We start from the raw sequence: 111,693 nt of genomic DNA, 5'->3' as shown, positions 1-111,693 counted from the left end.
ATGAGCCCTTTGCGGGCGTCGACCCGATCTCGGTCGCCGACATCCAGAATCTCGTTCACCACCTGACGGCGCGCGGCATCGGCGTTCTCATCACCGACCACAATGTGCGCGAGACGCTGGGCCTCATCGACCGCGCCTACATCATCCACGCCGGCGAGGTGCTGACCCACGGCCGTGCAAACGACATCGTCAACAATCCCGAAGTGCGCCGACTCTATCTCGGCGATAATTTCAGCCTTTGACGCCAGATCCGGATGATTTCAGGCCGCATCGGCCTGAAATCATCCGGATCTCAATCAAGGAATGAGGGCCTGATGTCGTCCGAAAACCGCACACAGTTTTCGGCATGATGCTCCAGTTGGAGAAATTCACCTTGCGGCATAGTTCCACTTGACCAAATCCAATAAAAAAGCAATTTTTGGGCCAAGTTGGAATTCCGTGGCCTGAAGCGTTGATCGGACGCGGTTTCCCAAGGAATCGTGGGGAGTTTTGCGTTCGTCATGGCACTGTCGGCCAACCTTTTCCTGCGCCAGAACCAGTCCCTGGTGATGACTCCGCAACTGATGCAATCCATCCAGTTGCTGCAGATGACGCATTTCGAGCTCACCCAGTTCATCGCCCAAGAAGTGGAGAAGAATCCGCTGCTCGAATTTCCGTCGAATGACGGCGAGGCGGGCAGTGAGCGCGGCGAAGCCGAGGACGGAGAATATAGCCATCAGCCGGAGGACGCCGCTTCGGACGACGGCTACGACAACCGCACCGAGGCGCTTTCCAGCGACTGGTACGATAACGGCGGCAGCGCCAGCACGAGCCGGCTGAGCGACGAACTCGACGCCAATTATACCAATGTTTATCCTGATGACGGTGGGCCGCAGCGCCTCGATGCGCCAGAACTCGTCAGCCAGTGGAAGTCGATGCCGGGCAGCGGCGAGGTCGCCGATTACGATCTTGACGATTTCGTCGCCGGTCAGGTATCGCTGCGCGATCATCTCGCCCAGCAGATTCCGTTCGTGCTACCTGATATGGCCGACCGGCTGATCGCGCAGAACTTCGTCGATCAGCTCGATGATTGCGGTTATCTGCAGACCGATATCGTCGAAACCGGCGAGAGGCTGGGCACGAGTCTTGCGCAGACCGAGCGCGTGCTCGCCGCCCTTCAGACGCTTGATCCGCCGGGTGTTTTTGCCCGCAGCCTCGCCGAATGCCTGGCGATCCAGCTCAAGCAGAAGGATCGTTACGACCCCGCCATGCAGGCGCTGGTCGAAAATCTCGAACTCCTGGCACGGCGCGATTTCGCCACGCTGAAGCGGCTCTGCGGCGTCGACGAGGAAGACCTTCTCGACATGCTCGGCGAGATCCGCCAGCTCAATCCGAAGCCCGGCAGCGGTTTCGAGACAGGCGTTTCCGAAGCGATCATGCCTGACGTCGTCGTCAGGCCCTCCTCGGATACCGGTTGGTTGGTCGAGCTCAATCCGGATACGCTGCCGCGCGTGCTTGTTAATCAGTCTTATTTTTCCCGTGTGACCAGGAATGGAGAGGATCATGCTTTTCTCTCCGAGTGTCTGCAGAGCGCCAATTGGCTGACGCGCAGCCTCGATCAGCGGGCAAAGACTATCATGAAGGTGGCGAGCGAGATCGTCCGCCAGCAGGATGCCTTCCTGCTGCACGGCGTCGACCACCTGCGCCCGCTCAATCTGAAGACGGTCGCCGAAGCGATCAAGATGCATGAATCCACCGTCAGCCGCGTCACCTCGAACAAATACATGTTGACCCCGCGCGGTCTCTTCGAGCTCAAATATTTCTTCACCGTTTCGATCAGCGCCGTCGAGGGCGGCGATAGTCATTCGGCCGAGGCCGTGCGTCACAAGATTCGCGCCCTGATCATGCAGGAGAGCCCGGACGCAGTGCTCTCCGACGACGATATCGTCGACATGCTGAAGAAGGGCGGTGTCGATCTCGCTCGCCGCACGGTTGCCAAATACAGGGAGGCGATGAACATCGCTTCCTCCGTCCAGCGCCGCCGCGAGAAGCGGGCGCTTGCCAAGGTCGCCGGCTTCTGACGCGGTAATGCTTCGGCCGTGATCGAAGCATCCTCCCATAAATCCCGCTATCTCTCAGATGTTTTGAGCGAACAGCGAAGTGCAAACCATGACACCGCGAAATCCGAACCTTGCCAGGGAGCTTTCCTTGCTGCTGGCGCTGGCGACCCTCTGGGGTTCCTCCTACACCTTCATCAAGATCGGCGTCGAGACGGTTCCGCCGGTGACCTTGATCGCCGCGCGCACGCTGATTGCCGGCGGCATTCTGCTTGCCGTCCTCCGACATCGGCATGTCCGTCTGCCGCGCGATCGGGAGACATGGCGCCGGTTCTTCCTCCAGGCCTGTCTGAACAGCGTCATTCCCTTCACGCTGATCGCTTGGGCCGAACAGTCCGTCGACGCCGGACTGGCGGCGATCCTCAATTCGGCAACGCCGATCTTCACCTTCCTGCTGACCGTGCTGATAACTCGCCATGAACGGGCGACGGCGCGAAAGCTCTTCGGCGTGATGGCCGGACTTGCCGGCATCTGCCTGATCATCGGCGTCGAGGCGCTGGGTGGTCTCGGCGGAAGCCTGATGGCGCAGCTCGCCATCATCGCGGCGACCGTCTGCTATGCAGGTGCCGCGATTTTCGGCAAGAACTTCAAGGGGCTCGATCCCGCCGTGCCGGCCGCCGGTTCGCTGATCTCAGGCGCCCTCATTCTTCTGCCCGTGAGCCTTGTCGTCGATCGGCCGTGGGAACTCGCCCCGTCGGCGGCATCGATGCTGGCGCTGCTCGCTCTCTCCGCCTTTTCGACGGCCCTTGCCTTTACGATCTATTTCCGTCTCGTCCAGACGCTGGGTTCTGTCGGAACCACCTCGCAAGCCTATCTCAGAGTGCCGATCGGTGTTGCGATTGGCATCGTCTTTCTCGGTGAAAGACTGAGTTCGACGGCCTGGATCGGACTTGTCTGCGTCATTTCAGGCGTCGCCGCCATGACGATACCCCGCAGGGGCGAATACGGCGCGGTGCAAAGCGCCGGACATCGATGAGGGCACGATTCGCGGAGGTTCTGTGGCCCTATTGACTTTTCGGTAACCTCTGGCTAGAAGCCCGCCGCAATCGATGCCGCGAACGGCGTCTGGAGTTATCCCCATCATCCCAAGGGCGCCAAGGACCCTCAGGCTTAAGCGATCTTGCTTGAGATTGCGCGAAGTGCTTGGATGAACCTGAGGCTTGGCGTAAACTGATACCCGCAAACGACCATAAAGAAGGGAAACTCCATGAGTGTGCGTGTATCCGGGAAACATATGGAAATTGGTGAATCGTTCCGTCAAAAGATCGAGGACCAAATTGGTATGGCCATCACGAAATACTTCGACGGGGGGTATTCCGGCCAGGTCACCGTGGAAAAGGCGAGTTCCCGTTTTTCCGCAGATTGCAAGCTTCATCTCGACAGTGGCGTCGTGTTGCATGCTGCCGGCGAAGCGACTGATCCTCAGCTTGCTTTCGACGCCGCTTCGGAGCGCATCGAAAAGCGTCTGCGCCGCTACAAGCGGAAGCTGAAGGACCATCACGCCGGAAACCATCTGAACGGTTTTGCAGAAGTCTCCTACACGGTCATGGATTCCGTTCCTGATCACGAAGATGAAATTCCCGACGATTTCGCCCCAGCGATCGTCGCTGAAAGCACGAAGCAGCTGAAGACCATGTCGGTCGCCACCGCCGTGATGGCGCTCGACATGACCGACGAGCCGCTTCTCCTGTTCCGCAGCCCCGGCAAGGAACATTTGAACATTGTTTACCGTCGGCACGACGGAAATATTGGCTGGATCGATTCAGCCAATATCAAAGGCTGAGATCAGGACGATGAGCGGCGGTGATTGCCGCCGCTCCTTCATCTGATCCCGGTGACAGAAGGAAAAAGAAATGGCATTGGCAGATTTGCTCCATCAGGATGCGATCATTCCCGCCCTCAGAGTAAATTCCAAGAAACAGTTGCTTCAGGAATTGGCAGCAAGAGCCTCCAGAATCACGGGGCTTTCCGAGCGGGAGATCTTTGACGTCATCCTGCAGCGCGAGCGCCTGGGCTCAACGGGCGTCGGCAACGGCATCGCCATCCCCCACGGTAAGCTGGTGAACATCCATTCGATCGTCGGCATTTTCGCCCGGCTGGATCAGCCGGTCGATTTCGAGGCGCTCGACGACCAGCCGGTCGATCTGGTGTTCCTGCTGCTTGCGCCCGAGGGTGCCGGCGCCGATCATCTCAAGGCCTTGTCGCGTATCGCCCGCGTTCTGCGCGATCATGATCTGGTCGCAAAATTGCGCGCGACCGATTCCGCCTCGGCGATCTACGCTTTCCTCAACCAAGAGCAGACGTCGAACGCCGCCTGATGCGGATCGCGCAAATCTGTGCAGCGGTTTGCGATAAGACCTGCCTCATCACCCCCGAATGCGAAAGGCGCCCGATCTCTCAGGCGCCTTTTTTACTGTAAGCGGTTGAGCGCTCAGAACTCTTCCCAGCTGTCCTGCGCCACGGCGGTCGAGCCACGGGATGCGGCAGCCGCGCGACGGGGAGCCGGCGGGGCAGCTCGATACGAAGGCGCTGCGGCAACAGGCGTACGCATCTGCTGCGCGACCGAGGCGAGAGCTTTGGCGTTGCTGGAACCCGAGACCCTGAAGCGGGTGGCGAGTGCCTTCAGTGTCTGCGCCTCGTCGTTGAGGGCCACGCTTGCGGCCGTCGCTTCCTCCACCATCGCCGCGTTCTGCTGCGTCACCTGGTCCATCTGGTTCATGGCCTGGTTGATTTCCTTCAGGCCGACGGCCTGTTCGCTGGCCGATGCGGAAATCTGCCGGATGAGGCCGTTGATGCCCATTACCTGTTCGGCGATCTTGTGCAGAGTGCCGCCGGCGCGCCCGACGAGATCGACGCCTTCCTTGACCTGGACGGCCGAGGTGTTGATCAGCGTCTTGATCTCCTTGGCGGCATTGGCCGAACGCTGCGCGAGTTCCCGCACCTCCTGGGCGACGACCGCAAAGCCCTTGCCGGCTTCGCCTGCGCGGGCGGCCTCGACGCCGGCATTCAGCGCCAGCAGGTTCGTCTGGAAGGCGATCTCGTCGATGACGCCGATGATCCGCGAAACCTCGGTCGAGGACTGTTCGATCCCCTGCATCGAGGCGATCGCCTTCTGCACCACTTCGCCTGATCTCTCGGCATCCTGGCAGGCGAGATTGACGTTGTCGGCGGCCGTGCGGGCATTCTCGGCGCTGGAATCGACCTGCGCGGTGAGCTCGTTGAGTGCAGCCGCCGTCTCTTCCAGGCTTGCCGCCTGCTGTTCAGTGCGCTTGGCGAGGTCGGAAGCGCTGTTGCTGATTTCGCCGGTGCCGGAGCCGATATTGGCGACGCTGAAGGTCATCGTGTTGATGGTCTCTTCGAGGCTGGCAAGGGCGGCGTTGAAATCCTGCTTCAGCTTGCCGTATTCGCCGGGGAAGTCGTCGGCGATGCGGTAACCCAGATTGCCCTGCGACAGCTCAGAAAGCCCGGCGCCGACGATCGAGACGATACGGCGCTGCAGCGATACCGATTCCTGGCGCTCCGATTCCGAACGGCCGCGCTCGGCCTCGGCGGCCTGCCGCTGGTCGGCGGCCTCGCTTTCGAGGCGCCTGGAGTCGGCGAGTTTGAAGCGGAAGCCTTCAAGCGCCTTGGCGACCGAACCGATTTCGTCGGTGCGATCCTGGGCTGCGACCGGTTCGGAATATTCTCCGGCGCTGAGCGCCTTGACGCTGGCGACGAGGCCGCCGAGCGGCCGCTGTACGAACGAACGGACGGCGAAATAGAGCGCGAGCATCACGGCGCCGAGCACGATGAGGCCGTTGACGATCATCATAAAGGTCTGGTCTCGCACTGGCGCATTGATCGCCGTATGCGGCACGTCGACGAGCACGACCCAGGTGGCGTTGACGCCCGGAACCGCGAATGGATAGACGACGCGGTCGAAGGGATCGCTGCCGTCATTGGTGAGGTCGCGGATAAGGCCGGGCTGCTTGCCCGACAAAGCCGATTTGACGACGTCAGCGCCCTCGCCGCCATATTCCTTGCTCATAAGGTCGGCGACAGGTGCGACGACCCAGGTGCCGTTCTGCGCCAGCAGCGTCACGCGGCCGGAGCCGAAAGGGTGTAGCGCTTGCAGCTTGTCGGTCAGCGATTTCAGCGAGATGTCCACGCCGCCGACGCCGATCATCTTGCCGCCCGACATGACCGGATAGGCGATCGAGGTCAGCAACGTCGGCACGTCAGTCCCTTGGGCCAGATAAGGCGTCGTGATTGCGCCCTTGCCGCTGTCGGCGGCAAGCTTCCACCATTCGGACGTATAATCGTTGTCGAAGGTCGAATACTGGATGCCGCCATCCTTGGTCTTCGACCAGTAGGGCGTGAAGGCGCCGTTCTTGTTGGTACCTTCGTTATTATTGTTGGCGATCTCCGTGGTCTTGCCGTCGAGCGCGCCGAGCTGTTCGCAGAACCAGCTGCCGAAGGCGAAGGCATTCTGTTCGAGGTTGGCCTTCAGCACGTTGATCGTGCCCTTGCGATCGAGCGATTTGCCTTCGTGGCCACGGCCGATGACGCCGGACATAGTGCGCGCGGCGCTGGCGAGTTCGCCGACATTGGCAGCGATTTCATTGGCGATCGATTTTGCCTCGAGATTGGCCTGGTCCATCGTCAGCGTCTGGACGCGATCCCGGGTCTGGCCGATGAGGAAAAAGTTCGAAACGATGAGAACAAGCGCGATGGCGATGCCTGTGATGACGATGAGCTTCGCCGCAAGCGATTTCATACGAAAAATGAACATAGGGTCCTCGGGCAGGGATGCGCCGAATGGGCATTCTCCGGCGCAGGAGCAAAGGCCTCGCTCCGTCATGGAGTAGCCGCGTGGATGGCCGGATCTCAAAAGCAGGAGTAGCCGGCGACCACGGGCAACATCGCCAGAGATCTCTTAAATTTGAATGAAACTTTAGTAGCTTGCCCAGGGAAAATCACAGGAATTCCCTTAAAATTAAGGGCCCCATTTTGCGGCTTCGCAAAAGAGACGGAGCTATATCCTGTCTGCGACGTCCTTGCTCGAGGGGATCGAAGGCTGCGCTCCGGCCTTGAGGCAGGCGAGCGAACCTGCAACGGCCGCGCGGCGCAGCGCCGAGGCGAAATCGAGCCCGTCATCGAGGCTCGCGGCGAAATAGCCGCAGAAGGTGTCTCCCGCGCCGACCGTATCGACAGGTTCGATCACCAAGCCCTGAGCTCTTGAAATCGCCCCGTCGCGAATGGCGATGACCCCGTCGCCGCCAAGCGTCACGATCAGCGTCTGGCCGGTCTCCTGATGCAGGCGGATCAGCGCTACCTCGCGCGCGGCTGCGTCCATACCGTTCTGTCCTGCAAGCCGCTCGAATTCGGTCTCATTGGCAATGACGATATCGGCCAGCCGGCCAAGACGCGGCGCATCGGGGATCAGCGGAGCGAGGTTGAGAATGCTGGTGACCCCTTTGGCGCGGGCGGCCGACAGTGCGCGCTCGACGGCCGTAACGGGCACTTCAAGCTGCAGCATCAGGATATCGCCTCCCTTCATGCCGCCGACCGCCGTTTCGGCATCGGCGGGTGTTACGAGGCCGTTGGCGCCGGGAACGACGGCAATCATGTTTTCCCCGTCGCCGCCGACAAGGATCAGCGCCGTGCCCGTGGGACCATCGACATGGCTGACGAGAGAAAGGTCGGTTCCCGCATCATCGAGCAGGGCAAGGGCATCTGCGGCGAAGGCATCCTTGCCGACGGCGCCGGCCATATGCACAGTGCAGCCGGCGCGGCGCGCCGCCAGCGCCTGGTTGGCGCCCTTACCGCCGGCGGCCGTGGCAAAGCCATTGCCGGCCACGGTTTCGCCGGGCTTCGGCAGGCGCTCGGTCGTGGCGATGAGATCCATGTTGATGGACCCGAAAACTGTAATCATGAAGATGCCTCGTCATCTGGAGCTTGCGGGCGACAGCATGCTCCAACTCTTCGATAGAATTGCAGGCGCGACACTGCCCGAAGCGGTCACTCCTCGTCAACCACCCGCAGCTTGAGGAGGCCGGTGCGGCTTTCCATTGATTTGGTTGCAGGCTCGCTGTCGCGGGCCGGCTTGCCATCGCTCGCCTCGAATTCCAGCCCTTCGATCTTGGCACCGCGCTTGGTAAGCTTGTCGGCTGACGTGACCACCATGTCGATATCTTTCTGCGCCATGGCGAAATGGCCCTGCAGCTTGCGCACCCGCTCGTCGAGACGGCCGAGATCATCCATCAGTAGGGCCACCTCACCCTGGATCAGATGTGCCTGCGCCCGCATGCGCTGATCCTTGAGAACAGCCTGGATGACCTGGATCGACAGCATCAGCAGCGACGGCGAGACGATGACGATGCGTGAACGATGCGCCTTCTGCACCACCGGCTCGAAATTTTCGTGGACCTCGGCGAAGATCGATTCGGACGGCACGAAGAGAAAAGCCGTATCCTGGGTTTCGCCCTGGATCAGATATTTCTCGGAAATATCCCGGATATGGACTTCCATGTCGCGGCGGAACTGCTGGCTTGCGATCTTGCCGGCCTCGGGGCTGCCCGCATCACGAATCGCGTTCCAGGCTTCGAGCGGGAATTTCGCGTCGATCACCAGCGACGGCGCGTCGTTCGGCATGCGGATCGTGCAGTCCGGCCGCGAGCCGTTGGAAAGCGTCGGCTGGAAGGAATAGGCGCCCCTCGGCAGGCCGTCGGCGATGATGGTTTCCATGCGCGACTGGCCGAAGGCGCCGCGCGTTTGCTTGTTGGAGAGAATGGCCTGCAGCCCGACGACATCCTTGGCGAGCGTCTGGATATTGTTCTGCGCGGCATCGATGACCGCCAGCCGCTCCTGCAACCGCTGCAGGTTCTCGTGCGTCGATTTTGTCTGCTCGGTGATCGTCGAACTGACGCGCTGCGTCATGCCGTCGAGGCGTTGGTTGATCGTCTGGTTGAGTTCGCTCTGCCGCGCACCGAAAACCTCGGTCATCGCCGCGATGCGGCCCTGCATTTCCGCCTGGATCTTCAAAAGCTCGGCCATGCGCGCCTCGCTTTCCCCAGCGCGAAAGCTTGCCTCTTCCGCCTGCTCGCGGCGAAGGCTGGCACCGTGCAGGAGAAGGACGATCACCAGCAGGACGAGGGCAGCGAGAACCCCGCCGGCAAGCGCCAGCATGGCCGGGCTGATCGACGCAAGGGAAAGAGTGAGCGAATCGGAATGACTAGTCATTCCAAACCATAACAGAAGAGATGGCGATATCTAGATCAAAACGTGAACAGAATTGGCGCTCCCCAATATCTTCGCAAGCAGCAGTGATTCCTCGTTCATCGGAAGAAATCGCCGCCTAGTTTAACGATTGCTCAACTATATTCGCCAAAACCTGTGGCGCAGAAATTCCCTCCCGCGCGCTTGCGCCAAGTATAGAGATCCCCATGACGTCCCAGCAGACCGACAATGCCCTCAGGCAGCGCCTCGATTTCATCGAACTGGATGAGGCGGCGCGCAAGTCGATGCGGGATCTGCGCCCTGTCATATCGGAGCTGATTGGCGACGCCCTCGACAAATTCTACGCCAAGATCGCCAGGACCTCCGCCGTTGCCGGCTTTTTTGCCGACAAGTCTCATATGGGCCATGCCAAGAAGCGCCAGCAGGATCATTGGGCCAATCTCGCCGGCGGCACCTTCGACGAGAGCTATGTCGCAGGTGTGACCGCCGTCGGCCGCACGCATGCCCGCATCGGGCTGGAGCCGCGCTGGTATATCGGGGGCTACGCCATCGTCATGTCGGAACTCGTCAAAGGCATCATGGAGAAGCAGTGGCCTTCGGTCTTCGCGCGCAAGCAGGGCAAGCTGCTGGCCGAGAAGTTGTCGGCGGTCATCAAGGCCGGCATGCTCGACATGGATTATTCCATCTCGGTCTACCTGGAAACGCTCGAAGCCAAGCGCCGTGCATTGGAGGAGGAGCGCACACAGGCCGAATCCGACCAGGCGATGGCGCTGGAGCAATTGCGCCGTGGTCTGGAAGCGCTCTCGAACGGTGATCTCGAAGCCACGCTGCCGACCGACCTGCCGGGCAATTTCAAGCAGATGGCCGAGGACTATAATCGCGCCGTCAGCGCCCTTCGACAGTCCTTCGCGTCCGTGCGCGAGACCTCGGGCCATATTATGAGCGGCGCCGACGTCATTTCTAACGCGACCAACGATCTGGCGCTGCGCACCGCCCAGCAGGCGGCGGGCGTCGAGGAGAGTTCGGCGGCCCTGCAGCAGCTTTCCGTCAGCGTCGGCCAGACAGCCGCCAATGCCGAGAAGGCTTCGGGCGCCGTGCGCGAGACGCAGCAGAAGGCAAAGAACTCAGGCGAACTCGTCACCAGCGCCGTCTCGGCGATGGCCGGCATCGAAAAATCCTCGACCGAGATCTCCAAGATCATCGGGGTCATCGACGAGATTGCCTTCCAGACCAATCTTCTGGCTCTGAATGCCGGCGTCGAGGCGGCGCGCGCCGGCGATGCCGGCAAGGGTTTTGCGGTCGTCGCCCAAGAAGTCCGCCAACTCGCCCAGCGCACGGCCGACGCCGCCAAGGAGATCAAGAACCTGATCTCGCAGAGCTCAACCCAGGTCAACCAGGGTGTCGGCATCGTCTCCAGCACCGGCGAGGCGCTGAACGACATGATCAGCCGCATCGACATCATCAACCGGTTCGTCGCCGATATTGCCGCCGCCGCCCGCGATCAGGCGACCGGCGTCAACGAGGTCAGCGTGGCGATCCGCAGCATGGGCGAAATCACCCAGCAGAATTCAGGCATGGTCGAGCACACCTCGGCCGAAACCCGCCGTCTCAAGGACGAGGTGGAGAACCTGATCGAGCTTCTGCGGCGCTTCCGCGCCCGGGCGGATGGCCGTTCCGCGGTCGCTGTCCGCCGGGCCGCCTAAGCGAATATGGCGAAATTCCAGGTGGGGATGCAAAAAAGCGCAATCCCCGCCTGCCGGATAATTCCATAGTCGGAAAAGATGGGTTATGGGAACGCCATGACCATCAAGCCACTCATCATTCTTCCCGATCCCGTTCTCCGCCAGCTATCCAAGCCGATCGAGCGGGTGGATGCCGACCTGCAACGCCTTGCCGACGACATGCTGGAAACCATGTACGACGCGCCGGGCATCGGCCTTGCCGCAATCCAGATCGGCGTGCCGCGCCGCATGCTCGTCATCGACGTGTCGCGCGAGGGCGAGGAAAAACAGCCGCAGGTTTTCATCAACCCGGAGATCGTCAAATCCTCCGACGAGCGCTCCGTCTACGAGGAAGGCTGCCTGTCGATTCCGGATTATTATGCCGAGGTCGAGCGCCCGGCAGTCGTCTCGGTCAAATATCTCGACCGGAACGGCAAGGAACAGACGGTAGAGGCTGACGGCCTGCTCGCCACCTGCCTGCAGCACGAGATCGACCACCTGAACGGCGTGCTGTTCATCGATCACATCTCGCGGCTGAAGCGGGAAATGGTGATCAAGAAATTCAGCAAAGCGGCAAAGTCGAAGGCGCTCTGAGTGGGTCGTTGAAAAATCACCGGCGAGGCACTATGATATCATCGATATCATGATGGAGGTGCCGAATGGGTGACCTGCTTATTCGAGACGTTCCGGATGCGATGAAGCGGCAGCTTCAGGAAAGCGCACAGCGCAACGGTCGCAGCCTTTCGGAAGAGGCGATCGAAATCATCCGTCAGCAGATTGCGGTGAAGCGCGCAGGCGTTTCCGCCGGACAGCGCCTGCGCTTTCTCATGGGCGAAGAGAGACTGAGCGATGAAGAAGTGGAAGCAATCGCCGCATCTCGCCATGAACTCGACCGCGAACCGCCGCGTTTCGAGACATGATCGTTCTCGATACGAATGTGATTTCCGAATTGCAGGGGAAAACCCACAGCGAGCGGATATTGAACTGGCTGGACGCTTACGACGTTGAGACGCTTTTCCTGACGACGATCGTCGTCGCAGAAATGCGTTACGGTCTTGAACTCCTTGACGATGGCAGGCGAAAGACGGCGTTGATCTCCGACTTCAATCGGATCGAGTCGGAATTTTCAGGCCGTATACTCGGCTTCTCCCTGAGCGCGGCGAACCGCTATGGCCTGGTGGCCGCGGAGCGTAGAAAGGCGGGGCGGCCGATGGAAACGAAGGATGCCATGATTGCCGCCATCTGCCTTGCAAACGGCGCGACGCTCGCCACTCGCAACACCAGAGATTTCGAGGGGCTTGATCTCAAGCTCGTAAACCCGTTTGAAGACGGCTGATCTTCATTTAGTGAGATAGAATGTCTCTTCGCATCATCTTCATGGGAACGCCGGAGTTCTCGGTTCCGACCTTGCGCCTGCTCGTCGACGCCGGGCACAGCATCGTCGCCGTCTATACCCAGCCGCCGCGGCCAGGCGGCCGGCGCGGACTCGATTTGCAGAAATCGCCGGTGCATCAGGCAGCTGAATTGCTTGGTCTTCCAGTCTTCACGCCGGTCAATTTCAAGGACCCCGAGGAGCGCGACAGATTTCGCGCCTTCAATGCCGATGTCGGCGTCGTCGTTGCCTACGGGCTGTTGCTGCCGGAGGCGATTTTGAACGGTACTCGGGATGGCTGCTATAACGGCCATGCCTCGCTGCTGCCGCGCTGGCGGGGTGCTGCTCCCATCCAGCGGGCGATCATGGCGGGTGACACGAAGACCGGCATGATGGTGATGAAAATGGACAAGGGTCTCGATACCGGCGCCGTGGCACTCACCCGCGAAGTCGAGATAGGCCCCAATATGACTGCTGGCGAATTGCACGACCGGCTGATGCTCACCGGCGCCAAGGCGATGGCGGAAGCCATGGTGAAGCTGGAGATGAATGATCTGCCGCTGACGCCGCAGCCGGAAGAGGGCGTGCTTTATGCCGCCAAGATCGACAAGGCCGAGACCCGCATCGATTTTTCCAGGAACGCCAGGGAAGTGCACAATCATATCCGTGGCCTCGCGCCATTTCCCGGTGCCTGGTTCGAGCTTGAGATCGGTGGCAAGCCGGAGCGGGTGAAGGTGCTGGCTTCCGAGCTGGCAGAAGGGCAGGGTGCTGCCGGGCAATTGCTGACGTATGATCTCGTGGTTGCCTGCGGCTCGGGCGCGGTGCGGTTGACCAGGCTGCAGAAGGCGGGCGGCAAGGCGCTGGCTGCGGCCGATTTTCTCAGGGGCACGCCGCTTGCAGCGGGCATGAGGCTTTCCTGATGCCGCGGTTTCGCATGACCGTCGAATATGACGGCGGCCCCTATGTCGGCTGGCAGCGGCAGGAGAACGGTCCCTCGGTACAAGGCGCGATCGAAGCGGCGGTGCTGTCGCTGACCGGCGAGACGGTGTCTGTCCGCGGCGCCGGACGCACCGATTCCGGCGTCCACGCCATAGGACAGGTGATCCATGCCGATCTTTCGAAGGATTGGTCGCCCTACAAGCTGCAGAACGCCTTGAACGCACATCTGAGGCTCGCCGGCGAGCTCGTCTCCATTCTTGACGTCGAGGCGGTTCCCGAATTCTTCGACGCTCGCTTCTCCGCAATGAGACGCCATTACCTCTACCGCATCGTCAGCCGCCGGGCGCCGCTGGCGCTCGAAGCCGGCAAGGCCTGGTGGGTGCCGAAGGCGCTCGACCACGCAGTCATGCATGCCGCCGCGCAGAAACTCGTCGGCAGGCACGACTTCTCCACGTTCCGTTCCGCCCATTGCCAGGCGCACAGCCCCGTGCGTACGCTCGACCGGCTGGATGTGACGCGCAACGGCGAGCTGATCGAGATCCGCGCCACGGCGCAGAGCTTCCTCCACAATCAGATCCGGTCCTTCGCCGGCACGCTGAAACTCGCCGGCGAGGGCAAATGGACGCCGGAGGATGTGCAGGCAGCGCTCGAGGCGCAGAATCGCAAGGCTTGCGGCCCGGTGGCGCCGCCGGAAGGCCTTTACTTCATGCAGGTGGATTATCCCGAGGTGATCACCGACCGCCGCAGACCGGTCAGCGATACCGATGCCGATGAGAATGACGATTTGCCGTAGCTTGATCAGATGGGAAAGATGCCGAGGAAGTGCTGTAGATATTCCGAAAGGATCATCGACGGCACAAGCAGCACCAGCGTCAGAGCGCCGACCATCAGCGCGTGGCCTTGGCAGATCATCCGGAGAATGCGCGCCAGCACGAAAACCCGCGCAAGCATGAAGGCGAGCCCCAGCAGGGAGACAAAGCCGACGGCACCGGGCAGGAAAAACACAAGCGCCAGCAGCAGCCCGTCAATATAGGAGAGCGGCACCCAGAGCCAGTTGACGCTGACGACGACAGGCGCGAAGCGCTCGCCCATGCGGAAGGCAAGCATCAGCAGCCCGGCAAAGACCAGCGGCACGAACCAGTTGGCGACTTCGACGAGGCCGAGCCGGAAGTAGAAAGCGAAGCCGACATCGGCGTTCGGCGGCATCAAGCGCAGGAAGGCCTGGCGCAGCCAGAGCCAGGAAATACCCATCGGCGGCAGGCACCAGGCTATTGCCCAGAACGAGCGGTTGACGCCGCGCTCCGATATGTCGAGGAAGCGGAAGCCGCGGGGGTCCAACCGGATCAGCAGCCAAAGGCCGGCCAGATAGTATTGAACTTCCCTAAGACCCGGCATTGGCGAACCAGCGCGCGATGAACGTTTCGTAGATCGCCGTCAGCATTTCCAGATCGGACACCGCGACGCGCTCGTCGACCATGTGCATCGTCTGGCCGACGAGACCGAACTCGACCACGGGGCAATAATCCTTGATGAAGCGCGCATCCGACGTGCCGCCGGTGGTGGAAAGCGCCGGCGACCGGCCGGTCACGCTCTCAATGGCTGATGACAGCGAGGCAATCAGGCCGTTGTTGCGCGTGAGGAAGACATGGCTTGGCCGGTCGGCCCAGACGATGTCGTATTTCACTGGCTCCCGGCCCGGCCTGAGCGCGCCGTCCTTGGCGGCAGTATCGAGACGGCGCAGGATCTCCGCCCGCAGCGTCTCCACCGTCCAGCTGTCGTTGAAGCGGATGTTGAAACTTGCTGATGCCTTCGCCGGAATGACGTTCGTCGCGGGATTGCCGACATCGATCGTGGTCACCTCGAGGTTCGACGGCTGGAAATCGTTGGTGCCGCCATCGAAGGGTGGATCCATCAGCGCATGCGTCAGCTGCAGCATGCCGCGCACCGGATTGTCGGCAAGGTGCGGATAGGCCGCATGGCCCTGTACGCCATGCACGGTGATTTTGCCGGACATCGAGCCGCGCCGGCCGATCTTGATCATGTCGCCGAGGTGATCCGGATTGGTCGGCTCGCCGACGAGGCAGGCATCCCAGCGCTCGCCGCGTTCGGCCGCCCATTGCAGGAGCTTGATCGTGCCGTTGATCGCCGGGCCTTCTTCGTCGCCGGTGATCAGGAAGGAAATCGAGCCCTTGGGCGGTCCGTTCTTTTCGATGTGGCGGGCGACGGCGGCGACGAAGCAGGCGATGCCGCCCTTCATGTCGACTGCGCCCCGACCAAAAAGCTCGCCCTTCGAAATCTCGGCGGCAAAGGGCGGATGCGTCCAGGCGGCTTCGTCGCCGACGGGTACGACATCGGTATGGCCGGCAAACATCAGGTGCGGGCCGTCGCCGCCGAGGCGCGCATAGAGGTTCTCGATATCAGGCGTGCCGGCCTCGCTCGCCTTCACCCTGTCGATCTTGAAGCCGAGCGGCGAAAGCATTGCGTCGAGCGTTGAGAGCGCGCCGCCTTCCGCTGGTGTCACGGAGGGGCAGCGAATCAGCGCCTGCAGATTGACGACGGGGTCGGTAGCGGTCATGGCGGTCGAACTATCCGGCGGGAATGGCAAAGACATGGCAAGGCGGGAGCCGCCTCGCCTAAAAGGACGCCGTCTGTTTACCGGATCAACGTCCAGATGTCATCAATCTCTGAGCAGCTCGTTGATGCCGGTTTTGGAGCGGGTCTTTTCATCGACGCGCTTGACGATGACGGCGCAGTAGAGATGCGGCGCCTGCAGGCCATTTGCCATCGTCGCATTGCCAGACGGCATCGAGCCGGCGACGACGACCGAGTAGGGCGGCACTTCGCCGTACATCACCTCGCCGGTGGCGCGATCGACGATCTTGGTCGACTTGCCGATGAAGACGCCCATGCCGAGTACGGAGCCTTCGCGGATGATGCAGCCTTCGACCACCTCGGAACGGGCGCCGATGAAGCAATTGTCCTCGATGATCGTCGGGCCGGCCTGCATCGGTTCCAGCACGCCGCCGATGCCGACGCCGCCGGACAGGTGCACATGCTTGCCGATCTGCGCGCAGGAACCGACCGTTGCCCAGGTGTCGACCATCGTGCCTTCGCCGACATAGGCGCCAAGATTGACGAAGGACGGCATCAGGATCGCGTTGGGCGCGATATAGGCCGAGCGGCGCACGACGCAGTTGGGCACGGCGCGGAAGCCGGCGGCGCGGAAATGATTCTCGCCCCAGCCCTCGAATTTCGAAGGAACCTTGTCCCACCAGGTGGAATTGCCCGAGCCGCCTTTGACCACGTCCATGTCGTTCAGGCGGAAGGAAAGCAGCACGGCCTTCTTCAGCCACTGGTTCACCGTCCAGGCGCCGTCGGCGCCGCGTTCGGCCACGCGGGCCTTGCCGGCGTCGAGCAGATCGAGCGCTGCTTCGACCGCGTCGCGAACCTCGCCCTTTGTCGACGTGTTCACATTATCGCGATTGTCGAAGGCGGCTTCGATGGTCTTTTCGAGGGATGCGAGGTCGGTGGCGCTCATGAGAATTCCTTAAACTTCGATCTTTATCGTGGAGACGGCGGAGTCTCTAGAATTGCGATCGGCGGTGTGTCCTGCTCTACAGCATGCACCCGTAGAACGGAATGATTTTTCGGACAAGATCATATCTGGATTCAAGGCGTTGTAGCGACATATCCGGTTTCACGGCCGGCAATACTGAAAGGCATTTCGATATGGCGAAGGGACGAAACGGCGGTTCGCGGCGCAAGGATGGTGTCTGGGACCCGCTGAAGAGCAGTTCGATCGACCGGCAGCGCGCCGAAGCGGTGCCGAAAACGCCGCAGACGCTGTCGCCCGCGTATCGCCTTGCCTATGTCGACGAGGATTTCCTCTGCCGCGAGGAACTGCGGCCGATCCGGCTGCAGTTGGAATTGATGAAGACGGAAATGATGCTGACCGAACGCGGCATCAAGTCAACCGTCGTCATGTTCGGTGGCGCCCGCATTCCCGCCCCGGGCCAGAGCGCCTGGGCCGCCCGCAACGAAATCCAGCGCGCCAATCTGGAGGCAGCTTCCGTCTATTATGACGAGGCGCGCAAGTTTGCCCGGTTGTGCTCGAAATATTCGGCGACCTTTAACTTCCACGAATATGTCATCGTTACCGGCGGCGGCCCCGGCGTGATGGAGGCGGGCAATCGCGGCGCGGCCGATGAGGGCGCGCCTTCGATCGGCCTCAACATCGTCTTGCCGCATGAGCAGGCGCCGAACGTCTATGTCACGCCGGAGCTCAGCTTCAACTTCCACTATTTCGCTATCCGCAAGATGCATTTCATGGTGCGCGCCAAGGCGATCGCGGTCTTCCCCGGCGGCTTCGGCACGCTCGACGAATTTTTCGAATGCCTGACATTGATCCAGACCGGCCGCATGGAGCGTCTGCCCCTAATCCTCTTCGGGGAGGCATTCTGGAAGAGCATCATCAATTTCGACGCATTGGCCGAATTCGGCACGATCGCGCCTGACGACGTCAAGCTGATCAGCTTCGTCGAGACGGCCGAAGCCGCGTGGAAGATCGTGCAGGATTTCTACGAACGCCGCGAATGACGGTTCGCGTGCAGCATTTCTATTGCAAGAGACATAGGAGATCTCTTTCCCTGCGGCGGCAGGGAAAGAGCGGAGTCAATGGTATGTCCGGCCTTACAGGAACGGCCGGTCCGGCATATCGTCGATCGAGATGACGCCGTCCTTGTTGCGGTCCATCCGCGCAAACAGCTTGTCCATGGCGGCTTCGGCTTCCTGCTTGGAAATCTGGCCGTTCTCGTCGGTGTCGATCCGCTGCATCATGATCGAGGCATGCATCATGTTGCCGCCGTGGTGCATCCAGCGATGCCCGTCACGACCCTCGTGACCGCCGCGCGGCGGCCCTCCCTGGTCGTCATTATCCGGCGTCGCGACTGCGGCGTTTGCATCCTTGTCGTCGCCGGCCTCCTGCTTGCGCTGATCTCTCATCGCCTGCAGTTGCGTTTTCCGGTACTCGCGGATTTCGCCCGGGGTCAGTGAGCCGTCCTTGTTGGTGTCGATCGCGGCGAAAAGCTTGTCGACGCCGGCTGTCGCCTCGTCCTTGGAGACCTTTCCATCCTTGTTGGTGTCGAACTGCTTGAGCATCCAGACATAGGTGATTTCGCGGAAGGCGGCAGGCCCCGCGCCGTGCATGCCGGGGTGCTGACGCGGCCCGTCACCGGGTGCGGCAAAACCTGCCCCGGCGGCTGCGCCGAAGATGAGGGTGGAGGAAAGCGCTGCCAGTATCAGCTTGTTGCGGTACATCGTGTTTGCCTTTCGTAAGGTGTCCCCTCACGAAAGAAGCTATGGCAGCAGGCCCGAAAGACCCAGTTAAACATCGGTAAGCTGAATGAAAACTTCGTAATGCTTCAGCCGGTAATCTTGCCGAGGAAGGCAGCGAGGTCGTCGGTGACGAAATCGATATGATCCTCCTCGCCGCTGGTCTTTTCCCACCATTCGACGACCGTCTCTTCCAGATTCCGCGGCACCAGCAGCACGGTCTGCATGCCGAGCGCCTTCGGCACCGTCAGGTTGCGCGGCAGATCCTCGAACATGGCGGCCTTGCCGGTTTCGACGCGCTTCAGCGCGGTGAATTTGTCGTAGGTCGCCTGCGCGGGTTTCGGCACGTAGTCGGCGGCGACAATGTCGAAGATATCGTCGAAATGCTCGAGAATGCCGAGCGCGCCGGCCGTCATTTCGGCATGTTTGACGCTGCCGTTGGTGAAGATGAACTTACGCCCCGGCAGCGCCTTGATCGCCTCGCCGAGTTCCGGCTGCGGCGTCAGCGCCGAATAGTCGATCGCATGGGCCTTTTCGAGGAAATCGTTCGGGTCGATGCCATGATGGATCATCAAGCCCTGCAGGGTCGTGCCATGGTCGAGATAATATTGCTTCTGCAGCTTGCGCGCCTCTTCCCGCTCCATCTGTAAGAGTGCGGCGACATAGGCGGTCATGTTCTTGTCGATCTGCGCGAAGAGATTGACATGATGCGGATAGAGCGTGTTGTCGAGGTCGAAGACCCAGTCTGTAACGTGCGCGAAATCGGCTTTATCAGGCGTGCGGTCGATCTTTGTCATGGCGGTCTTATGGCACGGCTTCTCCGCCAAGGAAATCGAGAAGAAAAAATAGACGCCCGATTTTCGGCGGACGGCCAGGGCCGAGGATGCTAGAAAGCCGACATGCTTTTCGAACGCCCTGATGACGATACGCTCTATGACGCCCTGATCGCGCGCAGCGCCGATTATGAGGGCCAGGCCTATGTCTGCGTCAAAACGACGGGTATCTTCTGCCGTCTGACCTGCCCGGCGCGCAAGCCGAAGCGGGAAAATACCATCTTCTTCGACACGATCGCCGCCTGCATGCATTCCGGCTTTCGCCCGTGCCAGCGTTGCAGGCCGCTTGAGCAGCCGGGAAGGGAGCCGATCGTCGACGAGCTGCTGGCGCGGCTCGACAGCGAGCCGGAGGTTCGCTGGACCGAGGATGAGCTTGTGCGCAGAGGCCATGATCCATCGACCGTGCGCCGCGCCTTCAAACGGGCGCTCGGCATGACCTTCCATGATCTCGTCCGCTATATCAGGCTGGGCGAGGCAGCTCGGCAGCTCGCCGATGGCGCGCGCGTCATCGATGCGCAGCTTGACGCGGGGTATGAATCCCCGAGTGGCTTCCGGACGGCTTTCCAGCGGCTCGTCGGCAAAGCGCCGGCGCTCTCGCAGAACCGCGAACTGCTCTTTGCCGGCGGGTTCGACACGCCCCTCGGGCCGATGATCGCGGTCGCCGACAAGACGCATTTGCATCTTCTCGAATTTCACGACCGTAAGGCGCTGCCGACCGAGCTCGAGGCTCTGCAGAAACGCGTCCGCTCCTCGGTCGCGATCGGCCGCACGCCGGGGATAGACCAGATCGAGGCGGAAATCCGGGATTATTTCGATGGACGGCTGACAACCTTCAAGACGCCACTGGCGCTTGGACGCACGCCCTTCGAAAAACATGTCTGGGCAAAGCTTATCGAAATCCCCATCGGCCAGACGCGCGCCTACGGCGAGCTTGCCAGGGAGATGGAGCGCCCCGAAGTCGTGCGCGCCGTCGGCCGCGCCAATGGCGCCAACCAGCTTGCCATCATCGTACCCTGTCATCGCATCCTCGGCGCGGACGGATCGCTGACGGGATATGGCGGCGGGCTGTGGCGCAAGCAATGGCTGCTACGGCATGAAGAGAAGATCAGCCTACGGGCAAAGATGGAGGAGACAGTATGAACCAGAACGAAAAGGCTAAGGCATTCGGCGCATTGCACCGGAAGGGCGATCCTGTTGTTCTCTACAATATCTGGGACGCAGGCACGGCGAAGGCCGTCGCCGATGCGGGCACCAAGGCGCTGGCGACGGGCAGCTGGTCGGTTGCCGCCGCCCACGGCTATCCTGACGGCGAGAAACTGCCGATGTCGGTGCTGGTAGAGACGGCGAGATCCATCACCGCTGTGATCGACCTGCCGCTTTCGGTCGACTTCGAGGGCGCCTATTCGACCGAACCCGCTGGAGCGGCTGCCAACGTCGCCAAGCTGGTTGATGTCGGCGCGATCGGCATCAATTTCGAGGATCGGGTGGTGGAGGGCGATGGGCTCTATCCGGTCGAGAAGCAGACGGCCCGCATCCGCGCCATTCGTGAGATGGCGGAGGGCAAAAATATCCCGTTCTTCATCAATGCCCGCACCGACCTCTTCCTCGCTGAGAGCGATCTTTCGAAACATGCCGGTCTGGTGGACGAGGCGATCGAGCGAGGCAGGGCCTATGCGGCGGCCGGCGGCAGCGGCTTCTTCGTGCCGGGCCTGATCGAGCCTGCCCTGATCGAGAAGATCTGCGCGGCATCGCCGCTGCCGGTCAACATCATGATGAGGACTGGCGCCCCCGATCTGACGGCGCTGGCGAAGCTCGGCGTCGGCCGCATCAGCTATGGTCCGGGACCTTACCGGTCGATGATGGAAAAGCTGAAGCAGGACGCGGCGGCGATCTATAGCCGGCTTTGATGCCGATCCCCGCCTTGCAGGCGGCGAAAAAAGATGCGCCCTTCATATCGGTGAAGGGCGCAGCCTTCGATCAGGGAACGATCAGTGTGCCGATGCCATGCTCGGTGAAGATCTCGAGCAGGACGGAATGGGCGGTCTTGCCGTTCAGGATGACGACGCCCTGCACGCCGGCCTTGATCGCATCGATACAGGTCTCGACCTTCGGGATCATGCCGCCTGATATCGTGCCGTCGGCGATCAGCGCACGCGCTTCGGCAACGGAAAGCTCCTTGATGAGCTGGCCGTTCTTGTCGAGAACGCCGGGCACATCGGTCAGGAAAAGCAGGCGAGTGGCGTTGAGCGCACCGGCAATGGCGCCGGCGAAGGTATCGGCATTGATATTGTAGGTCGCGCCGTCACGACCGGGAGCGACCGGCGCAATGACGGGGATCATCTCGGAGCGGGCGAGCAGATCGAGCAGCGTGCGGTCGACCTCGACCACTTCGCCGACGAAGCCGAGATCGAGCACGCGCTCGATGTTCGAATCCGGATCCTTCACGGTCTTGCGCGCCTTTTCGGCGAAGACCATGTTGCCGTCCTTGCCGCAAAGGCCGATCGCCCACTCGCCGGTCTGGTTGATGAGGGCCACGATCTCCTTGTTGATCGAGCCGGCGAGCACCATCTCGACGATCTCGACCGTCTTCTGGTCGGTGACGCGAAGACCGCCCTCGAATTTCGATTCGATGCCCATCTTGTTCAGCATGGCGCCGATCTGCGGACCGCCGCCGTGAACGACGATCGGGTTGACACCCGATTGCTTCAGGAGCGCGATGTCGCTGGCAAAGGCCTTGCCGAGCTCGGGATTGCCCATGGCGTGGCCGCCATATTTCACGACAATCGTCTTGTTCTCGTAGCGTTGCATGAAAGGCAGCGCCTTGGCCAGAAGCCGTGCCTGCATTTCGCTTTCGGACTCGTTCATGGGGACCCCGCAGAATTGATCGCGGCCTTTTATCCCAAGTTTCTGACAGAGGGAATAATCCAGCAGGTAATAGTTTTTCGTATGTGACGCGGAGCCGGCGGATTTCTCTGTCCGGCGCAAACGCAGGCACAATATGAGGAACGGCATGCAAGGCGATGGGATCGCAGACCTGATCGGCCGCGTCGCGCTCGGCGACCGCAGGGCTTTCGTTGCCCTTTACAACCAGACAGGACCGAAACTTTTGTCGATCTGCCTGCGTATCTTGAAGGATCGCGCGGAAGCCGAGGAAGCCCTGCAGGAGGTCTATATCAGCATCTGGCAGCGCGCCGGGAGCTTCTCTGCAGCATCGGGTGCGCCGTCGGTCTGGCTCGCGGCGATCGCACGCAACCGTGCGATCGATATGCTGCGGGCGCGCAAGCCCATCGCCGACGAACTGGACAGTGCCTATGATCTTGCCGATTCCGCACCCGACCCGGAAAAGCAGACGGTCACAAAGGATGAAGGAAGGCGGATTGACACCTGCATGGAAGAGTTGGAAGCTGATCGTGCGGTCGCGGTGAAACGGGCTTATGTCGAAGGGCTGAGCTATCAGGAACTGGCCGATCAGTTTGGTGTCCCGCTGAACACGATGCGGACCTGGCTCAGGCGCAGCCTCTTGAAACTGAGAGAGTGCATGGAACGATGACATCGCCCGACAAAAGCAAGGGAAACCGCTCCCGCGACGAGGTTCTCGCCGGCGAATACGTGCTTGGGGTTCTGTCGCAGCAGGATCGCCGGGTGGTGGAAGAGCGCATGCGCCACGATCGGACATTCGCTGCGATCGTCAGCCGCTGGGAAGCCAACCTTTCCTCCTTCAACGACGAGTATGAAGGCGTCGCGCCGAATCGGGAAACCTTCAAGCAGATCGAGGCGCGGCTTTTCGGCGATGGCGAAAGGAGCCCGTCCTTTTCGCAAGGGCTCTGGAATTCCGCCGTCTTCTGGCGCTCGCTGGCCTTTGCCTGCATCGTCGTCGCCGTCAGCGCCGTCATCTTCGCCTCCGGCATGGTGCCGCAGCCGCATGGACCGACACCGTTGGTGGCCGAGCTTTCGGGCGAAAACAACGTCATCAATCTGCGCGCCTCATACGAGGTGCAGAGCGGCCGGTTGAAGATCGTGCCGGTTGCCGCCGGCAAGCCGGAGGAGAAGTCGCTGGAGCTCTGGCTAGTGCCTGGCAGCGGCGTGCCGAAATCGCTCGGCATCTTCAAGCCGGGCGAAGGCGGTGAACTTCTCATTCCCGCCGATTTGCGCAGTCATGTCGGCGACGGCGCCACGCTTGCCGTCAGCCTCGAACCTTTCGGCGGCTCGCCGACCGGGCAGGCGACAGGCCCTATCATCGCAAGCGGCCCCCTGCGCCGGCCATAAATCGGCACCGGCCATAAATCGTTTTCTCCTTCCTGAAACTCTTCGGCACGGCCCTCCGTAGTTCGAAATGTCCGGACGACGCTTGAGGCATAAAGCCGGCGGTCGATACCCGGCCAGAGGAGAAAATCATGATCAAGTCTGCACTGCGCGTTGCCGCGCTCGCCACCGCCATGTCAGTCGTCGCCTTCGTCGCTCACGCGAAGAACCCCACGGTCGGTGGCGCAGCGATGTTCGAAAAGAAGAACATCGTCGAAAACGCCATGAATTCCAAGGATCACACGACGCTGGTCGCAGCCGTCAAGGCCGCCGGCCTCGTCGGCACGCTCGAGGGCAAAGGCCCCTTCACCGTCTTCGCGCCGACCAACGAAGCCTTTGCCGCTCTGCCGGAAGGCACCGTCGAAGCGCTGCTGAAGCCCGAAAACAAGGCAAAGCTGACCAAGGTCCTGACCTGCCACGTCGTTGCGGCCGACGCGATGGCCAAGACCGTTGCCAAGATGATCAAGGATGACGGCGGTGAACACGACATCAAGACTGTCGGCGGCTGCGTGCTGAAAGCCAGGGAAAGCATGGGCAAGATCACGCTGACCGATGAAAACGGCGATGTCGCCCATGTGACGATCGCCGACGTCAAGCAATCCAACGGCGTCATCCACGTCGTCGACACGGTGCTGCTGCCGAAGATGTAAGCCGGCGTGCGATCACATGGGGCGCTCTTCGGGGGCGCCCCCTAATGCGAGCGAGAATGATGTGTGCTGTCGTGCAATCTAAAGCTTCCAGAAGAGGGCGCGATAACCGCCGCTGAGGCTATTGGGCCGCTTCGGCTCTCGGGAAGACGAGTGAGACACTCATGCCGGTATCCGGCGACGAGGTCACTTCCACTTCGGCGCGGGCGTTTTGTTTCAGGGACTGTACGATCATCGCGCTCAGCTTTCCCGGGTGCGGCCAATTCACATCTTGGGGAAGACCGATCCCGTTATCGGCGACGGTGATCCTGCACCCGGTATCGCTGACGACACAGCGGAGCGTGACCTCCCCGCCATCACGCCCGACGAAGGCGTGTTTGAGCGTATTGGTGAGGAGTTCGTTGATGACAAGGCCGGCCGGCATGGCCACGTTGACCGAGACTGGCCAGGTATCGACCTTCATGTCCAGCCGGATACCTTCCACTGCGTGGGCCGCCATCACCGAGGCGGCGATCTGGCTTACATAGGTGCCAAGATCGATTGTCCCGCCCTTTTCTTCGTCTGATAGCGAGCGATAGAGGAGAGCCAAGGCTTCAATCCGCCCAGCAAGGCGGGCAAATCTTTCGCTTTCCTCACTCTGTTGAGCATTGCGCGCCTCCATCCGGATGAGCGCCGTGATCATCTGAAGATTGTTCTTCACGCGGTGCTGAAGTTCGCGCAGAAGGACATCTTTCTCCGTCAGCAACTCGTTGAAGCTCTGATCAGCTGCCGCCTCATTGCGAGCCGCAAAGGCCACCAATCGGAAAAGCGGAGTGTCGTCGTCGTCGATGATGGTATTCGACCAGACATCGATAATCGCCGTGCTCTCAGCTTCGGCTGCCAGCGAGAAGGCACCAACATACTCCTCCGCAGAGGTCACAGCGGCGGTGAGTGTCGCTTCTCCTGAGACTGCGGTTGAATTTAATTCGATTTCCGACCAGCGTTTTCCCTGGACCTGCGTTGCCGCCAGCGCCGTCAGCCGCTCGAATTCGAGGTTGACGTAAATCAGTGCCTCGTTGCCGCCGAGTTCGGAGACAGCCACCGCGAATGGAACATGATCGAGAAAATGTCGAAACCGGTCGTCATCGAGGGCTTCGGCAAGATGAGGCATATTGCCGACGCCTTCGGGCGAAAGGGGCTGGTCCTTGCTGTCGGTCATCAAATATTACTCGCGGGCGCGGCTGCTCTTGCGCAGCATGAGAGTGAAGGGTTGCTTTAAAAGCTGCGGGGAGGCAAGCGCAATCAACGCCGGTCATTCATGCAGACAGTTCTGTTGTGCGACGATTATTCCGGGCCGTGATCTAGGCTCGGTCATATGTAAAGGACGTTAGCAGCATGGTGACGAAATTACTGGCTTTTTCTTTGACCAGGACTTCAGTCCATTCATCTGTCCCGCGCAGCCGCAAATCCGTGTAAATGCTGTCCACGGCCGCCTCTTCGATACGCTTGATATGCGTCTTGAACGATTCCTCGCCGCCGCCGTGATACATGTCCCGGATAACCATGCGTAAGATCTCCTGAATAGCGATCTGCCAAGCCGTGTTGATCGCCTGAAGTTCCTTCGTATCCTTTGTCATTGATGCTTCCTTGGGTGCAATTGAACCGTGACATCACCTGATTTCGCGATGTTCCGGAGATGGCGATGCGGTGAAGTCCATGTGCCGGACGCGATCTCCCGGCGACGGCGAATCAACCACGCTGGCTTGCCTTGTGGTTGGAAAACAAAAAGGCCAGGCAAATCGCCTGGCCTTGAATTGATAACGTGCTTCCGGCAGTGCCAGTACATCCGTGGTCAAAGGAAAGCAGATATCGATTTAAGCGTTCTGGAGATTGCAAGCGGACATCTTGCCCGACTTGCTGTCACGCTCGAGTTCGAAGCCGATCTTCTGGCCTTCGACGAGATCGCGCATTCCGGCGCGCTCGACGGCGGAGATGTGAACGAAGGCGTCAGCGTCGCCATTGTCAGGTTGAATGAAGCCGAAGCCTTTGGTGGAGTTGAACCATTTAACTGTGCCGGTGGTCATGATGAACCCTTTCATAGCAATATTTGAAGAACCGCAGCGCCACGGCGATGCGGATGGTGATAGCGATTTTTGAAAGGAAGTTCGTTCAGGGCGCGGTGCTAATCGCGCGATAACCAAGCCAGCAAGCAAAATTCGATGGCCGCTATGTAGCTCAGCAAATGTGCGTCGTCAACCAATAGTTTTCTGGTGACGCACTATTCAACCTCTAGGTGCTACGGCAATCTTTGCACTAAAGAGGAGGCCGCTTCCGGAAAAACCATCGAGCCGTGACATGCGGAAGGGAGCTTAGGAAACGAGCGAGGCATTAGGAGGCCTCTATTTCCAGTTGGCGATGCCGACGGTTTCGGCGATCGCCTGGCGCAGGTCGTCCAGCCCGTCGCCCTTTTCGGACGAGGTGGACAGCACGGCGGGATAGGCGGCCGGGCGCTTGCGGATCCTTTCTGCCGTTTCGGAAAGCAGCTTCGGCACAGCGGGTGCCTTGATCTTGTCGGTCTTGGTCAGGACCAGCTGGTAGGAGACGGCGGCCTTGTCGAGCAGCGTCAGCACGTCCTCGTCGTTCTTCTTGATGCCGTGACGGCTGTCTATCAGAACATAGACGCGCTTGAGCGTCGCACGGCCGCGCAGATAATCGAAGACGAGTTTGGTCCATTTGTCGACCTGCTCCTTCGGCGCCTGCGCATAGCCATAGCCCGGCATGTCGACGATCGCCATCGGCGGCAGGTCATTGCCTTCGCCGGAATAACCGTCCGGGACGAAATAGTTGAGTTCCTGTGTGCGCCCCGGCGTGTTCGACGTGCGCGCCAGACCCTTCTGGCCGACCAGCGCGTTGATCAGCGACGACTTGCCGACATTCGAGCGCCCGGCAAAGGCGATTTCCAGCGGCCCTTCCGGTGGCAGGAAGTTGAGCGACGGTACGCCGCGGATGAAGATCCAGGGGTGGCCGAAGAGCGGCTTTTCGGTTTCGGGCATGCGGCCTCGGTAATCTCCGGGTTTGGTCTTCTATCGGGCTTCGTGGTTTTGCAAGGAGATGTCAAGCTTGCAGGCGACCCTAAGGCGATGTCTTCTTTCCCTCACCCGCCAGTTGGAAACGAAAAACCCCGCCGAAGCGGGGCTTGACGACTGCGCCGTCATTTCGATGGCGCCGTTTTTCGTCGGAACAGGCCCTTCAGATTGTTGAAGAGCTCGATCTTGACGCCGTGGCGCTTCATGATCACCGACTGCTGCAGCACCGAGAGCGTGTTGTTCCAGGCCCAGTAGATGACCAGGCCGGCCGGGAAGCTTGCCAGCATGAACATGAATACGAGCGGCATCCAGTTGAAGATCATCGCCTGCGTCGGATCGGGCGGTGTCGGGTTCATGCGCATCTGCACGAACATGGTGACGCCCATGATCAGCGGCCAGACGCCGAGATGCAGCATTGTCGGCGCCTCGAAGGGCAAAAGGCCGAACAGATTGACGATCGATGTCGGGTCGGGCGCCGAAAGGTCCTTGATCCAGCCGAAGAAGGGCGCGTGCCGCATCTCGATGGTGATGTAGATCACTTTGTAGAGCGAGAAGAAGATCGGGATCTGCAGCGCTACCGGCCAGCAGCCGGCGATCGGATTGATCTTTTCCTCCTTGTAGAGCTGCATCGTCGCCTGTTGCAACCCCATCCGGTCGTCGCCGAATTTCGCCTTCAGCTCTTCCATCTTCGGCTGCATGCGCTTCATGTTCGCCATCGAAGCGTACTGCTTGCTGGCAAGCGGGAAGAACAATGCCTTGACGACGATGGTGGTGCACAGGATCGCCACGCCGAAATTGCCGAAGAAGCGGAAGAAGAAGTCCATCAGCTTGAACATCGGCTTGGTGATGAAATAGAACCAGCCCCAGTCGATCAGGCGGTCGAACTTCGGGATCGAGTAGGATGTCTCGTAGCCGTCGATGACGGGCACTTCCTTGGCGCCGGCGAAGACGAGGTTCTTGAGCTCGATCGATTGGCCCGGCGCAACCGTGAAGGCATCGTCCTTATAGTCGGCCTGATAGCGGGGCTGGCCGTCGCTGAAATGCGAGAAGCGGGCCTCATAGGCGGCGCTCTGCGGCGGAACGATCGTCGCAGCCCAGTATTTGTCGGTGATGCCGAGCCAGCCGCCGGTGGATTTCGCCGGCGTTACGGGCTCCTTCTCGGCGGCGGTATATTTGGTTTCGACGAGGCCATCGTCGCCGATGACGCCGATGAAGCCCTCATGCAGGACGTAGGCAGACGGCGTCGTCGGCTTGTTGTAACGCGTCACGCGGCCGTAGGAGGAGAGCGAGGCGGGAGCCTGGCCGGTATTTTCGATCTTGTCGACGACGGTGAACATATAGCGTTCGTCGACGGAGATGGTGCGGGTAAACGTCAGGCCCTTGTCGTTGGTGTAGGAGAGCGTCACCGGCGTCTTTTCGGTGAGCTTGGCGCCTTCGGGCGCGGTCCAGAGCGTCGAGGGACCGGGAACGGCGCCCGTCGTGTCGCCGCCGATATAGCCGAGTTCGGTGAAATAGCCGTCCTTGGTTTCGGCCGGGCTGAACAGCGTGATGATCGGGCTCGAGTCGTCGACGGTCTCGTGATAGCCCTTGAGCTTCAGGTCGTCGAGGCGGGCGCCGGCGAGATTGATCGAGCCGGAAAGCGCGGAAGTGTCGATGACAACGCGCGGGCTCTTCTCAAGCGCCTGCTCGCGCGTCGCCGTCGCTTCTGCCTGACCGGAAGGTGCCGCGCCGCTCGTCTGGGCCGGTGCCTGGCCGCCTGCGGCGGGCTGCTGAACCTGTTCGGTCTGCTGCTGCGCCTTCTGGGCTTCCTGAGCCTTGCGCTGAGCCTCGATGCGCGGATTCATATAGAGAAACTGCCAGCCGAGGACGATCAGCACCGAGAGAGCGATCGCAATGAAATAATTGCGGTTGTTTTCCATCATACGTTCCTGGGGCGCCCGTCTCCGGAGCGCCGGTGTTTCGGCTTGGTTTCCACGCGAAATTTCAGTTCCGCAGCCAATTCTTTGAAGGACGCCTCAAGCACGTCCCTGCGCGCGACAACCACATAGTCGTGTCCGGGCTGCATTGCAAACCCCGCATGAAGCCGCACCGCCTCTTTCAGGCGGCGGCGCATGCGGTTCCGTTCGACCGCGTTGCCATGTTTTTTGGTGACTGTAAAACCGACACGGGCTTGGCTGTCGGGTTCCTTCCGGTCGAGGACTTCGAGAAGGAAGAGGCCGCCCCGGCGTTTTTCGCCTTCGCGAACCGCAAGAAACTGCGGGCGGCTTTTCAGCCGCCCGACAGCGTGTTTTTCTTTTGTGGTCGTCAATTCGCCCGCCATCTCTTATCGGGCAACCCGGCCTTAGGCCGAGAGACGCTTGCGGCCCTGCGCGCGGCGGGCAGCGATGACCTTGCGGCCACCCTTCGTAGACATGCGCGCACGGAAGCCGTGGCGACGCTTGCGAACAAGCTTGGATGGTTGGTAGGTACGCTTCATTTATTTAAACACCGCGGAGTGCGGCCCTTCTTGAATTTGCATAGTGCAAGGAGCGTTGTTTTTCGAACGGGCGAGGCCATAAAAGGCTTGAGTGACCGGACGTGCGGCGGCTTATACGGATGAAGCCTGTAAAAGTCAATTATACCGGAGAATTTCAAGAAGGTGTCGCATCAGTGTAATTTTTCGCACTTTGGTGTTAAGAATTTCGATGCACTCCGAGAGGTTGCAAGCCACCGTCACGGCCGGTGATTTTTCGGCGGCCGGCCTGCTTTTTCAAGGAGCTGGAGGCCGCCGAGCGGGACCGGCATGGCTAATTTTCGGTAGCGATAATCGTAAACATTAGAAATGTAACTTTAAGAAATTTAGCCGATATCTAACTTCATCGGCTGGGAATTTGCTTTCCAGGCACGGGTGCAGCTAGGAGGCATTGCATTGAAGATCCGCGGCAAAATTAATCTGCTGGTTTGCGTCATGGGGGCGGTGGCGCTTTTGATCGGCGCAACGGCATTGTCTGCCATGCACGAATACAGTCGCAACCTGACGGCTTATGAGGAGGCCGCCGAACGCGCCTATGCGGGCGAGCGCCTCAATCGTTTCGTCACGGCCGTGGTCATGGAATCGCGCGGCATTTATGCCGCCAAGACGATCAAGGATACGCCGAACTTCGCCAAGGGCCTGTTGGCCGGCCTCGACGAGATCGACAAGGTCATCTCGGGCTGGGCGCCGCTTGTTCCCGATAGCGAGAAGGACGATTTTGCCAAGCTTGTTGCTCGCGCCGCGGAATTCCGCACCTTCCGCGCGGAAACGGCCCGCCTCGGCACGGAAGTCGGCCCCGAGGCCGCCAGCCAGCAGGGCAACAATGAGGCCAACCGCGCCAACCGCAAGGCGTTCCAGGCGGAAATCGACGCGGTCGTCGCCACCGACAAGGCTGCACTTGAGACGGTCAATGCCGAGATCGAGAGTTTCCGCACATGGGTGCTGATGCTCGTCCTCAGCATCACCGGCATCGGCATCTCAGCCGGCATCGGCATGGGCTTCTATATCGGCACCAGCCATCTGAGCCGCCCGATCAAGCGCGTCACCCAGGCGATCAAGCAGGTCGCGGACGGCAATTTCGAAGCCGAGGTTCCCTTTGCCGGCCGTCAGGACGAAATCGGCGAAATGGCCGCGGCGGTTGCGGTCTTCAAGGCGAACGGCCTTGCCGTCAAGCGCCTGAACGCCCAAGAAACGGCGATGCGCGCCAAGAGCGACGACCTGCAGTCGAGCATGTCGGTCGTCGTGGCCGCGGCTGCGGCGGGTGATTTCAGCCATCGCATCAACAAGGATTACCAGGACGAAAGCCTCAACCAGTTCGCCGGCAACATCAACACGCTGCTGTCGAGCGTCGACGCTGGCATCGGCGAGACCCGCCGCGTCGTCGCAAGCCTTGCCGAGGGCGATCTCACCCAGACGATGAACGGCAACTTCCAGGGCGCCTTCGCCGAACTGCAGCAGAACGTCAACAATACTTTCGCAACGCTGCAGGCGACGATGCGCGAGGTGCGCGAGACGACGGAAGCGATGAACGGCAACACGGCCGAGCTGCGCAATGCGAGCGACGACCTTTCGAAGCGCACCGAGCAGCAGGCGGCCGCCCTTGAGCAGACTTCGGCGGCGCTCGACGAGATCACCGCCGTTGTCCAGAATTCCACAGAGCGGGCGCATGAGGCAACCATCATGGTGTCCGAAGCCAAGGAGAATGCCGGCCGCTCCGGCGTTGTCGTGGGCAATGCCGTCGAGGCCATGGGCCGCATCGAGCAGGCCTCGCGCGAAATCAGCCAGATCATCAACGTCATCGACGAGATCGCCTTCCAGACCAACCTCCTGGCGCTGAATGCAGGCGTCGAGGCCGCACGCGCCGGCGAAGCCGGCAAGGGCTTCGCGGTAGTGGCGCAGGAAGTGCGCGAACTGGCGCAGCGTTCGGCGACGGCCGCCAAGGACATCAAGGCGCTAATCACCAAATCCGGTGACGAGGTGCAGGTCGGCGTCAAGCTCGTTCAGGCGACCGGCGAGGCTCTGTCTGAAATCGGCACCCGCGTCATCGCCATCAACGACCATATCCATTCGATTGCGACGGCAGCCCGCGAACAGGCGACTGGCCTCAAGGAGGTCAATACCGCCGTCAACCAGATGGACCAGGTGACGCAGCAGAACGCTGCCATGGTGGAGGAAACCTCTGCCGCCACGCACAAGCTGTCTGCCGAAGCCGACGGTCTGGTGCACCTCATCGCCCGCTTCAAGCTGTCGAATGCGCCGGCACCCGTGGCGCTTGTTCGAAACGAGGCGCACAGGCCCGTCACTTCGCCCGCCCGCCGGGCGATGGGCAAGGTCGCCCGCGCCTTCGGCGGCAATGCGGCTGCAGCCGAACAGAGCTGGGAAGAGTTCTGATCTTCGCCCACCACACACCTTCGAACGCCGCCTCCGGGCGGCGTTTTCTTTGTGACGACGTGACGTTGATCGCAAAGATTTGAAAGCGGAGCGTATTGGTCTAATATAGAGCTCTAATGGTGAGGGCGGCCGCGCGTCGCCGATCGGGCGAGAGCAGAATGCCGGTGCGAGACCAGGGCGACAATCCTTCGGCGGAAATCCCGGCGGCCGGCGAGGCCGCAAGGGGAGGGTGCCCGTCCGCCGGATTGTTCGGCGGACTATCCGGCAAGCTGCTCTGGCTCACCGTCTTCTTTATCATGCTCGCCGAAATCCTGATCTTCTTCCCTTCGGTCGCCAGCATGCGCCTGCGCTGGCTGCAGGAGAGGCTGAACACGGCCGCCGCCGCCGCCATCGTCATCGACGGGCTGCAGCCGATCGAGCTGCCGCGCGCCCTGCAGAAGGAAACGCTGGAAGCGACGGGCACCAAGGCGATCGTGCTGCGCAAAGAGGGCACCTCGCGGCTGCTTGCGACGACTGACATGCCGACCTCGGTCGACGAATCCTACGACCTGACCGACGTGCCGCCGCTGACGGCGATCGAAGATGCGCTCGACACCCTGGTCTTCGGCGGCAACAGGATGATCCGCGTCTATGGGCCTGTCGGCGACACGAACACCGGCGTCGAGGTGGTGATGAAGGACAGGCCGCTGCGCACGGCGATGTTCTTCTATTCCCGCAACGTCCTCCTCCTGTCGGTGCTGATCTCGCTGTTCACGGCGACGCTGATCTTTTTCGCGATCAACCGCATCCTTATCGGCCCGATCCGCCGGCTGACCGGCAGCATGCAGCAATTTTCCTCCGACCCGGAGAACCCGGCTCATATCTATATCGGAGACGGCGGCCGCGATGAGCTGGCGGTCGCCGGGCGCAACCTCACCTCGATGCAGATGGAGCTGCAGAAGACGCTAAAGCAGCAGAAGAACCTTGCGGCACTCGGGCTTGCCGTCTCCAAGATCAATCACGACATGCGCAATATTCTCGCTTCCGCGCAGCTGATGTCGGACCGGCTGGTCGATGTCGACGATCCCATGGTCAAGAGTTTCGCCCCGAAGCTCCTGCGCACCATCGATCGCGCCGTCGGCTACACCACCGAGGTGCTGTCCTACGGCAAGGCGAGCGAATCGGCGCCGCGCCGCCGCCGCATCCCCCTGTTGGAACTGACGCAGGAGGTCAAAGATATTCTGGCGATCGAGCCGCAGAGCGGTATCGAATTCGTCGAGCAGATCGGCGCCGATCTCGAAGTCGATGCCGATAGCGAGCAGCTTTTCCGCGTCATCCACAATCTCTGCCGCAATGCGCTGCAGGCGCTGATGTCGCCGGGCGAGGGCGGCCCGGGTTCTGTCAGGCGCATCACCGTGTCGGCCCAGCGCGTCGGCAGCGTCGTCAGCATCACCGTGGATGACACCGGCCCCGGCATGCCGCTCAAGGCGCGCCAGAACCTCTTTGCCGCTTTCCGCGGTTCCGCCCGCTCCGGCGGGACCGGCCTCGGCCTGACGATCGCCCGCGAGCTGGTGCTCGCGCATAGCGGCACGATTGCGCTGGTGGAAAAACCGACGGTCGGCACGCAGTTTCGCATCGAGATCCCCGATCGCCCGGTTTCGCTGGAGGATTACCGCAGCCGCACGCACTTGGAAAAGTGACATGATTTCCAACTGTGCGGCTACTCGCAGACAAACACGCGATTTTTTCAGAAATGCTCTTGCATTGTCCGAAAGGACCCTTTAGAGAACCGCCCACGCAAGCGGCACGGCCGCTTCTGCAAGCGCACCCGTAGCTCAGCTGGATAGAGCACCAGACTACGAATCTGGGGGTCAGGAGTTCGAATCTCTTCGGGTGCGCCATTTCCTTCAATTACTTGATCTGATTGCTCGGCTATCCACGGAAGCCCAGCGCCGTTGGATATTGCGCGCGTCTGCCTGTATGGTCACGGCGATGCCGCTATCGACATTGCAATAGGTGCAGGATGCCTCCTGCAGATCATGCCTTCCCGAACAATGACATTATCCGGCCGTAGGCGAGCAGCGCGGCTTTTCCTAACGCGCGCGAAGCAGCGCCTGAAAATCGCTTTGCGTTTCGCCATAGGTCTCGTTGTAGGTAGCGACCACGGACGCCTTCAGATGTTCGAGATCGACTTCGGCGGCGCTGCGCGGCGACGCGGTCTGGTATTCGTAGGTACCGACGACGGTGTCTATCGGGACAGGTCGGACGAGGCGCTTGCCGTCCACCAGCTTCAAGAGCGCGTCACCGATGAACGGGTAGGGACTATACTCGTTGTTCAGCCAGTCCGCCTGAATAGCGCCGCGGCCGATCCCCGCCGCTTCCAGCGCCTGTAGCTTGCTGCTGGGATCCCCCGATGGCTGCGTTTCGCCGGGGGCGTTGTTCGACGATTGCTGCGCGTATTCCTCGGAACAGGAAAGCACGGCGCAGACGGCGTCGCGGCCCGTCTTGGTGAGACTTGGAATTTGGGTGAGCAATGCGGTCACGGCAATCAGCAGCGCCGTGATCTGGGCGGTCGTCCCCGTCATGCGCTCCAGAAACGATTTCTTCGGTGCCTGGCCTTCGTCCTTGCTCATCACAATATCCTTGATGATGAAGCTCTGCTCCTGTTCGATCAGGATCAGTGGTGGAAACTTTAGACGCTTCCTGCCGCCATGCAACCCATTGTTGTTTCGAAAGGCATGCCGTTCAGAAATCGCTTGGCGCGGCAATATGGCTTCGCCGCCAGCCTAGCTTCGCGCAACCTTCCTGATGTATTGCGGGTCCGATGATCTCAGAGGCGTGTCGGCCGGAGGAATGTGGTGGTGGGAATTTTTCGGGCTTTGGGTGTCGCGGCCATAGTGGCGGCTCTCGCCGGCTGCATCGACCATGCGAACGAGCCCGTGCTCCTGGCGATCGGCGTTCCGGTCAATCCGCCTGAGGTTGCGAACAGCCTTTGCGTGACCGACGGCAACGCCATGTATGACGAGGCGAGGAAGCAGTATCAGCTGCGCGCGCAGCTGACGGGATATGCACAGGCCGACGCGCTGGACGCGGAAACGACCGCGCGTGCGGCCGCCCACAGGCAATATGTGGCCTGCATCTCCGGCCAGGGTTACCGGCCATTATACGCGAATTGAGAACAGAGAATTCACGTTTCGCCACAGCGCTGCCTGAGCTCCCTTCGGCCACGTCTCAAAATCGCGACTGTTCACGTTTTTAGGCGATTCGGTCACGCCGGATCGCCTGCAATCACGAGTTTTAGAAGTTGCGTCGCGAGACGGAACTCCGCATGCGGAGAAGGCATTTTCCCGAGATAAATCCAGTAAGGAGGGTTTATCATGAAAATGCCACGTCTTGCCTCTTTCACCGTTGCGCTCGGCGCTCTCCTCCCTCTCACGGCGATGGTTCCCGCGCGAGCCGCGCCCGTTCAATCGATTCACGTACCCGCCGTTTCGGACGTGAAAATGGTGCAGAATGAAGCACATGCCGGCACCCGGCATGGGTACCAGGGCTTCCGCACTGAGCGCCCCGGTACCCGCCGCCATTCCGATGGCTACTGGTATCCGCTTGCCGCGTTCGGCGTCGAGGCCGGCACCACAGGCTCCATCGTCCGTCAGCCGGTGAACAGGCCGGCGCCGGCGACAATGTGCAACCCTACGTTTTCAGGATCGATCGGCTCCGGAAGTATGCCGTGTGATAACGGCTATTGAGCCGGCAAATGAAAGAGGCGGCCACCAGCCGCCTCTTTCATGGTCGGGGCGCCGCTCACATATCTGTGACCTCCCTTGTGGCGCCGTAGAATGTGACAGATCCGCTTCCTAGCTCCTTGGCGCAACTTCCCTGAATCCTCCCAAGGAGACGACAATGACCACCACCTTCAAGAACGGCCTCGTGGCGCTGCCTTCGGCGCGATCCTCGGCCTCTCGGCTTTCTCGGCCAGGGCGGCTCCCCTTCAGTCAAGCGCTGTCGAACAGCCCGCAGCCGAGCGCCCGATCACTCAGGACGGAGCCAAGCTGCAGCACGACAGACGCACGACCGGTTCGATCGGCCAGCGCAGCGCGGACACCACGGGTTCGACCATGCCTTATATGATGAGGCCGACGAAGCCGCTGAATATGGATTGCAAGCTCAGCTTCAATCCGACGAGCAGCTCCAGCTGCAACTACTGAGGACGCCGCGGCGTTTCGCGAAAGGCGGCCTTCGGGTCGCCTTTTTCGTTCCGCTTCTGCCGAAAGTTCGGCGGCCAGGCGCGGCTCTTTCGAACATCCCACAACTGGCACCAGGCCGGCTCGTCCAGCCGGGCGGGAACGATCCTCGCGAGTTTCGGCGAGCCTTTGCCTCTATGGAGATCCGCCGGTTCACGGTCAGCTCGAACGAACAATTGCACGAGATGCAAAAATACAATAGATATAAAAATGCACTGAATGCTGATGAGGGGCGATCACAGGAAGCAAATATAAAGAGCGATTGACGCTTCCGCCTTGGAATTGCCATGCTCGCCGCGATGGTCGCATTCATAATCAATCGAATTTCAAACAGGTGGGACAATCATGATCGCAAAGACTGCACGCTCCGATTTCCTGCATTTTTTCCGCTCCTGGATCAGCAATCCCCTTCGGGTCGCCGCCATCGCGCCGTCGGGCGATTCGCTTGCCAGGATCATGACGAGTGAAATTGCAGCGTTGGACGGGCCGATCATCGAACTCGGCCCGGGAACGGGCGTCTTCACCCGTGCCCTGCTAGCGCGCGGGGTCAGTGAGGCCGATCTGACGCTGATCGAATACGGCCCGGAATTCATCGGCGCGCTGCAGGCACGCTTTCCGGACGCGCGCGTCCTGCAGATGGATGCGGCTCATCTCGCCGAGGCCGGTATTTTCGAGGGCGAACCGGTGGGCGCTGTCGTTAGCGGCCTGCCGCTGCTGTCCATGTCGCCAGACAAGATCGCCTCGATCATTGCCGGCGCCTTTGCCTATATGCGGCCGGGCGGGGCCGTCTATCAGTTTACCTACGGCCCGCGTTGCCCGGTGCCTCGGCCGATCCTCGATCGTCTCGGCCTGACGGCGGTGCGCATCGGCGGCACGGTACGCAACCTGCCGCCGGCCACCGTTTACAGGATTTCACGCAGCGAGCCGCTGGAACTTTCGCGCGACCGCGTCAGATATCGCGAGAACGAAGCCGAGGCCGATGATATCACCGCCTTCTCCAACGAAACGGGCGGCTGACTAATATTGCCGGGCAGGAATGGCTGAGAATAAGCGGACGAAGACGACGGAAGGCCGGCGGGAACGCAAGCGCCGCCAGACGCGTGAGCGCATCGAGCAGGCCGCCATGGCTCTCTTCCTCGAGCATGGCTTTGACGCCACGACGATTGAGGACATCACCGAGGCGGCCGATGTCTCCAAGCGCAGTTTCTTCGATTATTTCCCGTCCAAGGAAGAGGTCGTTTTCGCCTGGCAGGATTCTTTTGCCGATCGCCTGATGGCGGCAGTCGCAGCGAGGCCCGCCGAAGAATCCTCCGTCACGGCGGTGGAGGCGGCGATCACGGCAGCGGTAATCGATTCGATAGATGAAAGCGGCTTGGCGCTGCATGAGCTCATTCATCGCACCCCGGCGCTCAAGGCCCGCGATCAGCTGAAATATGCCAAGCTCGAGCAGAAACTCACCGAGGCGCTGCTTCTGCGCAAGGGGAACGATCCGGAAGAGCAGTCCCGCATGCGCATGCTCGCCGCGATCATCATCGGCGCGACGCGGGTCGGCGGAGAACTCTGGCAGCAACGCCCGCCAGGCGCTTCGCTGCAGGATTTCGCTCGCGAGACTTTCGCCGAGCTCTGGAAGATGCTGGCGGAATTCGGCGACGAGGCGAAGAGCCGGTCCTGACGCATATCAGCTGGGTATTGACATGATCCTATGCAACGCCGCCGGCTGAAGGCGTAGGCGCTATCCGGCTCTCCCGTAACGGTGGCGTCAGGCCGATGGCAATTTTCAGTGCCGTCACTGTTATCCGGTCGACGCCTTCCTATATTCCAAGCGTCATAGCCACATTTCTCGATATCAACTCGATGGGCGGGGCATCACCAGCCGGGCGCCGCCGCCGGTCAGGGCGGAAAGTTCGCGCGCGGAGGCATGTCCCGCTTCCGGCAGTTTCGCCGATTTTGAACGATTTCATTGACCGAGAGAGGAAAAGACCATGTCCAGTTACAACGCAGCCAAGTCAGGCACCTTCAAGATCGGCGGCGATCTCGAGATCAACCGTCTCGGTTTCGGCGCCATGCGCGTCACCGGTAAGGGCATCTGGGGCGAGCCTGCCGATCACGACGAATCCATCCGCACGCTGAAGCGCCTGCCGGAACTCGGCGTCAACTTCATCGATACGGCCGATTCTTACGGTCCCGATGTCTCCGAATGGCTAATTAGGGTAGCGCTGCATCCCTATGGCGGCAAGTCCGTCATCGCCACGAAGGGCGGCCTGACCCGTCACGGTCCTGATATCTGGCTGCCGGTCGGCCGGCCCGAATATCTGATACAGCAGGCGCATAAGAGCCTGCGCAATCTCGGCGTCGAGCAGATCGATCTCTGGCAGCTTCACCGCATCGATCCGAAGGTACCGGCCAAGGAGCAATTCGACGCGATCAAATCGCTGCTCGATGCCGGCCTCATCCGCCATGCGGGCCTGAGCGAAGTGTCCGTTGCCGACATCGAGACCGCCTCGAAGCATTTTAAGGTCGCGACCGTCCAGAACCGCTACAACCTCGTCGATCGCACCAGCGAGGACGTGCTCGATTATTGCGCCAAGCACAATATCGGCTTCATCCCGTGGTATCCGCTCGCCGCCGGCGATCTCGCCAAGCCGGGCTCGTTGCTCGATACGATCGCCAGGAAGCATGGTGCCGCGCCGAGCCAGATCGCGCTTGCCTGGGTGCTGAAGCGTAGCCCGGTGATGCTGCCGATCCCCGGCACCTCAAAGGTCAAGCATCTCGAGGAAAATGTTGCGGCGGTTGATATCACGCTGTCAGACGGAGAATTCTCGGCTCTCGATGCCGAGGGCCGGAAGCTCTTCAAGGCTGCTTGATGGAAGCCCGAACGCAGTTCGGTTTGCGCTAGTGGCCGCCCCTTACGCTGACCTACCGGGGTCGAGACCAGTGGCTTGACCCCGGCAAGGGTGGCGGCAGCCTGATGAGGGGGGCGCAGACATTCCCGCGGCTACATTTTTCCGCACAATTTTGACCATCCGGTCAAACATGCTGCAAAATGAGGCGTCGATCTGTTATTTTTGCGGCAAGCCTTGCGCTCAGCGCATTGCTGCATTGCGGTATTTTCTCTGTTCTCCATCGAATGAATTGGGTATTACTATCTTCGTAAGCAGCGCACTCCTCCTCCCAGCGCTCTTACATCGGACTGACAACACTCCTCCTCCCAGTTGTCAGTCAGGATCAAGAGCCCGGCGCACCTCCTCCCGCGTCGGGCTTTTTTCCTTTTTGCTCAGGCTTTTCCACAGCATCGTTTGACTCGGCAAGCGCCATCGGACAATTTGCGCGCGTGCCGTCTGTCTGGCGCGTGAACCGGTTGGAGTTTGGTCATGATCGGCAAATGGCGCGCCTCGCGTTCAGCTTTGGCAGCTCTTCTGGTTGCGGCCTTTGCGCTCGCTGGTTGCGGCGGCAGGCCCATCGGTGTGATGCAGGCGGCCGGCAGCGTGCCCCCGGGCACGTCGAAGGTCGATCTTCTCGTGGCGACGACGCGTGCTGCCGACGACAATCCTGCCGTGCTTTTCTCCGGCGAACGCGGCACGGGGCTGACCGTCAATGCCGTCGATGTCTCCATTCCGCCGGAAGCCAACCGCAAGGTCGGCCAGGTACAGTGGCCAAAACGTCTGCCGGCCGATCCGCTGCGCGATTTCGTCACCGTTTCCGTCGATCCGCTGGAAGGCGAGCGGGCGGGCGAGACTTGGCTGAAGAGCCATATGCCGAAAAGCCGCCGCGTGCTGGTTTTCGTGCACGGCTTCAACAATCGCTACGAGGATGCCGTCTACCGCTTCGCGCAGATCGTCCACGATTCTCATGCCGACGTTGCCCCCGTCGTCTTCACATGGCCTTCGCGTGCCAGCATCTTCGATTATAATTACGACAAGGAAAGCACCAACTATTCCCGCGACGCGCTGGAGGAATTGCTCACCCGCACCGCCGCCAATCCTGCCGTCAGCGACGTCACCGTCATGGCGCATTCGATGGGCACCTGGCTGACCGTCGAAGCGCTCAGGCAGATGGCAATCCGCAACGGGCAAGTCGCCTCGAAGATCAACAACGTCATCCTTGCCTCGCCGGATCTCGACGTCGATGTCTTCGGCCGGCAGTTCATGAGCCTCGGGAAGGAAAAGCCGCATTTCACCATCTTCGTCTCCAGGGATGACCGGGCCTTGGCCCTGTCGCGACGTATCTCGGGCAATGTCGACCGGCTCGGTCAGATCGATCCTTCGGTCGAACCCTACCGCAGCAAGCTCGAGGCGGCGGGCATCACCGTGCTCGATCTCACCAAGCTCAAGGGCGGCGACCGATTGAACCACGGCAAGTTCGCCGAAAGCCCCGAGGTGGTGAAGCTGATCGGCGACCGGCTGATTGCAGGCCAGACGATCACCGATTCTGAGGTCGGTCTCGGCGAGGCGGTCGGCGCCGTGGCGATGGGGGCTGCCCAGACTGCCGGAAGTGCGGTCAGCGTCGCCGTCAGCACGCCGATCGCAATCTTCGATCCGCGCACCCGGCGTAACTACGATGCCCAACTGAAGCGTCTCGGCCAGTCGATGGACAATACCGTCGGTTCGGTTGGCGATAGCGTCGGCGCGGGCCTTCCCGAAAGCCAGTAAAAATTCCATATGCATCGTCACCGATCTGATATATCAGAGTCGCAACGGCAATCCTGTCTGCCGTGCGATGGGTTGATTCATGGCGGATGAGACGAAGAAGAGCGTGGTTGTCGTCGGCGCAGGCGTGATCGGCGCCTCGATCGCCCTCGAGCTGCAGCGGCGTGGCCTCGCGGTGACGCTGATCGACAAGGGCGAGCCGGGACGCGGCACCTCTTTCGGCAACATGGCGAGCATCGCGCTCGATTTTGCCGCCGGTTCCGGCCCTTCGACCTGGAAGAAGATCCCCGGCTGGCTGCTCGATCCGGAAGGCCCGGTCTGGCTGCGGCCGTCCTATGCCGCCAGGATGCTGCCCTGGTTCCTGCGCTTCCTCGCCGCCGGCCGACCCTCCCGCCTGAGAGAAATCGAAGATGCCGGCATGAGCCTGTCGCATCGGGCGCTCGGCGATTTCAGGGAAATGCTGCAGGCGATCGGCGCGCCCGAGTTGATGACGGAGGAGGGCTGTCTCGCGATCTACGAGACGGAGGCGGAATTTGCCGCCGATCGTGCCCATCTCGCCATGATGCAGCGCTGCGGTCTCGAGTTCGAGGTGTTAAGCAACGGCGCCATCCAGTATTACGAGCCAGCGCTGTCGCCGGCGATTGCCCGCGCTGTGCTGCTGGCCGACAACAAGTCGATCCGCGATCCCTACAAGCTGGTGGTGAAGCTGGCCGACGCCGCCATGGCCGCGGGGGCAGCCTTCGTCTCCGGCACCGTCCGGAATATCGAGCGCAAGGGCGATGGCACCGCCGTCGTTCTTCTCGAGGATGGCAGACGCATCGAGGCCGGTTCGGTGGTGCTGGCCGCCGGCGTCCACACCCGGTTCCTTGCAGAAAAGCTCGGCGAACCGATCCCGCTTGAAACCGAGCGCGGCTATCACACTCAGATCATGAAGCCCGGCATCTCCATGCGCTATTCGGTGATCTGGCCGCATCGCGCCTTCATGGTGACGCCGACGGCGGGCGGCATCCGCGTCGGCGGCAATGTCGAGCTCGCTGGTCTCGACGCCGCTCCCGATTTCCGCCGCCCCAGGGTGCTGGTGCGCCATGCCCAGCGTGCGCTGCCGGGGCTGAAGGTCGAGGAGGCGACGGAATGGATGGGGCATCGCCCGGCGTTGCCCGATACGATCCCGATCATTTCGCCTTCGGCGAAGATGCCCGGCGTTTTCTACGCGACCGGCCACGGCCACCTGGGGCTGACCTTTTCGGCGACGACAGCGCTCGTGATCGCCGATATGGTGACCGGGGTGAAACCATCAGTCGATATCACCCCGTTCCGCATCGACCGGTATTAACTTGGAACGATCCGCGTCGATGGCGGCGTTACCCGCCACGGCTGATCTGGAGTTTTCGATATGAGATGGAAGCGCACGATCCAGCTTCTCGATGTCCACGCCGAAGGCGAAATCGGCCGCGTCGCAATCGGCGGCGTCCCGAAAATCCCCGGCGATACCATCGCCGCCCAGCTGCATTGGCTGAACACCGATCCGAAGGGCGATGAGCTCCGCCGCTTCCTCTGCCTGGAGCCGCGCGGCGCTCCGATCGGCTCCGTCAACCTGCTGCTGCCGGCGCGCCACCCGGAAGCGGATGCCGCCTTCATCATCCTGCAGCCTGACCAGGCGCATGCGAGCTCCGGCTCGAACTCGATCTGCGTCACGACGGCACTGCTCGAATCCGGCATCGTCGAGATGAAGGAGCCGGAGACGGTTGTTACCCTCGAAACCGCGGCCGGCCTCGTCAAGGCGACGGCAACCTGCCGCGACGGTCGCTGCGAGAAGGTCAGGCTCACCATGGTGCCTTCCTTCGTCCATGAGCTCGACGTCGAGATCGACACGCCGCATTGGGGAAAGATCAGGGCCGACATCTGCTACGGCGGCATCTTTTACGCGCTGGTCGATGTCGGCCAGATCAACCTTACGATCGAGAAGGCCAACGCTGCCGGCCTCGTGCAGGCCGGCATGATCCTCAAGGAGCTGATCAACCGCGACATCAAGGTCGTCCATCCCGAGATCCCGGCAATCTCAGGAATCGCCTATGTCATGTTCCGCGACACCGAGGCGGACGGCACGGTGCGCACCTGCACCACCATGTGGCCGGGCCGGGCTGACCGCTCGCCCTGCGGCACCGGCAATTCCGCCAATCTCGCCACGCTTTATGCCCGCGGCAAGGCCAAGGTCGGCGAAACCTTCACCTCGAAATCGATCATCGGCTCGGAATTCGAGGTCGGCCTCCAGGCGGTGACCGAAGTCGCCGGCCGCCCTGCGGTTATCCCCACCATCACCGGCCGCGGCTTCACCTTCGGCCTGACCCAAGTGGCCCTCGACCCCTTCGATCCGCATCCAGGCGGCTTCGCGCTGACGGATGTCTGGGGACCCTCGGCCGGCGAGATTTGACCGCTCAGGCGTGATCCCGCGGGGCGGCCTGGGCATCGGCATTAGCCAGACGGGGTCACGGCCGGGATCGTGTGGGAGAGTCTGTGGCGGGCCGCGGGGTCGCGTGCAATGCTCGCTCCGAGTATGCGTGCAGCAACGCGGGATCGTCGACCACATGCGCAGGGACTGCGTAGTAGCGGCGAACCGTCACCCCCCGGCCGGCAGCACGGTAGCTGAACGGCTCGGAACCATCTGCCTCAAACTCCGCGCGCATCGCATCGTCGACGCGGAGATACAACGTGCCTTTCATGACGAATCCGAATTGTGCGCCGTTTCGGACCAGGGCGGATCCGCCGAAGAAGCGTCGGACATCGACGGAGCCGGCCGGGGCGAGCTGGCTCGCAAAGTCGAGCGCCAGTCTGCGTGTCGTCTCGCTACTCATGCGGCTGCTCCGCCAGGGGATCGAAGAAGCCGGTGATCGCGCCGAGCCGGCCATCGGAAATCACCCCGAAGCTCGTGCCCGTTTGCAAGACCCTCTCGTCTTCCCGGCGCAGCGCCCAGCGCGCCAGCGACCGTTCATTATGATGGAGAACGCTCAGTATCTTGAACCGGCCTCCCGGTACACTCTCCTGAAATCCGGCCATGTAGGCCGAGAGACCGGCTCGTCCCGCGATCGCTCCATGAGGACCGCAATAGGTCACATCGTCAGCGAGGCAAGCCAACATTTCCGGCTCGCGAGCGTCGGCATCCAGCGACCAGATGGCCGCATATCGATTCCATAAGGCCTCAGGTGTCATAGTAGAGTCTCCAGTTGATTGAATTCGTCTTGTATCGCCTGTCGCAGGCCGGTCTTGTCTTCGCCGCCGCGAATGAGCACGAGGAGGCCCTGATAGAGGGCAAGAAGACGGATGGCTGTCCACGTCGCCTTGGCTCCATCGGCGTCCCGAGCAAAGGCCGACGCCTCGGTGAGCCTCGAGCGGAATGTGGTGCGAAGGAGGCTGAGCGCTGCCTCGACACGGGGATGCGGTTCGACATCACCTCCGAATTCCACCGCCGTGTTGGTGATCAGACAGCCGAGCGAGCCATTATCGGGCTCGTGCAGGAGTGAGAGGAAGAGTTCGCGCAAGCCTTGAAGCCCGCTCCCTGGCGGCGCATACCGCTTGATCCGTCCTTCCAGGACGATCCGGTGGTAATGTCCGAACGCTGCGTCGAAGAGGCCGGCCTTGTCGCCGAAGGAGTGATAGATGCTTCCGCCTTTGAGGCCCGTCGCCTCCTCGAGATCTCGGATGGACGCACCTTGATAGCCCTGCTTGCGAAAGATGTGCATCGCCCCCGTCAGCACCGCCTCCTCGTCGAATTCCCGCGTCCGGCCCATAGTCGCTCCGATTCTTTATCAATTGTTCTAGAATGAATGATAAAGAATAAAGATGCAATCGCCTCCCATGACTTTTCGGAAATTCTCGCCTGGTCGACCTCGGTCGTGCCAGGCGATAGCGCGGGACTGGAATGTGGCCAGGAGCGGCTCAGGACTTCGTACGAAGTTTCAACTGAGAAGAGATACCTCGACGCTCAAGGTGACGAAGACCTTCCCGTAACTGATTTCGCCGGCTTCGCCCTGACGGATGTCTGAGGCCGTCGGCCGGCGAGGTCTGAGCGTCAATAGACGAAGGGATCAACCTCGGTGTGGGCGTTCTCCTTCGGATAGATCACGCCCTTGCGCAGGATGATATTGGCGTAGAGTCGGGGCTCGCTGGTCTGGATCAGTGCGTGGGCGGCCTTGACCCGGCCGTAGAAATCCTGGCCGACGAGCGGCACCACCTGCCGGTGCGGTTCGTGCTTCGCGCAGCAGGCGATCATCTCCTCGTGCACGGGGTCGAGCCTGTCGCGCTCTGCCTTGACGGTCGAGCGGAAGATTGCCTCGGGGACGAAATCGTCGATCGGCAGCACGCTGAGGACGGCGTTCAGAACCGGGATGAGGTGGTGGCCGTCGAGCCGGATCAGGCGGCGTGCATGTTCGACACCTGGATAATTGCCGTCGACGATGGCGATCTCGTCGCCGTGACCCATGGCGCGAAGCGTAAAAAGCAGCTCCGGGCTTAAGAGCGGATCAAGTTCCTTCAGCATGGTCAATCTCCTTGAAGAGTACGTTTTGGTCGGTGAGATAGCGCGCGAAAATCGGCAGGCTGGCGCCGCCGATGGCGCGCGCTTGGGCGCCGACCGCGCCCTCGATGATATCAGGCATGACGACGCCCTGCAGGTCGAGCTTGGCGGCTTCATTGATCGTCGCCTGCACGATGCGGCTGCGCACCCAGTTGGGAAAGCCGCCGTCGATCACCGCTGCGCTGAAATCGACGATCGAGGCGGCTGCCACGATCGCCTGCGCCAGCGCCTTGGCGGTATCCTGGATCCACGTTTCCATGGGCTCGCCGAAATCCACCCAGTCGTCGGCCGAATACCAGAGCGGCTCCGGATCGATGCCGCGCTCGCGCAGCATGTTTTCAAGCACGAAGATCGAGGCGATTTCGAGCAACTGCTTCGTTTCGCCGTTCTTGCCGCGCACGGGCAGCGGTCCGATCGCGCCCGCCGTGCCGGTGCGGCCGGAAAAGATTGCTGAATTCAGCACGATGCCGCCGCCGATGAAGGAGCCGATGAAGAAATAGACGAAATCCGGGTAGGACGGCCCGACGCCGAAGACGAGTTCGGCGCCGCAGGCGCTGGTCGCATCGTTCTGCAGGAAGACCGGATGGGAGACGCGCGTGGCGACATCCGCCTGCAGATCGACGTCCCGCCAGACCTCCATGGCGCCGGGCGGCGCGCCCACCTCGTCTGCCCAGTTCCAGAGTTCGAAAGGTGCGGCGATACCGAGGCCGGCGATGCGGCCTCGCTGCTTTTCATCGAGCCGGTCCTCGATCTCCCGGATGCCCGAGGTGACGAAGGCCAGGATTTCGTTCGGCAGCGGATAGGCATAGGTCCGATGCAGCTGCATGCGGATGCGGCCGACGAAATCCATCAGCACCAGATCGGCGCTGCGCCGGCCCATCTTTAGGCCGAAGGAATAGACGGCGTCGGGATTGAGATGCATCGGGATCGACGGCTGGCCGACCCGGCCGCGCACCGGCGCGCCCCGAGAAAGCAGCCCTTCCTTTTCCAGGACCCGCATGATGACGGAGACGGTCTGCGCCGAAAGCCCGCTGCGGCGTGCGATATCGGCCTTCGACAGCGCGCCGTAAAGGCGCACCAGCGACAGCACGAGCCGTTCGTTATAAGCCCGCACCCTGACCTGGTTCGCACCTCCGGCCGGATTTAGAATTGGCGGCGGGCCCGGTGTGTTCTCCGGTCCATCCAAGGACGACATGGCCGCTCCTCCCGATCGTTGGCCTATGCCTGATTTTCGCCGAGCATGCCATATGGAATTAATAATTCAATCGGATTTATTTATTGACAAGCCGATTTCTTTTCGCTCTTAATTGCCATCGTCAAGGGCACGGGACGGCTTGTGGGGGCCTTGGGCACTCCACAGCGAAGTGTCATTTTAGCAGGTCCGGACCGCAGGGGCGGTGCCGGCAAACTCTGGGAGGAGTCCATGAAGAAATCAGTTCTCGCTTTCGGCGCGCTCGCGCTCGGTGTCGCTTTTTCCGCTCCGGCGATGGCGGCTGACGTTTCCGCCTGCCTCATCACCAAGACCGACACCAACCCTTTCTTCGTCAAGATGAAGGAAGGTGCGACGGCCAAGGCCAAGGAACTCGGCGTTTCGCTGAAGTCCTATGCTGGCAAGGTCGATGGTGACAGCGAAAGCCAGGTTGCGGCGATCGAAAGCTGCATTGCCGACGGCGCAAAGGGCATCCTGCTCACAGCTTCCGACACCAAGGGCATCGTCTCTTCGGTCAAGAAGGCACGTGATGCCGGTGTGCTGGTCATCGCTCTCGACACGCCGCTCGAGCCGGCAGATGCCGCCGACGCCACCTTCGCCACCGACAACCTGCTCGCCGGCAAGCTGATCGGCCAGTGGGCCAAGGAAACGCTCGGCGACAAGGCCAAGGACGCCAAGGTCGGCTTCCTCGACCTGACGCCGTCGCAGCCGACGGTCGACGTTCTGCGCGACCAGGGCTTCATGATCGGCTTCGGCATCGACCCGAAGAACCCGAACAAGATCGGCGACGAAGACGACAAGCGCATCGTCGGCCATGACGTGACCAACGGCAACGAGGAAGGGGGCCGCAAGGCCATGGAAAACCTTCTGCAGAAGGATCCGAGCATCAACGTCATCCACACGATCAACGAGCCGGCCGCCGTCGGCGCCTATCAGGCGCTGAAGGCCGTCGGCATGGAAAAGAACGTGCTGATCGTCTCGGTCGACGGCGGTTGCCCGGGCGTCAAGTCGGTCAAGGAAGGCGTCATCGGCGCCACCTCGCAGCAGTATCCGCTGCTGATGGCGTCGCTCGGTATCGAGGCGATCAAGAAGTTCGCCGATAGCGGCGAAAAGCCGAAGCCGACTGAAGGCAAGTCCTTCTTCGACACCGGTGTCTCGCTCGTCACCGACAAGCCGGTCTCCGGCCTCAAGTCGATCGATACCAAGGAAGGCACTGCCAAGTGCTGGGGCTGAGCCCAATCTTTTGAAAGAGAGAACGGCCGGGGCTTGATCCCCGGCCGTTTTGGACGGACGATGTGTCGTCGCCCCACCGGCTAAGCAACGAACGGATCAACAAGGGTGACGGCCTCCGCGCGAGTTCGGCGCGCGGATGCGGAGGAGGAACAATGACCGGAGCACAGGAATTCGAACGCGTCCTCGACGGCAGCGACAAGAATGTCGCGTCCTTCGAGCACCAGAAAGTCTCGCTGATAAAGCGGATTCAGCATTTTCTGCACTCGACGCCGGCCGCCGTGCCGCTGATCGTGCTGCTGCTGGCGATCATCATCTTCGGGATCGCGCTTCCCGGGCGCTTCTTCTCTTCATACACGCTGACGCTGATCCTGCAGCAGATCGCTGTCGTCGGTATTCTAGGCGCTGCCCAGACACTGGTCATCCTGACCGCCGGCATCGATCTTTCGATCGGCGTCATCATGGTGATCTCGGCCGTCATCATGGGCAATGTCGCCATCACCTACGGCATACCGACGCCGATCGCAGTGGTCGCCGGGCTTGTCGTCGGTGGCCTTTGCGGATTGCTGAACGGCGCCCTCGTCGCCTTCATGAAGCTGCCGCCCTTCATCGTCACGCTCGGCACCTGGAATATCGTCATGGCGACGAATTTCATTTATTCCGCCAACGAGACGATCCGCGACACCGACGTCGACGAACAGGCGCCGCTGCTGCATCTTTTCGCCGCGAACTTCAAGCTCGGCAGCGCCGTTCTGACGCTCGGCGTCGTTGCCATGGTGTTGCTCGTCCTCTTGCTCTGGTACGTCCTCAATCACACGGCCTGGGGTCGGCATGTCTATGCGGTCGGCGACGATCCGGAGGCGGCCAAGCTCTCCGGTATTCAGACCAAGAAGGTGCTGCTGACCGTCTACACCATATCGGGAGTGATCGCTGCCTTCGCCGCCTGGGTCTCCATCGGCCGCAACGGCTCGATCTCGCCGTCCTCTGCGGTCACCGATTATAACCTCCAGGCGATCACTGCGACCGTGATCGGCGGCATCTCGCTCTTCGGCGGCCGCGGCTCGATTCTCGGCACCCTCTTCGGCGCGATGATCGTCGGCGTTGTGTCGATGGGCCTCAACATGCTTGGCGCCGACCCGCAATGGAAAGTCCTTTTGACGGGCGTGCTGATCATCGCCGCCGTCGGCATCGACCAGTGGATCAGAAAGGTTTCGGTGTAACCATGGCTCGCGAACCCCTTCTCACCGCCCGCGGTCTCGTTAAGCGGTATGGCCGCGTGACCGCGCTCGATAATGCCGATTTCGACCTCTATCCGGGTGAAATCCTCGCCGTCATCGGCGATAACGGCGCCGGCAAGTCCTCGCTCATCAAGGCGATCTCCGGCGCTGTCACTCCTGATGAAGGGGTGATCACGCTGGAGGGCCGGCAGGTACAGTTCAGGTCGCCGATGGAGGCCCGCGAGGCCGGCATCGAAACGGTTTACCAGAACCTCGCCCTTTCGCCGGCGCTGTCGATTGCCGACAACATGTTCCTCGGCCGCGAGATCCGCAAACCCGGTCCCTTGGGTTCGTTGTTCCGCATGCTCGATCGGCCGGCTATGGAAAAGCTGGCGCGCGACAAGCTTTCCGAACTCGGCCTGATGACCATCCAGAACATCAATCAGGCCGTGGAGACGCTCTCCGGCGGTCAGCGCCAGGGTGTTGCGGTGGCTCGCGCCGCCGCCTTCGGGTCGAAGGTCATCATCATGGACGAACCGACGGCGGCGCTCGGCGTCAAGGAAAGCCGCCGCGTGCTGGAACTGATCCTCGACGTGCGCGCCCGCGGCCTGCCGATCGTGCTGATCTCCCACAACATGCCGCATGTCTTCGAGGTGGCCGACCGGATCCATATTCACCGTCTCGGCCGGCGGCTGACGGTGATCGATCCGAAGGAATACACCATGTCCGACGCGGTCGCCTTCATGACCGGCGCCAAGGCGGTGCCGACGGAGCCCGTCGCTGCATGAGCGCACGCATCGACGAAATCGCCGGCGAGGTGCTTGACCGCGCCGGCGGTGCCAGGCGTTTCCTGATTGCCATCGCCGGGCCGCCGGGTTCCGGCAAATCGACCATGGCCGATAATCTGGCAACGGCGCTGAAGGCGAAGGGCGAGACTGCCGCCGTGCTGCCTATGGACGGCTTCCACATGGACAACGCCATCCTGATCGAACGCGGTCTGCTTGCCCGCAAGGGTATTCCCGAGACCTTCGACGTCCGCGGCTTCCTCGATATCGTCCGCGCCGTCCGTCCCGCCGACCAGGAAGTCCTCGTTCCGGTCTTCGACCGGTCGCGCGAACTCGCGATCGCCTCGGCCCGGCCGATCGATCCCAGGGATCGTTTCATCATCATCGAGGGTAACTATCTGCTCTTCACCCAGGGCAAATGGGCGGAACTCGACGGCATTTTCGATTACACGATCATGCTTGCCCCGCCGTTGGAGGTGCTGGAAGAGCGTCTCTGGGATCGCTGGCGCGGCTATAAGCTCAGCGAGGAAGAGGCGAGCGCCAAGGTCTACGGCAACGATCTGCCGAATGGCCGTTTGATCCTCGAAAATCGCCGCCCGGCCGATATGACGCTGGAGATCGCGCTGGCGTGATGCCGCGGCGATAGTTTTCACACACAGAGATAATGAATGTCGCCCAAAAGTGTGCAGCGGTTTTGGGATGACGACATGCGTCAAACAAAGACCTAAAGCGCGTCGCATGAATCAATTTCAATGCGGTGCGCTTTAGTGCTATCGAGGCCGCAGACGCATCGCTTCGGAGGCCTGCCATGCAATCGATCACCATCCGCCGTCCCGACGACTGGCACCTGCATCTGCGCGACGGCGCCATGCTGGAAGGCGTGATCGCCGATACGAGCCGCACCTTCGCCCGCGCCATCATCATGCCCAATCTCGTGCCGCCCGTCGTCACGTCAGCCGACGCGACGGCCTATCGCGACCGCATCCTAAAGGCTTTGCCGAACGGTCATCGCTTCCAGCCGCTGATGACGCTTTATCTCACCGAGCATACGAGCCCCGACGATGTGGAGGAGGGCGCAAGGAGCGGCCTCATCACCGCCGTCAAGCTTTATCCCGCCGGCGCCACGACCAATTCGCATGGCGGAGTGCGCGACATGGAAAAGGCGATGCCGGTGCTGGAGCGCATGGCTGAGATCGGCCTGCCGCTCTGCGTCCACGGCGAGGTGACGACGCCTGAAGTCGATATCTTCGACCGCGAGGCCGTCTTCATCGAGACCGTGCTCGATCCGCTGCGGCAGCGCCTGCCCGAGCTGAAGGTGACGATGGAGCATGTGACGACATCGGATGGTATCGATTACATCAAGGCTGCCAAGGGCAATCTCGCCGGCTCCATCACCACCCATCATCTGATCATCAACCGCAACGCCATTCTCGTCGGCGGCATACGCCCGCATTATTACTGCCTGCCGGTCGCCAAGCGTGAGAGCCACCGGCTGGCCTTGCGCGCAGCCGCGACCAGCGGCGACGCTCGTTTCTTCCTCGGCACCGATTCCGCTCCGCACGTCGATCCGCTGAAGGAATGCGCCTGCGGCTGCGCCGGCATTTACACGTCGATCAATACGATGAGCTGCCTTGCTCATGTGTTTGAGCAAGAGGGTGCACTGGACAGGCTCGAAGCCTTCGCCTCGCTTAATGGACCGGCCTGGTATGGCCTGCCGCCGAACGAGGAACGCATCACGCTGACAAGGCAGGCCGAGCCGGTCGTCTTTCCCGCCAAGATAGAAACCGGGGCCGGGCCGGTGACGGTCTTCGATCCGATGTTTCCCTTGCATTGGCGGGTGGTGGGATAGGTATCACTTCAGCGTTTTCAATTTTAAATAGAATATTCATCTTAAGTCTCGGCGCGACGTTAAACGCGTAACATTTGCGTTGTGCGGTGCATCATTTTTTAACGGATGCATAAGACATTCCTTGTGCGGGCCCCATAAGCTGCCAGCATCCCGCGCGTCTTTTCAGACACGCACAGGACGCTGCAGCACTTTGAATTGCTGCGGAGACTGAAAAGCATGATGCTTGACTATAACTCCCTCTTATTGGCGCTCGGCGTTTCGGCGGCATGCCTCGCCGTGACGTTGATGGGCAGTTGGCTGGTCCGCCGCGATGAAACGGTGCTGCTGACCGCCACCATCGGCCTTGTCCTCGTCGTCAGCGGCATTTTCGTCTATAGCGCCTACGTGAATAGCCCGGAGACATGGCTGGGTGTGGCCAATTTCGTGCTGTTTCATGCCGGTTTCGCCACCATCTGGGGCGCCGGCAAACAGTTCCTCGCCGGCCGCCTGTCGGTGCCGGCCATTGCGATCCGCGCGCTTGCAGCGATGGTCTTCTCCATCGTGCCGATGCTGTCAGGTTATGACGGTCTGGCGTTCATCGCCGACAATCTGGCCATCGCTCTTCTGCTCTTTGCCACCGCCCGGCAATATTGGCTCGCCCGTGCCGAGGCGCCGGCGCCGCTGCTTGGCATCACCGCGCTTTATACGCTGACCGCGATCTCCTTTGTCCTGTGCGCCGCCGTATTGATATCAGACGGAAAGCTGGTGCTGGGAAAGGCACCGAGCAACTGGGCGGAGGATCTGAGCCTTGCCGTCTGCATCGCCGGGATGACCGGGATCGGCGCGCTGTCGCTGGCGCTGCATCAGTGGCGGCTCGCCGCCCGCCATCGCCTCGAGGCGATCACGGATTCGCTGACCGGCCTGCTCAACCGCCGGGCGCTCTTCGACGAATACGGCACACGCCCGATGGGGACAACGACCGCCGTTATTGTCTTCGATATCGATCATTTCAAATCCGTCAATGACCGCTTTGGCCATGCTGCCGGTGACGGCGTGCTCAAGGTCTTCGCCGGCGAGCTTGCCACCCATTGCCGCACTGGCGATACCGCCGCCCGGCTCGGCGGCGAGGAATTCGCTCTGGTGCTGAAGGAGATCATGCCCGGCCGTGCCGAACTTGCGGCCGAGCGCATCCGCAGGGCGTTCGAATCCCGCGAGATCCATATCGACGACGAGGTGCTGACATGCACGGTCAGCGTCGGCGTGGCGCCCGGCCGCTCGAAGCCCCTGGATTTCGAGGCAATGCTGAGTGCCGCCGACAAGGCGCTCTACGCCGCCAAGCGCGCCGGCCGTAATCGCGTCGAGCTTGCCGGCCACCTGCAGGCGATCCCAGCCGCGGCATCGCGCACGGCATCTTGATTCCCGGCGGATCCTCTCTTAACGTCACCATCGGCCGGATGCAGCCAGCCGCCCCGCGACGCCCAGGCGTTATGGTGAATGCATCCAGGAATATCCTTCACATCCCTTGCCGTTTGGCGATTGATGGCGAACGGGTCAGCAGACGCGGGCACTGATCGTCCTGTTTGCCGCCAACGGAAGGATGACATCATGCGCGATTTTCGCGACGCCAAGCTTATGGCAAAAACCCTGCGTCAGGCGCTTGCTGACCGCGATATTTCCCTCACCCACAGCGAAACCCTGGAGATTGTCGCCAGACAATTCGGCTTCGATCAGTGGAATATTCTCTCCGCAAAACTGAATGATGCCGAAGGCGTAAAATCGGCTATAGGCATCGACCCACCCGTGCCGATCTTCCGCATCTTCTCGGTCGAAAAAGCCATGGAATTTTATTGCGGCTTCCTGGGCTTCACGCTCGATTGGGAGCACCGTTTCGGCGAGAACTCCCCGCTTTATTGTCAGGTCTCGCGTGAAAGCATGCAATTACATCTGAGCGAGCATTCCGGCGATGCCAGCCCCGGCGCCGGCATTTTCGTGCGGGTGAAGGATGTGCGCGCCTACCAGGCCGAACTCGCCGCCAAGAACTACCGCTATATGAACCCGGGTATCGAGGAAGCGCCCTGGGGCTTCGAAATGGGCGTCATTGACCCCTTCAACAACCGCATTACTTTCTGCGAGCAGGACTAAAGCAATTCCAGCAAAACTGTGCAGCGGTTCTGCGTCCGAAATTGCATGAAAACAAAGGAAGGGCGGAGGGCATTCCCTCCGCCCTTTTCAGATCAGCATCAGCGCACGAACGAAGGCGACCGAGGAGAGCAGCGAGGCGATGGTCCTCACATGGTTCCACCAAGTCCAGTCCCTGAGATAGGTGGTCCAGAGTGCCACCGTTTCCGGCGCGTTGCCGCTCACCTTCGCGAGCGCATCGTTCATCGGCACGTTGAAGACGATGGTCGAGAGGAACGAGGCGACGACATAGAGTGCCGCGCCTCCCAACATCAGCGAAGATGCCCCGCCGTGCCAGTTGATGGTCGACAGCACGGCGATGACGATGCAGAGGATCGCCGTCGGCACGAAGAGCACCATGAAGGGCGAGCGGACGATCGTCACATTGATCGAGTTCATCGCGGCAATACCCTGTTCCGCCGGAATCCTCGAAAAGGCGGTCATGACGAAGGTCGAGAAGGCGAAGAAAATGCCGGCCACGAGGCCGCTGCCGACAGCGGCAGCGGCGAGGCATATGACGAGAAGGATCTGCATGGTCAGGCGCTCCATATTCCGGTTGCCGCGGTGCGGCGGGCATAGTGGCTGAAATCGGTGGCGGGACGGCCGAGAATATCGGTGACGCCGCTCATGGTGCCGGAATTTCGCCCGTCGAGCACTTGGCCGAAAAGCTCCTCCAGAAGGTCGATCAGTCCGCGGGGCAAGCCCGCGGCGGCGAGCCCCGCGGTGAATTCAGCCATTGAGACCTGCTCGTATTCGATCGGTCGTCCCGGTGCCGCGGCGATTTCGGCGACCGCTTCGCGGAATGTCAGTGCCCGGGGGCCGGTCAGTTCATACGTCCTGTTGCGATGGCTGGGATCGGTCAAGGCCGCGACGGCGGCATCGGCAATGTCCTCGGCATCGATGAAGGGTTCCTTGATCTCGCCTGCCGGCAATTGCAGCCGGCCGGCAAGGATCTCTTCCAGAAACGCGCCCTCGCTGAAGTTCTGGCAGAACCAGGAGGCGCGCAGGATGGTGTGGCCGATGCCTGACGCTTTCAGGGCCGCCTCGCTCCGCTGAGCGCCCTCTTCGCCGCGTCCGGAGAGCAGGACGATGTGGTCAAGGTGGCATTCCATTGCGACCCTGGCGAGTGCTCCAATCGCCTCCGCAGCCCATGCGACGGAGAGATCCGGCTGGAAGGCGACATACGCGCTCGATGCGCCCTCGAGCGCGCCGCGCCAGGTCGATCTCTCCTCCCAGTCGAAGGGACGTGCGCTGGAGCGCGATGCGGCGCGAACGGCGAGGCCACGCTCCTCCAGGCGTTTCATGATGCGGCCGCCGGTCTTTCCCGATCCACCGACGAGGACGATTTCGGAATTCTGCATGTCGAAGCTCCTTCCTTGGGTTCAAAACAAGAGAAAGTCTCTTATTTGCAAAATGCGATAATCTCTCTTATTTTGTTTGTCAACCGCCAAAGGAGCAGACAGTGTCGGAACAGCCGGTCGCAACGCGCAGGCGCAATCAGGAGAATATCGGCCAGCCGCGCCGCATTCCCAGCCAGAAACGTGGCCGTGAGCGTTTCGAAAAAATCCTCGCCGTCGCCGCCGAGCTGATAGAAAGCAATGGCAGTGACGGCTTGAAAATGAGCGAGATCGTCGAAAAGGCCGGCCTCTCCTTCGGTGCGCTCTACCAATATTTTCCCGACAAGACCTCGATCATCCGGACATTGGCCGACCGCTTCAACGAGCAGGGCAGGCAATGCGTGGAGGCGGAATTGGAGAAGGTGAGGGACACTGAAAATCTGCGCACCGCACTCTGCGTCATCGCCGATGAATATTATGCCTTCTTTCGCCGCGAACCCGTCATGCGTGATATTTGGCATGCGACCCATACGGACAAGCTTCTTCAGGAGGTAGATGCCGAGGACATGGAATTCCACGCACAGGCACTGCTTTCGGTGTTACAACGGTTGTGGCCGGCCCGGGCCGAGGCCGAGCTTCTGGCCATCGCCCGGCTGACGATGCAGCTGCTTGCGGCCGCCGTCCGCTATGCGGTTTCGCTTGACGAGGAAGAAGGCGCGCGGGCAATCGCGCTCTTCAAGAAGATGCAGGTTGCCGATATCGATCGGCTGCTGGGCTGACATCCGTCTTCCGTCTGGAAACCGGGCGCTCTTGCTGCTATTGCCGCTTTAACGTCAGCCGAAGGAGAGCCGCATGATCCAGACCACGTTTCCCGACCGCGCCGTCATGGCAGAGCTGCTGGCAAAGATGCTTTGGGAGATCAAGGCGGTGCACTTCAACGCCGAGACGCCCTACAAATATGCCTCAGGCATCATCAGCCCGGTTTATATCGACTGCCGCAAGCTTCTGTCCTTCCCGCGGATCCGCTCGACCGTGATGGATTTTGCCGCCAGCACCCTCTTGCGCGACGCTGGCTTCGAACAGTTCGATTGTATCGCCGGCGGCGAAACCGCGGGCATTCCCTTCGCGGCACTGCTTGCCGATCGCCTCGGCCTGCCGATGATCTATGTCCGCAAGCAGCCGAAAGGCCATGGCCGCAACGCGCAGATCGAGGGCGAGATGAAGGAAGGCTCGCGCGTGCTGGTCATCGAGGATTTGACGACGGCCGGCGGCAGCATGTTCAGGTTCATCGATGCCGTCCGCGCCGCCGGCGGCATCGTCGACCACGGCATCGCGCTTTTCTTCTACGGTATTTTCGCGGAAGCCCAACAGCGCTTCGCCAACGGCAAGGTCCAGTTCCATCATATCGCCACCTGGCGCGAAGTTCTTGCGATCGCCAAGGAGCGGAAGCTCTTCGACGACAAGACGCTGTCTGAAGTCGAAGCCTTCCTCGATGCTCCTCTTGCCTGGTCGGGAAGGAATGGGGGCGTAAGTGAGCTTTCGCTCTAGCCTTTTGACAAAAGCTCGCTTAATCGATTGAAGAACATGTCAGTGCTGTTGGGAGGAATTCGATGATTTTGTGCTGCGGCGAAGCGTTGATCGACATGCTGCCGAGGGAAACGACGTCAGGCGAAAAGGGCTTTGCGCCCTATGCCGGCGGCGCGATCTTCAACACGGCCATCGCGCTCGGCCGTCTCGGCATTCCCACGGCTTTCTTCACCGGCATTGCCGATGACATGATGGGCGAAATCCTGCTCGAGACGCTGAAGGCAAGCAATGTCAATTACAGCTATTGCGCCATCACGCAGCGTCCCTCGACCATCGCCTTCGTCAAGCTGGTGAACGGCCAGGCGACCTATGCCTTTTACGATGAGGGTACGGCCGGCCGCATGATCACCGAGGCCGACCTGCCTGATCTCGGTGACGATTGCGAGGCGCTGCATTTCGGGGCGATCAGCCTGATCCCGAGCCCCTGCGGCGAAACTTACGAAGCGCTTCTCGACCGCGAAGCCGCAAGCCGCGTCATCTCGCTTGATCCGAACATCCGCCCCGGCTTCATCAAGGACAAGCCGGCGCACATGGCCCGCATCAAGCGCATGGCCGCCAAGTCCGACATCGTGAAATTCTCCGACGAGGACCTCGAATGGTTCGGCCTGGAAGGCGACCATGATGCGCTGGCCGCCCACTGGCTGGCCCACGGCGCCAAGCTCGTCGTCATCACCAAGGGTGCCGAAGGCGCCTCCGGCTACACGAAAGACCGTAAGGTGACGGTACCGAGCCAGCGCGTCGTGGTCGCCGATACGGTCGGCGCCGGCGATACCTTCGATGCCGGCGTGCTGGCCTCGCTGAAGATCGATGGTCTGCTGACCAAGGCTCAGGTCGCCTCGCTCGACGAGAAGGCATTGCGCAATGCTTTGGCACTTGGGGCGAAGGCTGCGGCCGTCACCGTGTCGCGTGCTGGCGCCAACCCGCCTTGGGCAAAAGAGATTGGGCTTTAAGACTTAAGTCAGCTCCTGCCCCTCATCCGGCTGCCGCCACCGACCGAGGTGGAGCCACGTGTCTCGACCCGTCCTTCGGACCCCCGCTTGCGGGGAGAAGGGACATGCCGCGCCCTTTCCGTCCCCAGCCTGCGTCTCGTGTGGCAAGTCCCCTCGCCCCGTTTACGGGGAGAGGGTTAGGGTGAGGGGCAAGCGAGCCAATTCCTCAACGCCTATTTCGCAAGCTTCGCCAGCGCCGCTACCAGGCCCTGCGTCGAAGAGTCATGCGAAGCCGCACTCTGCTTGCCTTCGACAACGGGCAGCAGGCCCGTCGCCAGTTCCTTGCCGAGTTCGACGCCCCACTGGTCGAAGGAGTTGATGCGGAAGAGCACGCCTTCGACGAAGACTCGGTGCTCATAAAGCGCGATCAGGCGGCCGAGAGCATAGGGCGTCAGCTTGTCGTAGACGAAGGTGATCGACGGGCGGTTGCCGGTAAAGACGCGATGCGGCGCGATGAAATCGGCCTTCTTGTCGTCCATGCCCTTGTCGGTCAGCTGCTTCTTGGCTTCCGCGAAGGTGCGGCCCTTCATCAGCGCTTCCGACTGGGCGAGAACGTTGGAGATCAAAAGCTGGTGCTGGTGGCGAAGCTCCGGCTCGAAGGCGTTGGCAGCGATCATGAATTCGGCCGGGATGATGCTCGTGCCCTGATGAATCAGCTGGTAGAAGGCATGCTGGCCATTGGTGCCGGGTTCGCCCCAGACGACGGGGCCGGAATTGCCTTCGACCGGCGTGCCGTCGATGGTGACACCCTTGCCGTTCGATTCCATGTCGAGCTGCTGCAGATAGGCCGGGAAGCGCGACAGGCGCTGGTCATAGGGCAGGATGGCGCGGGTGGGATAACCCAGCACATTGCGATGGTAGAAGCCAATCAGGCCGAGCAGCATCGGCAGGTTTTCGGTAATCGGCGCCTTACGGAAATGATTGTCGACGGCATGTGCGCCATCGAGGAACTTGCCGAAATTCTCCGGGCCGACCGCGATCATCAGCGGCAGGCCGATCGCCGACCAGATCGAGTAGCGGCCGCCGACCCAGTCCCAGAAGCCGAAGACGCGGGCGCTGTCGATGCCGAAGGTGGCAACCTTGTCGAGCGCCGTCGAGACGGCGGCAAAATGGTGCTGCACGGCCGCTTCGCCGAGCGCCTTGGCGATGAAATTGCGCGCCGTCTGCGCATTGGTCATCGTCTCAACGGTCGTGAAGGTCTTCGAGGCGACGATGAAGAGTGTCGTCTCGGGCTGAACGAGTTTCAGAATATCGGCGATATGGGCGCCGTCGATATTGGAGACGAAATGCGCGCGCGGTCCGTCATGGAAGGGAGCAAGCGCCAGCGTCGCCATGACAGGGCCGAGATCCGAGCCGCCGATGCCGATGTTGATGACATCAGTAATCGCCTTGCCGGTGGCGCCCTTCAGCGAGCCGGAGCGGATGTCGTCGGCGAACTTGCCCATAGCGGCAAGCACCGCATTGACGTCGGGCATGACATCCTTGCCGTCGACCAGAACCGGCGTGTTGGACTGGTTGCGCAGCGCGGTGTGCAAAACGGCGCGATCCTCGGTGAAATTGATCGCCTTGCCGGAGAACATCTCCTCGCGCTTCTTCTCGACACCGCCGTCTTCGGCGAGTTTCACCAGGAGCTTGAGGATGTCGTCATTCACGGCCGTCTTGGAAAAATCCATCAACAGGTCGTCAAGCGAGACCGAGAAACGCGAGAAGCGCTGCGGATCGGCCGCGAATGCGGCGCGGATATCGGTCGCCTTGGTGGCATCAGCGGTGCTTTTCAGCTGTTCGACGATGGCGTTCATGGGAGGCTCCTCTGGAGGCGGAAAGGGTTGCGGAAACTATTCGCTTTATCGGGGGCAAATCAAGTTCAGCTGCCAATCGAAATATGAAAAAAGCCACCCGCGGCAAGCGGATGGCTGTCAATTTCATGAGACCGTCAAATTCAGCCGCGCAGGTCCTTGCGCAGGATCTTACCAACAGGCGACTTCGGCAGTTCGGTGCGAAACTCGATGAAGCGCGGGCGCTTGTAATTGGTGAGGTTGGCGATGCAATGGGCTTTCACCTCCGCTTCCGTCAGGTTCGGATCCTTCCTGACGACGAAGAGCTTCACAGCCTCGCCGGAATGCCCATCCGGCACGCCGATCGCGGCGGCTTCGAGGATGCCGGCATGCATTGCGGCGACTTCCTCGATTTCGTTCGGATAGACGTTGAAGCCCGAGACGAGGATCATGTCCTTCTTACGGTCGACGATCTTGGTATAGCCGCGTTCGTCCATGAAGCCCATGTCGCCCGAGCGGAAATAGCCGTCGGCCGTCATCACGCACGCGGTTTCCTCCGGCTTCTGCCAATAGCCGGCCATCACCTGCGGCCCGCGGATGCAGATCTCGCCAACCTCGCCTGATGGCAGCGAATTGCCATTCTCGTCGCGGATATCGAGTTCGGTGGAGGGTATTGGCAAGCCGATCGTGCCGGTGAACTCGGGTGAATCGAAGCGGTTGGCGGTGGCGACAGGCGATGTCTCGGACAGGCCGTAGCCCTCCGTTATCGCCGTGCCTGTTATCTTTAGCCAACGGTCGGCGACCGGGCGCTGCACAGCCATGCCGCCGCCGAGCGACATGATGAGCGGGGAGAAGTCGAGCTTGGCGAAATCGGCATTGTTCATCAGCGCATTGAACAGCGTGTTGAGGCCGGGGAAGATATGCACATCGGACTTTCCGAACTCCTTGACGAGGCCGGGAATGTCGCGCGGATTGGCGATCAGGATGTTATGCGCCCCGAGCGACATGCCCATCAGCGAATTCACCGTCAGCGCGAAGATGTGGTAGAGCGGCAGGGCGCAGAGGAAATTCAGTACCTCCGGCTCTTTCTTGCGCCCGAAAGCCGATCGGAGCCAGAGCGACAGCTGCATCTTGTTGGCGAGCAGGTTGCGATGCGTCAGCACCGCGCCCTTGGCAACGCCTGTCGTGCCGCCGGTATATTGCAGGAACGCGATGTCGCCGCCTGCAAGCGCGACCGGCTGAAGCTTCTTTGCAGCACCTTCGCGCAGCACCCGGCCGAAGCTCTTATGCTGAGGGATCGACCAGGAGGGAACGAGTTTTTTCACCTTACGCACGGCGAAATTGACGATCAGCCCTTTTGGTCCCAGCATTTCACCGAGCGAGGTGACGACCACATGACGCAGGTCCGTCTTGTTGAGGACCTGCTCCACCGTGCGGGCGAAATTCTCCAGCACGAAGATCGCCTTGGCGCCGGAATCCCGCAACTGGTGTTCGAGCTCGCGCGGCGTATAGAGCGGGTTGACGTTGACGACGACAAGGCCTGCGCGCAGGATGGCATAGGTCGCAACCGGGTTCTGCAGCACATTCGGCATCATCACCGCGACACGGTCGCCCTTCTCAAGGCCGATGCTTTGCAGCCAGGCGGCGACCTTGCGCGTCTGGCTCTCCAGTTCGCGGTAGCTCATCGCCTTGCCCATGCTGGAAAAGGCGGTGCGGTCGGCGTAACGGGCGCAGGATTTTTCGAGGAGTTCGGCAAGCGAGGCATGTTCCAGCGGCGGGAGCTCGGCCGGAATGATGTCGGGATAGCTGGCAAGCCAAGGTTTGCCCGGCTTGTCTCCGTGCGGATGGACGGAAATGCTGTTCATCGTGTCCTCTCTCCCTTGAGGCCGCCGCACCGGCGTGTTGCCGGGAATCGACTGAAGGATCCTCCATCTTTCAGTCCGGCAGCTTATGCCTTTGCCTGAACGGTTCAAGCCGAGATTGAAGCTATACTAACCTTGACGTAAACGTCAACATTCGCCGCCGCACGATAGTGGCGAGGGCAGGGAACTTTGAGTCTGCCATGGAGTTGATCATCCATACCAGCCATGAGGAACACCAAAAAGGAGGTGCACAATGTTGAACGAGGATACCGACGCCACCCGCCGCGACGAGGATGTCAAGGGCAAGCATTCGCTGATCGCCAGCGACCGCGTCGAGGGCACCCGCGTCTATGGGTCCGATGGCAGGCATATCGGCTCGATCGAACGCCTGATCATTGGCAAACGCGACGGCCGCGTAGCCTATGCCGTGCTGAGCTTCGGCGGCTTCCTCGGCATCGGGCACGATCACTATCCGCTGCCTTGGGAAAAGCTAAATTACGACACCAAGCTGGACGGCTATCGCATCGACCTTACCAAGGAGCAGATCGAAGGCGCCCCGAGCTATTCGGACGATGATGACACCTGGTACAACGATAATGGCCGCCGGGTCTATGATTACTACGGCGTGCCGCCCTACTGGATGTAACCATCGTCCGATGGACCGAGCTGGAAGGGCCCCGCTGGATGCGGGGCCTTTTTAGTGTTTGGCGACGAGATCGTTGGCCGATCGCAGCACGGTGCCGATGGTAATGTCTTGTACGACGATCGCCTTTGTCGTCTTGATCTCGAAGACATGGCTATCTCCCGGCAACAGCGTCACCAGCATTGAATCGACGACGGCATCCGGGTCGAGTCGATCCGCCATCAGGCAAAGCTCCTTGAGGAAATTCTGGGCCGTCACCTCGACCGCATACCCGCCATCGATCTCCGTGACATCGATCATCAGCCGCGGCGCCGGCAGATTGAGTTCGATATCCTCGACGAAATAATGGAAGGCGCGCCTGTCCAGCATCTGGACGACGATCACCTCATCCCTTGGTAAGTCAGGGTTTACGATATCCTCGGGCAGCGGAAATTCCTTTGCCTCGAAACGGTCGCAGAGCAGTCTCCAGAATTCGAACTCCGCAAGCATGGTGCCATCAAGCTTCATGCGCCTGCCGCTGATCTTCGCCCGCCAGAACAGCGTCCTCTCGTTGACCGCCACCGCCGCAAGCCCGCCGTTGCGCGGCTGGATCGTCAGCAGGCGCGGATCATAGGCTGCCTTCAGCGCATACCAGAGCGGCTTGCGGCGCCCGGCCGAATCGAGGGCGGCCCATGAGGTCACCGGCCAGCAATCGTTGAACTGCCAGACCACCGCCCCTTTGCAGATATCCCGATGCGAGCGCATGTGCTCGACGCCGAAGCGGATGGCGCGGGCCTGATTGAGCTGGGTGGCGAAGTGCCAGTCGTCCATCGTTTGCGGCTCCGGCAGATGCCCGGACAGGCCGCGGATCAGCTTGTCATTGCCCTGCGTTGCCTTCTGATGGTGGAAGACGCCGTTCGATTGCGGCGTCAGCGGCGCATCATGCACGCTTTCAGTGATCGTCGCCCAGGCGGCCGGCGCCTGCCAGCCGAATTCGGAGCAGAAGCGTGGAATATAATTGCGGTAGACTTCGTAGCCGACATCGTTCCACACGTCCCAGATATGTTTGCAGCCATGCGCGTCGGCATTCGGTTCGATCTCCATCGAGCCGGAATAGGGACTACCGGGATAATAGGGCCGGTCGGGGTCGAGCTCAGCGCAGAGCTGGGGCAGCAGGTCGAGATAGTAGCCGAGCCCCCAGCTTTCGCCCGCCTTGATGATCGGCCGCCAGCCCCATTCGTCGAAGCCCCAGATGTTTTCGTTGTTGCCGTTCCAGAGGACCAGCGAGGCGTGCGGCATCAGCCGCACGACATTGTCGCGCACTTCCGCCTCGACCTCGCTTCTGAGCGGCTCCTCCTCTGGGTAGGCGGCGCAGGCAAAGAGGAAATCCTGCCAGACCAGCATGCCGGCCCGGTCGCAGGCCTCGTAGAATTCGTCGCGCTCGAAGATACCGCCGCCCCAGACGCGCAGCATGTGGATATTGGCGTTCTTCGCCTCCTCGATCCGCGCGGCATAGCGCTCGGCCGTCACGCGCGAGGGGAAGCAATCGTCGGGGATCCAGTTCGCTCCGCAGATGAAGAGCGGCACGTCGTTGATGATGAAGGTGAAGGCGGAGCCATGCGCGTCGGGCGAGGTATCGAGCCGCAACGAGCGGAAACCGAGTTCGCGCTTGAAGCTGTCGAGCAGATCTCCGCTGGCCTCGTCGATCAGCCTCAGCGTCATCGGATAGAGCGGCTGTGCACCGAGATGGTGCGGCCACCAGAGCTGCGGCGAGGGGAGGGCAAGCTCGAAGGCGACCTCGTCCTCGTCACCGCCAATCGCCACCGTCGTCGTCACGCCGCCGATCTCGGCGACCAGCCGGCACGGCGTCCTGTCGCCATGCCGCGCCAACCGGGCATGCACCGTCACCAACCCGTCGCCGCCGGCAAGCGTTGCCGATACCCGTGTTTCCGCAAGTCGCGCCCGATCCCAGCTTTCCAGCCGCACGGGCTTCCAGAGGCCTGCCGTCACCAGCGTCGGGCCCCAGTCCCAGCCGAAATTGCAGGCCATCTTGCGCATCAGATTGCCTGGTCCCGGATAGTTGTTGGGACGGTAGCCGTAATATTTCTCCATCTCGGCGCCATAGGCGTAGGCCGAGTGGAAGATCACCGCGAGTTCGTTTGCCCCGGCCCTCAGCAGTCCCGACACGTCGAAGCGGTAGGTGCGATGCATGTTGAAGGTGCGGCCGATCTCTTCGCCGTTGAGGGTAATGATCGCGATCGTATCGAGCCCGTCGAAGACGAATTCCTGCACCCTGCCATCGTCAGGCACCGCCTCGAAGCTGCAGCGATAGGTCCAGTCCGTCCTGCCGATCCAGTCATTGGTGATCTCGTTAACGTCGATGTAGGGATCGGGGATCTGCCGGTTGGCGAGAAGGTCGAGATGCACGCAACCTGGCACCGTCGCGGGAATGGCGGAGGGCAGGCTGGGCCTTGCTGTATCGTTGCAGGAAAGCATCCAGCCGGAATTGAGCGCGGTCTTCTCGATCATGCCGGGTGCCTCAGAGAAACCGGCCGTGGCGCTGCAGCACCTCGATCTTGTACCCGTCGGGATCGCTGACGAAGAAGAACAGGCCGAAGAGCTTGCCGTCTCGGTTGAGTTCGACCAGCTCGCCCGGCTTGAGCCCAAGTTTCGACAGCCGCTCGCGTTCGACCGCCACCTCTTCGACGGAGAGCGCGAGATGGCCATAGGCATTGCCGAGGCCATATGGCTCGGTCCGGCCCTTGTTGACGGTCAGTTCCAGCTCAAAGCCAGTCTCGGCATTGCTCAAATAGATCAGCGTGAAGGTATCGAAATCGACGCGGTCGGCGACCGAAAGGCCGAATGCCTTGCTGTAGAATTCGACGGAACGCGCCTCGTCGAGAACGCGGATCATGGAGTGGATCATCTTCGCCAAGGCGGCCTCCCATTGCATCGATCACCGCAATCTTGGTAGCGGTCCTCTTACGCAGTGCGCAAGCCGATTCTTCGCGTGATCGCTCCTTCGATGAGGCCCATGGCGTCATAGATCAGCACCGCCATCAGGCCGACGATCAGCCCTCCCTGCAGGATGAAGGCGGTGTTGTCGGAAATCAGCCCGGCGATGATCACCTCGCCAAGGCCCTTTGCCGCAACCGTCGAGCCGATCGTCGCCGTGCCGATATTGATGACGGTCGCGACCTTCAATCCTTCGAGGATCAGCGGCAGGGCAAGTGGCAACTCGACGCGAAACAGCCGCTGCGTGCCGTTCATGCCCATGCCATCGGCGGCGTCGAGCACCTGCGGCGAAACCTGCTTCAATCCAGCGACGGTGTTTTCGAAGATCGGCAACAGGCCGTAGAGAAAGAGCGCAATCAGCGTCGGCATGGCGCCGAACCCGGTGGCGGGAACGGCGAGCGCCAGCACTGCGACCGGCGGAAAGGTCTGCCCCGCATTGGCGATCGCGCGCGATAGCGGCAGGAAGTCAGCCCCGCTCTCCCGCGTCACGAAGATGCCGCCGAGAACGGCAAGCACGGCGCTGCAGACGATCGATCCCACAACCAGCTGCAGATGCCCGGCGGCAAGGGAGGCAAGGCTGTTCTGGGTGTAGACCGCAGGCGCATTGTTGTTCGTCAGCGGCACCAGCATGAAGGACAGCCACTCCGTCCTGAACAGCAGGATCAGCAGCAGGGCGAGCGCCGCCAGGCGGAAGAGATTGGCGACGAGGAGTTTCATGCCTTGCGGCCCAGCTCGAGAAGCCGGCTCATCGAGATCGATCCCACGGGCGCCTTCTCTCCGTCCTGCACCGCCGCCTCGTCGACCCCCTGCCAGATCATTTCGGCGAGTGCATCGCGCAGGCTGAGGGACTGCGGCAGGGCATAGGCGAGGCCGCTCTTTGCAGGCTCCATGCTTTCCTTCAGCGGCAGCAGCGACATCAGCTTCAGCGCCCGGTCGGAGGTGCCGGTCAATTGCTGCACGAAGGGATCAGCTGGCTCGGTCAGGATCTTCTCCGGCGTCGAGCATTGCAACAATTTGCCCTGGCTCATCACGGCAATCTGGTTGCCGAGATGGAAAGCCTCGTCCATGTCGTGGGTGACGAGAATGACAGTCGTGCCGAACTGTTTCTGGATCGCCAGAAGGTCGTCCTGCGCCTTGCCGCGGATGACCGGATCGAGTGCGCCGAACGGCTCGTCCATCAAAAGCAGTTCCGGTTCGGCCGCAAGCGCCCGGGCCACGCCGACACGCTGCTGTTGGCCGCCGGAGAGCTGATGCGGATATTTGTCGGCGAAGGTCGCCGGGTCGAGATTGAAGAGCCCGAGCAGTTCCTCGACCCGTTTGGCGATGCGCACGGAATCCCAGTCGAGAAGCTGGGGAACGGTCGCGATATTCTGCGCCACCGTCCGGTGTGGAAAGAGACCGTGGCCCTGGATCGCATAGCCGATCTTGCGGCGAAGCTCGGTCACCGGGACATCGATCACATTCTGGCCGCCGACGAAGATCTCGCCTTCGGTGATCGGCACCAACCGATTGATCATCCGCATCAGCGTCGACTTGCCAGAGCCCGACGTGCCGACGATGACGGTGATCGAACCCTTCTCGACACACATCGAGACTTTGTCGACGACGGTGGCCGCGCCATAGCGCTTGGTGACGTTCCTGATCTCGATCATGGTCATGCAGCGGATCCCCGAATGCTGTCGATGACCGCATCGAGGATGACGGCCGATGAGAAGGCGAAGAAGACGGTCGGCACGGCGCCGAGCAGGACGAGGTCCATGGCTGTCTGGCCGAGCCCCTGGAAGATGAAGATGCCAAAGCCGCCGCCGCCGATGAGCGCCGCGATCGTCACCATGCCGATCGCCTGCACCAGCACGATACGAATGCCGGTGAGGATGACGGGAAAGGCAAGCGGCATGTCGATGCCGGTCAGGATCTGCCGGCGCGTCAGCCCCATGCCGGCGGCGGCATCACGCACCGAGGGATCGACGCCCTGAAGGCCGACGACGGTGTTGGCGACGATCGGCAGCAGCGAATAGAGCACGAGCGCGATCAGTGCAGGTGCCGTGCCGATACCGCGGACGCCGATATCGGCCGCCAGCGGCACATGGGTGGCGAGATAGCCGAGCGGCAGCATCAATAGGCCGAAGAGGGCGAGGCTCGGGATCGTCTGGATGAGGCTCAAGCCCTGCAGCACGACGGCGCGCAGCTTTGGCACCCAGAAGCAGAGGATGCCGAGTGGCAGGCCGAGAACGATGGCGATGGCAAGGGAGCCGAGCGCCAGCAGCAGATGCGAGATTGCCTCCGTCCGGAACTGTGGCGCCCGCGTGGAAAATTCCTTCATGATCGAGAGGCTGTCGAGCAGGCCTGACGAGAGCGAAAGGAAGAGCAGCGCCGTATAGGCCGCAAGGACTGCAACCCGCATCCAGGGCGCCAGCCTGATTTTGATGAGTGCATCGGATATGATGAGACCGATCACGGCGAACAGGACCCAGAAGCCGCCGCCGGGCGTCATGCGCGCCACCGTGCTGCCCGGCGGCGTCGCCGCCGTCGAAACGAGGCCGATCGCAGCAATCAGAGCCGCAAGGCAGAGTGTGGCGATCGCAAGCCGGGCCAGCGCATTGCGGAGAAACAGCGTGGCGAAGGCGGTGTGAAGCAGAAGGGCGGTCAGGATGATGACGGAGGGCTGGGGAAAGAGCTGCGTGAGCAGCATCGGCTTGCCGGCGGCGATGCGGTTCGCCTTCACATAGATGAAGGGCATCAATGCCGTGGCCGCAATGCCGCCGGCCACCAGAACCACTCCGAGCCGGTCCAGCCTGCGGACCGCTGAGGTTTCTTCCATCAATTCAATCCCGTCTGGCCCTGTCAGCAAAGGGAGGCTCCGCCCGCAGCCGGGCGGAGCAGGGGGCGACTACTTCAGAAAGCCTTTTTCCTTGAGATAGGCCTCGGCGACGGATTTCGCCGGCTCGCCATCGACCTGGATCTTGGCGTTGAGCTTGCGCAGTTCGTCGGCGGTCAGGCCCTTGAAGATCGGCGAGAGAACTTCCTCGATCTTCGGGTTGGCCTTCAGCACCTCTTCGCGGATGATCGGCGTCGGCGCATAGACCTGCTGCACGCCCTTGTCGTCTTCGAGAACGGTAAGTTCGGCCGCCTCGATCGCGCCGTCCGTGCCGTAGACCATGGCGGTGTTGACGCCGTTCGTCTGGTCGGCGGCCGCCTTGATTGTCGCCGCCGTGTCGCCGCCGGAGAGAACGACCATCTGGTCGGGCTTCAGCTGGAAGCCGTAGGTCGTCTGGAAGGCAGGAAGCGCGCCGGCCGAATTGACGAATTCGGCCGAAGCCGCAAGCTTGGCGGCACCGCCGCCGGCAACCCATTTGCCGAAGTCCGTAAGGCTCTTCAGCTTGTTCGGGCCGGCGACGTCGTTGCGCACGGCGAGCGCCCAGGTGTTGTTCGCCGGCGAGGGCGTCAGCCAGACGATCTTGTTGGCGTCGTAGTCGAGCTTCTTCGCCAGTTCATAGCCCTGGTCGATATTCTTCCAGGCAGCATCGTCGGCCTTGTTGAAGAAGAAGCCGGCATTGCCGGTATATTCCGGATAGATGTCGATTTCGCCTGCGGTGATCGCCTTGCGCACGACAGGCGTGGCGCCGAGCGCGATGCGGTCCTGCGTCTTGATGCCGTTCGCTTCGAGAGCGAGCGCGATGACGTTGCCGAGCAACGTGCCTTCGGTGTCGATCTTCGACGACACGACGACGTCGGCGGCCTGGGCCGCACCCACCGCAAAGGCGGAGAGCGAAACGGCAAGTGCGAGTTTCTTCAGCATGGAATATCCCCTTGTTTAAACACCGTTGACCCTGCAGCGGCGCACGTCTTTCAGACGTGCAAAGGACGCTGCAGCACTTTGAATAGCCGCATAATTTATCCTGAAGTCGGCTCCGATTTCAGGAATCATGCAGTGCCCAAGCCCTTGGTAGGACTTGCGCTCAGGAAATCCGCCGGCGAGGGCGACGAGGCCGCCATCATGCCGGAATTGCGTGCGTCATGGAAATAGCGTGCATGCCCGAAAAATCGATGCAAGCCCCTCCAGTATTTGCGGTCGCGCCGAGATTATGGCGGGGAATGCGCCTCCGCGCGCGGAAACACATTCCCATTTCCAGGGCCGGCGTGATTTGTTTTTGTCCCCTTGCGTGTTTCCACGGTGTTCCGGTGCTCTCTCGTGGGTTTCCACCGCCCGGATTTTTATGCAGCAAACGATAGACTGCCGATCCCGAGGCAGGGATATCTTTTTTCATGAACACATCATATCGTCCGGTTTTTCCAGCGCTTTCCGGAGTAGCCGTTTGCATCTCGGTGCCCTGTTCATTGCAAGCCATGTCCTGACAACAGGGTCCGTCCGCGAGACAGCGCGGCGCTTCCAGCTGTCGCCTTCCACCGTCTCGACCGCAATCCATAATCTCGAGATCGAACTGGCGATCAAGCTGACGGAACGCACCTCCGGCGAGCTGGTGATGCTGCTCGCAAGCGGCCGGGTGCTGGAAGGCCTGGAGCCGATCACGGCCGCGATCGGTGAGGTCGGCCAAGTGAGCGGTCACGACAGCGTGGCCGCCGCAGAGGTCTACGAGGCCTGGGCATCCCGCATTCCCATCAAGATCGTTACGATGGAGCGCTTTCTCGAAGTCGCCGACCAAGGCAGCATCAACCGCGCCGCCCGCCGCCTTCGACTCGGTCAGCCGCAGCTTTCGCTTCAGCTTGCCAATCTCGAGAAATTTTTCGGCCACCGCCTATTCGAGCGGCAGGCGCAGGGGTCGGTGCTGACGGAGGAGGGCAGGCGCGCCTACCAGATCTTCATGGGGATCAGCCAGGCGTGGAACGATCTGAAATCTTCGGCTGACGAGCGCTATCGGCGCACCGCCCGTTCGCTGCGCATCGGCTCGATCATTCCGACTGGATCGGAAAGCTGGGTGGCGCGCTGCCTGGGTGTGCTGGTTTCGGAATGGAATGCGCGCCGCAACAACAATGCGATCTCGCTGGTCTCGATGACCGCCGACGATCTGCGCGAGGCGCTGAAGAACGGCCGTATCGATGTCGCCATCCTGGATTCGGTCTTCGGCCTCGAAAACTTCCGGCATCGTGAACTGCTGCAGACCGATATGGTGGTGATCGCGCCGCCGAATAGCATCGAAACCAGCGTCGCCGATCTCGTCGCCGGCCATGCGATCTGCATGCCGAGCCCGCGAACGGGCCTCGGCCACGCGGCTATGGCCTTCAGCGATGCGCGCACGCCCAACCGGCGTTTGCGCAGTCAGGACATCACCGCGGCGGATTCGCTCCCCGTGATTGTCGACCTCGTCGCCAATCACGGCTACGTCTCTTTCCTCGGCCGCGTCAGTGCCATGCCGATTGCCAACAAGGTGCGCATCGTCGATCTCGACGTGCGTGTGCCGATGTCCTATCACGTCGCCTTCAACCATCGTAAAGCAGCCGCCGATGCCTGCGCTGTCATCATCGACGCGGCGGCGAGGATTACATCGCAACCCGTCGCCTAATCAGGCGCCCTGGTTTAAGGAATGCACAGGCGGAACGAGGGAGATTGCACGTGACCATTCTGCTGGAAGTATGCGTGGACAGCGCCGAAGGCCTTGCCGCCGCGATCGAGGGCGGCGCCGGCCGCATTGAGCTCTGCTCAGCCCTCGAGCTCGGCGGCCTGACACCGCTGCCGAGCCTGATGAGGATCGCCGCCAGGGCGCCCATCCCGGTCTACGCAATGATCCGCCCCCATGCCGGTCCCTTCATCTTCGACGGGACGGACGAGGAAGCGATGATGATCGATATCGATGCCGTGCGCACAGAAGGCCTTGCCGGCGTCGTCATCGGCGCCAACCGGCGGGATGGTACGCTCGACATGCCGCTGATCCACCGCTTGAAGGCGCATGCGGCCGGCCTCGGCTCGACGCTGCATCGCGCTTTCGATCTGGTGCCGGATGCCGATCAGGCGCTGGAGCAGGCGGTCGAACTCGGCTGCGAACGCATTCTCACCTCCGGCTGCGCGTTAAAGGCGGCCGATGGTCTGGAAACGCTGAAGCGCATGTCTGCAAAGGCCGCCGGCCGCATCGCGATCATGCCGGGCAGCGGCATTCGCCCGGCAAATGTCGGCGAAATATTGCGGGCGACCGGCGCCCGCGAGGTCCACGGCTCCTGCAGTTCGCCTGTCGAAAGTGCAGACCCGCGAGCGGTCGCGTTTGGCTTCGAGGCGAAAAGCACAAATAAGACGGATGTCACGGTGGTCAGGGAGATGCGCCGCGCGATCGCGGCGACGCTTTAGGTAACACTAATCACCGCCTTGATCAGTCCATTCTTCTCATGCGCCCAGCGCGCGAGATCGCGCGGCGCGTCGGCAAGCGTTGTGCGGTGGGTAATGAGCTTCTCCACCGGCACCAGGCCTTTGGCGATCGAATCTGCGACATGTTCGAAATCGGCTCGGGTAGCGTTTCGGCTGCCGATCAGCATCATTTCGCGCTTGTGGAATTCGGGATCGGAGAAGCGGATATCGTCCTTGACGACGCTGACCAGCACCAGCGCGCCGCCATGGGCAACGAAGGAGAAGGCCTTCTCCATCGACGGGCCGTAACCCGTCGCGTCGAAGACCACGTCGAAACCGTCGCCATTGGTCTTTTCCCGCACGGCATCAGCCGTTTGTTCGTTGGCAACGATGCCGGAGGTGAAGCCGAAACGCTCCGATGCCATCTGCAATCGTTCGGCGCTGGTATCGAGCAGCGTGACCTCATGACCTGCGATGCGCGAGAAGAGCGCTGCCCCAAGCCCAATCGGTCCGGCTCCGATGACAAGCGCCCGTGCGCCAGCAGCCGCCATCGATCGGCGCACCGCATGAGCGCCAATCGCCAGGAACTCGACGGTTGCCGCGGCCTCGAGGCTTAAGCCCTTGGCGGGATAGAGGTTCTCGGCCGGAACCGAGATTTCCTCGCAGAAAGCGCCGTCCGTATGGACGCCGAGCACCTTGATGTTTGTGCAGCAGTTCGGCTTGCCCTGACGGCAGGCGACGCATTGCCCGCAAGAGAGATAGGGGTTGACGATGACGGGCGTGCCGACCGCGAGGGCCACACCGTCGCCCGCTTCCAGCACCGTCGCCGAGACCTCATGGCCCATCACCCGGGGATATTCGAGGAAGGGATGTTTGCCCTCGAAAATATGATAGTCCGTGCCGCAAATGCCGACATGGCTGACGGCAAGGCGCACCCAGCCCGCTGCAGGTTCCGCAGGCGAAGGACGCTCGACGATATCGAGCACGCCGGGCTCCCGGCAAAGAACTGCTTTCATGACGGGTCTCGCATTGCTGGAATTGAGGATGCCGGCCTGACAGGCAGGCCGGCTGTCCCTTTGTCGCTCAATTGCTCCGGCGGCGGCGCAGCTGATCGAAGAACACGATCACGATGATCAGCAGACCGGTGATGATGCGCTGCCAGAAGGAGTTGACGTTCAGAAGGTTCGCGCCGTTGTTGATGGTGGCGAGAATGAAGGCGCCAATCAGCGGTCCATGCACGGAACCCACCGCGCCGAACAGGCTGGTGCCGCCGATGACGGAGGAGGCGATCGCCTGCAGTTCCCAGCCGTCGGCCTGTGTCGCGTTACCGATTGCGATACGCGAGGCGAGCAGCACGCCGACAAAAGCCGCGAACGATGCCGAAAGAATATAGGCGAGGTAGATCATCCACTTGACGTTGACGCCGGAAAGGCGCGCTGCCTCGGCATTCGAACCGACGGCGAAGAGATAGCGGCCCCAACGGCTCAGATGCAGGAAGACGAAGGAGGGGATCGCCACCAGGATGACCATCCAGAACAGGCTTGGAACGCCAAGGAAATCGGCGCGGGCGAAGTTGCTGAAGCTCTCGTCGGTGATGCTGATCGTCGAACCGTTGGTGATCAAGAGGCCAATGCCGCGCAGCGATGTCAGCGTCGCCAGCGTGATGATGAATGGCGGCAGGCCCATATGCACGATGCCGAAGCCATGGAAGGCGCCGATCGCAACACCGATTGCCAGCGTCAGTATGATCGCCGCCCAGAGCGGGATGCCCGCCTGTAGCAGCCAGGCGATGATGACGGTGCAGAAGCCGACGATGGCGCCGACGGAAAGGTCGATACCAGCCGTGATGATGACGAAGGTCTGGCCGAGCGCCAGGATCGCCGTCATCGCGCCTTGGCGCAGCAGGTTGGAGATGTTGAGCGGCGTCCAAAAGCTGTCCGTCGAGAAGCCGAGCACGACCCAGAGGAAGATCAGCAACCCGATCAGGGTCAGGCCGAACAGGATGTTCATCTTCCGGCGCGGCGGCGGCGCGACGATTTCGGTGGGGGTGGCAGTCATAGGTTTTCTCCCTCTTATTCTTCTAGCTCAGACGCCGATCGCTTCGCTGAGCACTTCTTCATGCGTCGCCGTATGGAAATCATGGCTCGCGACGAGCTTGCCGCTGCGGAAGACGTGCAGCCGGTCGGCCAGTTCGTAGACCTCAGGCAGGTACGAGGAGATCAGGATAATGCCTGCCCCCTCCTTCAGAAGCTTGGCGAAGAGCCGGTAGATTTCCGCCTTGGTGCCAACGTCGACGCCAACGGTCGGCTCGTCGAAAATGAAAAGCCGAGCGCCGTGGCTCAGCCACTTGCCGATGACGATCTTCTGCTGGTTGCCGCCCGACATGCTGGAGGCCGGAACGCGCCGGCTCGGCGTCTTGATGCTGAGATCGCGGATCTGCTTGTCGGCATTCGCCGATTCGCGCGCGTGATTGATGACCGCGCCGTGGCTGAGGCGTCCGAACACCGGCAGGTTGATGTTGAGACCGATCGGCAGGTTGAGGCAGAGCCCCTGGTCGCGCCGGCTTTCGGGCGCGAGCGCAATGCCGAGCTCCATCGCGGTGCGTTCGTTCTTGATGTCGACGCGCTTGCCCATCCAGTGGATTTCGCCCGCAGTTGTCGGCTGGCGCCCGTAGAGCCCGAGAGCAAATTCGCTGCGCCCGGCGCCGATCAGGCCATAGAGCCCGACGATCTGTCCTGCCTTGACGCTCAGCGACACATCTTCGAAGCCCGGACCGGTAAGCCCCCTGACGTCGAGGATCGTCTCGCCGATCGGAATGTCTTCCTTGTGGTAGATCTGCTCGATCGAGCGATTGATCATCAGCGCGATCAGTTCGGCGTCATTGGTTTCGCCGATGAGGCGCGTGCCGACATGCGTGCCGTCGCGCAGCACCGAGACACGGTCGGCAAGCTCGAAAACTTCCTCCATGCGGTGGCTGATATAGACGATGGTGACGCCTTCGCCCTGCAGACGGCGGATCAGCTTGAAGAGCTGCGCGGACTCCTGGCGGGTGAGATAGGCCGTGGGTTCGTCGAAGATCAGGAACTGCGTGCCGCGCATGGCTGCGCGCGCGGTGGCGACGAGCTGCTGCTGACCGATCGTCAGCGAGCTCAGAAGCGCACCGGCCGGCAGGCCGAAGCCAAGATCGTCGAGAACGGCCTGCGCCATCTTCTCCATCTGCTTCTTGCGCATCAGCCCGAAACGGTTGACCTCGTCCCCGAGGAAGAGATTGGCGGCAACAGTCAGATGCCGGCAGAGCACGACCTCCTGGTGGACGGCGTTGATGCCGCGGGCGATTGCCTCGTTCGGCGTCGACAGCCCCACCGGATGGCCGCACCACAGGACCTCACCGGCCGTGCGGGGGATGACGCCGGTGAGCAATTTGATGAGGGTGGATTTGCCGGCGCCGTTTTCGCCGACGATGGCGTGGATTTCGCCGGCAAGGAAGGTCAGCGTCGCAGGCTTCAGCGCCTGTACGTGACCGTAATTCTTCTGCAGGCCTTTCAGTTCGAGGATGGGCGATCCGGCGGCAATTCGATTGGCTTCTTTCAGCGTCGCGCTGTCATCGTGGCGATGACTGATCTCTTCGAGTCCGATCATGGACCTCTCCTCCTCTTGTCACGTCTGCTCCATCCCTGGTGAACCATACCATGGATGAGAAAGGCCGCGCCGGTTTTTGAAACCGGCGCGGCCTGCCTGCCGTTTTACTTGATCTTCGGGTTCAGCAGAGCGTCGATCTTCGGCTCGGCCATGTTCGCCTTGGTGACGAGGTTTGCGCCGGTGTCGACGTTCTTCTCGACCTTTTCGCCCTTGGAGACGGCAAGAGCGGTCTTGATGCCGTCATAGCCCATGCGATAGGGGTCCTGAACGACGAGGCCGGCGATCGCACCATCCTTGAGGAAGCCGACCGTCTTGTCGTCGCTGTCGAAGCCGATGACCTTGATCTTGTCGCCGAGCTTGTTTTCGGCGATCGCCTGGCCGACGCCCTGCGCCATGATGAGGTTCGAGGCGAAGACGCCGACGAGCTTCGGGTTTGCCGTGATCAGGTCGGTCATCATGTTGAGGCCGGTCGTTGCCTGACCATCGCCGTACTTGTCGGCAATCACCTTCAGGCCGGGATGCTTGGTCTTCACCTGATCCAGGAAGCCTTCGCGGCGCTGTTCCAGCGAGCCGACGCCGGGAAGGTTGGTCAGGATGACGACTTCGCCCTCTTCCTTGCCAGTGGCGCCCTTGATGGCGGCGGCAAGACCGTCAGCAGCGATACGGCCGCCCTGGACGTTGTCGGTCGTCAGGAACGACTTGAACGCCTTGGAGTCGGCGCCGGAGTCGATGCCGATGATCGGAACCGACTTGGCGGCTTCATCGATCGGCTTGCCGAGCGCCTTGAACTCGGTCGGCGAGATGACGACGGCGGCCGGCTTGCCGGCAACGGCGTTCTCAAGAATGCTGATCTGACCGTTGATGTCGGATTCGGCCTGAGCGCCGAGTTCCGGCACCTTGACGCCGAGATCCTTGCCGGCCTTGCGCGCGCCGGCCAGAACGATCTGCCAGTAGAAGGACGTCGTGTCCTTGACGATGATCGGGATCGTCACCTCTGCAGCAAAGGACGTTGCCGGCACTGCCGTGGCGATGACGGCAACGCCTGCAAGCGCTGCAAAGGCGCGGCGCGACAGAAGGGATTTTACGATGTTCATAAGGGTTCTCCTCTCAAAATGCGTTCTCCTCCAATTAAACCGGACCGCTGAACGCTGGCGGAGGGTTTTTATCGATAAAAAACATTTGCCGGGAGAAGCTAGCCGAGGCGCATTCAAATTGCAAGTACGCCAATCTCGCTTTTTTTCTCTGAAAAATTTCCCCCAAGCAACTGATTTTATTTCAATACCACGATAGCCTAAAATAAGGTGTCAAGCCATGTCGACTTCGTGTGGATGCACCACACCCTTTTTTAGAATCAGGTTGCCGTACAGCCGGAATTCGGTCGTCGCGACGATATAGGCAGCCTTGCGGGCCATCGCATAGAAGGCGAAGCGCTCCACCGGCACGATACGGAAATCGCCGGCGCGGCTGGTGACGATCTCCTGGAACTCGGCGCAGACTTCCGGCACCGCGTGGGGATCGCCGACCACCTCCATCCGCCATGCCGTTTCCGGCACGAAGGTGTCGAGCGGCATATGGGTCAGGATCGCTTCGGCCATATCAGTGGCGCTGACGCCATCGGCACGAATGACAGGCGGGCCCATCGAGCCCGAGGGAAAGTTGGCGTCCGCGATGACGATGTCGTCGCCGTGTCCCATGGTCTTCAGAGCATGGAGCAGGCCGGGGCCGAGCAACGGATGGATACCCTTGAGCATGTTGTCTCCTTAGACTCGGACTGCTTCGGCGCCGAGCGGCGGCGCGACCAGCGTATAGGGTTCGAATTCGGCATAGATGCCGTCGTCAAGCTGCAGCTCGACGATCTCCATATTGCGCGTCAGGCTTGAAGGCTTCGCCGTGCCGATCAGCACGGATGCGACGATCGCCTCCCGCAACGGAAACTGCATGGCGGCAGCCGCGAGCGGCACCCCGTGCCGTTTGGCGATCGCCTCCATCGCACCGACCTTGGCGAGCACGTCGTCATCTGCCGGAAGATAGTCGAAATGGGAACCCGGCACAGGGCCGGTGGCGAGTATGCCGGAGTTGAAGACACCACCGACGACGAGTGACGTGCCCTTCTGCCGGCAGAGCGGCAGGAGTTCGTCGACGGCCGAACGGTCGAGCAGCGTATAGCGGCCGGCGAGCAGGATGCAGTCGAGATCGGTATGGCGCATGACATCGAGGCAGACCGGCACTTCGTTGACGCCGAGACCGAAAGCGGAGATTGCTCCCGAGGAGCGCAGCTCTTCCAATGCCTTTACGCCGGAATCGAGGAACTGTTTCAGGTGGACCGCGTTTTTCGCCGCGCCATGCGTATAACCGCCGATATCGTGCACGTAGAGAATGTCGATGCGGTTGAGGCCGAGGCGGGCATAGCTGAACTCGACCGAGCGCATGATGCCGTCATAAGAATAGTCGTAATCGGCATCGAAGGAGAGCGGATTGACATAGCCGTAATTGGGCACGGTTCCGGTCGGCACCGGCCGCATCAGCCGGCCCACCTTGGTCGACAGCACGTAATCGCCTTCGGGCTTGTCGCGCAGGAAGTCGCCGACGCGCCGTTCTGCAAGGCCGAGCCCGTACCAGGGCGCGACGTCGAAATAGCGGATGCCGCTATCCCAGGCCGCCTGCAGCGTGTCCATCGCCTGCTCGCGCGGGCATTCCCGATAGAGGCCGCCAAGAGCCGCCGCGCCGAAACTGATTTCGGTCACCTCAAGCTTGGTCTTGCCGATCCGTCTCGTCTTCATCATTCCTCCTCGCGAAGAAGCTGAAACTGTTTATTTGGAGCAATCCCGGGAAAAGTGCGAAGCGGGTTTCCCGGGAATTGCATAAAACAAAGATTAGAGCGTTGCGCCCAGATGCCAGGGCACGAATTCGTTATCGCCATAGCCGAAGATCTCGCTCTTCGTCTTCTTGCCAGACGCGGTATCGACGATGAGATCGAAGATCTCGCGGCCCTTGCCGCTGATCGTCGCATCGCCGGTGGCAATCGTGCCGCAATCGATGTCCATGTCTTCCTCCATCGAGGCATAGAGTGCCGAATTGCTGGAAAGCTTCAGCGACGGCGCCGGCCGGCAGCCGAAGCAGCTGCCGCGGCCTGTGGTGAACGCGATCATGTTCGCCCCGCCGGCCACCTGGCCGGTCGCCGAGACCGGATCGTAGCCGGGCGTGTCCATGAAGACGAGGCCGGGCGCCGTAACCCGCTCGGCATAACCATAGACCGCCGTCAGCGGTGAGCGGCCGCCCTTGGCGACTGCGCCGAGCGACTTTTCCAGAATGGTGGTGAGCCCGCCGCGCTTGTTGCCGGGCGAGGGGTTGTTGTCGAGCGAAGCGCCGTGAAGGGCGACGTATTGCTCCCACCAGGCGATCTTCTCGTCGAGTTTCTTTGCCACCTCGTCGCTGACGGCGCGGCTGCGCAGCAGGTGTTCGGCACCGTAGATTTCCGAGGTTTCCGAAAGGATCGCCGTGCCGCCGGCTGCAGCCAGCAGATCGGCCGCCACCCCGAGCGCCGGATTGGCGGTGATGCCGGAAAAGCCGTCCGAGCCGCCGCATTGCAGGCCGATGATGATCTCGCCGATCGAGATCGGCACGCGCCGCTCCTTGCCGACATCGGCGGCGATTTCGCGCAGCACGCCCATGGCGCGCTCGACCGCGCGGCGTGAACCGCCTGCGTCCTGGATGTTGAAGTGCCGCTTGGAGGCGCCCGCACCGCTCTGGCCGTACAGCGTCAGCTGGTTGACCTCGCAGCCGAGGCCGATCATCAGCACGCCGCCGAAATTCACATGCCGGGTGTAACCGGCAAGCGTCCGGTGCAGCACGTTCATGCCGTCGCCGGTCGAGCTCATGCCGCAGCCCTGGTCGTGCACGATCGGCACGAAGCCATCGATGCCTTCGTAATGCGGCAGGATCGTCCGGTTCGCCTCGTCGGCGATGGCCCGGCAGACCGTGGTGGAACAGTTCACGCTGGCGATGATGCCGATATAATTGCGTGTCGCCGCCCGCCCGTCGGCGCGGCGATATCCCATGAAGGTCCGCGCCTTATCGTCCGCCGTCGCCGTTTCCGGCGCCGAATTGGCGGTCGCGGCGAGCCGGTCGTTTTCGAAATGCAGGTTATGGCTGTGCACATGGTCGCCGGCCTTGACCTCTTCAGTGGTGCGGCCGATTGCCTGTCCGTATTTCACCACCGCCGCGCCGAGCGGAATATCCGCGATCGCGACCTTATGGCCGGGGTCGATCTTCTGGCGAGCCTGAATGCCGGCAACCGTCGAACCCGGCGCGATAACCGCCGTTGCGACCGCGACATTGTCTCCGGCCGAGAGGATGATCCAAGGCTGTTTGTCCAATCTTTTCTCCCTGAGGAAACGCCCGCTGCATCGGCGAATGCGCATTGATTTTGTTTTTTATCTACAATAAACATTTTCAAGTCAACGGGAATATTGATCCTGTGGACGAGGGAGGCAATGAGCCGCAGGCGGCCAGAAATGAGCTAAGGGTCATTTGGACAGGCCCTTGGTCCGGCGCCTTCCTGCTTTTGAGCGGGAACGGCGGTCGCGGCACGCGGGCGGAAAAGCGGGGGTCTGATGGCAAGGCAGAACACGGTCTTCAAGGAGGCATATAATCGCTATGCCGTCGCGCTGCGCACCGATACGGCGCTGCCCTCGGAGCCGGAGATCGCCGCCCAGCTCGGCGTTAGCCGCAGCACGGCGCGCGCCATCCTCACCAGGCTGAGCGAAGAAGGCATCATCCGCTGGAACAAGCGCCAGAAGATCGTGCTGCGCCAGCCGACGGACCGCGACCTCTTCCCTTCCGAAGAGACGGATTCGCTGCATGACATCATCGAGCGCAGCTTCATGCAGCGCATCCTTGCCGATGATGCCGCGCCCGGCATGCAGATCAACGAACTGGAGCTTGCCCGCGAAATCGGCACCGGCACGACGAGCGTACGCGAATTCCTGATCCGCTTCTCCCGCTTCGGCCTTATCGAAAAACGTCCGAACAGCCACTGGACGCTGAAGGGCTTCACGCGCGAATTCGCCCTTGAGCTTGCCGATGTGCGCGAGATGTTCGAGCTGCATTCCGCCGCCGAATTCGGCCGGCTTCCCCGCGACAACCAGGCCTGGATCGATCTTGCCGCCATGCGCGAGGACCATCTCGCCATGCTTGCCGACATCAACCAGCGTTTCAAGGATTTCTCCGTCCTCGACGAGCGCTTCCACCTGTTGATCCACCGCGCCTCGAAGAACCGCTTCATCGCCGATTTCTACGATGCGATCGCCATCATCTTCCACTATCACTACCAGTGGAACAAGACCGCCGCGCGCGAGCGCAACGAGCGAGCGATCTACGAACATCTGGATTATATCGCAGCACTCGATTCCGGCGACCAGGCGGCAATCGAAAAGGCCTGCCGTGCACATCTGCGCTCCGCGCGCCAGACCCTGCTGCAGTCTCTGCCGCCGACCGCCGAGAGCGCTTGAGCCTTCAGGTCAATCCGCTTTCGGCTGGCCGGGACGCTGTCTGTAAGCAGTCAGAATGGCCTCGATCAGGCCCGGGAAGCGCTCATCCAGCTCTGCGCAGCGGCTCTGGTTGCGCATCTCCACACCCTGGCGCTCGCTCCGGATCAGCCCGGATTCGCGCAACACCTTGAAATGGTTCGATAGCGAGGACTTCGGAATGGTGCGCTCACCCAGATCGGCAAGCGCAGAACACGTCACTCCACAGCCGGCGGCAAGCTGCGTAAATATGGCCACGCGTTCCGGGTCGGAGAGCGCGTACAGGATCGCCTCAGGCCGGATGTCCTCTATTGCTGGGTGAAAGAGCGGTCTCATGAATTTCATATAGCGCCCCTTGACATCAGGATCAATAGTTCCGAATTTCTGAACTAAGGAACAAAGCCGCCAATCTCGACGGCAGTCCGGATCAGAAGGAATGGAAGATGGCTAAGCTGACAGGAAAGGTCGCAATCGTAACGGGGGCCTCCAAAGGGATCGGTGCTGCGATTGCCAAGGCACTTGCGGCGGAGGGCGCGAAGGTGGTGGTGAATTACGCGTCGAGCAAGGCGGGAGCGGATGCCGTGGTTGAGGCGATCAGCGCGGCCGGCGGCAAAGCCATTGCGGTCCAGGGCGATGTTTCCAAGGCGGCACAGGCACAGGGCTTGGTTGATGCCGCGGTCAAGGAGTTCGGCAAGCTCGACGTGCTGGTCAACAACTCAGGCGTCTATGAATTCGCGCCGATCGAGCAGGTGACCGAGGAACAGTATCGTCGCATCTTCGACGTGAATGTTCTGGGCGTTCTGCTGACCACCCAGGCAGCGGTCAAGCATCTTGGCGAGGGCAGCAGCGTCATCAACATTTCGTCTGTTGTCACCAGCCTGGCTCCGCCTGACTCTTCCGTCTATACGGGCACGAAGGGTGCTGTGGAGGGCATCAACAGCGTACTTGCCAAGGAGCTGGGGCCGCGCAAGATCCGGGTCAACGCCATTCTCCCGGGTATCGTCGAGACCGAAGGCACGCACACCGCCGGCGTCATCGGCTCGGATTTCGAGCAGGTTTTGGTGGCCCAGACGCCGCTCGGCCGCACCGGCCAGCCGGACGATATCGCCGGTGTCGCGGTCTTCCTCGCTTCCGACGATGCCCGCTGGCTGACCGGCGAGCGCTTGGCCGCCAGCGGCGGTTTCCGCTGACAGTTGTGGTGGCGTATGTGCTCCTTGACGGGAGACGTACGCCACCGCAGTCCGGAGATGCCCGAAGCTGTTCCGCTAGAGCAATTCCAGCAAAAGTGCGTAGCGGTTTTGCGTCCGGAATTGCGTGAGAACAAAGAGATAGAGAATTTCCGTGATTCGGAGAAAAACGGAAATTCTCTAGGGATCGCTATTGCGAGGCCGCCTCGCTTGCCGTTCCTGCGGCCGGCTCTTCACGCCTGTTATGGCCGACCGGGATCAGCCAGGTGGTGAAGAAGGTCAGCACCGCAACGACGACCACGCCCCAGAAGCTCCAGTGCAGCGCCGCATTGAAGACCGAGCGGATCGCCGGATCGGCGGCGAGCGCCGAAAGCCCGGTCGGCTGGTTCAGCGCCTCGTGCAGGCCGGCCGCCGCCTCGCCGCTCGCATAGTGGTTGATGCCGGCATTGAGGATCGCGCCGAGCACGGTGGCGCCGAGCGTGTTGCCGAGGCTGCGGGCAAAAATGATCGAGGCTGTGGCGCTGCCACGCATCGACCATTCGACGCTGTCCTGCACCAGCACGATGCTGGTGAGGCTGATGAGACCCATGCCGAAGCCCATGAAAAAGGAGCCGGCGCCGGCAAGCGCCGGCGAGCTTTCTGGGGTGAGGAACAAAAGGAAACAGGCGCCGAACGGAAACAGCAGACTGCCGACGCGCAAGGTCCGACGGATGCCGAAGGCCTTGTAGAAGCGGCTGGAGAGCATCACCGCCATCGGCCAGCCGACGACAAGCATGGTGAGCGTGAAGCCGGCAACGATCGGCGAACGGCCGAGCACGCCCTGCACATAGATCGGCAGGATTGTCGAAAGCCCGATCAGCGCCATGCCGGCAAGCAGCGTCGCCGCATTGCTGGTTGCGATCAGCCTGCGGCTCCAGAGCGCGATCGAGATGATCGGCTCCGGCGCCCGCTTCTCCTGTGCGAGGAAGAGTAGGCCGGCGACCACGAAGACGGCGAAGAGCGACAGCAGAATCCAGACGCTCGCGTCCGTTTCCGTCAGCATGATCAGCAGTGCGACAATCGAGATCGAAAACAGCACCGCGCCGAGATAATCGATCTTTGCCTGCTTATGCGCCACATCCTCCTTCAGGAAGGCCATGAAGGCGACGATCGAGACGATGCCGATCGGCAGGTTGATCCAGAAGATCCAGGCCCAGGAGATGTTATCGACGATGATGCCGCCGGCCAGCGGCCCGACGACGGCCGATGTCGCCCAGACGGTTGCCATGAAGCCCTGCACGCGGCCGCGCTCTTCGAGCGTGAAGAGATCGCCGATAATGGTCATCGTCACCGGCTGGATCGCGCCGGCGCCAAGCCCCTGCAACAGCCGGAAGAGCACCAGCGACATCATCGACCACGCGAATCCGCAGAGCAACGAGCCGGCGAGGAAGATGACGATGCCACCGATCAGCACCGGCTTGCGCCCGAAGATGTCGGAAAGCTTGCCGTAGATGACAGTCGTCGTCGACTGCGCCAGCAGGAAAGCCGAAAACACCCAGCTATAATAGGAAAAGCCGCCGAGCTGCCCGACGATGCGCGGCATCGCAGTCGCCACGATCGTCGCCTCGATCGCCACCATGAAGGTTGCGAGCATGATGGTGGCGACGACAAGCACGCGGTTTGAGCGATGCGCTGCATTCGACATGACGATCCTCTTCGGGTGCTCCGCATGGCCGGGAATGTCGGCAGACTGGCTGGAAGGGCGATGATGCGCCGCTTGCGGAGGAATGCTGTTCTTTTACGACCTAGACGACGGCCGGTAAAGCAATTCTGACGGCAGCCATCGTTTTTGGGCCGGTTCAGGATAGTGACAGCCGAAATGAAGGCGCAGAGCCGTTCCCCCCGGGCCTTCATATGGTCGGAAGGGAAGGGCGCCACCCTATTGCGGGGATGCCTCGCCAAGCGAGCCGGTATCCGCGCTTGCCCCGGTGCAACCGGGCGTCGGCTGTAGGTTCGGATTGACCCCACCGGGATTGATCGTGCTGCGTCCGCTATTGAGATCGACCCCGTCATTGCCGGTGGTGCTGCCTGTGGTCCCGGGATCAGTGCCGACAGAACCCGTGCCCGCCGACCCTGTGCCGGCAGAGCCTGTTCCAGCCGAACCTGCGCCCGAACTGCCCGACCCGCCGATAACAGGCGCCACCGAAGCCGCCCGCTGGAATTCGCTCCACCCGCCGTTTGCGCCACGGCCGAGCCGGCAAGGCCGATCAAAGAGGCGATATCGCGATGAAATTGCAGGACATGATTTTCTCCATGTTGTTGGTTCGAGGAGGAAAACCTGCCCGACCGGGGCATTGTTCCTGCCGTGGTTGCGATCTCACAGCCGGGGCCCGCCGTCGTTGGGCGTCGATGATGAAGATTTCATGCTGCCGGTGACGATTGCACCTGACCGCCTCTGAAAGCAAAGCGAGAAAAATTCCATCACCTGATGATAATGATGGGTGGTAGGGATCACCGATCCGATCTAAAGACCCGATTATCACTCGTGTATTTTCTAAGTGTTATGGAGCAACAGCTGTGACCCCCGAAGAGAAAAGGATCTTAGGAGCCCTTGCGTGCATGTGTGAAGAATGCCTGAGCCGAGGTAATGGATGGCTGGATCACAAGGCTATATGCCGGGGAAATCGCGGTCGAGGTGCTCGCCTCATACGGTCTGGTTAAGCCGGAAATTCAAGGTGGCTCCTGGACTGCGGAGGGGTTGCTTCTTCTAGATGAAGCGTAACGCAGTATCGAGCGCCGGGTAGGTTTCAGATTGTTGAGATTGCTTCTTCTACGATGGGAGTTCCCATTGTTTCCAGCGCTCTTCGCGCTGGCGTGCCATTTCGTCGTTGTTTTCCAAGAGTTCTATAAACCTGGCCCAAAAAGCTGGGAGACTTCACTGCTTTGCGTCCCTATTTTTGCTTATATTTGGGCGAACATCTTCTCGGTCCTGGTAGATCAGACGCCCGTTTCGATGCTGTCGGCCTCACTGGCGACGGCTCTTCCGTGCGCCTGTTTAGCAATCTATTTCTTTTACTCACGCCAGATTAAACGCAAACCTGACCCGCAGATTTCAACCGCCAAGGCGTTAGGCGTTGCCCTTTCAGGGCTAGCTCTAGTTGCGCTAGCTGCCTATGGCATGGCCCAAATCACCGCATGCACCAACGCGAAGTGCCGAGGCGGGACCGAGCTATTTGGTCATTTCCGGTTTGCCGCGTTTTATCTAATCAGCCTTTGGGGTGGGTGGATCATCATGTGCTCCATCCTGACTCTCCATGAAGTTTTGAGGCGGTTTTTCAAGCGAGTTATCAAATGATGACGGGGTTATGCCTGCGCCGCCGGACGGGCCATACCCTCCTCGGTCATTTGCACTTGCGCAAGAGCTTTACCGGAAGTCTTGCTGAAGTTTTTCGCGGAAACGACAGACGACTGGATATGAGAAAAAGGCCGGCAAGCCGATGCCGTCGAAACAGCGGGCGCCAGGGAAAAAGATGACGGACGAGGAGTTCAGCAGTCGATCGCCAGCGCAATCGCGGATGGGCTCGATATTCCGCCAAGCAACGACCAGTTATGGGGCATCTGGTCGCGATCTATTGTGAAAATTGGGCGGGTACCTTTCGCTCGCTCATCTTACGCTCGGCATCCCGGACAAGCTCCAAAATCCCCGCCGCAATGGTGACCTGAGCCTCGTCATCGCCTCTACCCTCGATGTTACGCTGAAGCTCCGCCAACAGCCGCTTCTCAAGCTCGTCCAGAACCTGAGCGAAACCAAAAGCGCCCACTTTGTTGATATATTCCGACCAGTCAGGCAAAGCTGCCGAAAGAACCTTGTAAACCGCATCAGGTGACGAAAGGGCATTCTTTCCGAGACCGGTTTGCAGAACTACTAGCTGAGCCTGGGTGAAAGTGATCACCGTAGCATATGCGCTGAACAGCGCTGCAGCTATTGGCGAAACGTACGGCATTGCGGCATGAGCATTGTGATTGAAAAGCTCAGTTATTTTGGCGCTGTCCAGCATAGTCTTGAACATCTCTCGGGCGTTGCCGTCTTTTTCGGTCAAGTCGGCAACCGCATCCCACTTGATGACTGCGAGAAGGGCGGTTGTGGACTTGCCCTGCCGCATGACCTTTAATGCCGCCCAAATCTGGTCAATCGCCTCAAGCTTTCGCTTATCGACTAATGCTTGCCGCGCTGATCGTGCAGAAAACGGCACTGTCCTGAGCGTATCGATCTCTCTTCCCTTGACCGCGAGATCGGCCTTCAACTCCTCTTAACTTCGCGTCGAAGGAATGCTTCGTTCGCGCATTGACCCAGGAAGCTAGAGCGTCCTTGAAGAAGTAGGCGACCGCAAGGACCGCAGCCAAAGGGATTTGCGCGACAAGCCATATAGCCCAATCATACATTCCGAACCTGCCTTTCCGGTGACCGCGACAGGAGACAACAGAATTTGAGACGAATTCAATGCCGGCGCACGCCTCTCGCTTATTGATCCACCCCTTGACCACAGGTTTCAACGCGGGACGAACCGCAACCGATCGATCAAGAACGGAAGAGAAATAGTGTCCTGCAATCTCGTCGGCCTGTGAGGATAATGTTCCTGCATTGCGCTATAACGGGTCTTCCTTTCAACAGAGGGAAGACGCCGTGATCCATCAGCGTGAGCCGGGTGTTTGGACGCCTCAAATCGTTGCCCATCGAGCTTGTCGCCGCAATCAAGTGGGCCAACTGGGGAACGGCGCGGATCAGCCCTGCCGGCTTCCGGTCGCCGTTTGCTTCGATAGTCTTGGCCGGCGACGAGTGGCAAGACTGGCCACCCCGGACGACCGATGACGCGCCGGTCAATCGCATCGGGAACATACCCGCGCAACGCCTCGCTTCGGCTTCGATCAGGCATGCAAGACGCGCGGGTGGTCCGGGGCAACCGCGTATCGCTGCCGAGATTGGGCTCTTTCCATCATTGCACAGTGCCTCACGGCGGACGGCATTCCGCACGGCGCTCATTGATCCCCGTGATTATTCGGTGATTACACAGACCGAAAATAGAAGGCATAAAGGCGCCCGATATGGACGTCCTGGGGCCTAGCTTGCTGAATTTCATGAGAAAAATGGTGCCGCTTGCAGGACTCGAACCTGCGACCCCATCATTACGAATGATGTGCTCTACCACCTGAGCTAAAGCGGCGTTTCACGGCCGAAACATGCGGCCCGCGATTTGCATGGCGCTGATACAGGCATTGTTTGAAGATTTCAAGCACCCTGTCATGCCTTTGGCAAAAAAGAGGGGCGCGGCAAGGCAACGCCTCAGAGCGCCAGCCGGGCACGCGCCGCCTTGTATTCGGCCTCCAGCCGGTCGACGAGGTTTGCCACAGGCTCGACCGCCTTGATGGCGCTGATGCCCTGGCCGCTGCCCCAGATATCCTTCCAGGCCTTGGCGCCGCCGGTCGCCTGCTCGAAATCCATCTTGGAAGGGTCGGCGATCGGCAGGTTGTCGGGGTCCATGCCTGCGGCGACGATCGAGGGCTTGAGGTAGTTGCCGTGCACGCCGGTGAAATAGTTGGAATAGACGATATCGGCGGCCGCGCCCGCGACGATCGCCTGCTTGTAGGCGTCCGCGGCGCGCGCTTCTTGCGTCGCGATGAAGGGCGAGCCGATATAGGCCATGTCGGCGCCCATCGCCTGGGCGGCCAAGATTGCGCCGCCGGTGGAAATCGCGCCGGCCAGCAGCAGCGGCCCGTCGAACCATTCGCGGACTTCTTGGGTCAGCGCGAAGGGCGAAAGCGTGCCGGCATGGCCGCCGGCGCCGGCCGCCACTGCGATCAGCCCGTCGGCCCCCTTGCGGATCGCCGAATGGGCGTGGCGGTTGTTGATAATGTCGTGCAGCACGATGCCGCCATAGGAATGCACAGCCGCATTGACCTCGGGCACGGCGCCGAGCGAGGAGATGACGATCGGCACCTTATATTTGACGCAGAGCGAGAGGTCGTGCTCCAGCCGCTTGTTCGACATGTGCACGATCTGGTTGACGGCAAAGGGCGCTGCCGGCCGCTCGGGATGGGCGGCATCGTGGCGGGCGAGTTCCTCGGTGATCTCGGCCAGCCATTCGTCGAGCTGGCTTTCCGGCCGGGCGTTCAGGGCCGGAAAGGCGCCGACGACGCCCGCCTTGCATTGCGCCAGCGTCAGCGCAGGATGCGAGATGATGAAGAGCGGCGAGCCGATGACCGGCAGTCTGAGTTTGTCCGTAAGGATCGGGGGCAGGGCCATGCTTCACCGCTTCCATTGACGTTTACGAAAACGTCAATCTCATAACAGAGATGAAAAGGTGATTAAAGAGCGGCCGCCACGCCTTCGACGATTTCACGACGAATATATAGTCCGAAGAGAGTCATAAAATGAGATCCGCAAGCCGTGAAAGCCACTCATTATCCCCCGCCGATCAATTGCGGCCAAGCCCGCGAGGCTTGCGGTTTGCCGCGCTTGCCGCTACCGAATTTTGATGGAGAACGGCGGGGATTGCAGTCGGATGCCGGATTCACAGTGAAGGACTTGACGTGAGCGGATTAGAAACGGCCATCAGAACAGCGCTCGAGAATTCCGAACGCGACAATCCGGAGGTTCGAGCGAGGATCTATCAGTCCGCCCGCCAGGCGCTGGAAGCCGGCCTGCGCAAGCAGGATATCACCGATGCCGAGGTCGTCGCCCATCACCGCCATCGCCTGGAAAGCACCATTCACGCCATCGAAGGCGAGGAGCGGGATCGCCTCCACCCCCGCCAGAGGCCGCCGGAAGTGCCTGTGCCGCCGGTCGTCGAAATGCCGCCGGCTCCGGTTCACCGGCCTGACGTGGACGATATCGACAGCCCCATGATCTCCGGCGAGACACGCGCCCCCGACGTGATCATGCGTCGCGGCGACGATTCGAGCCTCGATGACGTGCATGCGAGCAATACCGATCATCTGGCCGCCGCCCCAGTCGGCGAGGAGCGGCTGCAACGCGGCCAACGCGCCAAAGACATGGATTTCCGCCCGGAGCGGGCTGCCGGCCGGCGCAAGCCGCGCAAGTTCTTTTCAAGGCTTCTCGTCTGGTGCGTGCTGCTTGCCTTCATCGGCATCGGCGCCTGGTGGGCGCATACGTCGGGGCTGCTCCTGACGGCGGCCGAGCGCGACACCAGCGTCGCCAATCCGCCGGCAAGCACGCAGCCCGAGGATTTCACCGGCAATGACGATAGCGCCAAGAACGATGGCGCCGCAAACACCGGCTCCCACACCGACGAACCCGTGACCATCGACCCGCAGAACAGTTTTTCGGCGGACTGGATCCCCGTGTTCAAGCCTGATGAGGCCGACAAAATCCAGAACGGTCGGCGGGCGCGCACCGAAAAAATCACCGAGAATGACGGCCCCGCCGTCCGCCTGATTTCCGAGAGCGGTGCGGCCGACGGCAATATCTCGATCAGCGTGCCGGCGTCGGTGCTGCAGCAGCTCGCCGGCAAATCCTCGACGATCGCGCTGACCCTGCAGTCGACCAGCGACGAGCCGACGCAAGTCACCGTCGAATGCAATTTTCAATCGCTCGGAAATTGCGCCCGCCATCGCTTCAGCGTCACCCGCGAAAAGTCGGATGCGCTGCTGCAGGTGAAGTTCGACCGGTCGTTGGCGCCGAATTCGCCGGGCACGCTGACGATCAACAGTGATCTCGACGGCAAGGCGCGTGGCATCAACCTCTTCGCGGTCCGCATCCTGCCGGGGCAGTGATGCGGCTTTCCGCCAAGCACCGGTCTATTTCGGAAGGCGTTATTTCAGAAAGCCAGGCCCGGAGCCGATGATCTGCTCGTCGACTGTGCCGAGCGCCTTTTTGTCCTTGCCGTCATAATCCATCCTGTTCAGCATGTGGCGGATCAGTTCCAGGCGCGCTCGCCGCTTGTCGTTGGCGCGGATGACAGTCCAGGGCGCGAAATCCGCGTGGGTTTCCTTCAGCATCCGGTCGCGCTTGGCGCTGTAGTCGCCCCATTTCGTCAGCGCCGCGATATCCATCGAGGACAGCTTCCAGACTTTCAGCGGATCGTGTCTGCGGTCGTGGAAGCGCTTGAGCTGCATCTCGCGGCCGATATCGAGATAAAATTTGAAGAAGAAGATGCCTTCATGGGCGATGATCTTTTCGAGCTGCGGCGCCTGTTTGAGGAAGTCTTCATATTGCTGCGGCGTGCAGAAGCCCATGACCGGCTCGACGCCGGCGCGGTTGTACCAGGAGCGGTCGAAGAGCACGAACTCGCCTGATGTCGGAAACTGCGCGATATAGCGCTGGAAATACCATTGTCCCTGCTCGCGTTCGGTGGGCTTGGTCAGTGCCACGACACGCGCAAGGCGTGGGTTCATATGCGCCGAGGAAGCTGAGATCGCGCCGCCCTTGCCGGCCGCGTCGCGTCCCTCGAACAGCGCCATCACCCGCTTGCCGGTCGCCTGCAGCCAGAACTGCACCTTGACGAGTTCCACCTGCAGCTTTTCCAGCTGCTCCAGATAGTCCTCTTCCGCAAGCTTCTTTTTGTAGGGAAAATCGCCGGATGCCAGCGCTTTTTCCTCCACCCAGTCCGGCAGGATGGGATCGTCGACATCGAAGACGCGTTTCTTGTCCCGGATATCCAGCTCCACGGCTCTGTTTTCGACGTCCTCGTCCATATGGTCCTCCTGCGCCTGCTTGTTTCTCCTGCCGCAGGCGAACATATTTACCGTTGAAAATCAAATCTTTCGCTTTTGGCCTGGAGTTTTTTGCGGATTTTTGCTGCGGCCTTTCGCATCGGAGACACTGCCCGAAAACTTCTGTCATGAATTGCCGCTATCAGGCAGAGTTCAATATGACGATAAACGAATCGACGCCGCGAGGGCACTTGCAAGACGAAACATCGTGGACAAAGAGCCTGTTGGCGCGCATCCGGCGCGAACGGCCGGTGCTGCTCGCGGCGATCCTGAGCGCCCTCGTGGCTCTCGCCGCCGGCATGAACAAATGGGCCGTGCTCATCCTGCTCCTCGCCATGATCCTGACCGCGCTTTTCAACGAGGCGCCGGTGATCAAGGCCGAAGCCGTCGAACCGGTGGAGATCGAGCCGGAGGCGCCGCCGAGCCGCCTGGCCGAGGTGTCGGCCACGCTCGCTGGCCTCGATATCCCCGTCATGGTGCTGTCCGACGATGCCTCGGTGCTCTTCCAGAACCGCGCCGCCGAAAAAGCCTTCGGCGAGGTGACGCTCGGCGCCCACATTTCCGCCCGCCTGCGCTCGCCCGGCGTTCTCGACATGGTTCGTGAAACCATCGCCACCAATGCGCCGAACCAGATCGAGCATTCCGAGCGGTTGCCCTCCGAGCGGGTCTATATCGTGCGCAGCGCCCCCGTCGAATTCGAGGCCGAGGAGGGGTTGCGCGAGCGTTATTTCATCCTCTCCTTCCGCGATATTTCAGAGGTCCGCCGCATCGACCGCATGCGGTCCGATTTCGTCGCCAATGCCAGCCATGAGCTGCGCACGCCGCTCGCATCGCTGCGCGGTTTCATCGAGACCATCCAGGGGCCGGCCAAGAACGATCCGAAGGCGCAGGCGCAATTTCTCAACATCATGCTCGATCAGACGACGCGCATGAGCAGGCTGGTCGACGACCTTTTGTCGCTCTCCCGCCTGGAGCTGAAATCGCATATCGCGCCTGACGAGAAGATCGATCTGGTGCCGCTGCTCGGCCATGTCAGGGACTCGCTGGTGCCGCTCGCCAGGGACGTCGGCGTCGACATCAACCTGCATTTGCCCGACGGCAAGGTGGAGGTGCTTGGAGACCGCGACGAGCTTGTCCAGGTCTTCGAGAACCTGATGGAAAATGCCTGCAAATACGGCCAGGAGGGCGAAATCGTCGATGTCTGGCTGAAGAACGGCGCGGGCAACCCGGTGGAGGTCAGCATCGTCGACAAAGGCCCCGGCATACCGGCCGAGCACGTGCCGCGCCTGACCGAGCGTTTCTATCGCGTCAGTATCGAGGATAGCCGGTCCAAGAAAGGCACCGGCCTCGGCCTTGCGATCGTCAAGCATATCCTCACACGCCACCGGGCGCGGCTGATCGTAAAATCGGAAGTCGGCAAGGGCACGGATTTTACAGTTCGCTTCTGACAATGTGTTGGCAGTCGTCCTCCTCTCGTCGCCAATATGCAGCCGGTTTATACAACGCGAGGTAGATTGACCGCCGAACTCTTCTGCTCGCTGACACGATTAATCGGCCGAGTTATAATTTCGAATTATAAATCAATAGCTTAAACTGTCACAAATGTTTCATCAGTTTGACATAAAAGGACGAGGCTTAAAGCGCTAAGAGAGTCCCGCCGATGAAAAAAGGCACTGCGAGGGCCTCTCATAGGCCGCACTCACACAAGCCCAAATGCCGGGAGATTTACATGAACACCTTCAAGCTCACCGTTGCCGCGCTCGCTGCAACTGCTGCTTTCGCTGGCGCTGCCGTCGCCCGCGACCAGATTCAGGTTGCTGGTTCGTCCACCGTCCTGCCTTACGCAAAGATCGTCGCCGAGTCCTTCGGCGAAACCTTCACCAACTTCAAAACGCCGGTCGTTGAATCCGGCGGCACGGGCGCTGGTCTGAAGGAATTCTGCAAGGGCGTTGGCGAAGACACCATCGACGTTGCGAACGCTTCGCGTCCGATCAACAAGAATGAAGCCGAAGCCTGCAAGGCTGCCGGCGTAACCGACATCCAGGAAGTCAAGATCGGTTATGACGGCATCGTCTTCGCAACCGACTCGTCCAACCCCGACGTTGCTTACGTTCCGGCCGACATCTACAAGGCCCTCGCAGCCCAGGTCGTCGTTGACGGCAAGCTCGTCGCCAACCCCTACAAGAAGTGGTCGGAAGTCAACCCGAAGCTCCCGGCTGTTGATATCGCTGCCTACATCCCGGGCGAAAAGCACGGCACGCGCGAAGTCTTCGAACAGAACGTTCTCGCCGCCGGCTGCAAGGCTTCGGGCGCTCTTGACGTCATCGCCAAGGAAATCTCCGACAAGGCCGCCCAGGGCAAGGCATGCGTTGCAGTCCGCAAGGACGGCGCTGCAGTCGACATCGACGGCGACTATCCGGAAACCCTCGCACGCATCGCCGCCAACAAGACCGGCGTCGGCGTATTCGGCCTTTCCTTCTATGAAAACAACGCCGACAAGCTCAAGGTTGCGAGCATGAGCGGCATCGTTCCGTCGACCGAAACGATCGCCAACGGCACCTATCCGGTTTCCCGCCCGCTGTTCTTCTATGTCAAGAAGGCACATCTCGGCGCCGTTCCGGGCCTGAAGGAATACGTCAACTTCTTCGTATCCGACAAGATGATCGGCCCCGACGGCCCGCTCGCTGAATACGGCCTCGTTGCCGCTCCGGATGCTGAGCGCGAAGCGATCCGCAAGGACGTCGAAGCCGGCAAGTCCATGTAATGACAATGCCGGCGCGGCGCCTTCAGGCCCGCGCCGGCATTGCTTTATCTCCCTGCCGCCGGCATGTCCGTCGCAGGATTGAATTCATTCCGCATGATTGTAAGCCGAAGGCAAGCTGATGAAGCTGCCGGGCTTGGGGGCTGTGAGCCTGGGGACGTAACGAATGAGCACATCCATCCTACTTTTGTGCCTTGTGGTGATCGGCGCCGCCGCCTATCTGGTCGCGCGCAGCCGTGCCACGGCGCTTGCCGGAGGCAGATCCTCTGCATTGCATTCACGGCCGGCCTATTACGGCGCCTATGCGGCGATCTGGGCGCTTCTTCCTGCCCTCCTCGTCCTCTGCGTCTGGCTTTCCGTCAGCCCCGGCATCATCCAGTCCTCCGTTCGTGGCGCTTTCCCTGACGACGTCAAGGCCCAAGCCGCCGTCGAGCTGGATCTGAGCTATTCGATGGTGGCGACGGTCGCACGAGGCCTGACGATGCTGACCGCCGACGAAGCGGCGGCAGTGGCGACCGATCCGGCCGCCCTGCAGGCCAAGCTCAGCGAAAAGGGTGTGCCGCTCGCCGGTCAGCCGCAGCCTTACATGGTTGATGCCGCCAAGAAGCTCAACGCCATGAGCATGACGAGCCGTCTCGCTATGACGGTGATCGTCCTCGCTCTCGCCATTGCCGGCGCCTTCTATGCGCTGCGCGCCATTGCTCCGCGTTTCCGCGCCCGCAACCGTGTCGAGCGCGTCATGCTCTGGGGCCTGCTGCTCGCCTCGTCGATCGCCATCCTGACGACGATAGGCATCGTGCTTTCGATGCTGTCGGAAGCCGCGCGTTTCTTTGCGGTCGTTCCGGCCGTCGATTTCTTCTTCGGCACCGTCTGGGATCCGCGCTTCGCCGGCGCCGGCGGCTCGTCCTTCGGCCAGTTCGGCCTCATCCCGCTGCTGCTCGGCACGCTCTATATCGGTCTGGTCGCCATGCTGGTTGCCGTGCCGGTCGGTCTCTTCGCCGCCATCTACATGGCCGAATACGCCTCGCCGAAGGTGCGCGCGATTTCAAAGCCGTTGCTCGAAGTGCTCGCCGGCATTCCGACGATCGTCTACGGCTTCTTTGCGCTCGTTACCGTCGGCCCGTTCCTGCGCGATTTCTCCGCCCAGATCAGCGGCCTGCTCTCCGGCAGCTACACCAACTTCATTCAGGCGCAGAGCGTTCTGACGGCCGGCATCGTCATGGGCATCATGCTGATCCCTTACGTGTCTTCGCTGTCGGACGATATCATCACCGCCGTGCCGCGGGCGCTGCGTGACGGTTCGCTCGGTCTCGGTGCCACGCGCTCGGAAACCATCAAGAAAGTGGTTCTGCCCGCAGCCCTTCCAGGCATCGTCGGCGCATTGCTGATGACCGCCTCGCGCGCCATCGGTGAAACCATGATCGTCGTGCTGGCCGCCGGTGTGGCCGCCCGCATCCAGATCAATCCCTTCGAGCCGATGACGACGGTGACCGTCAAGATCGTCAACCAGCTGACCGGCGACCTTGAGTTCACCTCGCCGCAGACGCTGGTTGCCTTCGCCCTTGGCATCACGCTGTTCTGCATCACGCTTTGCCTCAACATCTATGCGCTCTACATCGTGCGCAAATACCGGGAGCAGTACGAATGACGGATATTGTTTCTCCCGCCGGCGTCACCGTTTCCAAAGCGCCTGCGCGCCGCGATATCGGCATCAAGCGCCGTTACGCCGCCGAACGCCGGTTCCAGGCCTATGGCATCGCCGCCATCACCTTCGGTCTGGTCTTCCTCTTCATCCTGCTGTGGACGGTGATCGGCAAAGGCTACACCGCCTTCCAGCAGACCGCGATCACTCTGCCGATCGAGTTTGTTGAGAAGACGATCGACCCGGACAACAAGCGCGCCACCGACCCTTCGGTTCTGGTCGCCGCCAACTATCCGGTTCTCCTGCGTGACTCGATCGTCAAGCAGCTGAACATCAATGCTTCGAGCCGTCCCGATGTGCGCGATGCGACCGCCATGCTCTCCAAGGGTGCGCCGATCCAGCTGCGCGACATGGTCGTTGCCGATCCTTCGATCATCGGCAAGACGGTCAACGTCACGGTGCTCGCCGACGCCAATGTCGACAGTGCCAACAAGGGCCAGATCGACCTTTCGGTCGATGAGAAGAACCGCAAGGTCAACGACAAGCAGGTTGCCTGGATGAACGAGCTGAAGGCGAGCGGCGCTCTCCACAAGCAGTTCAACACCGGCCTCTTCGTCAACGGCAATTCCAGCCGTCCGGAGGCCGCGGGCCTCGGCGTCGCCCTGATCGGCTCGCTCTACCTGATGCTGATCGTGCTCGTGCTTGCCCTGCCGATCGGCGTCGCCGCCTCGATCTATCTCGAGGAGTTCGCGCCGAAGAACAAGCTGACGGACCTGATCGAGGTCAACATCAACAACCTCGCCGCTGTTCCCTCTATCGTTTACGGTCTGCTCGGTCTTTCCGTCTTCATCAACTTCGTCGGCCTGCCGCGCTCGGCTTCGCTGGTCGGCGGTCTGGTGCTGACGCTGATGACCCTGCCGACGATCATCATCGCGACACGCGCCGCCCTCCGCGCTGTGCCGCCGTCGATCCGCGCTGCAGCGCTCGGCCTCGGCGCCTCGAAGATGCAGATGGTGTTCCACCATGTTCTGCCGCTCGCCATGCCCGGTATCCTCACCGGCACGATCATCGGCCTGGCGCACGCGCTCGGCGAGACCGCGCCGCTGCTCCTCATCGGTATGGTCGCCTTCGTCGCCAATGCACCCGCGACGCCGCTCGAACCCTCGACGGCCCTGCCCGTGCAGGTCTATATGTGGGCAAACGAGGCCGAACGTGCCTTCGTGGAGCGTACTTCGGGTGCCATCATCGTCCTGCTCCTGTTCCTGATCGTCATGAACATGGGCGCCATCCTCTTGCGTCGTCGCTTCGAGCGCCGCTGGTAAACGGAGTTAAACATCATGAACATGTTGACGGAAGCAGCAGTTGAAAAGGCGCTGGATCAGAAGATGAGCAACGTCCCGTATAAGATGATCGGACAGGATGTCTCGGTTTACTACGGCGAGAAGCGCGCGCTTTTCGATGTGAACCTGAACATCCGCGAAAACACCGTAACCGCGCTGATCGGCCCCTCGGGCTGTGGCAAGTCGACCTTCCTGCGGAGCCTCAACCGCATGAACGATACGATCGACGGCTGCCGCGTCACCGGCAAGATCACGCTCGACACCGACGATATCTATGATCCCGATATCGACGTCGTCGAACTTCGCGCCCGCGTCGGCATGGTCTTCCAGAAGCCGAACCCGTTCCCGAAGACGATCTATGAAAACGTCTCCTACGGCCCGCGCATCCACGGCCTTGCCAAGTCGAAGGCCGATCTCGACCAGATCGTCGAGACCAGCCTGCAGCGTGCCGGCCTCTGGAACGAAGTCAAGGACCGCGTGCACGAATCCGGCACCGGCCTCTCCGGCGGTCAGCAGCAGCGCCTCTGCATTGCCCGCGCCGTCGCTGTCAGCCCCGAAGTCATCCTGATGGACGAGCCCTGCTCGGCGCTCGACCCGATCGCCACCGCCAAGGTTGAGGAACTGATCCACGAACTGCGCGAGAACTACACGATCGTCATCGTCACCCACTCCATGCAGCAGGCCGCGCGTGTCTCGCAGCGCACCGCCATGTTCCACCTCGGCAACCTCGTCGAGGAGAACGACACCGACAAGATGTTCACCAATCCCGACGATCCGCGCACCCAGGACTACATCATGGGTCGCTTCGGCTGATTTTGGCGACAGCAAGCCTTCCCGTTATTCGAGGATAAAGCCCCATGGCATCGACACATATTTTTTCTGCCTATGATGATGATCTGAAGTTCCTGTCCAGGCGGATTTCCGAGATGGGCGGCCTGGCCGAGCAGATGGTCAGCGAATCCGTCCGGGCGCTGGTCAACGGCGATACCGCGCTGGCGCAGAAGGTCATCTCCGACGATGTGATCCTCGATCACGCCGAACGCGAAATCGGCGACAAGGCGATCGTCACCATCGCCCGCCGTCAGCCGATGGCCTCGGACCTGCGTGAAATCATGGGTTCGATCCGGATCGCCGCCGATCTCGAACGTGTCGGCGATCTCGGCAAGAACACCGCCAAGCGCGTCATCGCCGTGCAGAGCACCGGCGTTCCCCGCAAGCTCGCCCGCGGTCTCGAGCATCTCTCCGAACTGGCGCTCGTCCAGCTCAAGGAAGTGCTCGATGTCTACACCAATCGCTCCGCCGACAAGGCGAACGCGATCCGCGAACGCGACAACGAGATCGACGCGATGTACACCTCGCTGTTCCGCGAACTCCTGACCTACATGATGGAAGATCCGCGCAACATTACGAGCTGCACGCATCTCCTCTTCTGTGCCAAAAACATCGAGCGCATTGGCGACCACGCCACCAACATCGCCGAGACGATCTTCTACATGGCGACAGGTGCGCAGCCGGAAGGCGATCGTCCAAAGGACGACAGCGCCAACACCGTTGGCGCTGTGACGGAATAACGGTTCCGGACCTGCCGATTGCGTGCGCGCCCATCCGGGCGCGCAAAGAGGTCGCAGCCACTTTCTGATTTTGCGCAAGATCCCGTGCTTAAATCACCCCCGGTTTAAGGATCGTGCGCGAGGAGACCAACACGCATGATCCCGAGAGTTGCAGTTGTTGAAGACGAGGAAGCCCTCAGCGTGCTTCTTCGCTACAATCTCGAAGCAGAAGGCTTCGAGGTCGATACCATCCTTCGTGGCGACGAGGCCGAAATCAGGCTTCAGGAGCGCACGCCCGATCTTCTCATCCTCGATTGGATGCTGCCCGGCGTCTCCGGCATCGAGCTCTGCCGGCGCCTGCGCATGCGGCCGGAAACCGAGCGCCTGCCGATCATCATGCTGACGGCGCGCGGCGAAGAGAGCGAGCGCGTGCGCGGGCTTTCGACGGGTGCCGACGATTACGTCGTCAAGCCCTTCTCGACGCCCGAGCTCGTCGCCCGCGTCAAGGCGATGCTGCGCCGCGCCCGTCCGGAAGTTCTGTCCACGGTGCTGAAATGCGGCGATATCGAACTCGACCGCGAAACCCATCGCGTCCATCGCAAGAGCCGCGAAGTCCGCCTCGGCCCCACGGAATTCCGCCTGCTGGAATTCCTGATGTCGTCGCCGGGCCGGGTTTTCTCCCGCTCGCAGCTTCTGGACGGCGTCTGGGGTCACGATATCTACGTCGACGAGCGCACCGTTGATGTCCATGTCGGCCGCTTGCGCAAGGCGCTGAACTTTTCCAACATGCAGGACGTCATCCGCACCGTCCGCGGCGCCGGTTATTCGATGGAAGCCTGACGGCTTCCATTCCAATCGCATAAAAAAACGGGCCGCTTGGCCCGTTTCTCATGTGACAATGTTCGCTCGCTTAGCTGATGCGCGCGGCCGCCCTGCGGCGCTCATTGACCGGCTGGTAGGCCAGCTTCTGGTGATAGCCGCAATAGGGCGAATTGTCCGGGGATTCGCAGCCGCAGAAGTGGAAGTCGTCCTTCAGCGGATCGCCGACCGGCCACTTGCAGGTGCGTTCGGTGAGTTCCGTCAGGCCGAGGCGGCGGGAAATCGGCACGACCACGTTGCCGGCCGGCACGTATTCCATTTCCTCGATCGTTTCGATCTCGATCTCTTCCTTCAGCATCGTTGCGCCCTGCTGGCGGGTAACGGTGCGGGTAGCGATGCGCGAGGCATAGTTCGGTGCGCGCGGCGCCGATGTCGCGCGCTTGGGCGTTCGCGCCGTGGTGGCCGTGCCGCCGGCCTTGGCGCGGCCGGGAAGGCTGAGCCTGTGCACCTTGCCGATGACCGCGTTTCTGCTGACCCCGCCGAGCTGCGCAGCGATCTGGCTGGCGCTCAGTCCTTCGGCCCAAAGCTTCTTGAGTTTCTCGACCCGCTCGTCTGTCCAGTTCATGCCCTGTCTCCACCTTTTGCGTTGGTGATGGCAGAATCCCTCACCGTTGTCCCGGAAGTCTCCGAAACAAGAAACGCCTGATCAATTTTGGTGACTAGTTCCGCCGCATGCAGTCTAGTAATTGAACTTTAACCTAGTGTGAGGCTGACTCCGTGACAAGAGTCGCATGAATCCGGATGAATCGAATTCGGAGTTTTCCCCAACTTGCTGCCCCTGCGTGTCATTTCTGCAATAATGCCTGTTGAAGGTCGAAAATGCCGCTGTACAAGCTTGCTGCATACGCTAAGGGCGCAGTTTTGTTGACATTGCAGCGCGAAAAGGAAATAGTGCCACTCGCCGCCGCAAGGCGGCATTTTTGATTTTTCGGACCTGGTTTCCTTAGCCGGAGTCCAGCGCCTTGATAACATTGACGGGAGATCGCGCTATGGCTGAAGCCGCGCCGCTTTATGACACCTATTCTCGTGCCCCGCTGCGGTTCGAGCGAGGCGAGGGCGTGTGGCTGATCACCGAAAGCGGCGAGCGATATCTCGATTTCGGCGCCGGCGTTGCCGTCACCTCAGTCGGCCATAGCAACCCGCATGTGGTCAATGCGCTGAAGGAGCAGGCCGACAAGGTCTGGCACCTCTCGAACATTTATGAAATTCCCGGCCAGGAGCGCCTGGCAAAGCGCCTGACGGATGCTACCTTCGCAGACAAGGTGTTCTTTACCAACTCGGGCGCGGAAGCGCTGGAATGCGCGATCAAGACGGCGCGTCGCTACCAGTATTCCAAGGGCCATCCCGAGCGTTTCCATATCATCACCTTTGAAGGCGCCTTCCACGGGCGGACGCTGGCGACGATCGCTGCCGGCGGCCAGGAAAAATATCTCGAAGGCTTCGGCCCCAAGGCGCCGGGCTTCGACCAGGTGCCGTTCGGCGACATCGAAGCTGTCCGCGCCGCGGTCACCGATGCCACGGCCGCAATTCTCATCGAGCCGGTGCAGGGCGAGGGCGGCGTCCGTCCCGCCACCACCGAATTCATGAAGGCGCTTCGCCAAATCTGTGACGAGAAGGGCCTGCTGCTGATCCTCGACGAGGTTCAGACCGGCGTTGGCCGTACCGGCAAGCTCTTCGCCCATGAATGGTCGGGTATCACCCCCGATATCATGGCTGTCGCCAAGGGCATCGGCGGCGGTTTCCCGCTCGGCGCCTGCCTTGCCACCGCCGAGGCCGCCTCCGGCATGAAGGCCGGCACGCATGGTTCGACTTATGGCGGCAATCCGCTCGCCATGGCCGTCGGCAGTGCCGTGCTCGACATCATCCTCGCCGAAGGCTTCCTCCAGCAGGTGTGTGACGTCGCGCTGGTCTTCCGCCAGGGTCTCGCCTCGTTGAAGGATCGTTATCCCGACGTGATCGAGGATATCAGAGGCGAGGGGCTTCTGCTCGGCATCAAGGCTGCTATTCCTTCCGCCGAACTGCTGCAGGCGATCCGCGCCGCCCATCTGCTCGGCGTGCCCGCCGGGGATAACGTCATCCGCCTTCTCCCCCCGCTCGTCGTCACCGCCGAGGAGGCCCGCGAGGGCCTCGTCCGCATCGAGCGCGCCGCCGAGAGCATTCGCGCCTCCAAGGTCAAGAAGACGGCTTGAACGGATTGCCGCCTACGGGCGCACGACAGGTAAGAACACGATATGGCTCCTAAACATTTCCTCGACCTTTCGGCGGTCACATCAGCCGATCTCAGAACCATCATGAACGATGCGCTCGCCCGCAAGCAGGCCTTCAAGGCCGGCACGGGCGACAAGCCGCTCGCCGGCAAGATGCTGGCGATGATCTTCGAGAAGCCGTCGACGCGCACCCGCGTTTCCTTCGATGTCGGCATGCGCCAGCTCGGCGGCGAAACGCTGTTCCTCTCCGGCACCGAGATGCAGCTCGGCCGCGCCGAGACGATCGGCGACACCGCCAAGGTGCTCTCGCGCTATGTCGATGCGATCATGATCCGCACGACCGAGCATTCGCGGCTGCTGGAGCTTGCCGAGCATGCGACCGTACCTGTGATCAATGCGCTGACGGATGACACCCATCCCTGCCAGATCATGGCCGATATCATGACCTTCGAGGAGCATCGCGGCCCGATCAAGGGCAAGACCATCGCCTGGACCGGCGACGGCAACAACGTGCTGCATTCGCTGGTCGAGGGCGCTGCCCGCTTCGGCTATCGCATGAACATGGCGGTGCCTCTTGGTTCCGAGCCCAAGGATCACTATCTGAACTGGGCCCGCAATGAGGGCGCCGAAATCATGCTCTGCCATGATGCCGACCGTGCGGTCGCCGGCGTCGATTGCGTGGTGACCGATACCTGGGTCTCCATGAATCAGGAACATCGGGCCCGGGGTCACAATGTCTTCCAGCCTTATCAGGTCAATGCGGCCTTGATGGCGAAGGCCGGCAATGATGCATTGTTCATGCATTGCCTGCCCGCTCATCGCGGTGAGGAAGTGACGGATGAAGTGATCGACGGCCCGCAATCCGTGGTCTTCGATGAAGCGGAAAACCGTCTTCATGCGCAGAAGTCGATTCTTGCTTGGTGCCTGGGCGCGATCTGAACCATAATCTGGTGTCGCCGAGTCAAAAACTCGCGACCGCGCGAGCGGCGGGCACGCTGGCCCATCGCTCTGAAAACTAGGAGTGAAAGCCATGGCAGAAGCTGCAGCCGCCCTCGGCCAGTTCGATTTCGCCGGCGATGATCATGTCGTCCCCTTTCAGGTGGAGGGTCTGGATGTGCGCGGCCGCGCCGTCCAACTCGGCCCGATGCTCGATGCGATCCTCGAGCGCCATCATTATCCCGCGCCCGTTGCCCGGCTGCTTGCCGAAGTCGTCGTGCTGACGGTGCTGCTTGGCACCTCGTTGAAGTTCGACGGCAAGTTTACGGTGCAGACAAAGGGCGATGGTCCGGTCGATCTTCTCGTTGCCGATTTCTCGACGCCGGAAAACGTCCGCGCCTATGCGCGTTTCGATCAGGCGCTGCTCGCCAAGGCGGTTGCAGCAGGCGAGACCGAGCCGGAGCAATTGCTCGGCAAGGGCGTGCTCGCCTTCACCATCGATCAGGGCAAGTTCAGCCAGCCCTATCAGGGCATCGTCGCGCTCGACGGCACCTCGCTCGAGGACATCGCCGGCGTCTATTTCCGCCAGTCGGAGCAGATCCCGACGCGTGTGCGTCTTGCAGCCGCCGAACTCTTCGATCGCGACGATGCCGGCAAGCCCCGCCATCGCTGGCGGGCAGGCGGCCTTGTCGCTCAGTTCCTGCCGGAGGCGCCGGAGCGCATGCGCCAGCCGGATCTCCACGGCGGCGACGGCGACACCGGCAACCGCCCGCATGGCGAGGACGATGCCTGGGTCGAAGCCCGTTCGCTGGTCGAAACCATCGACGCCGATGAACTCACCGATCCGCTTGTTGGCACGGAGCGGCTGCTGTTCCGTCTGTTCCATGAGCGCGGTGTCCGCGTCTACGAACCGCGCGCGGTCTTCGACCGCTGCAGCTGCTCGCGTGAAAAGATCGGCAACGTGCTGAAGGGTTTCAGCGCCGAGGAAATCGAAGCCAGCCAGGAAAATGGCGAGATCGCTGTTACCTGCGAATTCTGCTCGACCACCTATCGCTTCGATCCGGCCGAGCTTCAGCCGGTCGAGCAAAAAGCCTAGAGCATGTCGCGCAAAAGTGTGCGGCGGTTTTGCGATAACGACATGCGTAAAAACAAAGACCTAAAGCGCGAGGAGCGAATCTGAAAGATCGCGACGCGCTTTAGTTGAGGACGCGCAGCAGCCCCGGTGAATCCAGCGAGAAGGCGGGTATGTCGACATCGAACAGCTCGCCTTCGTCCGTTTCCATCTGGTAATGGCCGAACATCAGCCCGGAGGGCGTATCGAGCGGGCACCCGGAGGAATATTCGTAGGTGTCGCCCGGGCTAAGCCGTGGCTGTTCGCCGACGACACCGGGACCGGTCACCTCGTCCACCTGTCCGTTCTGGTCGGTGATATTCCAGTAGCGGTTGACCAGGCGAACGGCTATGCCGGAATTGTTGCTGATGACAATCCGGTAACCCCAGACATAGCGGTCGTCTTCCGGATCGGATTGCTCCTCCAGATAGAACGGTTCGACTACAACTTCGATATCTCTTGTGAGGGCGCGATACATGCCTTGCACCTTAGTCAAGATATGTTACCCGTATCTTATAAGAGGCCCTGTCCGTCAAGGAACGGAACGTTGATCATTGATGAAACAGTCATGATCGAAGGGTTTTCGATCGTTAAGCCTAATTGTCAGTGTTAATTCTGCTTCGGAACGCCGGCACGGGTAAACTTGTTCCGCCGCCGGTCCGGCCGAACCCGGGTGAGGTTCGGCCGTCCTTGTCTTAGATATAGAGCATGATGTCGTCCGAAAACCGCTCACGCTTTTCGGCATCATGCTCCGGATCAGGCCGAGACCTTGGAGAGCGCCTTCGCGAAATCCTCGATCAGGTCGTCCGTATCCTCGATGCCGGCCGAAAAGCGCACCGTGCCGGGCGAGATGCCGAGTTCGGCACGCGCCTCTTCCGTCAGGTTCTTGTGCGTCGTCGTTGCCGGATGCGTGATCAGGCTCTTGCTGTCGCCGAGATTGTTGGAGATCTTGACGACATCGAGCGCGTTCTGCAGCGCGAAGGCAGCCTCTTTGCCGCCTTTCAGCTCGAAGCAGACCAGCGTCGAGCCGCCCGTCATCTGCTTGGCGATGATATCGGCCTGCGGATGGTCCTTGCGGCCGGGATAGATCACTTTGGCGACCTTGCCCTGCTCGGCCAGGAAATCAGCGATCTTCGCCGCATTCTGCGTCTGCTGCTTGACGCGCAGCGGCAGCGTCTCGATGCCCTTCAGAAGCGTCCAGGCATTGAACGGCGACATGGCCGGCCCGGTATGGCGGAAATAGTCGTGCAGGTTCTCGTCGATCCATTCCTTGTCGGAAAGCACCACGCCGCCAAGGCACCGGCCTTGGCCGTCAATATGCTTGGTCGCGGAATAGACGACGATATGGGCGCCGAGTTCCAAGGGTTTCTGGAAGAGCGGCGTTGCAAAGACGTTGTCAACGACGACCTTGGCGCCGACCTGGTTGGCGAGCTTAGCGACGCTGGCGATGTCGATCACCTCGAGTGTCGGGTTGGTCGGGCTTTCCAGGAAGAACACCTTGGTCTTCGGCGTGATCGCCTTTTCCCAGTTCTCGAGGTAACGACCGTCGACCAGCGTGAAGTCGATGCCGTATTTCGGCGCCAACGTTTCCACAACCCAGCGGCAGGAGCCGAACAGAGCGCGCGCAGCGACGATATGATCGCCGGCCTTCAGCTGGCAGAGGATGGCGGCGGTGACGGCGGCCATGCCGGAGGCCGTGGCGCGGGCGTCTTCGGCGCCTTCCAGCATGCACATGCGCTTTTCGAACATGTCGTTGGTCGGGCTGCCATAGCGGGCATAGATAAAGCCGTCCGTCTCGCCCTTGAAACGGGCTTCGGCCGCCTCCGACGTATCGTAGACGAAACCCTGCGTGAGATAGATTGCCTCGGACGTTTCGCCATATTGCGAACGCAGCGTGCCGCCATGGACGAGTTGGGTTGCCGGGCGCCAGGTCTTGCTCATGCCATCACCTTCACATAACAAAAAAAACCGGTCGCAAAAGCAGACCGGTTTCAACCCGGTCTTTTTAGCCACTTGTTTAACGTGGCTGCAAGCCGACCGGCCAAATCACCACGGGATAATTCTGCAATACTGCTGTTAGCTGCTTGCGTCAATTCCCCGAGTTTGGTTTTGTCGGCGGCAAATGATGGATGAGGCATGATGGCTCGTGAAACGGGAATTCTGGCGGATCGCGCGATATCAGCGCTGTTCGAAACGGAGCGTCTGATCTCCGAACGGGAGCTGGACCGCGACCAGATCCAGCCGGCAAGCCTCGACCTGCGCCTTGGCGCCAAGGCTTTTCGCGTGCGTGCCAGCTTCATGCCCGGCCCCTCGCATCTGGTGTCCGACAAGCTCGACCGGCTGAGCCTGCATGTGATCGACCTGTCGGAAGGCGCGGTGCTCGAAACCGGCTGCGTCTACATCGTGCCGCTGATGGAGAGCCTTGCTCTTCCCGCCGACATGTCGGCCTCGGCCAACCCGAAGAGCTCGACCGGCAGGCTGGATATCTTCACCCGCGTCATCACCGATTACGCCCAGGAGTTCGACAAGATCCCGGCCGGTTATTCCGGCCCGCTCTATCTCGAGATCAGCCCGCGCACCTTCCCGATCGTCGTGCGCCGCGGCTCGCGCCTATCGCAGATCCGCTTCCGCGTCGGCCAGGCCCTGCTCGGCGAGCCGGAACTCCTGAAGCTGCATGAAAGCGAGACGCTGGTCGCCAGCAAGCTGCCAAACGTGTCCGGCGGGGGCATCGCACTGTCGATCGACCTCGCCGGAGACAAGGACGGCCTGATCGGCTATCGCGGCAAGCACCACACCGCTGTCGTCGACGTCGACAAGAAGGCCCAACACGATATCTTCGATTTCTGGGAGCCGCTCTACAGCCGCGGCCGCAACGAACTGATCCTCGATCCCGACGAGTTCTATATCCTCGTCTCGCGCGAGGCGGTGCACGTGCCGCCGGATTATGCGGCCGAGATGACCCCCTTCGACCCGCTGGTCGGCGAATTCCGCGTCCATTATGCCGGCTTTTTCGATCCGGGCTTCGGCCATGCGCCGGCCGGCGGGCGCGGCAGCCGCGCCGTGCTCGAAGTGCGCAGCCACGAAGTGCCGTTCATCCTCGAAGACGGCCAGATCGTCGGCCGCCTCGTCTACGAACACATGCAGGAAAAGCCCGCCAGCCTCTACGGCTCCGGCCTCGGCTCCAACTACCAAGCCCAGGGCCTTAAACTCTCGAAGCACTTCCGCATCTGAACCTTCCCGGCGGGCGCGACTTGACAGCCGCCCCCATCTGTTGGAAATCTCGCTTCGTCGCGGGTGTAGCTCAATGGCAGAGCAGCAGCTTCCCAAGCTGAATACGAGGGTTCGATTCCCTTCACCCGCTCCAATTCCCACGATGACTGATGCGCCTAATCCCCGAAGAACCGGATCGGCTTGTATTGGCGATGTGCGATGATCAGGCTTCGGTCCGGCTGGATGATGTAGGTTTCCTCCACCTGCCGGCCGTATTGGTCGATGAAATTATGCGGAAAGGCAGAGCCAACAGGTGATTTGGTGAGCTTGGTGCGCGGCTGGCCGTTATAGGTGATGCTCCCGGGGATGGGTTCGAGGCCCGGTCCGCCGTAGCTGACGGTGTTGCATCCCGAAAGAGCGAGAGTGCCGACGAGGCAGATGATTGCAGCTTTCATATCCATCCCTCCCAATACCGTGAACGCCATCACTTTACGCCTTGCCGGAGAGAGTTCACGACACAAATGCCCATGCCGCTCTTCAATCCTTCGGGAAGCGTCGCCGGGAGCGCCGTGATCGCTCTGCCGGACGGCCGGACATCCACCTATTGATGCTAGGGTGAAAATCACGTTCCACCAGTCGTGTGGCAAACCCATCCATTGTCGAAGCCGGCGCCGTCTGCTAGATCGGCATCGTCGAAAAAGGCAGGATCGGTTGAGGTAAGCCCGATCCCTTCCGTTGGAGCGTTAACAGCGCTCTCAAGAAGCTCTGCTCCGTGCCATGGCACGAGAACCCGCGACGTGATCCGCATGAAGATGCGGGATCCCGGCGGCGTGCGGAGACGGCAAAAGGCAGTCCCGGGATTTTTTCGAACGGAGACTGTTATGCGCCTGAACCATCTCGATTTCCATGTGCCCGATATCGCTGCCACGGCGGATTTCTTCATCCGCCATTTCGGGCTGCGGCTCAAGGACATGCGCGGCCTGAACGGCCTCGCCATCCTGGAGGATGACGCCGGGCTCGAAATCGTCCTTAGCCACGCGATTGCGAAGTTCGGCACTGCCGATCAGGTCGAACTGCAGCGCCAGACCTATCATGTCGGCTTCATCCTGCCCGAAAGGGCGGATGTCGATGCGGTCCATGCCGGGCTCGTTGCAGCCGGTGCTGATCTGTCCGGCCCACCGGCCGCGATGCGTGGCGGCTGGCTGTTTTATTGCACGGCGCCCGGAAAGATCCTCGTCGAGATCGGCTGGCGGCGGGGGGAGATCGCCAAATAGAAAGGGCGGCCGCAGCCGCCCTTGCCAATAGCTGTTTCGATCGCCTCAGAACTCGGTCCAATCAGCATCCTTGCTGGACGGTGTGCTGCCGCCTGCGCCGAAGGCGTTGGCGAGCTTTTGGCCGAGGGCACGGGCCGGCGAAGCCTTCGGGCGTGCCGTGCTTTCGGCAACACGCACTGGTGCCTTGGCAGCCGGGCGCGCGGTGGCGCGCGGCGCTGCGGCCGGTGGCCGGGCCGACGTGATCGGTGCGGCGGCGGCGAAGCCGCCGGTGCCCGTCAGCCTGAACTGGCCGAGCAGATTGTTGAGCGCTGCTGCCTCAGTGGCGAGGTTGTGGCTGGCGGCCGTCGATTCCTCGACCATTGCCGCATTCTGCTGCGTACCCTGGTCCATGGTGTTGACGGCGGTGTTGATCTCCTGCAGCCCGATCGACTGTTCGCGGGAGGCTTCGGCGATTGCGTGGACGTGCTGGTTAATTTCCTGCACCTCATGGACGATCGCGTCGAGCGCCTTGCCGGTCTCGCCGACCAGCGAAACGCCGGTCTGCACATGCGTGCCGGAGGTACTGATCAGCGCCTTGATCTCCTTGGCGGCCTTGGCCGAGCGCTGGGCGAGTTCGCGCACTTCCTGGGCGACGACCGCAAAACCCTTGCCGGCCTCACCGGCACGCGCCGCTTCGACGCCCGCATTCAAGGCCAAAAGGTTGGTCTGGAAGGCGATGTCGTCGATGACGCCGATGATGTTGGAGATCTCGCCCGAGGACTTCTCAATCTGCTGCATGGCGGAGACTGCCTTGCGGACGACTTCGCCGGATTTTTCGGCGCCGAGACGGGTATGGGCGACGAGCTGGCTCGCTTCCTCTGCACGCTTGGCGGCGTCGCGCACTGTCGTGGTGATCTCCTCCAGCGCCGCCGCCGTCTCTTCGACGGAGGCCGATTGTTGTTCGGTCCGCTTGGAAAGCTCGTCAGCAGAAGAGCGGATCTCGTTGGCGCCGGCACTGATCGCCCGGGCGTTGGCGCCGACCGTATGCATGGTCTCGTTGAGTTTCTCGACCGAATTGTTGAAATCCTCACGCAGCGCATCGAGATGCGCGACGAAGGGCTCATTGATATGCGAGGCGAGATCGCCAGCGGCAAGGCGGCGCAGGCCGTCGCCGAGGGCTGCGACGGCGCGTTCGAGTTCGGATGCCTCGCGGGCCTTCTGCGCCTCGCTTTCACGGCGCTCGCTGTCGCTGACGTTGCGGTCGGCTTCGGCACGCGCCTCGATCTGGACGCGCTCGATCGCGTTGTCGCGGAAGGTCGAAACGGCCTTTGCCATCTGGCCGACTTCGTCACGGCGGTCGAGGCCGCCGACATCGCTTGTGGTATCGCCCTCGGCAAGCCGGGTCATGCGCTGGCGCAGTTGCGTCATGGGACCGGCGATGCCGATTTGGGCCACAACAACGCTGAAGCCGACCGCGGCGAGCACGGCGACGCCGATCAGCACAAAACAGAAGACGATCCGCCCGTTGATCGAGGCCGAGAGCGCGTCGCCACCATCGGTGAGCATCGCCATCATCGCATCATTGTTGGCGATCATTTTCGGCGTCAGCGCATTGAGCTTGGCATTGATCAGGGCAACATTCGAAAGCGCGCCGGCGCTGTCCTTAGCCTTGCTCTGCTCGATGATCTTGTTCGCCAGGGTCTCGATTTCATCGATGCCGGCCTGGATCTCATCGATCGCCGGCTTGCGGCTGGGCACCAGTGCCAGCGCCTGCTTCATGCGATCACGGGCCTGCGGCAGCTTGCTCGGTGTGGCGAGCGCCGTCTGGAATTCCGGCGTATCGGGTTTCATGTCGGCAAGCAGCGTTACCTGCAGCACCGAGGCAACCGCCGATGCGCTGGCGCGCGCGCTCAGCATCGAGGCCTGCGCCTCATGATCGATGAAGGCGCTGTAGGCGGCGTCCGCGCGATGGAACTCGGAGATGACATAGGTCAGCCCGGCCATCGTGATCAGCCCGAGCAGCGCTACGACCGAAATGATTTTCGTGCGGATTTTCAGATGCTTCAACATGGAAATGTCACCCGATTGACGGGCACGTCGCGCGCCCGGTGCTTTTGAAATCAATTGCTGCAGAAAAAACGCTGCTTCAATATCGCGGTTCAAGGATACGTTTGGACTGACGCGTGCATCATGCGATCGGCTGGCGGGGTCCGATGTCGTCGCCACAAATAAAAGGCGATATTCTTTAATTCTGCGCTAACAGCGGACGGCGGATGCCCGCAATTTTTAGGGGCTGAATTGTTATCCTCGGACGGCGTCTCAAGTCTCTTCTCTCCTCGGGCGAAGAGGGAATCGAGGCATTGCGGCATATCCCTTGAGGTCTGAAACCGAAGCCATCCGCACTCCCCGCATATTCCCCGCCGCGGATGACTCTGATACATCTCGCCGCCGCGGCAACGCTTCCCGATTAACCCGAGTCTGGATCACGATGATGCAATCCAAGCTGGCATCCCTGGCCCTGAAGGGTGTTCTCGCGTGCGGGCTGTTTCTCGCAGCGCTCCTTTTGAGTTTTGCCGCATCCGCCCAGCAGGCGGCACCCTCGCTGCCGCTGCTCTTCGATGCACGCGAGCGCCTGGCCAAACCGGACCTTTCCTCGCTGGTTCGCCTGCGCTTCCTGACGTCGGTCGATTTTCCGCCCTTCAACTTCACCGATCAGAACGGCAAGCTTTCCGGTTTCGACGTCGACCTTGCCCGCGAAATCTGCGGCGAACTTGAGATATCGGACAAGTGCGAGATCCAGGCGATCCCCTTTGCCGATCTCAAGGATGCGCTCGCTGCCTCGCAGGGCGATGCCGTCATTGCCGGGCTTGCCGTGACGCCGGAGCTGCGCCGGCAATTCGTCTTTTCCAGGCCCTATCTGATGCTGCCGGCGCGCTTCGTGCGCAATCTGGCGGCGCCGATCGATGGAAAGACGGCTGCCGCGCTTTCGGGCCGGCCGGTCGGCGTCGTCAGGGGCACGGTGCACGAAACGATGCTGGCCGCTTTCTTCCCGGCCCTCAAGGCCGAGCCGTTCGATACGAAGGAAGCCCTGCTTGCCGCGCTCAAGGAGCGCAAAGTCGATGCCGCCTTTGCCGATGCGCTGCAGCTTTCCTTCTGGGTCTCTTCGCCGGCCTCGGCCAAATGCTGTGCGCTCTTCGACGGCCCTTATCTCTCCGAACATTTCCTCGGCGAGGGCATGACGATCATGCTGCGGCAAAAGGACAGCGTCCTGACATCGGCCATCGATCACGCGCTCGCCGCGCTATCGCGCAACGGCCGTCTTCAGGAAATCTATCTGCGCTATTTTCCCTACGGGCTCTATTGACGCCGCAACCGGACTTTAGCCCTTGCGGAAACGGGCAATCGCGCTGCGCTCGATGGCAGCGCAGGTGAGCTTGTCGAGGCCGAGCCGATCGCGCAGCAGGCTGAGCAGCCGGAGTTCCTCCGCCTTGACCGAGAGATCGGCGGAGGCGACCTCGACGGCGAGTGCATAGGCCGTGTCGTAGAGCTTTGCAGGCAGGGTGTCGCGCACGGTTTCCAGAACGACGTCGAGGCCTTCCGGCCCCGCAAGCAGCGAGGCGCAGTCGCGCGCCACGGAAATCAGGTTGTCGTCATCGAAATCCCTGAAAACAGGCAGGAATCCGATCAACTGTCCGATCCTTTCCAGCTCCCTGTCGTTCATCGTGCTGTCGACGGCGGATGCCATCACCATCACGTAGATCAGAGCATCATGGGCGGAAAGCGGCTTGTTCATTTCTGATTCCTTTTTCGATCGGTCCAGATTAGGAACTGGCGGCTGCCTTTACAAGGGATCGGCAGCATTCCGCGGCTGCCGGGCCGCTGGCTGTTTGCGGCGTGGATCGTCGCCGTAAAGTCCCTTTCCCGCCTGCTTGGCCTTCTCGGCGGCGG

At 61.5% G+C, this 111,693-nt stretch carries 108 protein-coding genes, 3 tRNA genes, 3 pseudogenes and 1 riboswitch (2 of these 115 cut by a window edge); of the genes and pseudogenes, 60 read left to right on the top strand and 54 right to left on the bottom strand.

The annotated features are described in order from the left end of the window. The 5 genes from lptB to ptsN all read left to right on the top strand — a co-directional run. On the top strand, nucleotides 1-242 hold the 3' portion of the coding sequence (gene lptB, locus EFB14_RS12625; protein ID WP_008524521.1) for an LPS export ABC transporter ATP-binding protein. Its footprint begins 535 nt before the window's first position; 242 of the gene's 777 nt are visible here — the last part of the coding sequence; the start codon falls outside the window, past its left edge; its stop codon occupies nucleotides 240-242. A 258-nt stretch (nucleotides 243-500) separates the two neighbouring features. After that, nucleotides 501-2,060, top strand: a complete 1,560-nt coding sequence (gene rpoN, locus EFB14_RS12620; protein WP_125842045.1) for an RNA polymerase factor sigma-54 — start codon at nucleotides 501-503, stop codon at nucleotides 2,058-2,060. An 88-nt stretch (nucleotides 2,061-2,148) separates the two neighbouring features. Next, entirely contained in the window at nucleotides 2,149-3,072 is a 924-nt protein-coding gene (locus EFB14_RS12615) for a DMT family transporter (RefSeq protein ID WP_126825686.1), read from the top strand. 231 nt (nucleotides 3,073-3,303) lie between these two features. Beyond that, nucleotides 3,304-3,879, top strand: coding sequence for a ribosome hibernation-promoting factor, HPF/YfiA family (gene hpf, locus EFB14_RS12610; protein ID WP_003570772.1), 576 nt, complete (start codon nucleotides 3,304-3,306; stop codon nucleotides 3,877-3,879). Nucleotides 3,880-3,949: 70 nt separating this feature from the next. Next, the gene (ptsN, locus tag EFB14_RS12605) at nucleotides 3,950-4,414 is read left to right on the top strand and encodes a PTS IIA-like nitrogen regulatory protein PtsN (protein ID WP_126825683.1); all 465 of its coding nucleotides are present in this window, start codon (nucleotides 3,950-3,952) and stop codon (nucleotides 4,412-4,414) included. A 113-nt stretch (nucleotides 4,415-4,527) separates the two neighbouring features. Here ptsN and EFB14_RS12600 read toward each other — a convergent pair whose 3' ends face one another. The 3 genes from EFB14_RS12600 to EFB14_RS12590 all read right to left on the bottom strand — a co-directional run bounded on the left by EFB14_RS12600 (nucleotide 4,528) and on the right by EFB14_RS12590 (nucleotide 9,317). Beyond that, entirely contained in the window at nucleotides 4,528-6,867 is a 2,340-nt protein-coding gene (locus EFB14_RS12600) for a methyl-accepting chemotaxis protein (RefSeq protein WP_126825680.1), read from the bottom strand. A 243-nt stretch (nucleotides 6,868-7,110) separates the two neighbouring features. Then, nucleotides 7,111-8,010 carry a ribokinase gene (locus EFB14_RS12595; protein WP_125842053.1) on the bottom strand — a complete coding sequence of 300 codons (900 nt, stop codon included), beginning with the start codon at nucleotides 8,008-8,010 and terminating at the stop codon, nucleotides 7,111-7,113. Nucleotides 8,011-8,096: 86 nt separating this feature from the next. Further along, nucleotides 8,097-9,317, bottom strand: coding sequence for a DNA recombination protein RmuC (locus tag EFB14_RS12590; protein WP_126825677.1), 1,221 nt, complete (start codon nucleotides 9,315-9,317; stop codon nucleotides 8,097-8,099). A gap of 203 nt (nucleotides 9,318-9,520) precedes the next feature. Here EFB14_RS12590 and EFB14_RS12585 point away from each other — a divergent pair, with 203 nt between their 5' ends. From EFB14_RS12585 to truA, 6 genes are all read left to right on the top strand, one after another. Continuing rightward, the gene (locus EFB14_RS12585) at nucleotides 9,521-11,017 is read left to right on the top strand and encodes a globin-coupled sensor protein (RefSeq protein ID WP_125842057.1); all 1,497 of its coding nucleotides are present in this window, start codon (nucleotides 9,521-9,523) and stop codon (nucleotides 11,015-11,017) included. A gap of 96 nt (nucleotides 11,018-11,113) precedes the next feature. Beyond that, nucleotides 11,114-11,629: a peptide deformylase gene (gene def / locus EFB14_RS12580; protein WP_125842059.1), complete on the top strand. Its 516-nt coding sequence runs from the start codon at nucleotides 11,114-11,116 to the stop codon at nucleotides 11,627-11,629. A gap of 65 nt (nucleotides 11,630-11,694) precedes the next feature. Next, the gene (locus EFB14_RS12575) at nucleotides 11,695-11,955 is read left to right on the top strand and encodes a FitA-like ribbon-helix-helix domain-containing protein (RefSeq protein ID WP_125842061.1); all 261 of its coding nucleotides are present in this window, start codon (nucleotides 11,695-11,697) and stop codon (nucleotides 11,953-11,955) included. Continuing rightward, entirely contained in the window at nucleotides 11,952-12,371 is a 420-nt protein-coding gene (locus EFB14_RS12570; RefSeq protein WP_125842063.1) for a type II toxin-antitoxin system VapC family toxin, read from the top strand. The genes EFB14_RS12575 and EFB14_RS12570 overlap by 4 nt, the downstream gene beginning before the upstream one ends. A gap of 20 nt (nucleotides 12,372-12,391) precedes the next feature. Further along, nucleotides 12,392-13,327: a methionyl-tRNA formyltransferase gene (gene fmt / locus EFB14_RS12565; protein WP_126825674.1), complete on the top strand. Its 936-nt coding sequence runs from the start codon at nucleotides 12,392-12,394 to the stop codon at nucleotides 13,325-13,327. Continuing rightward, entirely contained in the window at nucleotides 13,327-14,139 is an 813-nt protein-coding gene (gene truA, locus EFB14_RS12560) for a tRNA pseudouridine(38-40) synthase TruA (RefSeq protein ID WP_125842067.1), read from the top strand. Before fmt ends, truA begins: the two co-directional genes overlap by 1 nt. A 5-nt stretch (nucleotides 14,140-14,144) precedes the next feature. Here the strand turns inward: truA and EFB14_RS12555 are convergent, their stop codons facing one another. The 3 genes from EFB14_RS12555 to dapD form a co-directional block, all read right to left on the bottom strand. Further along, nucleotides 14,145-14,741: a hypothetical protein gene (locus EFB14_RS12555; RefSeq protein WP_125842069.1), complete on the bottom strand. Its 597-nt coding sequence runs from the start codon at nucleotides 14,739-14,741 to the stop codon at nucleotides 14,145-14,147. Further along, complete coding sequence (gene dapE / locus EFB14_RS12550; RefSeq protein WP_126825671.1) at nucleotides 14,728-15,921, bottom strand: succinyl-diaminopimelate desuccinylase; 1,194 nt, start codon at nucleotides 15,919-15,921, stop codon at nucleotides 14,728-14,730. The genes EFB14_RS12555 and dapE overlap by 14 nt, the downstream gene beginning before the upstream one ends. A 102-nt stretch (nucleotides 15,922-16,023) precedes the next feature. Then, nucleotides 16,024-16,884, bottom strand: a complete 861-nt coding sequence (gene dapD / locus EFB14_RS12545) for a 2,3,4,5-tetrahydropyridine-2,6-dicarboxylate N-succinyltransferase (RefSeq protein WP_125842072.1) — start codon at nucleotides 16,882-16,884, stop codon at nucleotides 16,024-16,026. Between the two features lie 191 nt (nucleotides 16,885-17,075). On the opposite strand from dapD, the gene EFB14_RS12540 reads away from it, so the two are divergent. After that, entirely contained in the window at nucleotides 17,076-17,942 is an 867-nt protein-coding gene (locus tag EFB14_RS12540) for an LOG family protein (protein WP_125842073.1), read from the top strand. Between the two features lie 93 nt (nucleotides 17,943-18,035). Here EFB14_RS12540 and EFB14_RS12535 read toward each other — a convergent pair whose 3' ends face one another. Together EFB14_RS12535 and EFB14_RS12530 are read right to left on the bottom strand one after the other, a co-directional pair. Further along, nucleotides 18,036-18,662 carry an EF-hand domain-containing protein gene (locus tag EFB14_RS12535; RefSeq protein ID WP_125842075.1) on the bottom strand — a complete coding sequence of 209 codons (627 nt, stop codon included), beginning with the start codon at nucleotides 18,660-18,662 and terminating at the stop codon, nucleotides 18,036-18,038. Between the two features lie 104 nt (nucleotides 18,663-18,766). Beyond that, nucleotides 18,767-19,474, bottom strand: coding sequence for a pyrimidine 5'-nucleotidase (locus tag EFB14_RS12530; RefSeq protein ID WP_126825667.1), 708 nt, complete (start codon nucleotides 19,472-19,474; stop codon nucleotides 18,767-18,769). 102 nt (nucleotides 19,475-19,576) lie between these two features. Between EFB14_RS12530 and EFB14_RS12525 the strand changes: the two genes are divergently transcribed. Both EFB14_RS12525 and EFB14_RS12520 read left to right on the top strand, forming a co-directional pair. Next, nucleotides 19,577-20,650 (top strand): bifunctional transcriptional activator/DNA repair enzyme AdaA, encoded by a 1,074-nt coding sequence (locus EFB14_RS12525; protein ID WP_126825664.1) that lies wholly within the window; start codon nucleotides 19,577-19,579, stop codon nucleotides 20,648-20,650. Then, a complete protein-coding gene (locus EFB14_RS12520; protein ID WP_126825661.1) occupies nucleotides 20,647-21,417 on the top strand; it encodes an isocitrate lyase/PEP mutase family protein in 771 nt (256 codons plus the stop codon). Before EFB14_RS12525 ends, EFB14_RS12520 begins: the two co-directional genes overlap by 4 nt. A gap of 70 nt (nucleotides 21,418-21,487) precedes the next feature. Here the strand turns inward: EFB14_RS12520 and argB are convergent, their stop codons facing one another. Further along, nucleotides 21,488-22,375: an acetylglutamate kinase gene (gene argB / locus EFB14_RS12515; protein WP_125842083.1), complete on the bottom strand. Its 888-nt coding sequence runs from the start codon at nucleotides 22,373-22,375 to the stop codon at nucleotides 21,488-21,490. Nucleotides 22,376-22,520: 145 nt separating this feature from the next. Between argB and EFB14_RS12510 the strand changes: the two genes are divergently transcribed. The 3 genes from EFB14_RS12510 to EFB14_RS12500 all read left to right on the top strand — a co-directional run bounded on the left by EFB14_RS12510 (nucleotide 22,521) and on the right by EFB14_RS12500 (nucleotide 24,462). Next, entirely contained in the window at nucleotides 22,521-23,060 is a 540-nt protein-coding gene (locus EFB14_RS12510) for a sigma-70 family RNA polymerase sigma factor (RefSeq protein ID WP_126825658.1), read from the top strand. Further along, the gene (locus EFB14_RS12505; RefSeq protein WP_126825656.1) at nucleotides 23,057-23,776 is read left to right on the top strand and encodes an anti-sigma factor; all 720 of its coding nucleotides are present in this window, start codon (nucleotides 23,057-23,059) and stop codon (nucleotides 23,774-23,776) included. Before EFB14_RS12510 ends, EFB14_RS12505 begins: the two co-directional genes overlap by 4 nt. A 128-nt stretch (nucleotides 23,777-23,904) precedes the next feature. After that, nucleotides 23,905-24,462, top strand: coding sequence for a fasciclin domain-containing protein (locus tag EFB14_RS12500; protein WP_125842089.1), 558 nt, complete (start codon nucleotides 23,905-23,907; stop codon nucleotides 24,460-24,462). A gap of 118 nt (nucleotides 24,463-24,580) precedes the next feature. On the opposite strand, the gene EFB14_RS12495 is transcribed toward EFB14_RS12500, so the two are convergent. From EFB14_RS12495 to rpmH, 7 genes are all read right to left on the bottom strand, one after another. Next, nucleotides 24,581-25,657, bottom strand: coding sequence for a sensor histidine kinase (locus EFB14_RS12495; RefSeq protein WP_126825653.1), 1,077 nt, complete (start codon nucleotides 25,655-25,657; stop codon nucleotides 24,581-24,583). Nucleotides 25,658-25,799: 142 nt separating this feature from the next. Then, on the bottom strand, nucleotides 25,800-26,075 hold the full coding sequence (locus EFB14_RS12490) for a hypothetical protein (RefSeq protein WP_125842093.1): 276 nt from the start codon (nucleotides 26,073-26,075) through the stop codon (nucleotides 25,800-25,802). 237 nt (nucleotides 26,076-26,312) lie between these two features. Further along, a complete protein-coding gene (locus EFB14_RS12485) occupies nucleotides 26,313-26,522 on the bottom strand; it encodes a cold-shock protein (protein WP_164737522.1) in 210 nt (69 codons plus the stop codon). 315 nt (nucleotides 26,523-26,837) lie between these two features. Further along, the gene (gene yihA / locus EFB14_RS12480) at nucleotides 26,838-27,491 is read right to left on the bottom strand and encodes a ribosome biogenesis GTP-binding protein YihA/YsxC (RefSeq protein WP_125842097.1); all 654 of its coding nucleotides are present in this window, start codon (nucleotides 27,489-27,491) and stop codon (nucleotides 26,838-26,840) included. A 158-nt stretch (nucleotides 27,492-27,649) separates the two neighbouring features. Then, nucleotides 27,650-29,443: a membrane protein insertase YidC gene (gene yidC, locus EFB14_RS12475; protein ID WP_125842099.1), complete on the bottom strand. Its 1,794-nt coding sequence runs from the start codon at nucleotides 29,441-29,443 to the stop codon at nucleotides 27,650-27,652. Continuing rightward, complete coding sequence (gene rnpA / locus EFB14_RS12470) at nucleotides 29,443-29,844, bottom strand: ribonuclease P protein component (protein WP_125842101.1); 402 nt, start codon at nucleotides 29,842-29,844, stop codon at nucleotides 29,443-29,445. The genes yidC and rnpA overlap by 1 nt, the downstream gene beginning before the upstream one ends. A 21-nt stretch (nucleotides 29,845-29,865) precedes the next feature. Next, nucleotides 29,866-30,000 carry a 50S ribosomal protein L34 gene (rpmH, locus tag EFB14_RS12465; protein ID WP_008524438.1) on the bottom strand — a complete coding sequence of 45 codons (135 nt, stop codon included), beginning with the start codon at nucleotides 29,998-30,000 and terminating at the stop codon, nucleotides 29,866-29,868. A 432-nt stretch (nucleotides 30,001-30,432) separates the two neighbouring features. On the opposite strand from rpmH, the gene EFB14_RS12460 reads away from it, so the two are divergent. The 3 genes from EFB14_RS12460 to EFB14_RS12450 all read left to right on the top strand — a co-directional run bounded on the left by EFB14_RS12460 (nucleotide 30,433) and on the right by EFB14_RS12450 (nucleotide 34,307). Beyond that, nucleotides 30,433-32,427, top strand: a complete 1,995-nt coding sequence (locus EFB14_RS12460) for a methyl-accepting chemotaxis protein (protein ID WP_125842103.1) — start codon at nucleotides 30,433-30,435, stop codon at nucleotides 32,425-32,427. A gap of 158 nt (nucleotides 32,428-32,585) precedes the next feature. Next, a complete protein-coding gene (locus EFB14_RS12455) occupies nucleotides 32,586-34,106 on the top strand; it encodes an ATP-binding protein (protein ID WP_125842105.1) in 1,521 nt (506 codons plus the stop codon). 124 nt (nucleotides 34,107-34,230) lie between these two features. Beyond that, nucleotides 34,231-34,307, top strand: a tRNA-Arg gene (locus tag EFB14_RS12450). 192 nt (nucleotides 34,308-34,499) lie between these two features. Here EFB14_RS12450 and EFB14_RS12445 read toward each other — a convergent pair. After that, nucleotides 34,500-35,039 carry a hypothetical protein gene (locus EFB14_RS12445; RefSeq protein WP_126825650.1) on the bottom strand — a complete coding sequence of 180 codons (540 nt, stop codon included), beginning with the start codon at nucleotides 35,037-35,039 and terminating at the stop codon, nucleotides 34,500-34,502. 222 nt (nucleotides 35,040-35,261) lie between these two features. Between EFB14_RS12445 and EFB14_RS12440 the strand changes: the two genes are divergently transcribed. The 9 genes and pseudogenes from EFB14_RS12440 (at nucleotide 35,262) to EFB14_RS12400 (ending at nucleotide 43,727) form a co-directional block, all read left to right on the top strand. Further along, nucleotides 35,262-35,582 carry a hypothetical protein gene (locus EFB14_RS12440; protein ID WP_125842109.1) on the top strand — a complete coding sequence of 107 codons (321 nt, stop codon included), beginning with the start codon at nucleotides 35,262-35,264 and terminating at the stop codon, nucleotides 35,580-35,582. Between the two features lie 201 nt (nucleotides 35,583-35,783). Continuing rightward, complete coding sequence (locus EFB14_RS12435) at nucleotides 35,784-36,155, top strand: cell surface protein (RefSeq protein WP_126825646.1); 372 nt, start codon at nucleotides 35,784-35,786, stop codon at nucleotides 36,153-36,155. 154 nt (nucleotides 36,156-36,309) lie between these two features. Then, nucleotides 36,310-36,614: pseudogene (locus tag EFB14_RS33405) on the top strand (hypothetical protein). Nucleotides 36,615-36,995: 381 nt separating this feature from the next. Next, on the top strand, nucleotides 36,996-37,667 hold the full coding sequence (locus EFB14_RS12425; RefSeq protein WP_126825643.1) for a class I SAM-dependent methyltransferase: 672 nt from the start codon (nucleotides 36,996-36,998) through the stop codon (nucleotides 37,665-37,667). Between the two features lie 19 nt (nucleotides 37,668-37,686). After that, nucleotides 37,687-38,322, top strand: coding sequence for a TetR family transcriptional regulator (locus EFB14_RS12420; protein ID WP_125842117.1), 636 nt, complete (start codon nucleotides 37,687-37,689; stop codon nucleotides 38,320-38,322). Nucleotides 38,323-38,632: 310 nt separating this feature from the next. After that, complete coding sequence (locus EFB14_RS12415) at nucleotides 38,633-39,514, top strand: aldo/keto reductase (protein ID WP_125842119.1); 882 nt, start codon at nucleotides 38,633-38,635, stop codon at nucleotides 39,512-39,514. A gap of 507 nt (nucleotides 39,515-40,021) precedes the next feature. Further along, complete coding sequence (locus EFB14_RS12410; protein WP_125842121.1) at nucleotides 40,022-41,299, top strand: alpha/beta hydrolase; 1,278 nt, start codon at nucleotides 40,022-40,024, stop codon at nucleotides 41,297-41,299. 79 nt (nucleotides 41,300-41,378) lie between these two features. Next, nucleotides 41,379-42,629: an NAD(P)/FAD-dependent oxidoreductase gene (locus EFB14_RS12405; protein WP_126825639.1), complete on the top strand. Its 1,251-nt coding sequence runs from the start codon at nucleotides 41,379-41,381 to the stop codon at nucleotides 42,627-42,629. A 60-nt stretch (nucleotides 42,630-42,689) separates the two neighbouring features. Further along, a complete protein-coding gene (locus tag EFB14_RS12400; protein WP_125842125.1) occupies nucleotides 42,690-43,727 on the top strand; it encodes a 4-hydroxyproline epimerase in 1,038 nt (345 codons plus the stop codon). Nucleotides 43,728-43,768: 41 nt separating this feature from the next. On the opposite strand, the pseudogene EFB14_RS12395 reads toward EFB14_RS12400, so the two are convergent. From EFB14_RS12395 to EFB14_RS12375, 5 genes and pseudogenes are all read right to left on the bottom strand, one after another. After that, nucleotides 43,769-44,148: pseudogene (locus EFB14_RS12395) on the bottom strand (TfoX/Sxy family protein). Then, a complete protein-coding gene (locus EFB14_RS12390; RefSeq protein WP_126825633.1) occupies nucleotides 44,141-44,503 on the bottom strand; it encodes a nuclear transport factor 2 family protein in 363 nt (120 codons plus the stop codon). The pseudogene EFB14_RS12395 and the gene EFB14_RS12390 overlap by 8 nt, the downstream one beginning before the upstream one ends. After that, entirely contained in the window at nucleotides 44,500-45,081 is a 582-nt protein-coding gene (locus EFB14_RS12385; RefSeq protein WP_125842131.1) for a TetR/AcrR family transcriptional regulator, read from the bottom strand. The genes EFB14_RS12390 and EFB14_RS12385 overlap by 4 nt, the downstream gene beginning before the upstream one ends. Before the next feature lie 281 nt (nucleotides 45,082-45,362). Further along, nucleotides 45,363-45,830 carry an RbsD/FucU family protein gene (locus EFB14_RS12380; protein ID WP_125842133.1) on the bottom strand — a complete coding sequence of 156 codons (468 nt, stop codon included), beginning with the start codon at nucleotides 45,828-45,830 and terminating at the stop codon, nucleotides 45,363-45,365. After that, nucleotides 45,814-47,061, bottom strand: coding sequence for an ROK family transcriptional regulator (locus EFB14_RS12375; RefSeq protein ID WP_125842135.1), 1,248 nt, complete (start codon nucleotides 47,059-47,061; stop codon nucleotides 45,814-45,816). The genes EFB14_RS12380 and EFB14_RS12375 overlap by 17 nt, the downstream gene beginning before the upstream one ends. Nucleotides 47,062-47,289: 228 nt before the next feature. Between EFB14_RS12375 and EFB14_RS12370 the strand changes: the two genes are divergently transcribed. The 7 genes from EFB14_RS12370 (at nucleotide 47,290) to EFB14_RS12340 (ending at nucleotide 54,278) form a co-directional block, all read left to right on the top strand. Further along, nucleotides 47,290-48,309: a sugar ABC transporter substrate-binding protein gene (locus EFB14_RS12370; RefSeq protein WP_125842137.1), complete on the top strand. Its 1,020-nt coding sequence runs from the start codon at nucleotides 47,290-47,292 to the stop codon at nucleotides 48,307-48,309. Between the two features lie 152 nt (nucleotides 48,310-48,461). Beyond that, nucleotides 48,462-49,526, top strand: coding sequence for an ABC transporter permease (locus tag EFB14_RS12365; protein ID WP_125842139.1), 1,065 nt, complete (start codon nucleotides 48,462-48,464; stop codon nucleotides 49,524-49,526). Nucleotides 49,527-49,528: 2 nt separating this feature from the next. Further along, nucleotides 49,529-50,311, top strand: coding sequence for an ATP-binding cassette domain-containing protein (locus EFB14_RS12360; RefSeq protein ID WP_125842141.1), 783 nt, complete (start codon nucleotides 49,529-49,531; stop codon nucleotides 50,309-50,311). After that, nucleotides 50,308-50,940, top strand: a complete 633-nt coding sequence (locus tag EFB14_RS12355) for a nucleoside triphosphate hydrolase (protein ID WP_125842143.1) — start codon at nucleotides 50,308-50,310, stop codon at nucleotides 50,938-50,940. Before EFB14_RS12360 ends, EFB14_RS12355 begins: the two co-directional genes overlap by 4 nt. A gap of 176 nt (nucleotides 50,941-51,116) precedes the next feature. Continuing rightward, nucleotides 51,117-52,157 (top strand): dihydroorotase, encoded by a 1,041-nt coding sequence (gene pyrC / locus EFB14_RS12350; RefSeq protein ID WP_126825630.1) that lies wholly within the window; start codon nucleotides 51,117-51,119, stop codon nucleotides 52,155-52,157. Nucleotides 52,158-52,373: 216 nt separating this feature from the next. Continuing rightward, a complete protein-coding gene (locus EFB14_RS12345) occupies nucleotides 52,374-53,552 on the top strand; it encodes a GGDEF domain-containing protein (RefSeq protein ID WP_125842148.1) in 1,179 nt (392 codons plus the stop codon). A 189-nt stretch (nucleotides 53,553-53,741) separates the two neighbouring features. Then, the gene (locus EFB14_RS12340; protein WP_125842150.1) at nucleotides 53,742-54,278 is read left to right on the top strand and encodes a glyoxalase superfamily protein; all 537 of its coding nucleotides are present in this window, start codon (nucleotides 53,742-53,744) and stop codon (nucleotides 54,276-54,278) included. An 87-nt stretch (nucleotides 54,279-54,365) separates the two neighbouring features. On the opposite strand, the gene EFB14_RS12335 is transcribed toward EFB14_RS12340, so the two are convergent. Both EFB14_RS12335 and EFB14_RS12330 read right to left on the bottom strand, forming a co-directional pair. Beyond that, nucleotides 54,366-54,848 (bottom strand): anthrone oxygenase family protein, encoded by a 483-nt coding sequence (locus EFB14_RS12335; RefSeq protein ID WP_126825627.1) that lies wholly within the window; start codon nucleotides 54,846-54,848, stop codon nucleotides 54,366-54,368. Between the two features lie 2 nt (nucleotides 54,849-54,850). Next, nucleotides 54,851-55,675, bottom strand: coding sequence for an NmrA family NAD(P)-binding protein (locus EFB14_RS12330; RefSeq protein ID WP_126825624.1), 825 nt, complete (start codon nucleotides 55,673-55,675; stop codon nucleotides 54,851-54,853). A 101-nt stretch (nucleotides 55,676-55,776) separates the two neighbouring features. On the opposite strand from EFB14_RS12330, the gene EFB14_RS12325 reads away from it, so the two are divergent. The 3 genes from EFB14_RS12325 (at nucleotide 55,777) to EFB14_RS12315 (ending at nucleotide 58,188) form a co-directional block, all read left to right on the top strand. Continuing rightward, the gene (locus tag EFB14_RS12325) at nucleotides 55,777-56,430 is read left to right on the top strand and encodes a TetR/AcrR family transcriptional regulator (protein WP_125842156.1); all 654 of its coding nucleotides are present in this window, start codon (nucleotides 55,777-55,779) and stop codon (nucleotides 56,428-56,430) included. Between the two features lie 73 nt (nucleotides 56,431-56,503). Next, the gene (locus EFB14_RS12320) at nucleotides 56,504-57,199 is read left to right on the top strand and encodes an orotate phosphoribosyltransferase (RefSeq protein ID WP_126825621.1); all 696 of its coding nucleotides are present in this window, start codon (nucleotides 56,504-56,506) and stop codon (nucleotides 57,197-57,199) included. A 62-nt stretch (nucleotides 57,200-57,261) separates the two neighbouring features. Further along, on the top strand, nucleotides 57,262-58,188 hold the full coding sequence (locus EFB14_RS12315; RefSeq protein ID WP_126825618.1) for a carbohydrate kinase family protein: 927 nt from the start codon (nucleotides 57,262-57,264) through the stop codon (nucleotides 58,186-58,188). 212 nt (nucleotides 58,189-58,400) lie between these two features. On the opposite strand, the gene pgi is transcribed toward EFB14_RS12315, so the two are convergent. Both pgi and EFB14_RS12305 read right to left on the bottom strand, forming a co-directional pair. Further along, the gene (gene pgi / locus EFB14_RS12310) at nucleotides 58,401-60,026 is read right to left on the bottom strand and encodes a glucose-6-phosphate isomerase (RefSeq protein WP_126825614.1); all 1,626 of its coding nucleotides are present in this window, start codon (nucleotides 60,024-60,026) and stop codon (nucleotides 58,401-58,403) included. Between the two features lie 140 nt (nucleotides 60,027-60,166). Continuing rightward, nucleotides 60,167-61,867 (bottom strand): long-chain fatty acid--CoA ligase, encoded by a 1,701-nt coding sequence (locus EFB14_RS12305; protein ID WP_126825611.1) that lies wholly within the window; start codon nucleotides 61,865-61,867, stop codon nucleotides 60,167-60,169. 250 nt (nucleotides 61,868-62,117) lie between these two features. Here EFB14_RS12305 and EFB14_RS12300 point away from each other — a divergent pair, with 250 nt between their 5' ends. Further along, nucleotides 62,118-62,510, top strand: coding sequence for a PRC-barrel domain-containing protein (locus EFB14_RS12300; RefSeq protein ID WP_125842166.1), 393 nt, complete (start codon nucleotides 62,118-62,120; stop codon nucleotides 62,508-62,510). Between the two features lie 51 nt (nucleotides 62,511-62,561). Here EFB14_RS12300 and EFB14_RS12295 read toward each other — a convergent pair whose 3' ends face one another. The 7 genes from EFB14_RS12295 to EFB14_RS12265 form a co-directional block, all read right to left on the bottom strand. Beyond that, nucleotides 62,562-65,015 (bottom strand): glycoside hydrolase family 2 protein, encoded by a 2,454-nt coding sequence (locus tag EFB14_RS12295; protein ID WP_125842168.1) that lies wholly within the window; start codon nucleotides 65,013-65,015, stop codon nucleotides 62,562-62,564. A 10-nt stretch (nucleotides 65,016-65,025) separates the two neighbouring features. Continuing rightward, on the bottom strand, nucleotides 65,026-65,421 hold the full coding sequence (locus EFB14_RS12290) for a VOC family protein (protein WP_125842170.1): 396 nt from the start codon (nucleotides 65,419-65,421) through the stop codon (nucleotides 65,026-65,028). Nucleotides 65,422-65,468: 47 nt separating this feature from the next. Then, nucleotides 65,469-66,218: an ABC transporter permease gene (locus EFB14_RS12285; RefSeq protein WP_126825608.1), complete on the bottom strand. Its 750-nt coding sequence runs from the start codon at nucleotides 66,216-66,218 to the stop codon at nucleotides 65,469-65,471. Next, the gene (locus tag EFB14_RS12280) at nucleotides 66,215-67,159 is read right to left on the bottom strand and encodes an ABC transporter ATP-binding protein (protein WP_126825605.1); all 945 of its coding nucleotides are present in this window, start codon (nucleotides 67,157-67,159) and stop codon (nucleotides 66,215-66,217) included. The genes EFB14_RS12285 and EFB14_RS12280 overlap by 4 nt, the downstream gene beginning before the upstream one ends. Further along, entirely contained in the window at nucleotides 67,156-68,322 is a 1,167-nt protein-coding gene (locus EFB14_RS12275) for an ABC transporter permease (protein ID WP_126825602.1), read from the bottom strand. Before EFB14_RS12275 ends, EFB14_RS12280 begins: the two co-directional genes overlap by 4 nt. 69 nt (nucleotides 68,323-68,391) lie before the next feature. Next, on the bottom strand, nucleotides 68,392-69,300 hold the full coding sequence (gene osmF, locus EFB14_RS12270) for a glycine betaine ABC transporter substrate-binding protein OsmF (protein ID WP_125842178.1): 909 nt from the start codon (nucleotides 69,298-69,300) through the stop codon (nucleotides 68,392-68,394). A 196-nt stretch (nucleotides 69,301-69,496) separates the two neighbouring features. Next, a complete protein-coding gene (locus tag EFB14_RS12265) occupies nucleotides 69,497-69,823 on the bottom strand; it encodes an acetyltransferase (protein ID WP_126825599.1) in 327 nt (108 codons plus the stop codon). Here EFB14_RS12265 and EFB14_RS12260 point away from each other — a divergent pair. Then, complete coding sequence (locus EFB14_RS12260; RefSeq protein WP_125842682.1) at nucleotides 69,818-71,023, top strand: LysR family transcriptional regulator; 1,206 nt, start codon at nucleotides 69,818-69,820, stop codon at nucleotides 71,021-71,023. The two genes, EFB14_RS12265 and EFB14_RS12260, sit on opposite strands and share 6 nt — an antisense overlap. A gap of 50 nt (nucleotides 71,024-71,073) precedes the next feature. After that, nucleotides 71,074-71,799: a copper homeostasis protein CutC gene (locus EFB14_RS12255; RefSeq protein ID WP_125842182.1), complete on the top strand. Its 726-nt coding sequence runs from the start codon at nucleotides 71,074-71,076 to the stop codon at nucleotides 71,797-71,799. On the opposite strand, the gene EFB14_RS12250 is transcribed toward EFB14_RS12255, so the two are convergent. The 7 genes from EFB14_RS12250 to EFB14_RS12220 form a co-directional block, all read right to left on the bottom strand. Beyond that, nucleotides 71,796-72,812: a zinc-binding alcohol dehydrogenase family protein gene (locus EFB14_RS12250; RefSeq protein ID WP_125842184.1), complete on the bottom strand. Its 1,017-nt coding sequence runs from the start codon at nucleotides 72,810-72,812 to the stop codon at nucleotides 71,796-71,798. The two genes, EFB14_RS12255 and EFB14_RS12250, sit on opposite strands and share 4 nt — an antisense overlap. Before the next feature lie 67 nt (nucleotides 72,813-72,879). Further along, on the bottom strand, nucleotides 72,880-73,854 hold the full coding sequence (locus tag EFB14_RS12245; RefSeq protein WP_125842186.1) for an ABC transporter permease: 975 nt from the start codon (nucleotides 73,852-73,854) through the stop codon (nucleotides 72,880-72,882). 27 nt (nucleotides 73,855-73,881) lie between these two features. Further along, complete coding sequence (locus EFB14_RS12240; protein ID WP_125842188.1) at nucleotides 73,882-75,435, bottom strand: sugar ABC transporter ATP-binding protein; 1,554 nt, start codon at nucleotides 75,433-75,435, stop codon at nucleotides 73,882-73,884. Nucleotides 75,436-75,539: 104 nt separating this feature from the next. Further along, nucleotides 75,540-76,529 carry an ABC transporter substrate-binding protein gene (locus EFB14_RS12235; protein ID WP_125842190.1) on the bottom strand — a complete coding sequence of 330 codons (990 nt, stop codon included), beginning with the start codon at nucleotides 76,527-76,529 and terminating at the stop codon, nucleotides 75,540-75,542. A gap of 210 nt (nucleotides 76,530-76,739) precedes the next feature. After that, complete coding sequence (locus tag EFB14_RS12230) at nucleotides 76,740-77,186, bottom strand: RbsD/FucU family protein (RefSeq protein WP_126825595.1); 447 nt, start codon at nucleotides 77,184-77,186, stop codon at nucleotides 76,740-76,742. A gap of 9 nt (nucleotides 77,187-77,195) precedes the next feature. After that, complete coding sequence (locus EFB14_RS12225; RefSeq protein ID WP_126825934.1) at nucleotides 77,196-78,215, bottom strand: aldo/keto reductase; 1,020 nt, start codon at nucleotides 78,213-78,215, stop codon at nucleotides 77,196-77,198. Between the two features lie 93 nt (nucleotides 78,216-78,308). Next, nucleotides 78,309-79,811: a UxaA family hydrolase gene (locus EFB14_RS12220; protein WP_126825592.1), complete on the bottom strand. Its 1,503-nt coding sequence runs from the start codon at nucleotides 79,809-79,811 to the stop codon at nucleotides 78,309-78,311. A 237-nt stretch (nucleotides 79,812-80,048) separates the two neighbouring features. On the opposite strand from EFB14_RS12220, the gene EFB14_RS12215 reads away from it, so the two are divergent. Beyond that, nucleotides 80,049-80,945, top strand: coding sequence for a GntR family transcriptional regulator (locus EFB14_RS12215; RefSeq protein WP_126825589.1), 897 nt, complete (start codon nucleotides 80,049-80,051; stop codon nucleotides 80,943-80,945). A 9-nt stretch (nucleotides 80,946-80,954) separates the two neighbouring features. On the opposite strand, the gene EFB14_RS12210 is transcribed toward EFB14_RS12215, so the two are convergent. Beyond that, nucleotides 80,955-81,296: an ArsR/SmtB family transcription factor gene (locus EFB14_RS12210; protein ID WP_125842684.1), complete on the bottom strand. Its 342-nt coding sequence runs from the start codon at nucleotides 81,294-81,296 to the stop codon at nucleotides 80,955-80,957. A gap of 107 nt (nucleotides 81,297-81,403) precedes the next feature. On the opposite strand from EFB14_RS12210, the gene EFB14_RS12205 reads away from it, so the two are divergent. Then, nucleotides 81,404-82,150, top strand: coding sequence for a glucose 1-dehydrogenase (locus tag EFB14_RS12205; RefSeq protein WP_125842200.1), 747 nt, complete (start codon nucleotides 81,404-81,406; stop codon nucleotides 82,148-82,150). A gap of 187 nt (nucleotides 82,151-82,337) precedes the next feature. On the opposite strand, the gene EFB14_RS12200 is transcribed toward EFB14_RS12205, so the two are convergent. Continuing rightward, nucleotides 82,338-83,831 carry an MDR family MFS transporter gene (locus EFB14_RS12200; protein ID WP_125842203.1) on the bottom strand — a complete coding sequence of 498 codons (1,494 nt, stop codon included), beginning with the start codon at nucleotides 83,829-83,831 and terminating at the stop codon, nucleotides 82,338-82,340. Nucleotides 83,832-84,065: 234 nt separating this feature from the next. Continuing rightward, nucleotides 84,066-84,429: pseudogene (locus EFB14_RS33400) on the bottom strand (hypothetical protein). Between the two features lie 545 nt (nucleotides 84,430-84,974). Between EFB14_RS33400 and EFB14_RS12185 the strand changes: the two are divergent. After that, nucleotides 84,975-85,481, top strand: coding sequence for a hypothetical protein (locus tag EFB14_RS12185; protein WP_126825586.1), 507 nt, complete (start codon nucleotides 84,975-84,977; stop codon nucleotides 85,479-85,481). Between the two features lie 274 nt (nucleotides 85,482-85,755). Here the strand turns inward: EFB14_RS12185 and EFB14_RS12180 are convergent, their stop codons facing one another. From EFB14_RS12180 to EFB14_RS12170, 3 genes are all read right to left on the bottom strand, one after another. Next, entirely contained in the window at nucleotides 85,756-86,430 is a 675-nt protein-coding gene (locus EFB14_RS12180; protein WP_126825583.1) for a hypothetical protein, read from the bottom strand. Between the two features lie 842 nt (nucleotides 86,431-87,272). Further along, nucleotides 87,273-87,348: transfer RNA gene (locus EFB14_RS12175), tRNA-Thr, on the bottom strand. A 119-nt stretch (nucleotides 87,349-87,467) separates the two neighbouring features. Further along, nucleotides 87,468-88,427: an NAD(P)H-dependent flavin oxidoreductase gene (locus EFB14_RS12170; protein WP_125842211.1), complete on the bottom strand. Its 960-nt coding sequence runs from the start codon at nucleotides 88,425-88,427 to the stop codon at nucleotides 87,468-87,470. A 287-nt stretch (nucleotides 88,428-88,714) separates the two neighbouring features. Between EFB14_RS12170 and EFB14_RS12165 the strand changes: the two genes are divergently transcribed. Beyond that, nucleotides 88,715-89,917, top strand: a complete 1,203-nt coding sequence (locus EFB14_RS12165; RefSeq protein WP_126825581.1) for a regulator — start codon at nucleotides 88,715-88,717, stop codon at nucleotides 89,915-89,917. A 39-nt stretch (nucleotides 89,918-89,956) separates the two neighbouring features. Here EFB14_RS12165 and ppk2 read toward each other — a convergent pair whose 3' ends face one another. Beyond that, entirely contained in the window at nucleotides 89,957-90,838 is an 882-nt protein-coding gene (gene ppk2, locus EFB14_RS12160) for a polyphosphate kinase 2 (RefSeq protein ID WP_126825578.1), read from the bottom strand. Between the two features lie 242 nt (nucleotides 90,839-91,080). Between ppk2 and phoR the strand changes: the two genes are divergently transcribed. The 7 genes from phoR to phoB all read left to right on the top strand — a co-directional run bounded on the left by phoR (nucleotide 91,081) and on the right by phoB (nucleotide 98,989). After that, nucleotides 91,081-92,304 (top strand): phosphate regulon sensor histidine kinase PhoR, encoded by a 1,224-nt coding sequence (gene phoR / locus EFB14_RS12155; RefSeq protein WP_125842217.1) that lies wholly within the window; start codon nucleotides 91,081-91,083, stop codon nucleotides 92,302-92,304. 281 nt (nucleotides 92,305-92,585) lie between these two features. Then, a complete protein-coding gene (locus tag EFB14_RS12150; protein WP_125842219.1) occupies nucleotides 92,586-93,620 on the top strand; it encodes a substrate-binding domain-containing protein in 1,035 nt (344 codons plus the stop codon). Nucleotides 93,621-93,783: 163 nt separating this feature from the next. Beyond that, nucleotides 93,784-95,265, top strand: coding sequence for a phosphate ABC transporter permease subunit PstC (gene pstC / locus EFB14_RS12145; protein ID WP_126825576.1), 1,482 nt, complete (start codon nucleotides 93,784-93,786; stop codon nucleotides 95,263-95,265). Beyond that, nucleotides 95,262-96,581, top strand: a complete 1,320-nt coding sequence (pstA, locus tag EFB14_RS12140; RefSeq protein WP_125842224.1) for a phosphate ABC transporter permease PstA — start codon at nucleotides 95,262-95,264, stop codon at nucleotides 96,579-96,581. The genes pstC and pstA overlap by 4 nt, the downstream gene beginning before the upstream one ends. A 15-nt stretch (nucleotides 96,582-96,596) precedes the next feature. Further along, nucleotides 96,597-97,412 carry a phosphate ABC transporter ATP-binding protein PstB gene (gene pstB, locus EFB14_RS12135; RefSeq protein WP_003588779.1) on the top strand — a complete coding sequence of 272 codons (816 nt, stop codon included), beginning with the start codon at nucleotides 96,597-96,599 and terminating at the stop codon, nucleotides 97,410-97,412. A gap of 44 nt (nucleotides 97,413-97,456) precedes the next feature. Continuing rightward, nucleotides 97,457-98,170 carry a phosphate signaling complex protein PhoU gene (phoU, locus tag EFB14_RS12130; protein ID WP_062944924.1) on the top strand — a complete coding sequence of 238 codons (714 nt, stop codon included), beginning with the start codon at nucleotides 97,457-97,459 and terminating at the stop codon, nucleotides 98,168-98,170. A 135-nt stretch (nucleotides 98,171-98,305) separates the two neighbouring features. Further along, nucleotides 98,306-98,989 carry a phosphate regulon transcriptional regulator PhoB gene (gene phoB, locus EFB14_RS12125; protein WP_003570612.1) on the top strand — a complete coding sequence of 228 codons (684 nt, stop codon included), beginning with the start codon at nucleotides 98,306-98,308 and terminating at the stop codon, nucleotides 98,987-98,989. A 70-nt stretch (nucleotides 98,990-99,059) separates the two neighbouring features. Here the strand turns inward: phoB and EFB14_RS12120 are convergent, their stop codons facing one another. Then, complete coding sequence (locus EFB14_RS12120) at nucleotides 99,060-99,593, bottom strand: GcrA family cell cycle regulator (RefSeq protein ID WP_125842228.1); 534 nt, start codon at nucleotides 99,591-99,593, stop codon at nucleotides 99,060-99,062. 424 nt (nucleotides 99,594-100,017) lie between these two features. Between EFB14_RS12120 and EFB14_RS12115 the strand changes: the two genes are divergently transcribed. The 3 genes from EFB14_RS12115 to EFB14_RS12105 all read left to right on the top strand — a co-directional run bounded on the left by EFB14_RS12115 (nucleotide 100,018) and on the right by EFB14_RS12105 (nucleotide 103,267). Continuing rightward, the gene (locus tag EFB14_RS12115; RefSeq protein ID WP_126825573.1) at nucleotides 100,018-101,217 is read left to right on the top strand and encodes an aspartate aminotransferase family protein; all 1,200 of its coding nucleotides are present in this window, start codon (nucleotides 100,018-100,020) and stop codon (nucleotides 101,215-101,217) included. Between the two features lie 42 nt (nucleotides 101,218-101,259). Further along, on the top strand, nucleotides 101,260-102,174 hold the full coding sequence (gene argF, locus EFB14_RS12110; RefSeq protein WP_028756221.1) for an ornithine carbamoyltransferase: 915 nt from the start codon (nucleotides 101,260-101,262) through the stop codon (nucleotides 102,172-102,174). 91 nt (nucleotides 102,175-102,265) lie between these two features. Next, the gene (locus EFB14_RS12105) at nucleotides 102,266-103,267 is read left to right on the top strand and encodes an Hsp33 family molecular chaperone (RefSeq protein ID WP_125842232.1); all 1,002 of its coding nucleotides are present in this window, start codon (nucleotides 102,266-102,268) and stop codon (nucleotides 103,265-103,267) included. Between the two features lie 100 nt (nucleotides 103,268-103,367). Here the strand turns inward: EFB14_RS12105 and apaG are convergent, their stop codons facing one another. After that, nucleotides 103,368-103,760, bottom strand: a complete 393-nt coding sequence (gene apaG, locus EFB14_RS12100; protein ID WP_125842686.1) for a Co2+/Mg2+ efflux protein ApaG — start codon at nucleotides 103,758-103,760, stop codon at nucleotides 103,368-103,370. A gap of 278 nt (nucleotides 103,761-104,038) precedes the next feature. Continuing rightward, nucleotides 104,039-105,223 carry an O-succinylhomoserine sulfhydrylase gene (locus tag EFB14_RS12095; protein WP_126825570.1) on the bottom strand — a complete coding sequence of 395 codons (1,185 nt, stop codon included), beginning with the start codon at nucleotides 105,221-105,223 and terminating at the stop codon, nucleotides 104,039-104,041. Nucleotides 105,224-105,266: 43 nt separating this feature from the next. Continuing rightward, a riboswitch (SAM riboswitch) is annotated at nucleotides 105,267-105,345 on the bottom strand. Nucleotides 105,346-105,418: 73 nt separating this feature from the next. Between EFB14_RS12095 and EFB14_RS12090 the strand changes: the two genes are divergently transcribed. Both EFB14_RS12090 and EFB14_RS12085 read left to right on the top strand, forming a co-directional pair. Beyond that, nucleotides 105,419-106,513 carry a 2'-deoxycytidine 5'-triphosphate deaminase gene (locus EFB14_RS12090; RefSeq protein ID WP_164737521.1) on the top strand — a complete coding sequence of 365 codons (1,095 nt, stop codon included), beginning with the start codon at nucleotides 105,419-105,421 and terminating at the stop codon, nucleotides 106,511-106,513. A gap of 59 nt (nucleotides 106,514-106,572) precedes the next feature. Beyond that, nucleotides 106,573-106,646 (top strand) — tRNA-Gly (locus tag EFB14_RS12085). 22 nt (nucleotides 106,647-106,668) lie between these two features. Here EFB14_RS12085 and EFB14_RS12080 read toward each other — a convergent pair. Continuing rightward, nucleotides 106,669-106,947 (bottom strand): hypothetical protein, encoded by a 279-nt coding sequence (locus EFB14_RS12080; RefSeq protein ID WP_126825567.1) that lies wholly within the window; start codon nucleotides 106,945-106,947, stop codon nucleotides 106,669-106,671. Nucleotides 106,948-107,373: 426 nt separating this feature from the next. Here EFB14_RS12080 and EFB14_RS12070 point away from each other — a divergent pair, with 426 nt between their 5' ends. Beyond that, nucleotides 107,374-107,766 (top strand): VOC family protein, encoded by a 393-nt coding sequence (locus EFB14_RS12070; protein WP_126825564.1) that lies wholly within the window; start codon nucleotides 107,374-107,376, stop codon nucleotides 107,764-107,766. Between the two features lie 45 nt (nucleotides 107,767-107,811). On the opposite strand, the gene EFB14_RS12065 is transcribed toward EFB14_RS12070, so the two are convergent. Beyond that, nucleotides 107,812-109,815, bottom strand: coding sequence for a methyl-accepting chemotaxis protein (locus tag EFB14_RS12065; RefSeq protein ID WP_126825560.1), 2,004 nt, complete (start codon nucleotides 109,813-109,815; stop codon nucleotides 107,812-107,814). Between the two features lie 418 nt (nucleotides 109,816-110,233). Here EFB14_RS12065 and EFB14_RS12060 point away from each other — a divergent pair, with 418 nt between their 5' ends. Next, nucleotides 110,234-111,109, top strand: a complete 876-nt coding sequence (locus EFB14_RS12060) for a transporter substrate-binding domain-containing protein (protein WP_126825557.1) — start codon at nucleotides 110,234-110,236, stop codon at nucleotides 111,107-111,109. Between the two features lie 15 nt (nucleotides 111,110-111,124). On the opposite strand, the gene EFB14_RS12055 is transcribed toward EFB14_RS12060, so the two are convergent. Together EFB14_RS12055 and EFB14_RS12050 are read right to left on the bottom strand one after the other, a co-directional pair. Then, nucleotides 111,125-111,538 carry a tellurite resistance TerB family protein gene (locus EFB14_RS12055; protein ID WP_008524223.1) on the bottom strand — a complete coding sequence of 138 codons (414 nt, stop codon included), beginning with the start codon at nucleotides 111,536-111,538 and terminating at the stop codon, nucleotides 111,125-111,127. Between the two features lie 48 nt (nucleotides 111,539-111,586). Then, nucleotides 111,587-111,693, bottom strand: partial view of a thermonuclease family protein gene (locus EFB14_RS12050; protein ID WP_126825554.1) — the 3' end only. The gene runs 646 nt beyond the window's last position; 107 of the gene's 753 nt are visible here — the last part of the coding sequence; its start codon lies beyond the right edge, outside the window; its stop codon occupies nucleotides 111,587-111,589.

The sequence above is a fragment of the Rhizobium fabae genome (genome assembly GCF_003985135.1).
Classification (GTDB): Bacteria; Pseudomonadota; Alphaproteobacteria; order Rhizobiales; family Rhizobiaceae; genus Rhizobium; species Rhizobium pisi.
Note: the sequence above shows the minus strand (reverse complement) of the source record. Positions and strands in the feature narration are given on the sequence as shown.

Coding starts and splice junctions, on each gene's coding strand:
- rpoN (WP_125842045.1), top strand. CDS start 501: ATGGCACTGTCGGCCAACCTTTTCCTGCGCCAGAACCAGTCCCTGGTG.
- EFB14_RS12615 (WP_126825686.1), top strand. CDS start 2,149: ATGACACCGCGAAATCCGAACCTTGCCAGGGAGCTTTCCTTGCTGCTG.
- hpf (WP_003570772.1), top strand. CDS start 3,304: ATGAGTGTGCGTGTATCCGGGAAACATATGGAAATTGGTGAATCGTTC.
- ptsN (WP_126825683.1), top strand. CDS start 3,950: ATGGCATTGGCAGATTTGCTCCATCAGGATGCGATCATTCCCGCCCTC.
- EFB14_RS12600 (WP_126825680.1), bottom strand. CDS start 6,867: ATGTTCATTTTTCGTATGAAATCGCTTGCGGCGAAGCTCATCGTCATC.
- EFB14_RS12595 (WP_125842053.1), bottom strand. CDS start 8,010: ATGATTACAGTTTTCGGGTCCATCAACATGGATCTCATCGCCACGACC.
- EFB14_RS12590 (WP_126825677.1), bottom strand. CDS start 9,317: ATGACTAGTCATTCCGATTCGCTCACTCTTTCCCTTGCGTCGATCAGC.
- EFB14_RS12585 (WP_125842057.1), top strand. CDS start 9,521: ATGACGTCCCAGCAGACCGACAATGCCCTCAGGCAGCGCCTCGATTTC.
- def (WP_125842059.1), top strand. CDS start 11,114: ATGACCATCAAGCCACTCATCATTCTTCCCGATCCCGTTCTCCGCCAG.
- EFB14_RS12575 (WP_125842061.1), top strand. CDS start 11,695: ATGGGTGACCTGCTTATTCGAGACGTTCCGGATGCGATGAAGCGGCAG.
- EFB14_RS12570 (WP_125842063.1), top strand. CDS start 11,952: ATGATCGTTCTCGATACGAATGTGATTTCCGAATTGCAGGGGAAAACC.
- fmt (WP_126825674.1), top strand. CDS start 12,392: ATGTCTCTTCGCATCATCTTCATGGGAACGCCGGAGTTCTCGGTTCCG.
- truA (WP_125842067.1), top strand. CDS start 13,327: ATGCCGCGGTTTCGCATGACCGTCGAATATGACGGCGGCCCCTATGTC.
- EFB14_RS12555 (WP_125842069.1), bottom strand. CDS start 14,741: ATGCCGGGTCTTAGGGAAGTTCAATACTATCTGGCCGGCCTTTGGCTG.
- dapE (WP_126825671.1), bottom strand. CDS start 15,921: ATGACCGCTACCGACCCCGTCGTCAATCTGCAGGCGCTGATTCGCTGC.
- dapD (WP_125842072.1), bottom strand. CDS start 16,884: ATGAGCGCCACCGACCTCGCATCCCTCGAAAAGACCATCGAAGCCGCC.
- EFB14_RS12540 (WP_125842073.1), top strand. CDS start 17,076: ATGGCGAAGGGACGAAACGGCGGTTCGCGGCGCAAGGATGGTGTCTGG.
- EFB14_RS12535 (WP_125842075.1), bottom strand. CDS start 18,662: ATGTACCGCAACAAGCTGATACTGGCAGCGCTTTCCTCCACCCTCATC.
- EFB14_RS12530 (WP_126825667.1), bottom strand. CDS start 19,474: ATGACAAAGATCGACCGCACGCCTGATAAAGCCGATTTCGCGCACGTT.
- EFB14_RS12525 (WP_126825664.1), top strand. CDS start 19,577: ATGCTTTTCGAACGCCCTGATGACGATACGCTCTATGACGCCCTGATC.
- EFB14_RS12520 (WP_126825661.1), top strand. CDS start 20,647: ATGAACCAGAACGAAAAGGCTAAGGCATTCGGCGCATTGCACCGGAAG.
- argB (WP_125842083.1), bottom strand. CDS start 22,375: ATGAACGAGTCCGAAAGCGAAATGCAGGCACGGCTTCTGGCCAAGGCG.
- EFB14_RS12510 (WP_126825658.1), top strand. CDS start 22,521: ATGCAAGGCGATGGGATCGCAGACCTGATCGGCCGCGTCGCGCTCGGC.
- EFB14_RS12505 (WP_126825656.1), top strand. CDS start 23,057: ATGACATCGCCCGACAAAAGCAAGGGAAACCGCTCCCGCGACGAGGTT.
- EFB14_RS12500 (WP_125842089.1), top strand. CDS start 23,905: ATGATCAAGTCTGCACTGCGCGTTGCCGCGCTCGCCACCGCCATGTCA.
- EFB14_RS12495 (WP_126825653.1), bottom strand. CDS start 25,657: ATGACCGACAGCAAGGACCAGCCCCTTTCGCCCGAAGGCGTCGGCAAT.
- EFB14_RS12490 (WP_125842093.1), bottom strand. CDS start 26,075: ATGACAAAGGATACGAAGGAACTTCAGGCGATCAACACGGCTTGGCAG.
- EFB14_RS12485 (WP_164737522.1), bottom strand. CDS start 26,522: ATGACCACCGGCACAGTTAAATGGTTCAACTCCACCAAAGGCTTCGGC.
- yihA (WP_125842097.1), bottom strand. CDS start 27,491: ATGCCCGAAACCGAAAAGCCGCTCTTCGGCCACCCCTGGATCTTCATC.
- yidC (WP_125842099.1), bottom strand. CDS start 29,443: ATGGAAAACAACCGCAATTATTTCATTGCGATCGCTCTCTCGGTGCTG.
- rnpA (WP_125842101.1), bottom strand. CDS start 29,844: ATGGCGGGCGAATTGACGACCACAAAAGAAAAACACGCTGTCGGGCGG.
- rpmH (WP_008524438.1), bottom strand. CDS start 30,000: ATGAAGCGTACCTACCAACCATCCAAGCTTGTTCGCAAGCGTCGCCAC.
- EFB14_RS12455 (WP_125842105.1), top strand. CDS start 32,586: ATGCCGGTGCGAGACCAGGGCGACAATCCTTCGGCGGAAATCCCGGCG.
- EFB14_RS12445 (WP_126825650.1), bottom strand. CDS start 35,039: ATGAGCAAGGACGAAGGCCAGGCACCGAAGAAATCGTTTCTGGAGCGC.
- EFB14_RS12435 (WP_126825646.1), top strand. CDS start 35,784: ATGAAAATGCCACGTCTTGCCTCTTTCACCGTTGCGCTCGGCGCTCTC.
- EFB14_RS12425 (WP_126825643.1), top strand. CDS start 36,996: ATGATCGCAAAGACTGCACGCTCCGATTTCCTGCATTTTTTCCGCTCC.
- EFB14_RS12420 (WP_125842117.1), top strand. CDS start 37,687: ATGGCTGAGAATAAGCGGACGAAGACGACGGAAGGCCGGCGGGAACGC.
- EFB14_RS12415 (WP_125842119.1), top strand. CDS start 38,633: ATGTCCAGTTACAACGCAGCCAAGTCAGGCACCTTCAAGATCGGCGGC.
- EFB14_RS12410 (WP_125842121.1), top strand. CDS start 40,022: ATGATCGGCAAATGGCGCGCCTCGCGTTCAGCTTTGGCAGCTCTTCTG.
- EFB14_RS12405 (WP_126825639.1), top strand. CDS start 41,379: ATGGCGGATGAGACGAAGAAGAGCGTGGTTGTCGTCGGCGCAGGCGTG.
- EFB14_RS12400 (WP_125842125.1), top strand. CDS start 42,690: ATGAGATGGAAGCGCACGATCCAGCTTCTCGATGTCCACGCCGAAGGC.
- EFB14_RS12390 (WP_126825633.1), bottom strand. CDS start 44,503: ATGACACCTGAGGCCTTATGGAATCGATATGCGGCCATCTGGTCGCTG.
- EFB14_RS12385 (WP_125842131.1), bottom strand. CDS start 45,081: ATGGGCCGGACGCGGGAATTCGACGAGGAGGCGGTGCTGACGGGGGCG.
- EFB14_RS12380 (WP_125842133.1), bottom strand. CDS start 45,830: ATGCTGAAGGAACTTGATCCGCTCTTAAGCCCGGAGCTGCTTTTTACG.
- EFB14_RS12375 (WP_125842135.1), bottom strand. CDS start 47,061: ATGTCGTCCTTGGATGGACCGGAGAACACACCGGGCCCGCCGCCAATT.
- EFB14_RS12370 (WP_125842137.1), top strand. CDS start 47,290: ATGAAGAAATCAGTTCTCGCTTTCGGCGCGCTCGCGCTCGGTGTCGCT.
- EFB14_RS12365 (WP_125842139.1), top strand. CDS start 48,462: ATGACCGGAGCACAGGAATTCGAACGCGTCCTCGACGGCAGCGACAAG.
- EFB14_RS12360 (WP_125842141.1), top strand. CDS start 49,529: ATGGCTCGCGAACCCCTTCTCACCGCCCGCGGTCTCGTTAAGCGGTAT.
- EFB14_RS12355 (WP_125842143.1), top strand. CDS start 50,308: ATGAGCGCACGCATCGACGAAATCGCCGGCGAGGTGCTTGACCGCGCC.
- pyrC (WP_126825630.1), top strand. CDS start 51,117: ATGCAATCGATCACCATCCGCCGTCCCGACGACTGGCACCTGCATCTG.
- EFB14_RS12345 (WP_125842148.1), top strand. CDS start 52,374: ATGATGCTTGACTATAACTCCCTCTTATTGGCGCTCGGCGTTTCGGCG.
- EFB14_RS12340 (WP_125842150.1), top strand. CDS start 53,742: ATGCGCGATTTTCGCGACGCCAAGCTTATGGCAAAAACCCTGCGTCAG.
- EFB14_RS12335 (WP_126825627.1), bottom strand. CDS start 54,848: ATGCAGATCCTTCTCGTCATATGCCTCGCCGCTGCCGCTGTCGGCAGC.
- EFB14_RS12330 (WP_126825624.1), bottom strand. CDS start 55,675: ATGCAGAATTCCGAAATCGTCCTCGTCGGTGGATCGGGAAAGACCGGC.
- EFB14_RS12320 (WP_126825621.1), top strand. CDS start 56,504: ATGATCCAGACCACGTTTCCCGACCGCGCCGTCATGGCAGAGCTGCTG.
- EFB14_RS12315 (WP_126825618.1), top strand. CDS start 57,262: ATGATTTTGTGCTGCGGCGAAGCGTTGATCGACATGCTGCCGAGGGAA.
- pgi (WP_126825614.1), bottom strand. CDS start 60,026: ATGAACGCCATCGTCGAACAGCTGAAAAGCACCGCTGATGCCACCAAG.
- EFB14_RS12305 (WP_126825611.1), bottom strand. CDS start 61,867: ATGAACAGCATTTCCGTCCATCCGCACGGAGACAAGCCGGGCAAACCT.
- EFB14_RS12300 (WP_125842166.1), top strand. CDS start 62,118: ATGTTGAACGAGGATACCGACGCCACCCGCCGCGACGAGGATGTCAAG.
- EFB14_RS12295 (WP_125842168.1), bottom strand. CDS start 65,015: ATGATCGAGAAGACCGCGCTCAATTCCGGCTGGATGCTTTCCTGCAAC.
- EFB14_RS12285 (WP_126825608.1), bottom strand. CDS start 66,218: ATGAAACTCCTCGTCGCCAATCTCTTCCGCCTGGCGGCGCTCGCCCTG.
- EFB14_RS12280 (WP_126825605.1), bottom strand. CDS start 67,159: ATGACCATGATCGAGATCAGGAACGTCACCAAGCGCTATGGCGCGGCC.
- EFB14_RS12275 (WP_126825602.1), bottom strand. CDS start 68,322: ATGGAAGAAACCTCAGCGGTCCGCAGGCTGGACCGGCTCGGAGTGGTT.
- osmF (WP_125842178.1), bottom strand. CDS start 69,300: ATGCTGAAGAAACTCGCACTTGCCGTTTCGCTCTCCGCCTTTGCGGTG.
- EFB14_RS12265 (WP_126825599.1), bottom strand. CDS start 69,823: ATGCAAACGGCTACTCCGGAAAGCGCTGGAAAAACCGGACGATATGAT.
- EFB14_RS12250 (WP_125842184.1), bottom strand. CDS start 72,812: ATGAAAGCAGTTCTTTGCCGGGAGCCCGGCGTGCTCGATATCGTCGAG.
- EFB14_RS12245 (WP_125842186.1), bottom strand. CDS start 73,854: ATGACTGCCACCCCCACCGAAATCGTCGCGCCGCCGCCGCGCCGGAAG.
- EFB14_RS12240 (WP_125842188.1), bottom strand. CDS start 75,435: ATGATCGGACTCGAAGAGATCAGTCATCGCCACGATGACAGCGCGACG.
- EFB14_RS12235 (WP_125842190.1), bottom strand. CDS start 76,529: ATGAACATCGTAAAATCCCTTCTGTCGCGCCGCGCCTTTGCAGCGCTT.
- EFB14_RS12230 (WP_126825595.1), bottom strand. CDS start 77,186: ATGCTCAAGGGTATCCATCCGTTGCTCGGCCCCGGCCTGCTCCATGCT.
- EFB14_RS12225 (WP_126825934.1), bottom strand. CDS start 78,215: ATGAAGACGAGACGGATCGGCAAGACCAAGCTTGAGGTGACCGAAATC.
- EFB14_RS12215 (WP_126825589.1), top strand. CDS start 80,049: ATGGCAAGGCAGAACACGGTCTTCAAGGAGGCATATAATCGCTATGCC.
- EFB14_RS12210 (WP_125842684.1), bottom strand. CDS start 81,296: ATGAGACCGCTCTTTCACCCAGCAATAGAGGACATCCGGCCTGAGGCG.
- EFB14_RS12205 (WP_125842200.1), top strand. CDS start 81,404: ATGGCTAAGCTGACAGGAAAGGTCGCAATCGTAACGGGGGCCTCCAAA.
- EFB14_RS12200 (WP_125842203.1), bottom strand. CDS start 83,831: ATGTCGAATGCAGCGCATCGCTCAAACCGCGTGCTTGTCGTCGCCACC.
- EFB14_RS12170 (WP_125842211.1), bottom strand. CDS start 88,427: ATGGCCCTGCCCCCGATCCTTACGGACAAACTCAGACTGCCGGTCATC.
- ppk2 (WP_126825578.1), bottom strand. CDS start 90,838: ATGGACGAGGACGTCGAAAACAGAGCCGTGGAGCTGGATATCCGGGAC.
- EFB14_RS12150 (WP_125842219.1), top strand. CDS start 92,586: ATGAACACCTTCAAGCTCACCGTTGCCGCGCTCGCTGCAACTGCTGCT.
- pstC (WP_126825576.1), top strand. CDS start 93,784: ATGAGCACATCCATCCTACTTTTGTGCCTTGTGGTGATCGGCGCCGCC.
- pstA (WP_125842224.1), top strand. CDS start 95,262: ATGACGGATATTGTTTCTCCCGCCGGCGTCACCGTTTCCAAAGCGCCT.
- pstB (WP_003588779.1), top strand. CDS start 96,597: ATGAACATGTTGACGGAAGCAGCAGTTGAAAAGGCGCTGGATCAGAAG.
- phoU (WP_062944924.1), top strand. CDS start 97,457: ATGGCATCGACACATATTTTTTCTGCCTATGATGATGATCTGAAGTTC.
- phoB (WP_003570612.1), top strand. CDS start 98,306: ATGATCCCGAGAGTTGCAGTTGTTGAAGACGAGGAAGCCCTCAGCGTG.
- EFB14_RS12120 (WP_125842228.1), bottom strand. CDS start 99,593: ATGAACTGGACAGACGAGCGGGTCGAGAAACTCAAGAAGCTTTGGGCC.
- EFB14_RS12115 (WP_126825573.1), top strand. CDS start 100,018: ATGGCTGAAGCCGCGCCGCTTTATGACACCTATTCTCGTGCCCCGCTG.
- argF (WP_028756221.1), top strand. CDS start 101,260: ATGGCTCCTAAACATTTCCTCGACCTTTCGGCGGTCACATCAGCCGAT.
- EFB14_RS12105 (WP_125842232.1), top strand. CDS start 102,266: ATGGCAGAAGCTGCAGCCGCCCTCGGCCAGTTCGATTTCGCCGGCGAT.
- apaG (WP_125842686.1), bottom strand. CDS start 103,760: ATGTATCGCGCCCTCACAAGAGATATCGAAGTTGTAGTCGAACCGTTC.
- EFB14_RS12095 (WP_126825570.1), bottom strand. CDS start 105,223: ATGAGCAAGACCTGGCGCCCGGCAACCCAACTCGTCCATGGCGGCACG.
- EFB14_RS12090 (WP_164737521.1), top strand. CDS start 105,419: ATGATGGCTCGTGAAACGGGAATTCTGGCGGATCGCGCGATATCAGCG.
- EFB14_RS12080 (WP_126825567.1), bottom strand. CDS start 106,947: ATGAAAGCTGCAATCATCTGCCTCGTCGGCACTCTCGCTCTTTCGGGA.
- EFB14_RS12070 (WP_126825564.1), top strand. CDS start 107,374: ATGCGCCTGAACCATCTCGATTTCCATGTGCCCGATATCGCTGCCACG.
- EFB14_RS12065 (WP_126825560.1), bottom strand. CDS start 109,815: ATGTTGAAGCATCTGAAAATCCGCACGAAAATCATTTCGGTCGTAGCG.
- EFB14_RS12060 (WP_126825557.1), top strand. CDS start 110,234: ATGATGCAATCCAAGCTGGCATCCCTGGCCCTGAAGGGTGTTCTCGCG.
- EFB14_RS12055 (WP_008524223.1), bottom strand. CDS start 111,538: ATGAACAAGCCGCTTTCCGCCCATGATGCTCTGATCTACGTGATGGTG.